The organism is Kribbella steppae, assembly GCF_004342025.1.
Lineage (GTDB): Bacteria > Actinomycetota > Actinomycetes > Propionibacteriales > Kribbellaceae > Kribbella > Kribbella steppae.
On the sequence record NZ_SLWN01000001.1, the window covers coordinates 521,962 to 635,611 of the forward strand.

Consider the following 113,650-nt stretch of genomic DNA (forward strand, 5'->3'; position numbering starts at 1 on the left):
CGTGCGCTTCGTCGATGGAACGAACCGAGACGGATCCCTGGTCGTGCGTCAGTTGGGCTGGGTGCCCGTCACCGTGACCTCGGCCAGGCTGATCACACCGGCGCTGGTGGCCGGCGACTGCACCTTGACGTAGCGGGCCACGGTGTTGGTCGGCAGACTGGTGACCGCCCCCGGCGTCGCCCCGAGGTTCAGCTTGGTCACCGTGGAGTCGGCCATCAGCTGGGCGTAGGTCCGGCCCGACATGCTGGCGGTGGAGAGGAACACCACCGCGTTGTTCAGCTTGTCGGCCGAGGCGTCGGTCCGGTTGTGCACCGTGACGTTGCCGACCCGGGAATTGGTCAGCAGGTCGACCTGCCACCACGGCAGCGAGCTGGACGCCGTCCGGCTCACCGACCCGGCGGCGAAGACGCCGTTGGTGTTCCCGTCCACGGCCCGGGCGGCGGTGCCGACGTCGGTCGACGACTGCGTGGCCGGCCGGTTGGTGGACAGGTTCACGGCGCCGGTGGTGCCGCCGACCTGCACCTCGGCCAGGTTCAGGGTGGTGAAGATGCTCGACAGCTGCACACGCACGTACCGGCCAGTGGCGTTGCCCGCGTTCAGGGTCAGGCTGTTGGTGGTGGACGAGAACGCCGAGAACGACATCTCCTTCACCGAGTCGTCGGCCTTTAGCGAGGACATCGACCGGCCGTTCATGTCGGTCGAGGAGATGAACACCGAGCCGCTGCCCATCCGGTTCGAGTCGGTCCGGCTCCACACCGTGACCGTGGAGACGGCCGCCGCGGAACCGAGGTCGACCTGCCACCACGGCTGGGTGGAGGTGTTGGTCTGGGTCACCGAGCCGCTCGCGAACACGCCGTTGGTGTTACCGTCCACCGCCCGGGCCGCCACCGCGGTACCGCTGGTGCTCGACTGGGTGGCGGTCTTGCCCCGGGCCAGGTTCGGACCGGTGACGGTCACCGTGGTGGTCGACACCGCGCTGTCCACCTTGCCGTCCCGCACGACCAGGCTGAAGGTCAGCGTGGCCGGTGTGGCCGGGGCGGTGAAGGTCGGCTTCTGCACCGTCCGGCTGGACAGCGTCACCGCCGGCCCACCGGTCTGGGTCCAGGTGTAGGTCAGCGGGTCGTTGTCGGCGTCGCGGCTGCCGGAGCCGTCCAGCGTCACCGTGGTACCCGTGTTGACCGTCTGCGCCGTACCGGCGTTCGCCACCGGCACCTGGTTGACCGGGGTGGTGGTCACCGTGGTGGTCGCCGCCACGCTGTTGGCCCGGCCGTCCCGCACCACCAGGCTGAAGGTCAGCGTGGACGCCGAGGACGGGGCGGTGAAGGTCGGCTTCGCCGCCGTCGTACTGGACAGCGTCACCGCCGGTCCACCGGTCTGGGTCCACGCGTAGGTGAGGTCGTCGCCGTCGGCGTCGGTGCCGGACCCGTTCAGGGTCACGGTCGTACCAGCCACGACCGACTGCGGCGCACCGGCGTTCGCCACCGGGAGGCGGTTGTTCGACTCCGAGAGCGGCCGCGGGGTGCAGTTGCTCACCGAGAGCGTGAAGGGCTCGACGTCGTTGTCCGTCTCGATCATGGCGCCGTCCTCGGAGCCGCTGAGCGAGATGGTGTACGCCTGGCCGGCGTTCACGCGGGTCTCCCGCCACTCGTCCGTACCGCGCTCCCACTCGACGATCAGGACCCGGCCGGTGACCACGCGGACGGTGCACCCGTCGGCCCAGGCACCCATGTACGGGTAAAGCGGAACGCCCGACTCCGAGTAGACGGTGCGCGCGTTGTCGCCGGAGCGGCCGTTGCCCTGGTAGGCCGTGCCGACCGGCCAGGTGATCACGCCGCCGTACCAGTCACCGGGGTTCTCGCCGGTGCCGGCGTAGCGCCAGCGGGCGTTGACCCAGGAGACCGGGTCGCAGGTGGTGGGGTCGGTACAGGCGGGCGACGGCGGCGGGACCGGCGGGCCGGGCACGAAGGCGTACTCGAACGGCGAACCGCTCTGCACGCTGACGATGCTGCTGCCGCTCAGAGTGGTCGGCACGGTGTAGCTGTGGCCGGCCGACAGGTTGGCCAGCGACGCGTGCGAGTCCCCGACCGGGCCGGAGAACACGGTGGCGCTGCCCGAGGTGACGGTGATCTTCCAGTTCGCCACCTGCGGGGCCGGCGCGTAGACGTCGTGCGAGGCGGTGTAGCCGTAGCGGGCCCGGCTGGGGTCGGTCTCGGCCGGCCAGACGGCGGCGTACCCGCTGTCCGACGGACCCCACGGGCACGGGCTGCTGGTGCAGGTCCAGGTCACCGGGGCCGACTCGCCGTCGCCGGCCGGCGGGGGCGTGACCGGCCCACCCGGGGTGAACGTGTACTCGAACGCGGAGCCGCCCTGCACGCTGACGATGCTGCTGCTGCTCAGGGTGCTCGACACGGTGTAGCTCTCGCCGGCCGACAGCGCGGCCAGCGACGAGTGCGAGTCCCCGACCGGGCCCGCGTACACGGCGGCGCTGCCGGAGGTGACGGTGATCTTCCAGCCGGCCACCTTCGCCGCCGGGGCGTACACGTCGTGGGAGACGGTGTAGCCATAGCGGGCCCGGCTGGGCTCGGCCGTCGCGGGCCAGACCGCCGCGTTGCTGGTGTAGCTCGCGCCCGACGGGCAGGGCGTGCCGGTGCAGTTCCAGGTGGCCAGCACCGAACCGTCGCCGGACGCCGGCGGCGGCGTGCTCGGCTCGCCCGGAGTGAAGGTGACCCGGAACGCGCCATCGTCCTGCACGCTCACGATGCTGCTGTTGCTGAGCGTGCTGGACACGGTGTAGCTCTCGCCGGCCGACAGCGTGGTCAGCGACGAGTGCGAGTCGTCGGCCGGGCCCGCGTAAACCGTGGCGCTGCCGGACGTGACGGTGATCTTCCAGCCGGCCACCTTGGACACCGGAGCGTAGACATCGGCGGAGACGGTATAGCCGTAGCGGGCCCGGACCGGCTGGGCCGCGGCCGGCCAGACGCCCGCGTTGCTGGTGTAGCTCTGGCCCGACGGGCAGGGGCTGCTGGTGCAGTTCCAGGTGGCCAGCACCGAACCGTCACCGGAGGCCGGCGGCGGCGTGTCGATCGGGGTGCCGGGGGTGATCGTGTACTCGAACGACCCACCGTCCTGCACGCTGACGAGGCTGCTGTTACTCAGCGTGCTGGACACGGTGTAGCTGTCGCCGGCCGACAGCGCAGCCAGCGACGAGTGCGAGTCGTCGGCCGGGCCCGCGTAAACCGTGGCGCTGCCGGACGTGACGGTGATCTTCCAGCCCGCCACCTTGGACACCGGAGCGTACACGTCGTGGGAGACGGTATAGCCGTAGCGGGCCCGGACCGGCTCGGCCGCGGCCGGCCAGACCGCCGTGTTGCTGGTGTCCGACGGGCCCCACGGGCACGGGCTGCTGGTGCAGGACCACGTCGCCACCACGGAGGACGCAGGATCACCCTCGGCTGCCCGCGCGGGCGAGGCGGTGAGGCCTAGCACCATCACGACCGCAGTAGTGAGAACGAGAAAAGCGGTCGCTAAACGTTTCGGCATGCCGGCCCCCCGGATTGTGACTCTCCCCTTGACGGCACACCGTAGCCCAAGTCGCTCTCTGTCAACCGAAAAAGAAGCGAAAAAATGCAACCACGAACTATTTGTTATGGACTTCATCACGCTACGGAAAAACCCCATTACTCATTGATGAGAAATGGGAAGATCGCGGGACTGAAGGGCTCGCGGCGGGTGCAGAGCGTAGTGGTCATCAGAGGGGGCGGCCGGCTCGCCAGGTTTGGGTGATGAGGGGTACGCCGGGGCGGTAGGCCAGGTGGAGATAGGAGGGGGCGTCGAGGACGGCCAGGTCGGCGCGAGCGCCTACGGTCACGCGGTCGATGTCGTCGCGGCGGAGCGGGGCGGCGCCGCCTGCGGTGGCTGACCAGAGGCTTCGGCCGGGCACATGTGCATTTCGCGGACGGCCAGGGCGATGCAGAGCGGCATCGACGAGGAGTAGCAGGAGCCCGGGTTGCAGTCGCTGGCCAGCGAGACGGTGGCGCCGGCGCCGAGCAGGCCGCGGGCGTCCGGGTAGGGCGCGCGGGTGGAGAACTCGACCGCGGGCAGCAGACCGGCCACGACCCCGGATGAGGCGAGGGCGTCGATGTCGGCGTCGGTGAGGTGGGTGCAGTGGTCGGCGGCCGCGGCACCGAGCTCGCAGGCCAACTGGACACCCGGGCCAGGGCCGAGCTGGTTGGCGTGGACGCGGAGGCCGAGGCCCTTGGCGGCGCGGGCGGTGAGGATCGCCCGGGCCTGGTCCGTGTCGAAGGCGCCGGTCTCGACGAAGACGAGACTCCCGAAGGGGCAGAGGAGCGCCCTAGTTGAACGACCTGGGCCCCTCTGGTTGCGCGTGAAAGGTCCTGTGACTGGGCTGAGCGACCGACACGAAGGCGATCCCCCGATCCGACTCCGACCAAGGCGCGCCCTTGGTATACACGGAGCAGGCACGGCCGTCATGCGATGCAAACTCGCTCGAGCGACACCGCTCGACGTTCGCGAGTTACTGCCACACATCCCGCGCGTGACATGACTCGTGACACGAAATCGTGTCAAACAGAGTGGAATCAGTCAGCTAGAGATGCCGGACTCCGAACGCTGGGAGCCTGAAGTTGGCGCGTGTGGCAGGTGGCGTGGCTCTCATAATCCCTGGGTCGCGGGTTCGAGTCCCGCCCGCCCTACAAGAGAACATACAGGTCAGAGCCTTGGTGGAGGCTATGGGTCGAAGGACGGGCGTGGAGCCACTCGTGGCGCCACGCCCGAAATCGCTACCGTGGGCCATGGGCAACAAGCAGCGCGGCGAGCTGGAGACGCTTCCATCCGGCTCGATCAGGTCGCCGTGACTATCTGCCCGTTGGGGACGCTCTGATTGCGTCACGACAGGGGCAAGTACGTCCGGCACGCCTCGATGTTGTGGAGATGGATGTCGTCTCTGCGTCGCTGTTCCCAGTTGTCTCTGGTCAGTCGCCACCGGTTCAGCAGGGCGGGTTCGCCTTGCCGTGTGGCCCAGTCTGAACCATTGGGCTCATAGCCGAGACGTCGCGAGATCGCGTTGGAGCCATGGTTGTCCACGAAGGCGTCGCTGCCTGCTTCCTTCGCCCCGAGCCCGTCGAACGCGAGGTGCAGGATCGCTGCTCGCATCTCGTGTCCGAGCCCGTGGCCGCGCTGATCGTTGGCGAGCCACGAGAAGCTCGTGACTGTGCCGAGGGTGGAGAAGTTGACCCCGATGAGGTCCTGCATCCCGACCGGGTGCCCATCGACGACGACCACGAAGTAGAGACGCCAGGCGTCGGGCTCGACCTTCCCTCTGCCGCGCCAGATCGCCCGTAGCCACTTGGCCACGCGCACGTCAGGATCTGGCTCGTAGAACGAGATCGGGTCGTCGTACGGCGCCGGGTCGGCGTGCGTCTTACCATTGCGCACCGCATCCGCGAGCTCGTCCAACAGGTTGTCGGTCGCGCCGCGCAACTCCAGAGTCGGCGTAGTGACGCGCACATCAAGAAGGGGATAGCTCGTCATGGTGCAGTGCTCCTACCTTGCGGGCTTGGTGGTGGCCGACGAGGTCAGCTCGTCCGGCGGAAGTCAGTGACATCCGGAAGCTTTCGGCACCCGGCCGAGGCATAGGCCGCTACGGCGCCGACGTTGCTGCTCGGTGTGCACACGGTCGCGCTGGACGCCCCCATCTCTCGCAGGGCGGCGACCGCCGCCAGCGCCGATCTAACTCCACACGCCCGCGACGGCGCACCTGGTTTTCACCGCCATGTTGCCCGACCCAGACGCGCACCCAACATCCGTCGGACACTCTCTCCAGATGCCGCGCGTCGTACCTATCACGGCGATGCCCGTATGCCGGGCTTCGCGTCGTTCGTCTTGTCAGCGCCGTAGGCAGGGAAGTCGGGCAAGGTGCGAATCGACGTGGCCAGTGGGAGCGTCCGGGTAAAGGCGAACAGGACAGCCAGCGCCCACATGGCGGTTCGGATTCCGAAGGCGGTCGCCAACGCTCCGCCGGTCACCGCGCCGAGCGCTCCTGTGCCGAAGACGAGGAACCGGGAGGACGCTGTGACCCGGCCGAGCAGATGAACGGGCACGTAGTTGCCCCGAAAGGTGGCGGTGATGATGTTCGAGACTGTGGATGCGGTCAGCACCACGAAGGATCCGGCCGCGAACAGAGACAGTCGCCAACCGGGACCGGCTGCCGGAAGTAGCAGGATGAACGGCGCGATCGCGATATTCGATACCAGGTAGGCGCGCGCGTTGCCGAAGCGCCGCACGATCCGGGAGGCGAGCACGGCGCCCAGGATGCCGCCGAGGCTGCTCGCACCGATCACCAGTCCCACGGTGCCCGGACTCGCGCCTTCTGTACGCACCAGGTAGACGATCCGCAGTGCGGTCAGGCCCAGCATCGCGAAGTTGCCTATCGCCGCCATCGCGGTCATGGCCACCAGGAAGCTCTCGCGCCGGATGAACCCGAAACCCTCTGCGATCTGACGGAACACGCCCAGATCACCGGCCCGGCTTCGCCGCGGCTCGGGTCCGGCCCGCAGTCCCGCCAAACAGGCCGCCGAGACCAGGAAGGTCAAGGCGTCGATGAGGATCCCGCAGACCGCGCCGACAGCCTGGGCCAACAGGCCCCCGAGGCCCGGACCGGCAAGCTCGGCCGCCGCCGCGCTGGTCTGCAGTTTGGAGTTGCCCTCGAGCAGGTCCTCTGGGGCCAGCAGATGGGGCAGAAAAGCGTTGTACGCCAGGTCGAAGATCACCCTGGCGATACCGGCGAGGAGGGCTGCCGCCAGCAGCATGCCCATGGTGAGGATCCAGCATGACCCGTCGACGCGGCCAACGGTCGACCCACGCCCCGGCCGGAAGCCCGATCACCAGAAAAGGCACCCAGTTCACCGCTGTCAGTAGCGCGACCATGCTGGCGCTGGCGTGAAGGGTGGACACTGCCACGAGGGGCAGGGCCACGGTCGTGACCGCCGAGCCGAATCCGCTGATCAGTCCGGTTCAGGCGGTGGGGCGGAACTTCGGCCAGTTCAGCCTGCCCGTCGCGCGGGTCACGGTACAAACCAGCGACAGTGCCGAGATCGACGCGGCGATGCGCAACGGGTTCTGGTTCGCGCCGATCAAAGGCGGTCCGAGGCCGTTCTTCGGCCCGCTCGACGCCGAGGACATCGCGCCCGCACACCGGATGGCTGTCTATCCCGGAGTCAGGCTCCGCGGCTACTCCGCGAACGGTCAACTGCTGTACGACTCGGACCGCGATGCCCACACGTACGCTGAGTGCTTCCCGACCGGAGGTGGGGAGTCGATCTGCGCAAGCACTCCCTGGCAGCGCCCCGACCCCAGCCGCTGAGGCCAGAGCGGAGACGGATCCGTCCCGCCCGTGGGAGAATTCGCCATGGTGGCCGACGGGTGGGTTACGGAGTACGTGCGCGTCGAGGGGAAGTCTGTCCACCTGAAGCGCAGTTTGGGTGGCAGCGGGGTGCCTCTCGTCCACATTCATGGCTTCGGCATCTCTGGCGCGTACCTGATGCCCACGGCACGAGTCCTTGCCGGCCGATGGCTCAACGTCGTCCCGGACCTGCCGGGCTACGGCCGCAGCGAGCGGCGCGACCACGTCCTGGACATTCGCGCTCTGGCCGGCGCCTTGCTGGCGATCCTGGACGCTCTGAACATCGACCAGGCCGTGTTGATCGGGAACTCGATGGGTTGTCCGATCGGGCTCGAGGTGGCGCACGAGGCACCCGAGCGGGTCCGCCGCCTTGTCCTGGTGTCTCCCGCCGGGGGCATCCAGAACCAGCCGCTGCCCCGCGGGCTCGGCCAGTTGGCGCTGGACGTGATGCGAGAAAGCCCGAGGATGGTCCCGGTCGCGCTGCCGGACTACCTGAGGTTCGGGCCGATCAACGGCCTGCGCCTGTTCCACCAGCTGACCCTGTTCCCGTCCCTGGAGCGATTGCTTCACAGCCCCGTCCCGACGTTGGCCGTCCTGGGCGGCCGTGACCCGCTGATGCCGTCTCCGTCCCGTGTCGACGAGGTGGTTCGGCTGGCTTCCGAGCATCTGGCGGTCGCGCTCGTAGAACGGGCGGCCCACGCCGTGAACTTCAGTCACCCGGAGGAGCTGGCGAAGGTGGTCGAGGCCTGGCTGGACGGCGCGCTGCTCGCTGGTGGCGCTCAACTCCCTGCCGGGGTTCGCGTGATCTACTCCTGAGACTGTTCCTGGCACGGGCCGGCGCGACGGCGTACTCCGGGGTTCAGCCCGACGTGGATGGCTGGCTTGTTCGAGGGGCTGCCTCGACTCGGCGCGTCGGTGACGTCGTCCATGCGCCGATGAGTCGTACGATCGATCGGTGGTGCGACCGGCCTATCCCCTGGTGACTGCGCGGCTGAAACTGCGGCCCTTTGCGGCCACCGACTTCGAGGACCTGTACGCGATCAACTCGCGACCGGACGTGAACCGCTATCTCTACTCGGAGCCGGGTGACGCTGCGCAGGTACGAGAAGTTCTCGATCAGAAGCTCGGCGAGTCGATGCTCGACGAGGTCGGGCAGCGCCTCTCGCTCGCCGTGGTCCGGCCGGAGCTCAACCGGGTGATCGGCGAGGTTCACCTGCAGTGGTTGAGCCGGGAGCATCGACAAGGCGAGATCGGGTTCGTGTTCCACCCCGACCATCACGGTCAGGGGTTCGCCACCGAAGCAGCTGCGGTGGTGCTCCGGCTCGGCTTCGCCGATCTCGGCCTGCACCGGATCATCGCCCGACTCGATGCCCGGAACCTCGGTTCGGCCCGCGTGCTGGAGAAGCTCGGAATGCGACGCGAGGCGCACTTCGTGCACGACGAGTTCTTCAAGGGCGAATGGGCGGATCAGCTCATCTACGCGATCCTCGACGAGGAGTGGACGGCGCGCCGCTGAAATCTTGCCGCCAGCGCGATAGGTGCTCTCGGGCACCTGGGCGACACGAATGCCGCCGCTACAGGCTGAAGGCGATCGAGCGCAGGATCAGTGCAGCGATGAACACCGCTGTGAACGCCAGGTCAATCGACAGCCCGCCGGCACGCACCGGCCGCAACACCCGCCGCACCGGCGTGATCACCGGCTCCGTCCAGGTATGAGTCAACTCGCGGGCCCGGCTCGCCCGCTGCGGTCCGTTTGCCATAACACCCGACCAGTCCAGCACCATCCGTACGATCAACAGCAAGATGAAGGCCGTCAGGGCATACCCGACCAGGGCTCCGATGAGGTTCATGATCGACTCCTCCGTCACGGCCACACTGGCCGTCTTACAAGTATCAACGTTGCCCGCCACCCAGGAATGTCCCCATCGCAGTCTTCTTAGCGGACTGTCAGGTCAGTCCAGCCCAAAGCCGGCACTCGAGCCATACGGCACCTGGACCCGCGAGCGCCACATGATCCAGGTGTACGCCGACGAGACGAGCGCCCGGCGTCGCTACCGCCGCAACGTCCGGACAGACACCTGCGGCGATGTTCGCCCGAACGGCGTACCGGCAAACCTGGAGGCGCGAACACCGCTTCTGTCGTGGTGATATTCGTGGCCTGACTTGGCTCCGGCTGGGAGCGGCCGTTACCCGACGAAGGCGGTCATCCGGATCGAGACGAGCAGTCCAGGCAGGTCGACACCGAGCTTGGCGACGTAGCGAGTCGGCGGCTCGGATCCGAACCACCGCGCGTATTCCTCGTTCAGGCCGGCGAAGTCGGCAGGGTCTGTGAGCAGTACGCCCACCTCGATGACGTCGTCCAGGCTGGCGCCGCCGGCCTGGAGGATCGCCTCGCAATTCGTCAGCGCCTGACGTGTCTGAGCTTGGATGGTGTTGTCGACGAGGCTGCCGGTGCTCGGGTCGATGCCGACGATGCCCGAGACGAGCACGTGAGGTCCGGCCTTGACTCCCTGGCTGTAGAGCGGCGAACTCGGCGCGTTCGCGGTCGTGATGATCTGCCGTGCCATGACGGTCCTCCCGGTTTCTCCCGCATTCCATCCGCCAGAGCAGCATCGCAGGTTCCGCGTCCCAGCACCCTCAGATGCCCGTGCGCGGTTAGTTGTGGTCAGGTTGCCGCGGGCTACGACCTGTCACAGTGCAACTACGACCGATCAGTAGGTGACGACCGAACGACGCCGTGGAGGGGCTTCGGCTCGGGGGCAGTGGCGATGCGGTACGAGCCCAGAAGGTAGCCATCGGCCTTGCCGCTTCGCGGTGTTATCGTTACTCAATTCGCCTATATATAATTGCGTCATCGCCACCGTCGTCCGGATAGTGCCAGGTGCCGACGTACTCAGAGTTGTCATCATTGAATCTAGCCTCAAAGTAAGTATCTGACTCTTTGTCGGCCAGGCCGACGCGCATCTTTTGGCCATCCAGCACCCACGTGTAGGTGGATTCATCGCCCATGGTGTCCATGTAGCGAGCCCGCAGTGTGTCGGTGTCTTGATCGTAGGCAACGTGCTGAATGACCTTCATCTTGGTGCCACTCACGACAAAATCTACATCCATGACCAGAAGAAGACCTCCCCGCATGGACTTATATTCAGCCTCGCCGTCGATTTCCGGTCCTTTGACTCGCCATTTCCCGCTCAAGCGCTCAGTTAGCTCGGCAAGCTTGGGGTTCGGCCCCATTGGCGTCTGTATGCGCGCATTGTCCTTGGCTGTCAAAGTGTGAATCCTTTCTTGTTGGCCTCAACACCGCAGCAACCCCTGGCGGTGCGGCACGCATGCGGATGGTGACCGATCAGAGCCTGCATCTGCGCGGCCAGCGCGAGCGTGCCGAGGCTAATATCTACAGCTCCAAGGGTCGCGCCACTCGAGACCACTCAGTCTGGCCATTCCGACTTTCAAGACACTTTCAAACGTCCTCAAGGACGGTCGGTACGGCCTGGCAGCTATGTGTGGTCGATCTGCCTCGGTTGTGACGACTACGGGGTGACGATGGCGAAGTCCTGGTCGCCAGGATCCAGTACTGCCGTGAGCCGGCCGAGGGTGGAGGCGTCACCTGTCAGCTTGATGCCTGCGGCCGCGAGGCTGTCTGCCGATAGGCCACCCTGGGCGAGCGTAGGCAGGGCGCGGCGGGTGGTGGTCAGAGCGGCGTCCGCGTCACCGGGCTGCGGCCGCGCGCTGTAGGTGAGCACACCGTTTGCGAGCCGGAGCCGGTAGCGCTCGTCGGTGTCGGTGAGGATGACGTCGATGCTGAGCTGTTCGTCCCAGGCGGCGGGACCGTTGACCTGGATTGCGATGGCGTCGAACAGCATGGCCGGGGTGAGTTGTCCGATGACGTCGGGGGCGGTGGTCTCGGTCGGGGTGCCGAACTGTCCGTCGCGCAGCTCGGTGGCACCGGAGAGATAGAAGTCGCGCCAGGTGCCGTTCTCGGAGCCATACCCGAGCTGCTCGTAGGTATCTGCCAGGACCTCCCGTGCGGGGGCGTGGTCGGGCTGGGCGAACACGGCGTGGTTGGCCAGCTCCGCGGCCCAGCGGTAGTCGCCGGCGTCGAACGCGTTGCGAGCTCCCTGAACGACGGCATCGATGCCGCCGGCGAGGTCGACGTACCGCCTGGCTCGCTCGACCGGGGTGTGCTCCCACAGGTGCGCCGGGTTGCCGTCGAACCAGCCGAGATAACGCTGATAGATCGCCTTCACGTTGTGGCTGATCGAACCGTAGTAGCCGCGCGTGTTCCAGGCATTCTCCAGCGCCGGCGGCAGAACCATCTCCTCGGCGATCTCTGGTCCGACCAGACCCTTGTTCAGCAGCCGCAGGGTCTGGTCGTGGAGGTAGGCGTACAGGTCGCGCTGAGTAGCGAGGAACTCGACGACGCGGTCGTTGCCCCAGGTCGGCCAGTGGTGAGAGGCGAAGACGACCTCGACCTCAGCGCCGAACAGGTCGATGGTCTCGGTGAGATACTTCGACCATCCGTTTGGGTCGCGGACGAGAGCGCCGCGCAGGGTGAGCAGGTTGTGCAGCGTGTGCGTGGCGTCCTCCGCAGCACACAGCGCCCTGAAGGCGGGCAGGTAGACCAGGAACTCCGACGGCGCCTCGGTGTCGGGCGCCATCTGGAACACCATGCGGACGCCGTCGACGGTCTCTTCGTGGCCGGTCGTGGTGACAATGTCGGTCGGTTCCATGAGGGAGATGGTGCCGATCGAGACAGTCTGGCCGAGCCCGGCACCCACTCCGCCCCGCGGGCCGCGGGCCAGTGCCGCGCCGTACATGTAACCGGCACGCCGGTTCATCGCCGTGCCCGCGTAGACATTCTCGGCGACGGCGTGCTCCAGGAACCCCTCCGGCGCGAAGATCCGCACCTGCCCGGACTCGACCTCCTCCTGGGAGACGAAGCCCCGGATACCGCCGAAGTGGTCGGCGTGGGAGTGCGTGATCACGACAGCCTTGATCGGCCGGTCGCCCCGGTGCTTGCGGTAGAGAGCGAGCGCAGCCGCGCCAGTCTCTACCGACAGCAGCGTGTCGATGACGATGATGCCCTCGTCGCCCTCAACGATCGAGGTGTTCGACAGGTCCATGCCGCGCACCTGGTAGATGCCCGGGACGACCTCGAACAGGCCGTCGACCGCGGCCAGCTGGGACTGCCGCCACAGGCTCGCGTGAACCGTGTCCGGGCAGTCGCCCGCCAAGAAGTCATAGGTGGAGTTGTCCCACAGCACCGTGCCGTCCCCGGCGACGACAGGCTCCTCGATCGGTGAGATCAGACCGCGATTCGCGTCCTCGAAGTCCCGAGTATCGGAGAACGGCAAGGACCCGACGGCATCCTTGTGCTGGGAACGGATGGCTGCACTGGCATCACGGGGAGTCGACGTCATGTCCTGAGCCTGAACGGAAAACCGAGCGCGTCGAATCATCCGAGGAGGATGATCCCCGGATCTCGTTGTCTGCCGGCCCGCCCGGGACGGATATCCACGTCTGAAGCCGATCCCCACAACACCCTGTGAGTGACGGCCAACGACCACCGCTTAGGGCACGTAAAGGGCACGCGGCTGGAGGCTCGAGAGAAGATGGTGCGATGCCGGAACGACACTCACGCAGCGTGCCAGGCGGCCGAGCTTTCTACCTGACCGAGCGCCTCTGGAAGTTGGCCGAAGATCTTCCGGTCGAAGCTGTACCGATCGACACCATCCAGGAGTTCGACGAGGATTGCTGGTTCGGAGGTACGCCGGTCACGTGCCGAATGGTCGCCCGCCATGCCGACCGCATCCAAAAGGCTGATCTCAGCTATCCAGTGATCTTGTCAGCGGACGGGCGCTTGATGGACGGTGGGCACAGGATCGCAAAGGCCTGGCTCAACGGGACGACGACTATCGATGCGGTTCGGTTCAACATCGACCCTGAGCCTGACTACATCGAATGGGACCCCACCACCTGAACCCGCGTCTCCAGCCGATACATGACTGGTGACATGAGCTGTGTGGCGGTCAGCGCTTCGCGGGTTGGTTCAGGGGGCGTCGGCTCTGAGGCAGGTGATGTTGCCTTTGAAGGGGCCTTGCTGGGAGACGACTTGGAAGCCGGCGTGGACGAGTTCGTCTCGTAGTGCCGTGGGTGGCAGGTGGCGTCGGTGAGGTCGGTACCACGTGCCGTCGATCTCGACCGCGTCTTGTCTCGATCCGGCGGGCGGTACCTCCTCGTAGCAGATCCCGGTGGTGGTGTCGTGTCGGAAGCCGGGTTCGTAGATGCGGTCAGGCTCATACGTGGCTGTGGAGATGAGGTAGTAGCCGTCGCGCTTGAGACGTGCGCGGACGGCGGCGAAGAGGGCAGCTCTGTCGGCGTCGGTAACGATCGATTGAAGGCAATAGCTGTCGACGATGAGGTCATATTGTTTGCGGACCGGCTCGTCTGCCAGCGCGCAGACGTCTTGTACGCCGAACGTGACTTCTATGCCACGTTGCTGCGCGAACCGTCGAGCGAGTGTGATCGCCTCGGGAATGAGGTCGAATGCGTCCACCTGGAACCCTTGCGCCGCTAGGAAGCACGCGGTTAGTCCAGTGCCGCAACCATATTCCAGTACGTCGACCTCAGACGGCGAGGGCAGGTTGAGGCGCGGAAGGATGTGTTCGAGGAAAGCCCGGTTCGAGAAGGCTTCGAAATCATCCGGCCGGCTCTCCTCGAAGAGGTCGTTCCACTGGGTCATCCCCTCCTGCTGGAGCCGCCGATATGCAGCTTCGTGCTCGGCGTAGTAGTACCTCACGAAGACCTCCATGGTCGCCTTGCTGGACACTACGTCGACCTGTCGTCCGCGCGCAGCCGGATTACGGGCCGGAGCGGATCGGGTCAAGGGTCGAAGGTCGCGGCGCTGTCCGGCTCGCGCCGTGCGAGCATTCGAGGGGACCGGCGGCGGCTGACCGGAGGCCGGGGGAAGTGACAGCAGATCAGGAGACAGCATGCCCGAGCCCATCACCCAGCACGGCATCAAGATCGCCGGCGAGAATCCGATGATCATTCTCTATCGGCCCGGCAGCGACGACATCGTCGTCCTGGTGAGCATGTGGACAGCGCGCTACTCGCCCGTCGGCTCGGGTCGGGCGCTGCTGATCTGGGCCGATCCTGACGAGTCAGGACTCGGCTCCGACGCGCCGATCGGGATGTACGCCGACAACCCGGAGCTGGCCGAGTACGTCTGGGAGCACTTCTATCGCGACTACGACAGGATCCGTGGACGCGGCATCGAGACCGGCCCGCCGGTTCCGGCCCGGTTCGTCGAGGTCTCCGGCGGCGACCGGTTTCACCGGATCTCGTGCGTCGCCGCCACCACCACGATCGAGCTCGAGTGGCGCGACGTACTCGACTACTTCCAGGTGACGACGCGCCTCACCGGGTTCGAGACCTCGGCCGTCGCCGGCCCGTGCGCCGCGGCCGAGGTGCGCGTGAACGGTGTTGCGGCGCGCGGCGAGATCCACCAGCCGGAGGGATGGTTCGGCAGCTCCGCGGCCCTGGCGTTCGCCGAGATCTGGCGCGAGATCTGACCCCGCGCCAGCCGACCGCACAACCCAGATCTGCACGACCTTCGAGACGCGCTGTTGCGTCAGCTGACCCATCGGTCGACCCGCCGTCCATCGACTCGTTGCCGCAAGCAACCTCGCGAGCATCAGACTCGCCGGCCGCCGGACGAGCCCCGGTCCTGAGCACGGGAGTTACTCAGGACCGAGAGTGACGGCTGTTCCCAACCGTGCGGAGTCTCTGCTCCCCCGCGCCGTTCGAGGGCCGGCGAGCAGCAGACGGTGAGCGGTCATCGGCAGGTGGCTCGGGGACTAGCTTTCCGAGCGGCAGACCTCGCCCTGGATCGTGGTGACGAACTGGTCGACCTCGAAGTGCTGATTGAGGTACGTAAAACCGGTCGCGCCCTCGTAACGGCCGGTGCCGCCGGTGAACTCCTGGGTACCGCCGGCGTGGCCGAGGCCGGTGGCGGTGTCGACGTTGCCGATGCTCGTCTCGAGCGCCGTGAGCGTCGATCCGTCCTTGAAAGTGACGGTGAACGTCCCGCTGACTGCGCGATAGCCGGGTGATGTCGCCGGCGCATCGGCACGAGAGCCGAGCACGAACACGGTAGTCCCGTTGAAGCCGTGCTTGCCGCGGACAGTGCCGACCACGCAGGCCTGGCTCGGGGGCGGGCAGCCCTCCGTGACGACCTTGTCGTAGATCGTCGCGTCGATCTGGTCGCAGCGGGGGGACGCGTTGGCCAGGGACGTGCCGGCGACGGCGCCGGCGGTGGCGATGGCGAACGCGGCGATGCGCAGGGATCTCATCGGGCCTCCAGTCGTGGGTGTCCGCAGCAGCGTAGGAACGGTGCCGACCCGGTGGAGGCGCCGATTCGCGGCGTACTGCGCCAGTCCAATCTCGATCAGATAACGCGACGCAGCGTGGCGAGTCCGTCCGGGATCTGGTCGGTCGAGATGGCGCCGTACCCGAAAACGAAACCGCTCGGACCGGGACCCTCGATCCCCCAGCGCGAGATCGTCCCGAGGTTCACCCCCTCCGCAAGAGCGCGCGCTGCGAGGATCGTGTCAGGCGGTTGTCCGGGCGTGAGCAACGCGGCCATGTGCGTCCCGCCGCTGGACTCGATCGGCTCGAGGACACCGGCGAAGTGCTCACGCAGAGTGCCGATCAGCAGGTGGTGCCGACGCTCGTACGAACGCCGCATCCGCCGGATGTGGCGAGCCAGGTCGCCGTCCTCGATGAAGGCTGCGAGCGCGGCCTGCAAGTGACCGCCTGTGCCGTAGTCGGCGACGAACTTCGCGCGGCGCGCGGCTTCACCCAGCGTCGCCGGTACGCCGAGGAACCCGACCCGCAGCGCCGGCAGCAGCGTCTTGGAGAAGGACCCGACGTACAGGACGCGCCCCTCCGTGTCGGTCGCCTGCAGCGGCGTGAGCGGACGTCCGGTGAAGCGGAACTCCGAGTCGTAGTCGTCCTCGACGATCGCCGCGTCGTTCCGGGCAGCCCACGCGAGCAGCGCGGTACGACGTGACTCGGACATCGGCATGCCGAGCGGGAACTGGTGCGACGGCGTGACGTACACCATCCGCGTCCCGGCCGGAATCCGGTCGGCAACCAGCCCTTCGCTGTCGACGGGCACCCCGACGACGCGGGCTCCGTGCGCGAGGAATCCACGGTAGGCCGGCAGGTAACCAGGGTCCTCGACTGCCACCGTGTCGCCCGGTTCGAGCAGAACGCGCGCGGCGATGTCGAACGCCTGCTGCGCACCCGTCGTGATCACCAGTTGCTCCGACGCGATTCGGACACCGCGACTCACCACTAGATGCCGCGCGAGCGCATCACGCAGCCGGGCCGAGCCCGCCGGGTCGGCGTAGTTGACGTCGGTGCGGGTGCGCAACTGATCGTTGAGCAGCGCTCGCCAGCGCGCGAACGGGAACCGGGTGCGCGCGGGGACCCCGACCGTGAAGTCGAACTCGGTCGCCGGCGCGGTGAGATCTGGAACGGCGAGATGCTCGGCGCTCCAGATCGCCCGCGGCCGCAGCGGGGATGCGGCTGGCGCGGCCGGAGCGGGAATTCGTTGCCCGGTGACGACCGTTCCGATCCCGGCGCGCGAGCGGATCAGCCCGTGCGCGGCGAGCCGCTCGTACGCCGCGACCACCGTCGCCCGCGACACCGACAGCCGCGCAGCGAGCTCACGGGAGGACGGCAGCACCGTTCCCGCGGGCAAGGCGTCGGTGCTGATGCGCTCATGCAATTGTGCATAGATCTGCTCCGCCAGCCCGCCCTCCTCACCCAGATGCAAATGCAGATCCATCCCGGCATTCTCGCCAACAGCCCAGCTCACGCTGAACCCGCCCTCCGGCGGGCAGGCGGGGGTCAGCTTGGGTTAGTTGTGGCGGTAGGTGGTGAGGGTGATGTTCAGGGCGTCGTCGATTGGGGTGGGGTGGACGCCGAGTTTGGTGGTGATTTTGCTGCTGTCGACGATGAATGGTTCCTCGAACTGGTACTGCATCTCGGCGAGTTCTCGCACGGTGGGGTTGAACAGGCCGAGTGCGCGGAGCATCAGCGGCGACACGGCGCGGAGCTTCGTCCTGGGTTGACCGGCGTGCCGATAGACGATGTCGACCAACTGTCGCGTCGTACGGGTATCCGGATCGTTCGGCACATGCCATACCTGCCCGGGAGCGTCCGGGTGTTCGCCTAGCACTGCGAGCGCTTCGCCGATGTCGGGGATGTAGGTGTAGGTGTGTGGCTGGTCCGGATCGCCGAGAACCGTGGCCGTTTTGCCGGCCAGGGCGGCAGCGAAGACGCGGTCACCGAGGTTCGACTGCGCGCCGCCGCGTGGTCCGAAGTAGTCGGACGCACGGCCGATCGCGACCTCGACCCGGCCGGCGATGTGGGATGCGAGGAGTTCGCGAGCCATCCGTCCCCGGAGTTGGCCCTTCTTGGTGTGGGCGTTGTAGGAGCGGTCCTCGGTGAGCGGGCGGCCGGCGGGACGCCCGTACATGTAGACGTTCTCCATGCTGACCAACCGCGCACCGTTGGCTTGAGCGGCGGCGAGCACTCCGGCCTGGAGGCCGGGGAACTGTGCTGTCCATTCGGGGTACGACGGATTGAGCGTCTGATAGACCACGCGGGCGCCCTTGGCCACGGCGGTGGTGAATTCGGGATCGCTGGCATCACCACCGACGACTTCGACCTCGGCGGGCACGCGGGCCTGACCGGACCGGTTGACGAGCCGGACGGTCTCGCCGCGGCTGCTGAGCGCTTCGAATGTCGCGAGACCGATCGCGCCGGTGCCGAAGATGACGTGCTGCGGAGCCGTCATGTCGCGGACCCGACCGGTTTCTGCATCGGTGCCGGACGTGAGGGGGCTTTGTAGGGCAGCAGGTAATGGAGCAGCAGGCCGGACAGCGCGGAGAAGGTCACCGCTCCGTAGGCGCCGTAGATCGTGAACTGGTTGTCGACGCTGATCCCCCCGAGAGTGGTGACGGTCCAGCCCAGCGCCCAGAGGACTGGCAGCGCGGCGGCCCAGACCCAGCGCAGCCGCGTCTCACGCGGCAAGGCGAGTGCCTGTGCCAGGCCGAGGACGATGCCGGTGAGGAAGCCCATCAGAGCGAGGTCGCCCAACGAGGTGCCGTAGTCGACGGCGACCGCGCCGACGAGAAGTCCGACACCCATGCCGACGCCGGTGGCCGGTATCCATCTGCGCGGGTCGAGCCGTTTGCGGCTCACCAGCGTCTGGCCGGCGCCGAGGACGATCCCGCAGACAAGGCCGCCGAGCAACGCGGCAAGCGGATCATTGACGCGGCCTGCCACCGCGGTACCAGCAATGCCGGCGATGGGAAAAGCGAGGAACCCGGCGGTCCAGATCAACCAGGTACGGAGGAAGGTCGATTGCGGTGTTGCGGTCATGGTGCTCAACTCCTGAGGTCGGCACAGGCCGACCGACTGGTACTGCAGGTACTCAGGACCAGTACGGCGAGCATCTGCCCGGTGTTCCTGGCTGAGTGGACCTCGGTGATTACGAGGTGGTCGCTGGTGCGGTGAGGCCGACCAGGTCGGTGCTCACCTGCCAGAGTCGTGCGGCGACGGACTCGTCGTAGCTGTGCTTGGAGGATCTCTTGGCTTCGCACTTGGCGAAGTAGCGACCCGTCACGCGTTGCAGATCGGGGTCGGACGCCAGATGGATCGAGGTGGCGGCGCCCTGCCGCGGGGACTTCATGAAAGGTCGTAGCAACGGAACCAGCACCCGCTGTGCGCGTCCGGGATCCTCACCACCGAAGGCGGTACTCACCAGGCCGGGGTGCAGGACATTTGCGGTGACCGTCGTGGCCCGCAGCCGCCTGGCCAACTCGTAGCTGAACAGGACGTTGGCGAACTTGGACTGGTCGTACGCCGCAGAGCCGGAATAGGGCCGCTCTTTCTGCAGATCGTCGAAGTCGATCCGGCCCCTGGCATGCGCGTTGGAAGACACCGTGACGACACGGCCCGTGGCACTCTGCTTCAACCGGTCGAGGAGCAGCGCGGTGAGCAGGAACGGCGCGAGGTGGTTCACGGCGAAGGTGCGCTCGAGCCCGTCGGCAGTCACGTGCCGGGTGCTCCAGTACCCCCCGACGTTGTTCACCAGCACGTCAAGCCGCGAAAGGGTCTGCAGTACCTCGTCGGCGACCCGCCGTACCTCGGTCTGTGCGGACAGATCCGCGACGAACGCATCTGCCTGCCCGCCGCCAGTTGCGCGGATTTCGCGTACGGCGTCCGCGGTCCGACCGGGATCCCGGCCGATGATCGCGACGCGTGCACCCATCGTTGCCAGGCCGAGCGCTGTGGCCTTGCCGATCCCTCCGGTACCACCGGTGATCAGCACGGTCCGCCCGGCCATCGACCCGCCCTGGCTCCGTTCCACGATGCTCCTTCGACTCACGTGGCCGTAGGCGTGGTAACGGGCCCCTGTCCCTCGACCTGGCCGGCCGGGACGACGAGGGCGGGATCGCTGCCTCCTTGGTCGAGGCGGAACGGCGGATAGACGTCGGTCATCAGGGCCACATAGCCCGCGACGCGTAGGGCCCACCGGTTCATCCCGAGGATGGCGTCGTACAGCGGTCGGGGGTAGGCACCGGTGAACGCGAGGATGACGGCGGCGATGATCACGAGGATGCCGACGAGACCGCCGCTGGCGAAGATGTTCCACTGCCAGCTGTCGGACCGGTTGACGGCCCACATGCCACCGCCGACGAAGATGCCGACAATGATGTAGTGCGGGATCGCCAGCAGCCACCACTTCACCAGGACAAGGCCGCGGGACAGCTGCGCCGGGTAGTCGACCGACAGATGTGCTGGATAGTCCGGGACGTCCTTCAAGGTGAACGGTGGGTACTGATCTGTGCCGAGCGCACCGTAGGCGTAGTAGGTCACTCGCCAGGACCACCGCATCACCCCGACGTTGAAGTCGAAGATGCGGCGTGGGTAGCGAGCGGTGAAGAGGATCGCGAAGAACGCGATGACAGAGCCGACCATGAAGCCGAGCCACAAGAACGCCAGTACGACGTAGTGCGGGATCACGAGGATCCACTTGACCAACCACAGCCATCTGGACGATTTCGGGTCCAGCGCGGCGTTCACATGCACCGGATAGAGCACAGATGTTGTCATGATTGGGCCCCCCTGCGGGTGCCTGGCTGACGCCGGCGCCCTGATCGCTGTCTCCGACGAACACGCCGAGACCAACGTCCGCATACGCCCTAGGATTCTCACCATCCTCGGGAGTACAGCCCCTGTCAATGGCCGCGTCCGGTGGCCAGAAGCCACCCGCCCACGCATTTGACTTCAAGTTCGCTTGAAGGACTTGACTGCGTTCATGACCACAGCAGATCTGGCACGTCAGACCGACCTCGAGGCGATCAATCAGGTGGTTGCCACCGTCGAGCACTCCACCCGCAACGAGCTGCCCGAGGAGTTCCTCGGCTTGTTCCGCGCCGATGCGATCTGGACGACCGGCGGTGGCAAGAAACTGCTCGGGCTGGAAGAGATCTCGGCATTCACCCATCAGGTGCTCCCCGGCGGCATGAAGGGGCAGGGTCTGTCGGTCGACATGACGGTGGTGCATGTGCTGTTCATCCGCCCCGATGTCGCCGCCGTCAAGGTGCGCCAGCAGTACAGCAAGCTCGACGGCCGGCCAGTGGACGACGAGAGCATCGTCTTCAACGAGGGCACCCCGCTGTTCGTCATGTCCAAGGAGGACGGGCAGTGGCGCTTGGTCGCCTGCCAGAACACCGAGGTAGTGCCTGGATAGGCCACGTTGGGCCGATCGATAACTTCTGGCCTCCTGGGGGCATCTAACAGGTGTCCTTAGGGGGCACCGTGAAATGTATTCCCACCATCCACATCCGCAGACCGATCCGCACCGCTCTCGCGGTGCTCGCAGTAGCCGCCGTACCGGTGGGAGCCGTCGCTGTACCGGCGCTCGCCGGCCCAGCCACGGCAGCATCCAGGACCGCCGCTGCCGCCACCTGCCCGACCGGCTGGGGTTCATTGCCTGAAGCAAGCACTTTCCAGGGCCTCGGTCACCTGACGAACGTTCGCACCGGCCGGCACGACTGTTTCGACCGGATCGTGTTCGACATCGACGGCAAGCCGTCCTGGTTCCGCGTGGCGTACGTGAACGACATCGGCACCGTCGGCGAGGGCAAGCCCATTCCGCTCCGCGGCGGCGCCAAGCTGGCGATCGTCCTGCTGGCAGCGTCGTACGACGACACGAACCACTACACCTACGACCCGGCGAACTACGACGAACTGACGAACGTGAGCGGCTACCGGACTTTCCGGCAGGTCGTCAGCGCCGGCAGCTTCGAAGGACAGACGACCATCGGACTCGGCGTCCGCGCCCGACTGCCGTTCCGCGTCTTCACTCTCACCGGCCCAGGCTCCACGAGCCGTGTCGTCGTCGACGTCGCCCACAGCTGGTGACGGCGACGCCATGAGGTCACTTCGCACGCAGGCAACCACGAGCAAGACCAACGAGAGGCTCGGCATGTCCAGTCGGCAGCGAAGTGTGGGAGTAGCGATGGCAGCTGCTCTGCTACTAGCGGGAGCGATCCCTGGAACCGCGAACGCGACGACCACCCAGGCAGGCGCCATCAGCGCGGCTTGCCGGATGTTGGTTGGTTCCGTGACGCCTGGCGGTGATCACACGTCGAACCTGCTCACGGCGACGTCACCCATCACGTCACAGCCGCGCCCTGTGCGCCAGAACATCTATCCGGACGGCAAGGTCCGCCTCAGTGGAGCCATGGCGACTGACCCGGACATCCCCGGCTACGACTCGTTGGTCAGCGGCTGGGTCGTGATGGGCTCGACGATGTACCAGAGCGGCTACCGCGTCGGGCTGGACGGTGCGGTCAAGCCAGAGGAAATCGGACTCGCACCCGTCGGTAGTGGCTGGGGTGACATGACCGCCTTCGAGACGGTCAGGTACTACCCGTTCACTCCCAACGGGATGCCCGGGGTGACGAATCAGTACGCACTCCGCGCGGACGGCGTACTCTTCCGCTGGACCATGGGCAGCGCCGCCGGCCGCCCGATCTGGAGCAACAAGCAGTCCGCGCCGGGGTTCGCGGCGGTGAAGACGATGGCCATGATCAGTCAGACGGCCACCTACGACACCTTCCTGGCGACCACCCGAGGTGGAGCGCTCTACACGATCCGGATCCCGCGGACGTCGCCGATGAAGCCGATCGTCAAGCAGGTGCGCAGTTCCACCTGGCAGGGATTCGAGTCGCTCATCATCGAGAAGTGCGGCGTTTACGGGACGTTGGTGCTCGGCATCGACAAGGACACCCGCTCCGGCTATCTGTACGCCGTTGGCCACGCCAACGGCACGTCCACGGTGATCAAGGGCCTCGGCAAGATGCCTGGAACCTTCAGCGACCCGGTCTACTTCAGGCACGTCCTGCGCCCGAACGACGCACCGATGTTGTTCGGCGAATAACGCAACTTCTGATCCTGCGGGCGCATCAAGTTCAGTAGGAACAAACCCCTTGTGCGCGCCGAGAGGCGCGCACAAGCCAACCGGGGGAAGCGATGGTCACCACGCGGAGTACACGCAGGCAGGGCGGTGCAGCCGTACTCGGGCTGGCTCTGCTGGCGGTAGGCTTGGCCCCGGGAACGGCGGGTGCGGCAAGGCAGGTCGCGGAGGGGTCGACGACAGCCACCGCCGCTTGCAAGATCAGCCTCGCGTCGGTCACAGCCGATGGTGATCACGGAGGCCAGGACGTCACGGCGACCTCGCCGCCGACGGCCACCAGCCGCCACACCGTCAGGGAAGGGGTGCTCCCGGCCGGACAGGCGAGGCTCAGCAGCACCTTCGTCGTCGAGCCCGACACTCAGGGGAACGACATCTCCGGCCGCACGATCCTGGGCGATTCGATGTACGACGTGGCCTACGAGACCCACTGGGGCGGCGAGACCGACCCCGTGGGGCCGCCTCGGCTCACCAAGGTCGGTGGTGGCTGGGGTGCTTTCACCGCCTTCGAAACCTCCAACTACGAGACATATGCCGCTGGGCGGAGCACGCAGTACGGCCTGCGCCGCGACGGCGTGCTGTTCCGGTGGACGGTCGACGGCAAGCGCATCTGGCACAGAGCCGGCTCGTACGCCGGATTTGCGTCGGTGAAGACGATGGCGCTGATCAGCAAGACGCGCACGTACGACACCTTCTTGATGAACACTCGCGGCGGGGCGCTCTACACCGTCCGCATCCCGATCAGTTCGCCGATGAAGCCGGTCGTCAAGCTCGTGCGCAGTACGACCTGGCAGGGCTTCGAGTCGTTCACTGCACAGAAGTGTGGCCAGTACGGCGTACTGCTCCTCGGCATCGACAAGGACACCGGCGCCGGCTACCTGTACGCCGTTGGCCACGCCAACGGCACCTCCACGGTGATCAAGGGCCTCGGCAAGGTCCCCGGCACTTTCAACGACCCGGTCTATTTCCGCTGGGGCGTCATACCGGTCCTGGACCCGATCTTCGGCGAGTAGCACCGACTTGGGGCGCTGCGGAGGCTCAGCCCTCCGTGGCGCTTTCTCTTCGGAGTAGAACCAGCCACCCGGTGTTGGCCGAGGCACCATCCTGCAGTCGCCGGGGTCTGCGCATTAGGGTTGCTGGTGTGGATGGAGCCGGCGCCGCGTTTTCGGCGGCTGACGTGAGTGAGGCGTTGGGCGTTCGGGTCGTTGGCGTGGATGTGGTTGAGAGGTTTGCGGCGTCAGCGGCTGAAGTTGCACGGCTGCGGGTTCGCTGTGCGGACCCAGACGAGCTCAGTGTGATTGGGAAGTGGGCAACGGGCGCGGGTGTTGTCGGGGCTCGGCGGGAGTTGCTGTTCTTCGAGCAGCTTGCGCCGCGGTGGGATCATCCGGCGCCGCAGTTGCTGGGTGTCTGTGATGCCGGCGAGGGTGTCCTGCTGTTGAGCGAGGACTTGGACGCGGCTGGCTACCGCTCCCCCGGCGGGAGCGTCTCAGAGGCACAGTTGCGCGGGACCATCGAGACACTTGTGGGTCTACATGCCTGCTTCTGGAACGACGTACCGCTCGACGCCAGGCAGTCTGAGTTGTCTGTGACCAGTACGGCGCAAGCCTGGCCGCCGGAGGTGATCGCACGGCACGCTACGGCGGTGCGGGACGAAGCGGAGAGGTTCTTTGCTACGGACACCGAACTCGACGCCGGCGAGCGTGCGGAGCTCGAGGACATCCTTGGGGCGTGGGAGCGGCAATTCCAGGTACGCGTCGCTGGTGGAGCCGCGATCACGTTGATCCATGGGGATTTCCACTTTCTCGGCAACGTGTTCTTCAGGCCGGACGACGTACGGCCGAAGGTCATTGATTGGTCGGAGGCGAAGCCTGGGCTCGGGCCGCACGACCTTGCGTATTGCCTGACTGTAGTGCCGACTGAAGACCGCCTCGCGCGGGATCGAGTGCTGCTGCGGCGTTATTGGGACGGGTTGCGAAGCGCCGGAGTCGGCGACTACAGCTGGGAACTCTGTGAGTGGGACTTCCGGTTCTCGGCGATCAGCAATCTGTTTCAGTCCGTCTTCCAGCGCAGCGCGAAGTGGTATCGCAAGTCGCTGGCCGAGATCGAGGCACTCGGCTCCCGCGAGGTGCTGGCCGCGCCACCTTCACTGCCGATCTGAGTAGTTCAGCGCATGTGGAGCACCCGGTGGCGAAACGACTATAAGCACATGACAAAGCCGATTCAGCCATCGACCACCGCCGCGTATTACGCCCAGGCCGTTCTGTCGTTCGCACTCTCGCTGACGGCGATGGGGCTCGCGCTGATCTATACCCCCGCACCGGGCTGGGTACGAGCGTTCCTGACCCTCGGTCTCCTGTACGTCGTCACGTCGACAATCACCCTCTCCAAGGTCATCCGCGACCGCCAGGAGATGTCAGAAGTCACCAACCGCGTCGACCAGGCCCGACTCGACAAACTCCTCGCCGAACACGACCCCTTCAAAGTCGACGCCTGAACCAGCACAACCGTCGAGCGATGCTCCAACCTGTGAGGTCAGGGGCAGGTCTTTTGGTAGGGGTGGTCGGGGAAGGCTTGTGTCCACTCGGTGGGGGTTAGGTTGCGGCCCGCCATTGCGCAGGCTTGGGTGAGGATGCGGGCAGTGCTGGTGTCCCAGTGGTAAACCTTGCCGTCGTACGCCGGGATCGCGATCACGTCACCGTCTTGGGTGAAGATCGGGCCGACCGGGATCGGGGCGGCTTCGCTGGCGGTGGCCCCTGTGAGCAGGTTGTCCAGGGTTTTGGCGTCCCAGACGGTGACGGTGCCGTCGGCGGCGCCGGAGACGAGGCGGGCGCCGTCCGGGGAGAATCGGATGCTGATGCCCTGCGCCCGGTGGCCGGTGGTTGGGGCGACGGTGACCGCACCGGAGCGGGTGTCGATGGTGAAGACGCCACTGGTCCCGGTACCTGCGATCAGTCGGCCATCAGATGAGTAAGCGGCTGCGTTGACCGACATCGCCAGGTCGCCTTCCACGACGACCTCGCCGGTGGCTGCCCGGACGATTCGCCACGACATCGTGGCGCCGCTCCTACCGTCCTGGAAGAGTACTGCGGTCTCACCGTCCGGGGATGCTGCCGTGCAGCAGTCTGCGATCCAGCCGTGCGTCACGTCTTCCACCGTCATGTCAGCGTCGAGATACGTGGTGCCTTCGTGTGTGCCGGCGACGATGCGGTTGCCGTGGTTGACGTAGCCGACGGAGCCCACGTCCCGAGTTTCCTTCTGCAGTACCTTGCCGGTCCGGGCGTCAAAGACCGCAACCAGGTGGAGGCCATGGACGACGAGGCGCTGGCCGTTCGGGTGCCACGACGCCGGCACCTGCGCTTCGCCTTGGAGTTCAAGGTCGAGACTGGTCGGTGGTGTCATCCGGCCGGTGGCTACGTCAGCGATGCTGACCCACGACGTGCCAGCCTCGTTCCACAGATAGGCGATCCGCTGCCCGTTGCCTGAAGCAAGTACGTGGAGGTATCGGCGCGACGGCGCACCCTGTGTCCAGCGAACATACCGCCGTTGGCCGCCAAGATCATAGGCGCGCAGGATGCCCTTGTCGCCGGCCGTGTACAGCGTCCGGCTGTCCGGGCTGAAGGCAACCGCCCATGACACCTCTGCGCTGCGAAGGCGTTGCACTACTTGGCCCGTGGCCAGGTTCCAGATGATGATCTCACCACCAGAATGAGCCGTAGCCAGCAGCTTGCCGTCAGCCGAAAAGGCGGCGTCGCGCGGTGGATCTGCAGTACTGCGCAACACTCTGACGGTCTCCCCGGTCTGCGCATTGACCACCGTTGTCGTGGTCCGGTCGTTCCGGATCGGGCCGGGATGCAGATAGGCCAGCAGGTCGCCGCCCTTGGAAACTTCGATGATCGGAAGACCGATAGTGGAGTCGACAATCGGACCGCCGAACAGATCCTGCCGCTGCCACTTCTGCCGTCCGGTAGCCACGTCGAACGCGGTGAGGAACCAGGGTTTGTAGACCGTCCGACCGTCGGGGCTGATCACCGCCCGCTGGGGCCCGATGCCCAAAGCGAGCCTGTGTGGCGGCCGATCGAGTGCAGCGAGGTCCCACACCAGAGCGAACGCCGGTATCACGTCCCAGTCATCTCCCGGTGCTTCCTGCAGACCGATGGCAAGGTAGCGGCCGTCCGCGCTGAAGGCCAGGTTCTTCAACCGCGGTACGGCGACCGTCGGGAAGATAGGCTGCGCTTTCACCGGCTCGAGATTGTCTGCAGTCAACAATCGGATCGGCGATCTAGGGTCGATCGCGGTGCCGTCGTGCTCTCCCGCGATCACAGCGATCAGGCGGCCATCAGGGCTGAACCGGGGTCGGGTGTAGATGTCCAGGTTCTCGGCGACTGGGGCAAAGGTGTACGACTTGAGCACCTTTCCCGACGGTGCGTCGTACAGGTTGAAGGTCGCCTTGTTGTCGCCGGAGACGATGCGGGTGCCGTCGGGTGAGACGTCGAGGTTCTCGGCCTCGGTGCGGCCGAGCGGGGCGCGGGTGGAGCGGAGGAGGAGTGGGTTCTTGTTGATTGCGGCAACCAGGTTGGCTCGGGTCTCGGGGGCGTCGTCGAGGCGGACGCCTTGAGCGGCGAGGAGGAGCGACTGGCTGATGTCGTCGGTCACCAACGCGCGGGCGCCGACTTGGCGAGCGAGTTCGCGGTTGGCCGCTAGTTCGGCTTTGTCTGCTTGGCGTACGGCGACCAGGCCGGCGATGAGGGCGCCGAGCAGAAGAACGGCCGCGGTGGCGAGGGCGGCGCGGAGGCGGCGGTTGACTCGCTGCTGCAAGCGGGCTCGGGTCTCGGCCGCGCGGAGCTCGGTCTCGGACAATCGCTTGCTTGCGGCAAGGAAGTCGTCCTCGGTCGCGGTCAGGGTTGGCGTCGTACGTTCTCGCCAGTCGAGGGCTTTGGCGAGGCGGACGCCGCGGTAGAGCTCACTCTCGGGCCGGTCGAGGTTGTTCCACGAGTCGGCGGCAACCGCGAGGTGGTGCAGGATGCGCTGGCCTTCGAGGTCGTCCTCGAGCCAGCCGCGGAGCCGGGGCCAGGCGCGCACCAACGACTCGTGCGCGATCTCGACGACGCCGGCGTCACTCGTGAGCAACCGCGACGACACGAGCAGGTCGATCATCTGATCGTCCGCGGGACGTGTCACGACGAGCCGGCGCGGCAGGCGGCTGCGGATCGGTTCACCTTCCGGGCCAGGGGCGACCAGGCGCAGCAACAGGTCGTGCAGGACTGCCCGCTGCTCCGGAGAGATCCGTTCGTGCACCTCTTCGGCGGACTGAGCGACGGCGCTGCGGATACCGCCGGAGTCGTTGTAGCCCCCGACGGTGAGCGTGCGACCTTCGCGACGTTGCCAGGTTTCGCGAAGGGCGTGCGACATCAACGGCAGTGCGCCCGGTTGGTCGGTGACCTCATTGACGAGCAGGTCGACCAGCCCCGGTTCGACGACCAGCGATGACAGCCGGGCGGGTTCCTCGATCGCTGCGCGCAGGTCGTCCTGTGTCATACCCGACAGGAGGTAGAGGCCGCGCTCGACGAGTCGCGCGAAGGCCGGATGAGCAGAGACGTCAGCGAGTCGGTCGGCCCGGATCGACATGATCAGAGGTGCCTGGTGGGCGCTCAGAGCGGCTAAGAAGGTCTCACGTTCGCGAGTGTCCTGGCAAAGCGAGAACACCTCCTCGAACTGGTCCACGAGAAGAGCCGCCGTACCAGGCATCGCAGCCGCCAGCGCGGCGACCGGATGCGGACCCGGCGACATCACCACGACCTGCTTGCCGTCCCGGCGCAACGCGGCCGCCACACCGGCCCGGACGAGCGAGGACTTGCCGCACCCCGACGGCCCAGCGACGGCCAGGACCGAGGTATCGGTCAGCTTGCGCAGGCACGCCGCGATGTCGGCGTCGCGGCCGAAGAAGGTGTCCGCGTCCTCGACGTCGTACGACTTCAACCCTGGGTACGGGCAGATCAGACTCGGTTCCGGCAGGGCGCTCTCCGCCACGAGGGACGGGTCTTGGCGCAGGATCGCCTGCTCCAGTGCGTCGACGTCCGCGTTGGGATCGAGGCCGAGGTCGCGGCTCAGTACGGTCCGCAGGCGGCGGATTGTCGACAATGCTTCGCCCTGACGGCCAGCCTGGTACTGCGCTGTCGCGAGTAGGACCCAGCGACGTTCGCGCAGCGGGGCCTCGGTCACGAGTGCTTGTGCCTTCGCGAGCACCTTTTCGTGCTGACCCGATCGCAGCGCCGACTCGACGTACAACTCGTCGGCGGTGTGCCGCAACTCGATCAGTCGCGAAGCCTCGATCCGGGCCGGGTCCCAGCCGTCCAACTCGGTCAGCGGCCGGCCACGCCACAGCGTCAGCGCGTCCGCGAGTACGACGGCCGATCGCTCCGGCTCGCCGGTCGCCAGCAACGCACGAGCTCGTACCACCGCGCGATCGAATCGCTGAGCGTCGATCTCGTCGAGCGGCACGACGAGCCGATACCCGAGCGGCAACGTCTCGATCGCGTGCGTGCCCAGGACCTTGCGGAGCCGAACCACGCAGCCCTGCACGACTTTGTGCCAGGACGGCGGCAGTCGCTCGCCGCCCCACAACACGTCGGCGAGCTGCTCTGCGCTGACGACCTCCCCAGGATGTACGGCCAGTGCAGCGACCACGACCCGGTCACGTCTCCCGAGAGTCTGATCCCCCTCGATCGTGAGCGGCCCCAATACATCGATGCCCACCTCTCGACTGTCGACCTCCGCCGACAAGCCGTCAACGGCCGCGTTACCGCCGTGATACCGCGGTCAGGCGCCGCGATACCGCCGTACGCGACAACTGGAGCACCGGACGTACGGCGTACCTGGACCGCAGCCAAGCGGCCCCGCCGGACGTGCGGCAAGGAGAAGGAATCATGAACCACCGCATCACGGCGATCGCAGTCATTCCCTTCGCGTTCGCATTCGCAACGGCCGCACCGGCGACGGCGAGCCCGTGGGATCCCACACCGACACCGCAGCAGGTGGAGCCGTGGCCGGACGAGGGGTCCGGTTATCCCGGGTACGCCGACCAGCAGGTACCAGCCGAGACGGTCAATCAAGTGACTGCACTCCACGCCACCTCGGTCGCCCTCGGCGCAATCGGCGGCATCACGCTCGCCGGAGCCGCGCTCGGCATCACCCTCGCCGTCCAGCGCCGCCGCGACCATCTGCCTTCCACCCAAGGCATCTAGCCCGTTCTGTTGGATCATCCGAATCACCGCGCAGTTCCTCGAAGAACTGCGCGGTGGCTACACGTCAGGTTCGGACGCGGAGGAAGGCGACGTAGTGGAGGGTGTCGTGATCGGTGATGTTCACGAGGTCCCAGCCGACGGGGTCGAGCATTTCGACGGCGCTGAGCACCAGGTCGATCGCGGCGGTGCTGACGTGTCCCCCACCGTGCACTGCGATGTGGCGGAACGGGTAGCCGTCGAGGCGGATCTCACCGCTCAGGATCTGGGCCGCGGGGAACAGACGCGGCGGGCGAGGCGGCACCCCTTGCAGCTGGGACATGCACCACACCCTAGAGGGCGCCGGAGATCGCCTTCTTGCGGAGCTCGGAGCGGTAGGCCTCGAGGGCGATGAGCTCGCCGAACATGCGGTTGTAGTCGTCCGCCCGGTCGATCGGGTTGGTGCGCTGCAGCTTCGACTTGAGGTCCTGGATCCGGCGCGCGCAGGTCAACTCCTGCAACCGGGCCAGCAGCGCCAGCGCATACGCCTCGTCCGGATCGCGGCCCAGCCGGAGCGGGTCGACGGCCAGCGCGCCGACCACCGCCGCGGCGGGATCGTTGCCGATGGCATCGCGTACGGCGACCACCCAGGCCTCACCGGGAGCCGCGGCCGCCGGACCACCCGCCTTCGCCATCGCGGACCGGATCGCGGCCAGCCACGGATGCGTGAAGTCGTGGTCGTCCAACTCGTCGAACGCGACACCCACCAGCGCCGGATGCTGCATCGCGATCTTCAGCACGTCCCACTCGATCACGAACCGCTGATCCCGCGGCGACGGCACATCCACCCGTGGCGGCGGCGGAGGAGCTTCCCCTTGTACGACGACCGGCTGCTGCGGCCGATCGTTCGACACAGCGGCAGCGGGACGCGACGCCGCGCGGTACACCTCGGTGCGAACCTGGTCGACCTCCAGCCCGAGGTGCCCGGCGAGCTCACGGGTGAACGCGTCCACCTTCGACCGGTCGCGGATGCTGACCACCAGGCGAGCGGCGTCGCGCAGCGCGTCGATCCGGGTGTCCGCGCGGTCCAGGTCGTACTTCGACAGCACGTTTGCGAGCACGAACCGGTACAGCGGCACCCGCCGGCCGATCAGCTCGCGGACCGCGGCGTCACCCTTCTGCAGCCGCAGGTCACACGGATCCAGCCCGTCCGGCTCCACCGCGACGTACGTCTGCGAGGCGAACGCCTGGTCCCCCGCGAACGCCTTCAGCGCCGCCCGCTGGCCGGCCTCGTCACCGTCGAAGGTGAAGATTACCTCGCCGCGGAACTGGTCGTGATCCAGCAGCAACTGCCGCAACACCCGCGCGTGGTCGTCGCCGAACGACGTACCGCAGGTGGCGACGGCCGTCTGGACACCGGACAGATGACACGCCATCACATCGGTGTAGCCCTCGACGACCACGGCCTGGCGGCCCTTCGCGATCTCGCGGCGGGCGAGGTCGACGCCGTACAGGACCTTGGACTTCTTGTAGATCGGGGTCTCGGGGGTGTTCAGGTACTTCGCTTCGATCCTGTCGTCGTCGAAGAGCCGCCGGGCGCCGAACCCGATCACATCGGACGACGCGTCCCGGATCGGCCACATCAGCCGACCGCGGAACCGGTCGTACAGCCCGCGCTGGCCGTCCGCCGACAGTCCGGACGCGACCAGCTCGGCGTTGGTGAAGCCGCGACCCCGCAGATGCGCGGTCAGCGCCTCACCGCCGCGCGGGGAGAACCCGACGCCGAAGTGCACGGCCGCGTCCTTGTCGAACCCGCGCTTGTCCAGGAACTGCCGCCCGAGCGTCGCGTCGGGCGCGCCGAACAGCTGCTCCACGAAGAACTCGGCGGCGACCTTGTGCGCCTCGACCAGCCGGGGCCGCTGGTTCGCCGGGCCGCGGTGGATCGGCGCGCCGGAGTCGTCGTACCGGAGCTGGATACCGACCTTCGAGGCCAGCGTCTCGACCGCCTCGTGGAAGCTGATCTGGTCGATCTTCTGGATGAAGTCGATGACGTCGCCGCCCTCTTGGCAGCCGAAGCAGTAGAAGAATCCGCGCGACGGGGTGACGTTGAACGACGGCGACTTCTCGTCGTGGAACGGGCACAGACCCTTCAGCGACCCACCGCCGGCGTTCTTCAAGGTCACGTACGAGCCGACGATGTCGTCGATCCGGGCTCGCTCGCGCACCAGCGCGACGTCCTCGTCCTTGATCCGGCCTGCCACGCCGTGAGTCTAGCCGGGCCGATCGCATAGGTTGGCGGGCATGCCACGAACTCTTCGCCCAGGTCAGCGCTCCGAGCTGTACGTCGTCGACGTGAGCACCGGCGACCGGCGGCTCGTCCACAGCTCGACCACCCTGCTCTTCGAGGCGCCGAACTGGACCGCGGACGGCCGGCTCGTCGTCAACGGCGACGGCCGCCTGTTCAGCGCCGCGTCGGACGGGCTGACCGAGATCGACCTCGGCGGGGTGCCGCCGATCAACAACGACCACGTCCTGAGCCCGGACGGTACGACGATCTACGTGTCGGCCGACGATGGGCATCTGTACGCCGTACCGCTCGAAGGCGGCGCTCCGCGGCGGGTGAGCAACGACCGCGGACCGGGTTTCCACCACTACCTGCACGGGGTCTCGCCGGATGGCCGGACGCTCGCCTACATCGGTCTGGAGCAGGTGGGCGACCGCCGGGTGACCAACGTGTGGACAATCCCGACGGCCGGCGGCGCCGACGTCCAGGTGACGAACGACGAGCATGCGGACGACGGCTCGGAGTACAGCCCGGACGGGAAGTGGATCTACTTCAACTCCGAGCGGGCGTCCACGACGCCGGGTCACGCCCAGCTGTTCCGGATCGCGGTCAGCACCGGCGAGGTCGAGCAACTGACCTTCGACGAGCGGGTCAACTGGTTCCCGCACCTCGCACCGGACGGCTCCGCGATCGCCTACGTCAGCTTCCCGCCCGGCATCCGGGGGCATCCCGCGGACGTGGACGACGTACGCCTGCGCCTCCTGAGCCCGGACGGTGAGATCCGCGAGATCGCGACGCTGTTCGGCGGCCAGGGCACGATGAACGTGCCGAGCTGGTCGCCGGACAGCAAGAGCTTCGCGTACGTCGCGTACCCGCTCTAAACGTCGGCCAGGTCGATCGACGCGTCGGCCAGCCGTGCGGGATCGAGCTGCTTACCTGACCGGATCAGATCCTGGATGGCGTCGGTCGCACCCCAGGTGTTGACGTGCATCCCGGCCAGCAGACGCCGGTCGTCGTCGAGCCAGAAGGCGAGATACGCACCCGAGGCCGGATCACCGCGCAGCACCACCTGGTACGACGCTCCGCGCGGAACGTCGCCGGCGTACTCCATGCCGAGGTCGTACTGGTCGGTGAAGAAGAACGGGAGCGCGTCGTGCGCGACGTCCTGACCGAGGATCGCCTTCGCCGCGGACTTCCCGGTGTCCTTCGCGCTCTGCCAGTGCTCGACCCGGACCGGCCGGCCGAACAGCGGGTGCTCCCACCGGACCACGTCGCCGGCCGCGTACACGTCCTCGGCCGAGGTGCGCAGGTCCGGACCGGTGACGATGCCGGACCCGTTGTCCGGCGTGGCGACCTCGATACCGGCGTCCGCAGCGAGCTCGGTGTTCGGCTGCACGCCCACGCCGACGATGACCAGATCCGCCGGGATCACCTCACCATCGGAGGTCCGCACCCCGGCCACCTTGTCGGTGCCTTCGAAGCCCTCGACCCCGGTGTCGAACCGGAGGTCCACACCGTGCTGCCGGTGCAGGTCAGCGAACAGCTCGCCGACCTGCTCACCGAGTACGGCGGCCAGCGCGGTGGACTGTGGCTCGACCACGGTCACCTCGCAGCCGCGTTCCCGCGCGGCCGATGCAGCCTCGAGGCCGATCCAGCCGGCGCCGACCACGACCACTCGCGGCTTCGCGGCGTACGCATCGGTCAGAGCCTGCGACTCGTCTGCCGTCCGCAGGTAGTGGATACCGGGCAGGTCGGCACCTGGCAAGTCGAGACGCCGTACGCGGCTGCCGGTGGCGATCAGCAGCTTGCTGTAGGACACCTGTGAGCCGTCGTCCAAGGTGACGGTGTGGGCCGCGGTGTCGATACCGGTGACGGTCGTGCCGAGTCGCAGGTTGACGTTGTTGTCGTCGTACCACTGCTGGTCGTGCAACTGCGCGACGTCGGTCTGGTCCTTGCCGAGCAGGACGCCCTTGGACAACGGTGGTCGCTCGTACGGCAGCTTGGTCTCGCTGCCGATCAGGACGATGCCGCCGGTCCAGCCGTCGTTCCGGAGCTCCTCGGCCGCGGTCGCCCCCGCGAGACTCGCGCCGACGATGACAATCTGCTCTGCATCAGTCATACGCACGACATTAGGCCCTCGCTCGGTGTGCGTCAGTCCCGGGCGCGCGCCTCGTGGACCGGGGCGCGGACGCCTCGTGGACCGGGGCGCGGGCGCCTCGTGGATCGGGGCGGCGCGCTGTCTCGTGGGCCGGGTCCCGGCGCGCCCGAGCCCTTGCCGCGTCCCGCTCGGATGACTACCTTGTCGCAGGACATCAGACGTCCTATGTCATGCCAGGAGAGCTATGCGCAAGACCACCTCAGGTCGCTTCGCGGCCGCCGCCCTGCTCGCCGCCGGCGCGCTGCTGGCATCCTTCGCCGCCCCGGCCGCGTCCGCCCGCACTGCCCCGGAGTCACCACCCACCGCACCCTCAACTCAGGCCCCGACCGCATCCGCATCCGCGTCCACGCCCGCGACCGCGCCAACGTCCGCGTCCGCCTCCAACGGTCCGCGAACCACCGCCGACGTACCAACCTCGCAGGCTGCCCCGTTCGTCGACGACAACGTGCTGTTCGAACAGAAGACGAACGGATACGCGTGCTTCCGCATCCCGGCGATCGTGCGGGCGGGCAACGGCATGGTGCTGGCGTTCGCCGAGGGCCGGGTCGCGGACTGTGGCGACGACGGCGACATCGACGTCGTCCTGCGGAGATCGACCGACGGCGTACTCGGATCTGGTCCGGCTCGACGGTGACCAGGCTGCCTTGCTCTACGAGGCCGGCGTCGCGACGCCGTACGAGACGATCCGGTACGCGCGGTTCAACGAGGCCTACCTGGCGACGCCGAACGGCACTCCCCCGGGCATCCCGGGACCACCGGCGCCAGGTCCACTGACGCCTGATGTCGGTCCGGCGCACAACCCGGCGTACGTACGCGGCGGGGGCGACAGTTGCCGAGGGCAAGTTCGGCACCGGGCTCGCGTTGGACGGTGTGGACGATCGGGTCGAGGTGCCGTTCGACCGTTCGATCGATGTTGGCGCGCAGGACTTCACCATGATGGCGTGGATCAAGTACGGCGCCGCCACCGGATCACACGCGATTCTGTGGGCCTACCGCACCGGATCGGGGACGACACCGCAGGTCTGGCTCCGCGCCGAACCGGAGGCGGCCGACAACCGAAATCCACGACTCGACGCCCGAGGGCGGAGCCGGATGAGGGGTGCGGTCAGTCGACCAACTGGATGTGCCAGGCCTGGGCTGAGGGGTCGGTGAGGGAGGAGACCTGGTCGACGATGACGCGGAGGCGGGCGTTGTCGTCGGGAGCGTCGGCGAAGTCGGCTTTGAAGGCGGTGTCGAGGTGTAGCGGCGCGGACTTCCAGAGTGCCTCGACGAGTTCGGTGAGGAGCTCACGTTGGGAGGCGCGGCGGGCTTGGCGTTCCGGCGAGTTGAGGACGTGGAACATACCGACACCCTTGAGCAGACCGATCTCCACGCGGATGCCGTCGGGGACGATCAGGTCCGCCTCGTAGCGGATCAGGCGTGAGCGGCCGAAGACGGCGTGGGTCGCCTGCTCGGCAGCGGTGCAGAAGCGCCCGATCAGCTGACTGGTCAGGTCCTTCAGCCCGCCGAGCGCCCGCCGGCTGTCGTCGAACGACGCCCCCGGCCAGTACGGCAAGCCGGTCAGCCGCCGCCACCCCTCGTCCAGCACCGCATCTGTTGCCTCCGGCAAATACAGCCGCCGGACGATCTCCCAGTACGGCGCCCGGTCCGCATCCACCGCGGCCAGGTCGATGTGGTGGGCAACGATCCCGTCCTCGACGTCGTGCACCGAGTAGGCGACGTCGTCGGCGAAATCCATCACCTGCGCCTCCAAGCACCGCCGTTCGCCGACGCCCTGACGCAACCACTCGAAGACCGCGAGATCATCGTCGTACACACCGAACTTCCGCTCGCCCGTCCTCCTGGGCCACGGGTACTTCGTCGCGGCGTCGAGCGTTGCCCGGCTGAGGTTGAGACCGACACTGCGACCGGCCGGGTCGAACGCCTTCGACTCCAGCCGGGTGAGTAGACGCAGCGTCTGCGCGTTTCCCTCGAAGCCGCCGATCTCCGCCGCGACCTGGTCGAGCGCCCGCTCACCGTTGTGCCCGAACGGCGGATGACCGAGGTCATGCGACAGACAGGCGGCGTCGACGATGTCCGGATCACAACCGAGCGTCAAGGCGAGTTCCCGGCCGATCTGCGCGACCTCGAGGCTGTGCGTCAGCCGATTGCGAACGAAGTCGTCACTACCGGCGGTGACGACCTGCGTCTTGGCCGCCAGTCGCCGCAGTGCGGCACTGTGCAGTACGCGCGCACGATCGCGAGCGAAGGCAGTCCGCCCGGGCCGCTTGACCGGCTCTGCCACCCATCGCTCGGCGTCATGCTCGTCGTACCACTCATGCTGCTTCCTCATCACAGCTCACAGTAGCCGCCACGACCGACACTTTTCGTGAACAGCGCATGACACCACGGCCAGCGGGAACCCGAAGAAAAGTAAGGGCCAGGTCGAGAACGCCGCGCGAGCTCCGACGTCCCGATCATGACCAAGAAGAGGCAACGACAGGACACAGTCATGAAGGACGCCAGCACGGCAACGACCCTTCCTCCGGTCGTCGACCGCGAGAGCTTCGAAGCAGAGATCGAAGAACTCCGAGTCCGGGAGAAGGCGCATACCCACGAAGGTGACGCGATCGCCGCGGCCCGGCGGCGCCTGCCGATGGTCGAGGTGGATGCCAAGACCGAGCTGATCGGGCCCAACGGACCGCTCACCCTGCTCGACGCGTTCGAAGGGCGCCGGCAACTCATCGCCTACTACTTCATGTGGCACCCCGGGCACCCCGCGGCCGAACAGTGTCAGGGCTGCACCTGGTGCAACACCCATGTCTCGGAGCTGTCCTACCTGCATTCGCGCGACATCACGTACGCCGTCTTCTGCCAGGGCCCGTACGACGAAAGCCGCCGGTACCACGACTTCATGGGCTGGACCATGCCGTGGTACTCGGCCGTGGCCTCCCTCGACACCCTCCTCGTCGGCCGCGCCATCGGCTCGATGCATCTCGTCTGCTACGTACGCGACGGCGACCGGGTGTTCGAGACCTGGTGGACGACCGTCCGTGGCGTCGAGGTGATGGACAACAGCTACTCGCTGATGGATCTCACGGTCTACGGGCGCCGAGAGACTCACGAGGACTCCCCCGAGGGCTGGCCGCAAGAGTGGGAGCCCGGCGGCCTGACCGCCGACGGACGCCCCATCTCCCAGTGGTCCCGCCTCGAAGCCGGCCGCCCCGACGATCTCGCTGCCGACCACTAAAACCGCCGACCACTTAAGGCGACAGGCAATACCGCAACCAGACGACACCGCCTTCGAAGACCTCGGTGCCGGCGGGCTGAAGGTCGAGGCGGTGGCCGTCGGACCAGCGTTGGCCGGTGCCGACGACGACCGGGTGGACCAGGAGCGCGAGCTCGTCGACAAGACCGAGATCGAGGAGGGCGCCCAGCAGTACGCCGCCCGAGTCGACGCGGACGACCCGAGCGCCACGTGAGCCGAGGACATCCAGGGTCTCGACGAGGTCCACCCGGTCGTAGCCGGTGACGAGCTCGCTGATGGTGCTGTCTGGCGGTCGCGCCGGCGTCTGGTCGGCGTACAGGGCAAGTACGTCGGACCAGTAACCGAGGTGTCGTAGGCCCTCCCACTCACGGACGCGCGCCCGGCTGTCCACCACGGCGAGCAACGGACCCTCCGGCCGCGGACCCGGATGCGGCGCCGAGCGTACGGCGGCCTCCTGCGCCAGGATCGTGTCGGCGCCGACCAGCGTCACGTCTTCCTGCCACAGCGTCGCCAGCGCATAGAAGCGCGCGACGTCGATGTCGAACCCCGACGTCCTCCCGTCGAGCGACACCGCTACCTGAGCCACCACATGAGGCCGCATGCCGGACAAGCTATGCGCCGCCACCGACAGTCCGCCTTGTTGCAGAGACTCATTTGCAGAGACTACTCTGCAATAATGCGACGGATCGATGCCCGCAGCCTGCGCGGACTCGCGCACCCCCTCCGGATGGACATCCTGGAGGCGCTCGAACTGGACGGCCCGGCCACCTCGACAACGCTGTCGGCACGCCTGGGCGAGAACACCGGCACGATCAGCTGGCACCTGCGGTTGCTCGCCGAGCACGGGTACATCGAGGAGGACGTCGAGCGCGGCACCAAGCGGGAGCGCTGGTGGCGGATCCCGGGCCGGACCGTCCTCGACCCGGCCGAGTTCCGCGACGACCCGGAGACGAGCGGCGCGCTGCACGTCTACCTGCGGCATCTGGTCGAGCGGTACTTCGACCGCGTCCGGACGTACGTCGACGAGAACTGGCCAGGCGAGTGGCAGTACGCGGCCGCCCTGTCCGACTGGCGCGATCTCCGCCTGAGTCCGGAGCAACTGCACGCACTCAACGAGGAGATCGCCGAGGTCATCGACCGCTACACGGCGACCGAACCGACCGGCGACAACGCCGAGCGCGTCATCGTCCAACTCCAGTCGTTCCCGCGGAGGTCCTCCGAGGACGAGTCGACATCCGGCCGCTCGTGAGCCGACCCGCGCAGAACATGAGTCTGCTCCGGCGACACCGGGACTTCAGGCTGCTCTGGATCGGTGAGACGGTCAGCCGGTTCGGCAGCGCGACCTCGACGGTGGCGCTCCCACTCATCGCCATCTCGATGCTCGAGGCAACCACCTTCCAGGTCGGCCTGCTCACCGCGGCCGCCTGCCCTGATCGCCGCGGCCACAAGCGGCGGCATCCTCGGAGCCTTCGCCGGCCGCCGCCTCGCCGCACGCTTCGGCACCGCCCGTGCGTTGCTCCTCTGCGAACTCGGTCTGCCGACTCTCGCGCTCCTGATCCCACTGAGCAGCCTGAGCCCGTGGCTCTACCTGATCGGCGGCTTCGGCGTCAGCCTCGGCGTGGTCGGCGGCAACGTCGTCAAGGCGACGTTCCATCAGTCCTACTGCCCACCCGAACTCCTTGGCCGGCTCGCGGCAACGACGTCGTTCGTGAACTACGGGACGATCCCACTCGGCGCCCTGCTGGGCGGAACGCTCGGCGAACTCCTAGGCCTCAGACCAGCCCTGTGGATCACCACAGCCGGCGTACCGCTGACCGGCCTGTTTCTGTTCTTCTCACCGATCCGTCGACAACGCGACCTGCCGACTCACCAGCGCAGCGTCGTACCGGTCGCCGACTCCAGTCGGGTCCGAATGGACTGACGCGCCAGGTCATAGCCGGCCTGGTTGTCGTGCAGGATCGACGCGAGGTTGGCTGCCTCGTAGTACGCATTCAGGTCGAAGGCCAGCTGCGCCGGATCCGCATCCAGCTCCCCGCGCTCGACTGCCTCGCGTACGACGTCCTCCATCAGATCCATCCACTCACGGTGCACACCGGCCAATGCCTCGTGGACGGCTCCCCCGCGAGCGGCGTACTCATGGGAGACCTTCTGGAAGAAGCAGCCGCCGGGAAACACCCGACGACGCGAGTAGTCGAGCCAGTACTCGCTCAGCTTCCACACTCGCTCGAGCCCCGGCTCCACTGCGAACGCCGGAACGACCACGGAGTCCGCGTAGATGCGTCGCGCAGCCCGGATGGTGGCGAGCTGCAGCTCCTCCTTCGAGCCGAAGTGCGCGAACAGCCCGCTCTTGCTGATCCCGAGCTCGGTGGCCAGTCGCCCGATCGACAGCCCTTCGAGCCCGTCGACCGACGCGATGTCGACCGCCCGGCGCAGCACCGCACGGCGGGTCTGATCCCCTCGCACCAACCGCCCGTCGACCTTCTCCACCACCCGATCCTATTCCGCTTGACCTTGTGCCCGTGCCGAACTAATAATACGACCGTTCGTATTGTTTGCCAGCCGAGGAGCGAGATGACACAGATGACAACGGCGGTCGGGGCGGGACTGCGGGCGATCGGCGCGGTCTCACCGCGGCTGGCCGGGCGGGTCGCGTTCGAGTTGTGGCGGCGGCCGATGGCCCGCGGTCAGGTCCGCTCGTCGGAGCGCGCAGTGTACGAGTCTGCCCGGATCGAGGTCGTCGACGGGATCGTCACGTACGCCTGGGGCGACGGCCAACGACCCGTCCTGCTCGTCCACGGGTGGCGCTCACGTGCGTCCCGGTACGCCGGTTTCATCACCCGCCTGCTCGAGCTTGGCTACAGCCCGATCTCGTACGACGGTCCCGGCCACGGCGACACGACCAGGCCGATGGGTACGATCCTCGACCACCAGCGCATCATCACCAGACTGGCCGCGCGGTACGGCGACTTCGAAGGGCTGATCGCACACTCGCTGGGCGTGCCGTTCGCCCTGTACGCCGTCCGCCAGGGAGTCGTGGCAGGAAAGATCGTCTCGATCAGCGGGTTCGCCGAGTTCGGCTACCTGGTCGACAAGTTCGGCGCCGAGCTGGGCCTGGGGACGAAGGTGAAGAACAGCCTGCGGCGCGAGATCGAACGACAGTTGTTCGGCAGCGATCCGGAGATCTGGACCAAGTACTCGGTCGGTGCTGGCGATGCCGATTTGCTGGTGATCCACAACGACGTGGACGACGTGGTGGACCCGTCGCAGGTCGCCGTACTGCTGGCGTCATACGGACCGCAGGCCCGGTTCTCGCCCAAGACCGGGCTCGGCCACGGCCGGATCCTGTCGGACCCGGCCGTGATCGAGGAAGCACTCGCCTTCCTGGCGATCCACAGTGGCTCAGATGTCGCGGAAGGTCTCGATCTGAGCGCCTAGCGAGTTCAGCCGGGTGGCCAGATCCTCGTAGCCGCGGTTGATCACGTAGACGCTGCGCAGGACCGACGTACCCTTCGCGGCCATCATCGCGATCAGCGTGACGACGGCAGGCCGCAGCGCCGGCGGGCACATGATCTCGGCGCCGGACCAGTGCGTCGGGCCTTCGACCATCACCCGGTGCGGGTCGAGCAGCTTGACCCTGCCGCCGAGCTTGTTCAGGTCGGTCAGGTAGATGGCGCGGTTCTCGTAGACCCAGTCGTGGATCAGCGTCTGCCCGGTCGCCGAGGCTGCGATCACCGCGAAGAACGGCAGGTTGTCGATGTTCAGGCCGGGGAACGGCATCGGGTGGATCTTGTCGATCGGCGCGTGCAGCCGGGACGGTCGGGTCACCAGGTCGACCAACCGGGTCCGGCCGTTCTCGGCCAGGTACTCCTCGGAGCGGCTGTAGTCCAGCCCCATCTCCTCCAGCAGCGCCAGCTCGATCTCGAGGAACTCCACCGGCGCGCGGCGGATGGTGATCTCCGAGCCGGTCACGATCGCGGCGGTGAGCAGGCTCATCGCCTCGATCGGGTCCTCCGACGGCGCGTAGTCGACGTCCACGTCGATCTCCGGCCGGCCGTGCACGGTCAGTGTGGTGCTGCCGATGCCGTCGATCTGCACGCCGAGCAGGTCGAGGTAGAAGCACAGGTCCTGGACCATGTAGTTCGAGCTGGCGTTGCGGATCACGGTGACCCCGTCGTGCCGGGCCGCGGCCATGATCGCGTTCTCGGTCACCGTGTCGCCGCGCTCGGTCAGCACGATCGGCTTCCCCGGCATCACCGCCCGGTTCACCATCGCGTGGTACTCACCGCCGGTCGCCTTCACGTCCAGGCCGAACGGCCGCAGCGCCGCCATGTGCGGCTCGACCGTCCGGGTGCCGAGGTCGCAGCCACCGGCGTACGGGAGTTGGAAGGTGTCCTCGCGGTGCAGCAGCGGGCCGAGGAACATGATGATCGAGCGGGTACGGCGGGCGGCCTCGGCATCCATCGCGCCCAGGTCGAGGTGGGCCGGCGGGACGATCTCCAGGTCCCCGGCGTCGTTCAGCCAGGTGGTCCGGACGCCGATCGAGTTGAGCACCTCGAGCAGCCGGTTGACCTCTTCGATCCGGGCGACCTTGCGCAGCGTGGTGCGGCCCTTGTTCAGCAGGCTGGCGCACAGCAACGCGACACCGGCGTTCTTGCTGGACTTGACGTCGATCGATCCGGACAACTGCCGACCGCCGACCACGCGGAGGTGGACCGGGCCGCCACCGAGAGAGACAATCTCAGAGTCGAGTGCTTCGCCGATCCGGGCGAGCATCTCGAGGGTGAGGTTCTGATGACCCTTCTCGATCCTGTTCACCGCACTCTGGCTGGTGTTCAGTACGTCGGCGAGTTGCGCCTGCGTCCACCCACGATGCTTGCGGGCGTCCCGGATGAGATTGCCGATCCGGCTCAGGTAGTCATCAGTCATGCGGCGGACCTTATCTCACATGTGAGATACCCCAGCACCGACCCGCCGTTGTCAGCGTAGCCAACGTCACCTCGCCCCGATCGACCACCCCCGACAGGCCCCCTACAGCGGGTGGCCGCGTCAGCCGCCTACAGTTGCCCCAACTCCCGCCGCCACCCGGAGAGGACCAGCAGATGCCCGACGACACCTCCGCCGCGGTGGTGAACGAGTTCGAGGCGGAGTCGTGGCCGCTCGAGGCGGCGGCGGACAGCCTGCACTCGGTGATCGACGGCTTCCAGGACGGCGACACCCGGCCGCTGGTCATCGGCGACGGCGACCAGCCGGTGCTGGTCGTGCTGGCGATCGCGGACCTGGCCGACTTCCGGGCCCGGATCGCGGAGTTGCTGGCCAACCCGGTCGACGCCGGCTGGCTGCGCTACTACCTGCGCTCCCACTTCGACATGAGCTCCGAGCGGCTGATCGAGCTGCTCGGCGTGGACACCGACCACGGCCTGTCCTCGCTGGCCAGCCAGGTGAACGTCGAGCAGGCCGCCGTACTGCTGCCTGATCATCTGCGCCGGACCGAGGCGGGCGGGAACCCGCTGATGCTGATCGGCGACGGAATGATGGCGACCGCGGCGCTGCTCGCCTTCCCCGCGTTCCAGGTGCTGCTGGCGATGGACAACGAGGGAAAGGTCGAGGACGACTCCTGCGCGCACGACGACGAGGAGAAGCCGACCACCCCGCTCGAGGTCCTGGCCGATCGGCTCGGTCCGGTGGCGACCCAACTGGTCGCCCAGATCAACGCCGGCCGCGAGCCCGGGCTGCCGCGGTACGAACTGCACTTCGAGGACGACCTGGTCGAGCACCTGCGCGACCTGGAGAACCGTGCGGAGAAGGCACCGGGCGGCGGTGCGTACGACGAGCTGAACGACCTGCTGCACCAGTTCGACCAGATGCGCAGCGGCCTGGTCGAGGTCGAGGACGACGACGATCCGGCCGAAGCGCCGTACCTGGAAGCGGCCGACCTGAAGGCCGCGTTCCCGGATCTGCGGGACAACTTCCGCCGCGGCTCCGACGACCCGTATCTGATCGGTCTCGACGGCCGCCCGCTCGCCGGGCTGATCACCTTCGACCTCTACGAGGAGCTGCAGAAGGTGTCGGTCGAGCTCGACGGCACCGACGAGGCACCGGTGCTCCCGCTCCCCCAGCCGCGCTGGGAGCACGGGCCGCGGTTGCTGCCGTTCGACGCCGCGGTCGAGGTGTGCGACGCGGTGATCGAGGACATCTCCAACGGCGAAGCGTCGATGGTGTTCGTCGCCGACGAGGACGGCGAGCCCGAACTGGTACTCGCCCCCCTCGTCTGGCTCTGGGCCTACGTCGACCACCTCGACCTCGAGGGCGCCGAAGCCTGACCCACCCCCGCGCCTCCCCTTCCCCGCCCCTGGCGCATTTGAGGGGATAACCGCTCAAATGCCCCTTCTCTGCTCTGAATACGAGCACAGAAGGGGCAAGGTGAGCCGGTTATCCCCTCAAATGCACGCGGGCCGGGAGAGGGTGCGGGAGGTCAGCTGAAGGGGAAGAGGGGTTGCCACTCGGCGAGGGTGGCGATCTCGTAGATGTTGGCTGGGGTGTACGGGTCCTTGGCCAGGATGTCGCGCAGCTCGGCCTCGTCGGCGACGTCGTACACCAGCAGCGCGCCGGTCTGGTCGGTGAACGGTCCGGCGGCGACGAGCTTGCCGGCCTCCTTGAGCGAGGTCAGGTAGTCGCGATGGGCCGGACGGACCTCCAGCCGGCGGTCGGTCTCGGCGAGGTCGAAGCGCAGTTGCACGACAAAAAGGGCCATGCCGAAAACCCTACACGGCCCGAATACAAGGGAATTTGGTGCGGGAAGGGAGTCACGAGCCGCCACAGCGGCTGGTTCAGGTCAGACCCGAAAGTCGACGAGTGATCGCCCTTCCCGCCCGGTTATTTTCACTGGTCGACAAGCCCGGATGCAAGGGGTTGGTTAAGGAAACTGCTGCGGACAGTTGAGTCAGGTAACGCTTGGTAATCGAACCCCCGCCGGCGTCGATGAGAGCGCTGATACAGCCGTACAGTCCGTCACGCCGCTCGGTTGTCAAGGCCCGATGTCCGGAGTACGACGACAGCAGATCGAGGTACTCCGAGGTCGTATAGGTGAGCTCCCACTCGTACCGCCGGAACTCGACCGGCTCGAATCGGCCGGTCGCGTCGACCTCGGACGAGTCCTGCGGAATGGCATCCGCCGGCTGCAGACCGGTCGTGTCGGCATCGTCCATGAACCGCTGGTAGCAATCCATCATGTCCGCGAAGAACTGCACGCTGCCGCCGAGGATGTGTTCGGTCGACACCACGGCGAGCAGCCCGCCCGGCCGCAGTACGTCGGCACACCGAGCGACCCGGGTCGCCGGGTCGAGCCAGTGGAACGCGGTGGCCGAGATGACGAGGTCGTACGTCGCGGCCGGCAACTCCCAGCTGTCGAAGTCCGCCACGATCACCTCGGCCTCGGGCAGCTTGGACTGCGCGACCCGGGCCAGGTCGGGACTCAACTCGATCGCGGTGACCGACCAGCCGCGCTCGACCATCGGTGCCGTCGCCTGACCGGTGCCGGGGCCGATCTCCAGCACTCGCAGCTGATCCGGATTCCCGAGAAGGTCCGCGATGTCGTCGTACAGGGCGGGTGGGTAGGCCGGTCTGACCCGGTCGTACAGCTCGGCGTCTTCCCCGAATGTCTGGCGCAGCTGCTCCCGACTCATGCTGGCAGGTTAGTGAGCATGAGCCGGGAGCGCTGCTCATTTTCAGTCCAGCGCGGAGCGGCCGGCCTCCAGCCGGGCGACCGGGATGCGGAACGGCGAGCAGGAGACGTAGTCCAGGCCGACCTCGTGGAAGAACTGGATGCTGTCCGGGTCGCCGCCGTGCTCACCGCAGATGCCGAGCTTGAGGTCGGGCTTGGTGGCCCGGCCGCGCTCGACTCCGGTGCGGACCAGCGCGCCGACGCCCTCGCGGTCGATCGACTCGAACGGCGACACAGCGAAGATGCCCTTCTCCAGGTAGCGGGAGAAGAACGCGCCCTCGACGTCGTCCCGGCTGAAGCCCCAGGTGGTCTGGGTCAGGTCGTTGGTGCCGAACGAGAAGAAGTCGGCCGCCTCGGCGATCTGGTCCGCGATCACCGCAGCGCGCGGCAACTCGATCATCGTGCCGATCGGGATCGACTCCACGCCCACCTCGGCGAGCACACCTTCGACCTCGTCGCGCGCCAGCATCAGCTCCTGGACCGCGCCGACCAGCGGGATCATGATCTCCGGCCGGGGATCCTTGCCCTGCTCGCGCAGCTCGGCGGCCGCGGATGCGATCGCCCGGACCTGCATGGCGAACAGGCCGGGGATGACCAGGCCGAGCCGGACCCCGCGCAGGCCGAGCATCGGGTTCTCCTCGTGCAGCCGCTCGACCGCGGTCAGCAGCGCCGCGTCGTGCCCCGGGTCCTGACCTCGTTCGCGCGCCAGTGCGACCTTGACCGCGAGCTCCTCCATCGACGGCAGGAACTCGTGCAGCGGCGGGTCGATCAGCCGGATCGTCACCGGCAGCCCGTCCATCGCGGCCAGCAACTCGAGGAAGTCACCGCGCTGCAGCGGCTCCAACTCGGCCAGCGCGGCCGCACAATCGGCGTCGTTGTCGGCCAGGATCAGCCGCTCGACCGACTCGCGCCGCTCCCCCAGGAACATGTGCTCGGTCCGGCACAGCCCGATTCCCTCGGCCCCGAACCGACGCGCCCGGGCCGCGTCGTCAGCCGTGTCCGCGTTCGTTCGGATGCCGAGGCGCCGTACCTCATCGGCATGGGTCATCAGCCGGTGGACGGCGGCCACCAGTTCGTCACCGTCGTCGGCGTGCAGCGATCCTTCGAAGTACTGGACGACCGGGGACGGGACGACCGGGACCTCACCGCGGAACACCTCGCCGGTGGTGCCGTCGATCGAGATCGTCTCGCCCTCCTCGATCACCGTGCCGTTCACCGTGATGGTGCCCTGGGCAACATTCACGTCGAGTTCCTCGGCACCGCAGACACAGGTCTTGCCCATGCCGCGGGCGACCACGGCCGCATGCGAGGTCTTGCCGCCGCGGCTGGTCAGGATGCCCTGTGCCGCGATCATGCCGTGCAGGTCGTCCGGGTTCGTCTCGCGCCGGACCAGGATCACCTTCTCGCCCTTGTCCGCGGCCTCCACCGCGGCGGCCGAGGTGAAGATGACGGTGCCCGAGGCCGCGCCCGGGGACGCACCGATCCCCTTGGCGATCTTCTCCTTCTCCGCGTCCGCATCGAACCGCGGGAACATCAGCTGCGCCAACTGGGCGCCCGTGACCCGGCGGAGCGCCTCGTCGGTGTCGATCACGCCCTCGTCGATCAGGCTGGTCGCGATCCGGAACGCGGCCGCCGCGGTGCGCTTGCCGACCCGGGTCTGCAGCATCCACAACTTGCCGCGTTCGACGGTGAACTCGATGTCGCACAGGTCGCGGTAGTGCCCCTCGAGCTTGGCCATGATCGCCATCAGCTCGTCGTACGACGTCTTGTCGAGCTGCTCCATGTCCGCCAGCGGAACGGTGTTGCGGATGCCGGCCACGACGTCCTCGCCCTGCGCGTTCTGCAGGTAGTCGCCGTACACACCGGGCTGACCGGTGGAGGGGTCGCGGGTGAACGCGACGCCGGTGCCGGAGTCCATGCCGAGGTTGCCGAACACCATCGAGCAGATGTTGACCGCCGTACCGAGGTCGGTGCCGATCCGCTCCTGGCGGCGGTAGAGGATCGCCCGCTCGGAGTTCCAGGAGCCGAAGACCGCCGCGATCGCGAGGTCCATCTGGGTGCGCGGGTCCTGCGGGAACTCCCGGCCGGTGTGCTCGTGCACGGCGTGCTTGAACGTCTCGACCAACGCCTTCAGGTCGTCGGCGTCCAGGTCGAGGTCGCTGCGCGCGCCCTTTGCGTCCTTGGCCGCATCCAGCGCCTGCTCGAAGACCTCACCGTCCATCGCGAGCACGGTCTTGCCGAACATCTGGATCAGCCGCCGGTACGCGTCCCAGGCGAACCGCGGGTTGCCGGACTGGTGGGCCAGACCGTTGACCGAATCGTCGTTCAGGCCGACGTTGAGGACCGTCTCCATCATGCCCGGCATCGACGCCGCCGCACCGGAGCGGACCGACACCAGCAGCGGGTCGTCGGCCTGGCCGAGCTTCTTGCCCATCTTCTGCTGCAGTACGTCGACATGGTGGTCGATCTCGTCGGCCAGCTCCGGCGGGACCGCTCCGGTCCGCAGGTAGACCTTGCAGGCTTCGGTGGTGATGGTGAAACCGGGCGGCACGGGAAGGCCGAGATTCGTCATCTCGGCCAGGTTCGCCCCCTTCCCGCCGAGCAGCTCCTTCATGTCCTTGTTGCCTTCGGCGAAGTCGTAGACGAGATTCGACACGATCACTCCCTGGGTTTCAGGCGGTGTTTGCGGCGCGGTGAGATGGCCCGCTCGGCCCATCGACTCCGGTGGCGGGGGCGTGTTTTCAGAGTAAGCCCAAAAACCAGTCCAGTTGAACACTGGTCTCACGATGTCGACGTGACCCTGCCCACAGGTCGAAGGCCGGAAAACCCTTCCCTGGTTGACAACGCGAGACAATCAGCACGTTTGACGTGGAATCGCAGAAGCAGCTGCTCACCCACCCTTCAGTTGGGTACTGGCGTGCTTCATGGCCGGCCGCGGTCTACAGTCGGCGGCCCTCGGCTCGTTGACGGCGTCGAGCTGCTCGCCACCCTTCTCACCACCGGCACACCGGACCCGGGCAAGGCCCGACGCGTCCGCTGAGTGGACTTTGTCTCGGACACCGGCGGCCGCGAGCGGAAGCGGATACGCTCGCAGTGCCGACGGTTCGCCTGGCACACGCAGTACGTGCCGGGCGAGGCAAGAGGGAACCCGGTGTGAATCCGGGACTGCCCCGCAGCGGTGAACGGGAACGACCGCCGTCAACAGCACTGGACACCTCGTCCGGGAAGCGACGGCCAGTAGGACACCGGCCAGTGGCCGGTCCGCCCGTGAGTCCGAAGACCTGCCGCCGGTCCGCGCCCCAGCCGGGTGCGCGGAGGATCGGTGGTCTCGTGGGAGGACCCGACCGGCGTCATCGCGACCCCGCCGATCCATCGGCACGCTCGCGAGGAGAGAGACGTGAACACAACAGTGCTGGGCTACCCGCGCATCGGGGCAGCCCGCGAACTCAAGCAAGCCGTCGAGAAGTACTGGTCCGGCAGCACCGACGCCGCCGACCTGGAGGCAACCGCCCGCCAACTCCGCGCCGACACCTGGCGCGATCTGGCCGGCCTCGACGTGATCCCCGGCAACACCTTCTCGTACTACGACCAGATGCTCGACCACGTCGAACTGTTCAGCGCCGTCCCGGAACGCTTCCGCGGACTGGGCCTGTCCGGCCTCGACACGTACTTCGCCATGGCCCGCGGCCGCGACGGCGTCGTACCGCTCGAACTGACCAAGTGGTTCGACACGAACTACCACTACCTGGTCCCGGAACTCGACAAGAGCACGGTCTTCCGGCTGAACCCGGCCAAGCTCGTCACCGAACTCGCCGAAGCACGCGACCTCGGTGTCGCACTGCGCCCGGTCCTCATCGGGCCGCTCACCTTCCTCTTGCTTTCCAAATCCCCAGACTGCGAGCCCTTGAGCCTGCTGGACCAACTCGTTGACGTGTATGCCGAGTTGCTCGGCCAACTGGACGTCGACTGGGTGCAGTTCGACGAACCGGCTCTGGTCCAGGACCGCACACCGGCCGAGCTCGACGCGCTCCGGCGTACCTACGACAAGCTCGCGGCCCTCACCGACCGCCCACGCCTCTTGGTGGCGACCTACTTCGGTGACCCGGGTCCAGCGTTGCCAGTGCTGGCGTCCACAGGCGTGGACGGTCTAGCCCTGGACCTGGTCTCCGCACCCGGCATGGTCCCGCGGATCGCCGCACTGCCGTCGCTGCAACGCAAGACCGTCGTCGCGGGCGTGGTGGACGGCCGCAACGTCTGGCGCACCCCACTGGGGGACGCACTCTCCACCTGCGCCACTCTGCTCGGCTCTGTCGGCCGACTCGAGGTCTCCACGTCCTGCTCGCTCCTGCACGTCCCGTACGACGTGGAGGTCGAGGACGAGCTGGATCCGCGCGTGCGGGAGCGCCTCGCGTTCGCTCGTCAGAAGGTCGACGAGGTCGTCCTGCTCGGCCGCGCGCTGAGCTCTGCCGAAGGTGTAGACGTCGACCTCACCACGCCGGCAGGTGGCCCGGTCAAGGAGTCCGACCTGGCCCGCGAGCAGGCCGTCCGCGAACGAGTCGCCGCGATCCACCCCGAGGACAGGCAACGAGCGTCGTACGACGAACGCCGCGAAGCGCAGCAATCACTCGGACTCCCGTTGCTCACCACCACGACCATCGGGTCGTTCCCGCAGACCGCCGACCTCCGCCGGACCCGGGCCGACCTACGAGCCGGCCGGATCGACGAGGCCACCTACGACGAGCGCATGCGGGCCGAGATCGCCGACGTGATCCGGCTGCAGGAGAACCTCGGTCTGGACGTCCTCGTCCACGGCGAGCCCGAGCGCAACGACATGGTCCAGTACTTCGCCGAGCGGCTCGACGGCTACGCCACCACCCGACTCGGCTGGGTCCAGTCGTACGGCAGCCGCTGTGTCCGGCCGCCCATCCTGTACGGCGAGGTGTCCCGACCGACCGCGATGACGGTGCCGTGGACGTCGTACGCCCAGTCGCTCACGATCCGGCCGGTCAAGGGCATGCTGACCGGGCCGGTGACGATGCTGGCGTGGTCGTTCGTCCGCGACGACCAGCCCTTGCAGGTGACCGCGGACCAGGTCGCGCTGGCGTTGCGCGACGAGGTCGCCGACCTGGCCGAGGCCGGGATCCGGATCATCCAGGTCGACGAACCGGCGCTGCGCGAACTGCTCCCGCTGCGCGAGGCCGATCGGAAGGCGTACCTCGACTGGTCGGTCGGTGCGTTCCGGCTGGCCACCGGTGGCGCACCTGCGTCGGTCCAGGTGCACACGCATCTGTGCTACTCGGAGTTCGGCGCGGTGATCACCGGGATCGACGGGCTGGACGCGGACGTCACCACGATCGAGGCAGCGCGGTCGCGGATGGAGGTGCTGGCGGACCTGGCCTCCGCCGGCTTCCGGCGCGGCGTCGGGCCCGGCGTCTACGACATCCACTCGCCGCGGGTTCCGAGCGCCGAGGAAATGACCGCGCTGATCCGGTCAGCCCTGGCTACGACGCCCGCCGAACAGCTGTGGATCAACCCGGACTGCGGCCTGAAGACCCGCAGCTATGCCGAGGTCGAGCCGGCCTTGCGCAACCTGGCCACCGCCACCCAGCAGGTCCGCGCAACGCTCTGAAACCAGCCGACCGGGGACAGAATGCTCTGTCCCCGGTCGTGCGGTCACAGCTTGCGGCGGGTCCTCAGGTAGTCGCCGACAACGGCTGCGCCGAGGCCATCGACGTCGGGCGCCAGCACGCGACCGCCGCTGCGCCGGGCGAGCAGATCGACGAAGGCGTTGAGCCGTGGATCGTCGCCGAGCCTGAACACAGTCAGCGAAGCGCCCAGCTTGGCCAGCCGATCCACCTCGAAGATCGTCTTCCGCAACGTCGCCGGCTCAGGTGGATAGGAGAACTCCGCCATACCGTCCGGCTCGAGGTGAGCGGTCGGCTCGCCGTCGGTCACCATCAGCACGACCGGCTGCGCGTCCGGATGACGACGCAGGTGACGGCCGGCCAGCAGCAGGGCGTGATGCGCGTTCGTCCCCTGCTCCCAGGTGCCCTCCATCCCGATCAACTGCGGGAGCTCGACGACTCCGGCGTACCGCCCGAAGGTGATCAACTGGAGTGCGTCGTTCCGGTACCGCGTCGAGATGAGTTGGTGCAGCGCGAGCGCCGTCCGCTTCATCGGCAGCCAACGGCCCTCCTGGACCATCGACCACGAGGTGTCCACGAGCAACGCGACCGCGGCCCGCGCCCGATGCTCGGTCTCCGCGATCTCCACATCGGCCACGTCGAGCTTGACCGAGCCACTGCGGGAAGCTGTCCGCAGTACGGCGTTCCGCACCGTCCGAGGCACGTCCCACGGCTGGGTGTCGCCGAACTGCCACTGCCGCGTGGAGCCACTCAACTCACCGGCCGCACCGGCATTGGCCGCGTCGCGTTCACCTGAGCCCCGAGCAGTCCGCAGTACGTCGGCCAACGCAGTCTGACCGAGTTGCCGCAGCGCCTTCGGCGACAACCGCAACGATCCATCGGGCGCACGTTCCAGCAACCCTTGGTCGCGAAGTTGTCGCTCGAGCTCGCTCAGCCGACGCGCATCGACCGTCGCCTCATCGCCGAGTTGCCGGGTGAGTGCCTCGAGATCGATGTCCTCCAGCCGCGCACCCGGATAGGACTGCGCGAGCTGCTCGGCCAGCGCATCCAGCTCGGCCAGATCCGACATCGCCCGCGCACCTTCGGCGAGACCAAGCGGATCGTCACCGCTCATCCGTTCCGAACCGCTCCAGTCCTCCCCGGGCCGGAGCCCCTGCAGTTGTGCATCCAACTGCGCCAACTGCTGGGCGAGCTGCGGACTGCCGAACGCCTGCTGCGACAGCTCCATCAACTCGGCCCGCTGTTCCGGGGTCATCGAGTTGAGCATCCGCTGCGCCGCGGCCGCCCGCTGCGCCAGCACGTCGATCAGTTCGTCGACGTTCTGTGGATTCTCCGGGAAGAACTCGCCGTGCTTGGCCATGAACTCGTCGAACAACTGCGGGACGTCCGGCCGGCCTTGTGCGTGTGCGGCGAGCAACGCGTTCAGGTCGGTCAGCATCTCGTTGATCCGGGCAACGTCCTCCGGCGTGGTCTGCTGCAGTGCCTCCTTCATACCCTCGAACCGCGACCCGAGCAGCTCCCGGCCGAGCAACTCCCGGATCTCCTCGTACTTCTCCCGTGCCTCCGACGACTCCCACTGGTAGTTGGCCAGCTCGCGGACCGCGGCCGCCGTACCAGCCGGAAGCGCGTCGAGCTCGGCCTCCTTGAACCGGGCGTCGTCGGACGGGTTCGGGAACAGCTCGCGGCGCTCAGCCTCCAACGCCTCGTCCAGCAACCGCTGCACATCGCGCAGGGTGCCGTCGAGGTTGTGCCGCCGCTGGATCTCGCGGCGGCGCTCCCACAACCTGCGGGTGAGATCGTCCAGGCCCTGCGTACTCCGGGTGCCGCGCCGGAGCATCTCCTCCAGCGCGGACCGCGGCGACGAACCATTCATCACGTCGCGGCCGATCTCGTCCAGCGCGTCGCGCAGATCCACCGGCGCGGCGAGCGGATCCGGCCCGTCATGCCACGGCCCGTAGGACCAGCCTTCCGGTATGGGCGCCGACATGTCAGACCCCGTAGATGGTCGTGTCGTTGTCGGCGTCCTTCGCTACGCGCTTGGACAGGTACAGCGCTTCCAAGGCGAGCTCGACCGCCGCCGCGATGCGTCCTGGCGACTCGTCCGGCTCGACGCCGGCCCGGGCAGCAACATCGTGCAGCACCGGCAGCTCGGGCAACGCCGCGAGCACGTCCCGGCCCGGCACCCGTTCACCCGTGGTCACAAGGTTGCCGTCGGCAATAGCGTGGGCGAGCGGGCTGAGGTCGAGACCGGCGAACCGTTCCCGCGCGGTGTCCGCCACCGACCGGCGCAGCAGGTACTCGAGCAGCTCGATCTCGCGTCCTTCTTCACCCGGCTCGAACTCGAGCTTGCCCCGCAGTACGGCAGGCACTGCCTCCAGGTCGACCGGACGCGCGACGGCCGGCTCCTCACCGGTGATCGCACTACGCCGCAACGCGGCCGCCGCGATCGTCTCGGCGGCGGCCACCGCGAACCGGGCCGACACACCCGACCGCTGGTCGATCGCGTTCGACTCCCGCAGGTGCCGGACGAACCGGGCCAGCACCTCCAGCAGCGGCTCGCCGACCTCGGCGGTGAACTCGGCCTCCTGGCGGATCACGTCCACCTCGGCGTCGATGTCGAGCGGGTAGTGGGTCCGGACCTCGGCGCCGAAGCGGTCCTTCAGCGGCGTGATGATGCGGCCGCGGTTGGTGTAGTCCTCCGGGTTGGCCGTTGCCACCAGCAACACGTCGAGCGGCAGCCGCAGCGTGTACCCGCGGACCTGGATGTCGCGCTCCTCCATCACGTTCAGCAGCGCGACCTGGATCCGCTCGGCCAGGTCCGGCAGCTCGTTGATCGCGACGATCCCGCGATGCGACCGCGGCACCAGACCGAAGTGGATGGTCTCCGGATCACCCAGGCTGCGACCCTCGGCCACCTTGACCGGGTCCACGTCACCGATCAGGTCACCGACGGACGTATCGGGTGTCGCGAGCTTCTCGGCGTACCGCAGGCTCCGGTGCAGCCAGGTCACCGGGAGGTCGTCACCGAGCTCGGCGGCCCGGCGACGCGACGCGGGCGTGATCGGCTCGAGCGGGTGCTCGGGCAGCTCGGCGCCCTCGATCACCGGGGTCCACTCGTCCAGCAGGCCCACCAGGGTGCGCAACAGCCGGGTCTTGCCCTGACCGCGCTCACCCAGCAGTACGACGTCATGCCCCGCGAGCAGGGCGCGTTCGAGTTGCGGAATCACCGTCCGGGTGAATCCGACGATCCCGGGCCACGGGTCACGCCCGGCCCGGAGTTCCTTCAGCAGATTGTCACGGATCTCGGCCTTGATCGACCGTGGAAGATGTCCGGCGGCCCGGAGGTCACCGGCCTTAGTGGGAAGTTCAGCAGGTGCACTAGTCACCCTGAAGACGTTAGCTCGCTCGCCCCAAACCGCACACGCTTTATCTCATCGCCTGGGGGTAACCCGGCCCGAGGTGAACACGTGCGTCGGCGTGAAGGTGACCGGGACCCACGGGTGCGTGGGCGACTCCCGGGTGACGAAGTGGTTGCCATCGGCAGGCAGGGTCGGCCGCAGCTCGTACTCGTGCACCGGCTCCTCGGCGAACGCCAGCCGCTCCCCCGTCGCCTGGTAGCGCATCACCAGCCCGTCCTCCCGCCGTACGACGTCCAGCCGCACGCTGGCCCGTTCGTAGCGGCCGACGTGACGATCGTCGATCGGTTCGTCGACGGGTTGCGGCGGCTCCGGATGCGCCACGCCGACGTAGTGCGTGAAGACCTCGGACGCGAGCGACTCGAACAGCGTGGAGCCGTTGCCGGAGTTGGTCAGCAGGCACATGACGAGGCGCGCCTCGGGGTCGATGCGCAAGAACGCCAACTGGGAGATCGTCGTACCGTCGTGGCCGACGAGTGTGCGGCCACTCCAGTCGTAGATGCGCCAGGCCAGACCGAGGTCGCTGAAGCCGCCGATGCCGCCGGCGTACGGAACCTGTGGCTCCTGCATGGCCGCGTATCGCTCGTCGGTCAGGTGCATCCGGGCGAACTCCAGCAGGTCGCCCGCACTCTGCGTAACCAGCCCGGCCGGGCCGATGCTGCGCGGGAGCTGCCAGGTCTTGACCGGCGAACCGTCGGCCAGCAGGTGCCCGAGTGCGGCCCGATGCAGGATCGCTTCCTCCGGCAGCGTGACCGTCTTGGTCAACCCGAGTGGCTCGACCAGTCTGGCCTTGAGCGACTCGTCCCAGGTCCGGCCGTCGAGGACTTCGATGATCCGCCCGAGCAGGACGAATCCGGCGTTGCAGTAGGAGTACGCCGTACCGGGCTCGAACAGACTGTCCACGTCGCCGAGCAGTCCGACGTACTTCTCGACGCAGTCGTCACCGCGGCCGGTGTCGGTGAACACGTCACCGTCGATCCCGCTGGTGTGAGTGAGCAGGTGACGGACCGTGACCCGCGAATCGATCGGTGCCTCGGGCAACAGTTTGACGACCGGGTCGTCAAGATTCAGCTTCTGCTCCGCCGCCAACTGGACGATCATGGTCGCGGTCCACGGCTTGCTGATCGACCCGATCTGGAAGAGCGAGTCGGCCGTCACCTCGACCCCGGTCGCCGCGTTCAGGACGCCGTACGGCGCGATCGTCGTCTCGCCGTCGTACCAGATCCCGAGCACCGCACCGGGAACCTTCGCCGCCACCGCCAACTCACTCAACCGCGCAGACCAGTCAGGCATGCGCACAACCTACTTCGACGCCTCCTCGAGCAGCGCCCGGAGGGCGGTCCAAGCCGCCGACTCGTCGAGGCCTTGGTCCTGGAGGATCTTCGTGGCGATGCCGGCCGAGTCGCGGTAGAAGGAGAGCAGGAGGTGCTCGGTCCCGACGTAGTTGTGGCCGAGGGTCAGCGCCTCTCCCACAGCACCTTGCAGGACGTGGGCCGCCCGGCGTGTGTACGGCGGGTTGCCGGCGTCCAACGACTTCGGCGCAGTCAGTCCGGCCGGGCTCAAGACGTCGACCGCCTCGTGGACGGACTGTTCGGTGATGCCCTTGTCGACGAGGACCTGGGTGGCCAGCGCCTGGGGCTGGGTGAAGAACGCGAGCAAGAGGTGCTCGGTGCCGATGAAGTCGTGGTTCCGTCCGCGGGCCACGTCGGCCGCGGCCTTGACCACGGCCTGGGTGCGCTTGGTGTAGCGATCGAAGGCCGGCTTGGCGGTCCAGGAGTCGGCGAACCGTTTGTGGGCGGCCTGCTTGCTGACACCGAGCACGGCGCTGATCTCGACCCACGACTTCCCCGCACCGCGGGCCCGGTCCACGAAGAACCCGAGCGCCGCGTCGCCGGTGCTGGTCAGTTCACTGATGGTGGTCGCCGCGGTCGCAAGCTGCTCGAGCTCGTCGTCACTGCCCGCGTCCGCCTTGATCGTCGTAATCAGTTGCTGCAAATCAGGTCCAGGAGTCATGCCGTCAACCCTAGGTTGACGAATGCCGCCCGTCAACCCTGGGTTGACGCGGTCGGCGAGAGACCTAAGGACAGGAGGTGTTGCCGCGTGGCTGGCTCGCGGGCGCGCACTCCAGGCGTGCGGCCGGTCGGTGGCGACCACTACCTCCTGTCGTTCGGTCCCGGTCTACCCTTCCACCGTGCTGGCAGACGTGATTGGCGACGAGTTGCGGGTGCTGTTCTGTGGGATCAACCCGGGGCTGATGTCCGCCGTGAGAGGCCAGCACTTCGCCCGGCCCGGGAACAGGTTCTGGCCGGCGCTGCATCTGAGTGGGTTCACGCCCCGGCAGTTGCGGCCGGACGAGCAGGCCGAGTTGCTGACCTACCGCCTCGGCATCACCAACGTCGTCGATCGTCCGTCCGCGCGGGCCGACGAACTGACCCGCGCGGAGTACGTCGCCGGTGGGCAGAACCTGGTCGAGAAGGTTCTCCACTACCGGCCGGAATGGCTTGCCGTCGTGGGCGTCACGGCGTACCGGGATGCTTTCGGTGAACGTACGGCGCGGATGGGCAAACAGGACCGGATGATCGGCGAGACCCGCGTCTGGATCCTGCCGAACCCGAGCGGACTGAATGCGCATTACACCCTGCCCAAACTCGCCGACGCCTTCGCCGAACTCGAGCGGGTCAGTTGAGCCTCGAGCGGGTCAGTTGAGCGCGGTGCGCAGGGTCGAGATCGCCAGGTTGATCGCGGCGTTGGCGGCGTGGGTGTCGCGCAGCGCGTCCAGCATGACGAAGTCGTGGATGATCGCGGCGAACCGTACGGCGGTCGTCGGCACGCCGGCCTCGAGGAGCTTGGCGGCGTACGCCTCACCCTCGTCGCGCAGGACGTCGGCCTGACCGGTGATCACCAGCGCCGGCGGCAGTCCGGCCAGCTGCTCGGTGGTGGCGCGCAGCGGGGACGCGGTGATCTGGTTCCGCTCCTGCTCGTCGGTCGTGTACTGATCCCAGAACCACTTCATCCCCTCGCGCATGAGGAAGTAGCCCTCGCCGAACTCCTTGTACGAGTCGGTGTCGAAGGACGCGTCGGTGACCGGGTAGAACAGCACCTGCTGGACGAACTTCACGTCGCCCCGCTCCTTGGCGAGCAGCGTCACCGCGGCGGTCATGTTGCCGCCGACCGAGTCGCCCGCGATCGCCAGCCGGGTCGGGTCCAGCCCGTGGTCCTTGCCTGAAGCAATGATCCACCGGGCGACCGCGTAGTTCTGCTCCAGCGCGTGCGGGTAGCGCACCTCCGGAGAGAGGTCGTACTCCGGGAACACCACAGCCGCACCGGCACCGACGGCCAGCTCACGGACCAGCCGGTCGTGGGTGTGCGCGTTGCCGAACACCCAGCCGGCGCCGTGGATGTAGAGGATGACGGGCAGCACGTCGGTCGCACCGGCCGGCTTGATGATGCGCGCCTTCGTACCGTCGGCCGCGGTCACCCACTCCTCGTCGATGTCGAGCTTCGGATAGTCGGTGGTCTGCACCTCGTCGACCAGCTTGCGGCCCTCGGTGGGCGGCACCTGGAACAGGTACGGCGGCTTGGCGGTCGCGTCGGCGAAGGCCTGGGCAGCGGGCTCGAGCACGGTCATCGGAATCTCCTCCTGGCTTGGGAGAACGGGCGTTCTCTCCGTCGTGTTGTACTCTAGGAGAACGATGGTTCTCCGCGCAACGTGGCGCGGATCACGACGGTTTGGGAAGGCCCATGACGATCGATACGGCGACGGCACAGCGGCAGGTGCTGGACGCGGCGGACGAGTTGTTCTACGAGCGCGGCGTACAGGCCGTCGGGATGGACGCGATCCGCACGGCGTCCGGGGTATCGCTCAAGCGGCTGTACCAGCTGTTCCCGTCCAAGGACACGCTGGTGGAGGCGTACTTGGACCGCCGCGATGCCCTGTGGAAGTCGATGCTCGCCGAGCACCTCGACGCGGCCACGGAGCCGCGTGACCGCCTGCTGGCGGTGTTCGACTTCCTGCACGACTGGTTCCTGCAGCGGGACTACCGCGGCTGCGCGTTCATCAACTCCTTCGGCGAGCTCGGCACCGTCTCACCCCGTGTCGCCGAGCTGGCCCTGCAGCACAAGGAAGGCTTCCGCCAAGCCCTGACCGAGCTGTCCAAGGACGCCGGCGCCCCCGACCCCGAGCGCCTCGCCGACCACCTCATCCTGCTCAGCGAAGGCGCGATCACCCGCTCCGCCATCTCCGGCTCCGCCGACCCCGCGCTCCGCGCCCGCGAGGCCGCCGTACTCCTCCTCGACGCCACCCTGCCGGTCCGCCAGCGCGCCCTGGACCAAACAACCGCCGACGAGCCGTAACCTCGCGAACCAGCCAGACCGCTCAGCCCAGCGCGTCCATCAGGGCGGTGACATAGGCATCCAGGCGCTCCTCCACGGCTCGCGTTGTCAGGTCTGTCCTCCCTGCCTCCCGCCATGGCTGCGACACCACCTGCACTTCTTCTGAGAACGCCAGCCCGTCCCGCACCAGCCAGTACAGCCGCTCGCTCGCGGCCGCGGCCAGCACTCCGCCTGCCTCCTCATACGCCTCAGCGAACCGCAGACCCCACGCCGGGCCGTGCAGCAGCGCGAGATTGGCGGAGCAGTGCGCCACATCGAGATCCGCTGGTCCCCAAGAGGTCCCTGCCCAGTCGACGACGCCGGTGATCCGGGCACCAGCCGGCCCTGAGGGCGGCACGTCGAACAGCACGTTGCCGGGCTGGAAGTCCCGGTGCAGGAACCGCCCTTCATAGGGCGGGGCGGGCTTGCGGATCACGTCGATCGCCGCGGCCCATGCCGCCGCGTCGGCGCCCTTCGGAGTCACGACGGTGTCGGCGGTCGTCAACGCCACATACTTCGGGGGCCGCTCGGCGGGTCGCAACGAGTGGATCGCCACGAGTTGACGGGCCAGCAGTGGGACGCGCGTCTCCAATCCCTCATCGTCGAGGACCGTCCGGCCCGCCAGATGTGTCATCAGGAGCGATGGATACTCGCAATGCGCGGCGGTCGGATCAACCGCGACCAGTCCAGGAGCCCCCACACCGGTCTCCGTGAGCATGGTCAGGGCGCCGGCCTCCCTGTTCAGCCAGTCCTCGGCGTGCCCCACGTTCACGACGGTCCGCAGCACCAGGTCACGGGTGCCCCCGTCCCGCGTGCCGATGGTCAGCCTCCGCATTTCGGCAGTGATGCCGCCGTGCAGCGCCTCGGTTCTGACGACCCGTTCGCCGACCTCCAGGTGCCGGTTCACCCAAGCCAGTGTCAACGGTCGGACGGCCGCCGCCTCGTCGTGGTTGGTCACCGTGCCACCTCATCATCCGGACGGCGGCACGCGCGACCGACTTATCGGAGCCGATGGCCATGCTGCTCAGTCAGAAACTCCACCGGCACCACGCCCCGCCACCACCCGCGGCACCACGCCCCGCCACCACCCGCGGCACCACGCCCCGCGGCACCACGCCCCGCGGCACCTTCCCCGCGGCACCAGGCCCCGCCGGCACCACGCCCCGCGGCACCTTCCCCGCGGCACCAGGCCCCGCCGGCACCACGACCCGACGGCACCACGTTCGGCGCCCCGCGACCACCTCCAGCCCCGGTCTCGGCCTGATACCGCGCCCAGCCCTAATCCTGCGGTCCCTCAGCCTTCCTCTCCGGCTGCTTCGCGGGCTCGCTTGCGGCGTTTGCCTTCGTGCATGGCTGCCACTCGGGCGACGGGAATGGCGCGACCCTCCTCGAGGAGGTCTTCCGGGAGTGCTTGTGGTTCGGGCAGTTGTTCGGCCCAGCGGTCTACGCCGCCCAGCAGGTCCGGCGCGGTGCGGACGGTGAAGTCGCGAGGGGTGACCCGGTCGAGGTCATCCCAGCCGACCGGGAACGACACCGGCGTACCGGGCCGAACGCGTGGACTGTAGGCCGCAACGACGGTCGCTCCACCGGAGCGCGTCGAGTCCACGAACACCTTCCCGTGCCGGTCCTCCTTGATGTACGCCGTCGTCGCGACCTCCGGATCGATCCGCTCGGCCCGCGCCGCGATCGCCCGGGTCGCGGCCGCCGCGTCCTCGATCGACACCGACTCGTCGATCGGCACGAAGACGTGCACGCCCTTCGCCCCACTCGTCTTCACCGCCCCGGCCAGCCCGGCGTCAGTCAGCGCCTGCCGCACCAGAAAGGCGGCCTGCACCGCCATCGCGAACGTCTCCCCCTCCGGCGGGTCGAGGTCGAGCACGAGATGGGTGACGCGATCCCAGCGATCCGCGCGCATCAGCGTCGGGTGGTACTCCACAGCCCGCTGATTCGCGAACCACAGCAGCGTCGGGCGATCGTCGCACAACGCATACGACACCTCACGCTTGGACGCCTCCGCCCACACCGACACCGTCTTCACCCACTCGGGCGTGTACTTGGGCACGTTCTTCTGCATGAACGCCGGCTGCCCCGGCCGGATCCGGATCACCGAGAGCGGCCGGTTCCGCAGTTCGGGCAGGATCCACTCGTGCACGGCGTCAAGATAGTCGACCAGATCCCGCTTGGTCGCGTCGGCATCGTCGAACAACGGCTGATCCAGATTGGTCAGCGCTACCCCATCACGCGTCTCGTCCGGCTTGCTCGCCATGCCCAGAGCTTAGAAGCCTCACCGGTGCATCGAGAACCACCACGTCCTCCCCAGCCTCCACCGTCTGCGGATTCAACGCGATCTCGTCGTCGCCCACCCCGACCGTTCCGACCGCGATCCGCGGGTCGCCTTCCCACAGCGCGACCAGCAACTCGTCCCTCGTCCACCCGGAGGTTGTCGACAATCGCACGACCGCGCGACTGTGCGGTTGCCCCGCCTCGCTCGGATACCCGCGCTCGACCACCCGGTGGGTCGAACGGGTCACGACCCCGATGACGATTGCCACGGCACCACCCTTTACGAACCAGGTTCGGAAGTGACTCGTAAATCCAATGCCGACAGAGGTGGCCCCGATCGCAGGGTCAGGTCAAGAGATCAGCCCAAACAAAATCTCCCGGAAACAAAGGCCGACACGCCTCGCTGCCGCAGCGCCCGCGCACCGGCGCGGCTTGCTCCGCCCGGGTTCTGGTCTGCAGAATCAGGGCCTAGGGCAACGAGTCGTCGGTCGCCGCGGTTGCGGTGTGGTGGGCGCGGATGAGCTCGATCACCGTGTCGGCGGTGCGGTCGAGGTGGCTGCGGCCGTCGGGCAGCATGGCCGTCGGGCTGATGTAGCTACGGGGCCCGACATGGGTGGCTGGGTCGAGCCGATGCACGGTGACCTTCCCGGCGCGGACGGCTCGGTTCCATCCGGTACGGCGGAACAGCCGCCAGCGCTCGGGGAAGATCCAGGTGCCGACCCGCTCGATCCGGTCGCTCGCACTGGTGAGTTGGTCCAAGTGCTGGGCGTACGTGAGGTCGTTGGCGCCGTTGTGGAATGCACCGAGCAAGATCAGCAGGAGCGGGGCGCGTAGCTGAGTGTGCAGTTCGTCCACCGCACCGGTCGCGACCTGGGCGCCGCCGCTGTAGCTGAGCAGCACCACGGGGATGCCGCTGTCGGGCTGGTAGCCGGCGAGCCGGAGCTGAGTCGCGATTTGGTTGCCCACAGCCCGGTTGTAGAAGGGCCGGTACCGACGGTCGGCGGCGACGAAGGTCTGCATGACGTTGTGCAGGAAGAGCAACAGCCCGGCGCGCCGACGCAGCCACGCCCACACGGGCCGATCAGCGAGCGGGTCGGCCAGTGGTGAGTAGGGCTGCACCTGACCAAGTACCCGCAGCTCCGGAGCCCCGGCGATCAGCGCCTTGACCAACTGGCCGCCGTCCCGGGTGTCGCTGGCGCGGCGCTTGCCGATGCCATCGAGGTAGACCAGGTACGCCGCCGGCGGCCCGTCAGCGGCCGCACCCCGCGCATAGGGCACGCCATCCGGGAGGTCGGTGATAGGGGTACGCCAACCGACGCTGTAGGCAAGCAACTCGTAGCGGGCCAGCAGACCTTCGATGATCAGAGCCAGCCCGAGTCCGCCGAACCAGAGCAGGAAGTTGTTCATGCGATCGCCTCCCGGACCCCTGCCCCGAGGAGCATCGAGACCACACGCCGTACGACGTCGACCGCGAGAGCAAGCCCGACTCCGGCGACGGCCACGCAACCGGCGGCGACTACCCAGGTCAGGCCGGTCTCTGTGGCGAGCGCTCCGGCCAGACCGGCTCCGACTCCGATCAGGAGCAGCAGGTGCAGGAGGGGCCCGAGCCACGGAAACGCAAGGATGGCGGCGAGCACCAGCGGCGCGATCAGGCCCGTCGTCCACACCAGCTCAGCGGTGTCCGGCGCCGCAGCGGGCATCACCAGTTCGGCAAGGGTCCACGCTGTGAGCGGCCACAACGCGATCACAGTGGCCTCTATGAGACCGCCCGCGATCAGCAATCCGGCCACCAGCGGCCGAGACATACCGGGCCGGCGAGCTACCAGGGGCAAGACGCGCCCCGCAGCCTCCGACAGCCCCGCGATCAGCAACAGCACGACGACGGGTGACATCGATCAGCCTCCCTGTGAGGGATCGACGCGAGCCGACTGATCGATCGAACCAGTCGTCTTCAGGTAGAGCTCGAGTTCGTCAGCGGCACGCAGGAAACCGCCCGCCTCGCGCTGGGCGGCCTGAAGCGTGGTCGCAGCCTCGAGGAACCGGGAGTCGTCCAGCAGTCTCCAGGCGAGGGTCCGCACGGACTCCTCCCCCACGTCCTCGGTGCGGATGGACAGGCCCGCTCCCAGTTCGACGACGCGACCGGCCACCAACGGCTGGTCCGCGCCCTGCGGAACCACCAGCATCGGCACCCCGGCGTACATCGCCTCGTTGACGCTGTTCATCCCGCCATGGGTGACGAACATGGCCGCCCGCGCCAACACGTCCGGTTGTGGCACAGAGCGTCGTACGAGCACGTTGGCCGGCAGCGGAGCCAGCGCGACGGGATCGGTCTGACCGGTCGCGACGACCACTGTGCCGCCCAGCGGTGCGAGCGCCTTGGCGATTGTGCGCAGCAGCTGCGGAGCGGCCTTGAACACGGTGCCCAGCGAGACGTACAGCACCGGGTCCCGCAACTGATCGGTAGGGAACGACGGGTCGGGCGGGCGGGCGCCGATGCTCGGGCCGATGAACCGATAGGACTGATCGAGTTCCTCGACACCCGGCTGGAACGTCCGCGAGGTGTAGACGAGATTGAGTGGCTGGCGGATGTTGCCCAGATCCACCACTGGCAACCGCCGTGCGTCGAAGCGGCGGTGCAACTCCCAGCGCGCCTGCAGATAGCCCTGGATGATGCCGGGTTGAGTCGCCGCCGCCAGCAGCAACTCCTTCGAAGCGCCGGTGGGACTGGGCACCTGCCGGTTGAACGCGAACGTGGTGAACGACGACGCCGCCGGCACTCCGAGTTCACGGGCAGCGACTGCTCCCCACAAACAGGCGGCGTCATGGACGACCAGGTCTGGCCGAACGCCGCGCAGATCGGTGAGCACAGCGGGCAGCACCTGTACGGCGGTACGCGCGAGTCCCGCCAGCAACGCGATCGGTGTCGGCGGATCGGGCAGCGGCTGCCCACCGCCGGAGTAGAGGTACACGGTCGCACCGGCGGCCTCGATCTCCGCACGGAAGGCGGGCGAGGTGTGGTAGGTGACCGAGTGGCCACGTCGAACAAGCTCGGCCACCACCGGCAGCGTCGGGTTGACCCGACCGTGCATGCCGATGTTGAGGAACGCGACGGTACTCACAATGCGACCCCCGATCGGGATAGGTCTGCCGACGTCGGAGCATGATCGTCGGCTCGATACAGTCCGGCCCCACTGATGTGCAGCCGGTCGAGAAAGTGCCCCGCCGTGACGGACGCGGTGCTGATCAGCCGCTGCGAGTGGCCGAAGTCCCAGGGCGCGGGCCATTCATCGACGCCGGTCGGCAGCACCACAGTCGGAATGCGCTGGGCCACGTCGTGCAGGTCGCCCTCGATCTGATGGTGCACCTGCAGTACGGCGGCCCTGGAGGCGATCGCACCTGGACGCCGGCGAGGGAGAGTCGGACGCACCGGCCAGCTCGACGGACCGGTCGACAGCACCACCACGCTGGCCGCACCGGCCCGCTCGGCCGCCCGGACCGGTACATAGGCGATCAGTCCACCGTCGACGAGCGTCCGACCGTCGCGAACCACCGGCGGCAAGGCGCCCGGAATGGCCGCGCTCGCCAGCAACGCGGACTCGAGGTCGCCGTGGTCGAGCCCTACCTCAGCGCCGGTGACCAGGTCCATGGCCACCGCGGTGAACGGGACCGGCAACTGCTCGATCCGCGACGGCAGCCCGGACCGAGCGATCAGCCGGCGCAGGCCGCGATCGGTGAAGACGCTGGCCCGTGAGGACAGGTAGCCGAGCGGGAACACGTCACGGCGACGCAAGTTGGTCCACACCTGGTCCAGCCACGGCGCGGCCCGGTCGGGATGGGCGGCCGCGATCGCCCCCGTGAGGGCGCCCACCGAGGTTCCGACGATCAGGTCCGGGACGAACTTCCGATGCTCCAGCGCGTACCCGACACCGACATGCGCCGCTCCGAGGACTCCCCCGCCGCCCACCGCCACGGCCACGGGACGGGGAAGGGCACCCAAGCCCTTTGTGGGCTGACTTGACGGCACCGGACGCGTCACGTTTTCGCCCGTCATGATTCACACCTTCCTGGCCGCCTCGGATCGGTCACTCACCAATGAGGACAGGCCAGCCACCTCGGCTGTGACAGCCAAGGCAGGTCACGAATCACTGAAGGGACGCCAAGCGTCTACCGCGGGTTCCTGACGAAGGCATTCCGCATCGGCGCCAGCGACGCCGATGCGGAGCCTCAGCCGCTGAGGCGGAGTCTCAGCCGATGAGCTGCGGTTTCGGGAGGTTGCCGCAGGAGCCGCTGCTGTGTTGCGGGGTGACCGTCAGAGTGTGGCCGAGATCGTTGTAGCCGGTCGCGGCCTGCCAGGTGCCCGCGTTGGCGAGCTGGATCGCGTACGCCGAGTTGTAGGTTTCGGTGGAACCCGGCAGCCGGTCCTGGGACTGCAAGCGGGGCGCCGGATCGGCGAGGTTGAGCAGCAGGCGATATTGGCCCGGCACGGCCGGTGCGCAGACCTGCCGGTCGAGTGTGGTGGTCGTGCCGGCGCCCCAGAACCGCGGGTCGGCCGGCAGATTCACCCGGTAGCTGCGCTTGTCACCTTGGAAGATCAACTGGACCTGACGCGGGTTGTAGGGCGCGGCCCAACCGTCGTTGCGGATCCTCAGGTCGACCTCGACGGTGCCGCTCGGCATGGTGGCGTTCGTCAACGTGCTCTGCTCCAGCGCGAACCGGTAGCCGAGCTTCTGCTTGGCGATGGTGATGTTGTCGCCCCAACTGTCCAGCACGTCCTGGTTGTAGTCGGTGTTCAGGTACGAGAAGTGCAGCCTCGCCATCTCCGCGGATGCCGAGTCCCATTCCGACCTCGGTGGGTTGACCGCGCAGGTCTCACCACCCTCGGGCACGTAGTTGGTGTCCTGGGCAACGAAATCCTTGTCGAGCTCGATCGGGTCGCTGAGGTAGGTCCCGAAGTCGTCCGGGCTGGCCAGGAAGCAGTCGTTGTGATGACCGACCCGCGCCACCGGCGTCCCGTTGTACGCCTGGTCCGCGGTGAGTCCGCCCTCCGCCCCGGTCGGTACGCCGAGCATGCGCTGCTTCATGTACGGCGTACGCACCTGGATCATCCGGTCCTTCGGGAGCGCCTTCAGCAAGCCCATGATCACCGCTCGGCGGTCCGCCCAGTTCTGATCCGTGACGATGCTCGGGTCCTGGGGGTCGGCGAAGTGGTCGGTGTAGTACCCCTCACCCCACAGGCCGACGAAGCCGGACTGCACTACCGCGATCACATCGGCGTTCTCCCGCAGGATCGGCGTCAGCTGGGCGATGTGCTTGAGGACGCGCGCGACCGGTGCGTCGCCGTACGGGATGGTGGGCGGCCAGCCGGGCGGCTGGGCGTAGGCGAACCGGACGATCGCCTTCACACCGGCGGCACGGATCGTCTGGAAGTCGGCCCGGACCAGATCGAGGTACGCCGGGTCGAGGCTGTCCTGGCCGGCGAACTTCTCCAGGTAGAACACGCGGAGGATCTGCGTGATGTTCTCCTGGGTCCGGAAGCCGCGCAGGGTCGCGACGTTGAGCGGCAAGTAGCCCGAGCCGTCCGCGCGGTAGTGCGTCTCGGTGTGGTGGTAGAAGCCACGCTCCTGGTTCGCGAGCACGGCATCGGTCGGCGGATAGCTGCGGGTCGTCTCCGACCCGTTCCCCTGGGCCGCCGCGGCCTGTGGCGCGAACAGCAGACTGACGAGAGCAACGAGCGTGACGAGCCGTCTCATGATCGGTCCTCCTGGGGCGTCCTGCGACCTGGGAATAATCATGGACTCCAGGGAAACTATGTCAAGAGCTCGGCCGCGTCCTGTCCACGAGCGACGGGCCGATCCCCGTCGTACACCGTGGCCTCGACCTCCTCGAGGGCGAGCCGGACGGCACCGAGCGTCACTCCCTCGTCACCGAATTCCGACACCCTGATCTCCGGAGTCCGCAGGCACCAGCGATCGAGCTCACGGCGCAGCGGCTCGACCAGCACGTCGGCGGAACGGGAGAAGCCGCCACCGATCACCACCAGCTCCGGATCGAGGGTGAGGACCAGCGCCGACGCCCCGACCGCGATGTCGCGAACGTACCCGCGGACCGCCCGGATCGCCGCCCGGTTCTCGTCCCGGGCGGCGAGGAAAACGCGTTCCACGTCGTCGCCGGCACCCAGCCAGTCGTGCAGGTGCTGCGGGGCCCGCAGCCATCCGGCCGCCGGCAACGCGCCGATCTCCCCGGCGGCGTTGGAGAAACCTCGGTGCAGCTTGCCGTCGATGATCAGACCGGCACCGGTCCGCAGGCCGGCCAGCAGGAACACCACGTTCCGGGCGTACCGCGCGACACCGCGCCAGGACTCCGCGAGCGCGGCCAGCTTGCAGTCGTTCTCCACCCGGACCGGCCCGGGCACCAGCCGGCGAAGATGCGCGGCCAGGTCGACACCGGTCCACTCCGGCAGTGAGTCGGACAGCATCACCTTGCCGGTGCCGTCGACGAGTCCGGTGGTGGCGACTCCCGTCGACCAGATCTGAGCGGGACTGACGCCGGCTGCGGCGAGCGTCGTGGTGACACAGTCGTCGAGTGTTGCGAGGCGTTCCCGGCGCCCGATCCGCGGGCTCACCGCGACGCGGGTCTGGTGCAGGACGACGCCCTCGAGATCGGTGACCATGGCAAGGATCTTGTGGCCGCCGACGTCGACCCCGAGGATCCGGCCGGCGTCGGCGCGAAAGCGGTAACGACGAGCCGGCCGCCCGACGGTGCCCGCCGCCGGGGCGAGCTCGGTCACCCAGCCACGCGCCAGCAGCTCGCGAGCGACATCCTCGGTCGAAGCCCTCGACAACCCGGTCCGCTTCGCCAGCTCCGTCAACGTCAGCGGCTTCTCGTCCCGCAGAACCCGCAACACCCCAAGGGCGTTGAGCTGCCGCAGCCGCGAGAGATCACCACCGCTCGGCGCATCAGTCATCGCGACCCCCGGAGTTCGCTGCAGTCGATCACATAATGAGGGACTCCTGAATAACTATCAACACACCACACCTTCTCGAGCGGCCATGGACTCTTCGACCGTGGTCGACATGCTTGACACGATTCCGCCGGAACGCTTCAGTGCGAGTGTGGTGGCCGTGGAGTCCTATCGCGAACGGCTGCCGGTCCCTGGACTGGCAGGAGTGGTCCGGACGGTGTGGATCCAGCGCACCGGACCGACCGATCACGTGCACCGGCATCTGCCCACCGGTGGAGTCGAGATCCACTTCCCGATCGGCGGCCGGCCGCAGTTGCTCGGCCCGCTGACCGGGCCGACGATCGAGATCATCCCGGCGAACACCACCCTCGTCGGCGTGCGCTTCCACCCCGGGACGGCGCCACCGCTGCCGGCCATGCTCGACGACCTCGTGGACCAGCAGGTGAGCCTGACCGACCTGTGGGGACACACGACAGACCGGCTCGTAGAAGCGATGGCTCAGGCGACGACGCCCGAACGGGCACTGACCTATCTGCAAGCCCATCTCCTGAACGAGTTCCGCACCACGGCTCGCCTGGATGCGCTGGTGAACGAGGCCGTCCGCGCCCTGATGCCCTGGCATCCGATCAACATCGACAACCTCGCCACGCACCTGGCCCTCTCCGGGAGCCAGCTCCGACGCCGCTGTCTGCACACGGTGGGCACGACTCCCAAGGTTCTCCAGCGGACGTTGCGCTTCCAGGGCTTTCTCGCCCTCGCCCAGGCGAGTGCGACGCCGTCCAGTGCGACGCCTTCCGACCGGCGGGGCACCGAGGGTGTCGCGGGCCTCGCGCTCGACGTCGGGTACGCCGACCAGGCGCACCTCAACCGCGAGTGCCTCCGCCTGAGCGGTCTCACCCCCGGTCAACTCCTCGAGGTCAACCTCGACCGCTGCGCGCGCGAGCACGACCACTCCGGGTCGTACCAGCCCTTCCTCGCCACCCGTGGCGGCCCGCCCGTGCGGGTCTGAGCGTGCACGTTTTGTTCAAGATCCGGGCGGTACGCCGCTAATAGTCTCGAACACATGCCGGACACGATCGAAACCCAACCCCGACTCGTGGTGCACTGCCGCTCGGTCACGGATGTCGTTGCCGTGATCAAGGATGCAGGCGCGACCGGCGAGCACCTGGTGGCGCGCGGCGGCGGGCACTGTTTCGCCCGCCGGTCCTCGACCGACGGCGTCGTACTCGACATGACCGGCCTCGACAGCATCTCGGTGGCTGCCGACGGGATCGCCACGATCGGCGCGGGCGCCCTGCTCGCCCAGGTGTACGCCGAGCTGCACGCGCACGGCCGTGGTCTGCCGGCCGGTTGCGGTCCCACGGTCGGCGTCGCCGGCCTGACCCTTGGTGGTGGGATCGGTCTGATCGGGCGCAAGTACGGGCTGACCTCCGATCGTCTAGTCGGAGCACAGGTCGTGCTCGCCGACGGCAGCGTCGTGGACTGCGACACCGATCACGAGCCCGACCTGTTCTGGGCCTTGCGTGGTGCGGGCGGCGGTCAGTTCGGGGTGGTGACGTCGTTGCGGTTCGACACCGTCCCGCAGCCAGTCACCACTCGGATCGAAGCGAACTGGGTTGCTCGCGATGTGGAAGAGCTGGTCGCGGCCTGGCAAGCCTGGGCACCCGATACACCCGACGAGCTCACGGTCAATCTCGCGATCGCATCCGAGCCCGGTGGACCCGTACAGGCGTCTGTGCTCGGTGCCTGTCTGCTCGAGGAAGGCCCGTCCCGCGATCTGCTGCAGGAGCTCAGCGATCTGATCGGGACGGCTGTTCCCTTCGAGCTGCGCGGTGGCCTGCCGCTGCGCGACCTGAAGAGCAGCGTCGCCGACCCGCGCGACGTGCCGGACCACCACGCCCTCCGGATCCGGTCGGAGTTCTTCGCGCACTCGATGTCCGACCTCGTCCTCGCCTCGCTGCTGGACCAGCTCCGCGCGGACCGGGCGGCGGGCCGGCGGCAGCTCTCCTTCACCGCGATGGGTGGCGCCTACAACCGGGTCCCCGCTGAGGCGACCGCGTTCGCCCACCGCAACGAACGCTTCCTGCTCGAGCACGTCGCCGCGGCGGGCGACCCCTGGGTCGACGCCTCCTGGGTGACCGCCCACGCCGACGCCAGCGGACACGTCTACCCGAACTTCCCCGACCCGGCGCTGGTCGACGGACCCGCGGCGTACCACGCAGGTAACGAACCCCGGTTGAGAGCCGTGAAGAACGCCTACGACCCAGGACGGTTCTTCGCCTTCCCTCAATCACTCTGACCCCAAGCACTCTGATCACAAAGCAAGGAGAGTCATGAGCGACGCCGTGTGTGTCCACTCCGTCTCGGTCGACTACGAGGTGGTCCGATGATTCTGGTCACCGGTGGGCTCGGCATGATCGGCGCCTACACCGCCCGCGCACTCGTCGATCTCGGCCACGAGGTCGTCGTCACCTCACACCGCAGCGGTGAGGTCCCGTCGTTCCTGGCCGGCAAGGTCACCGTGGAGTCCCTGGACGTCACCGACCGGGACGCGTTCCTTGCCCTGGGCAAACGTCATGAGATCAGCGACATCGTCCACCTGGCCGGCAGCATTCCCGGCGACGACCCGGTCGCGTTCTTCCGCACCGACCTGACCGGTCTGCTCAACGCCCTGGACGCCGCACGCACCTGGGGTGTCCGCCGGTTCGCCGTAGCCAGCAGCCTCGGCAACTACATCGGCCGGACCGAGATTCCTTGGCACGAAGGGCTCGCGCTGCCGACCGCGGACCTGCCGAACCCGATCGTCGCGCTCAAGAAGGCCGTGGAGCCGCTGACCACACACAGCCTGCAGGCCACCGATGTCCAGCCGGTCGTCCTTCGGATCGGGAGCACCTGGGGACCGCTGATGGACCCAGAATCGCCGTTCAACTCCACCCCGCCGTACATCAGTGCTGTACTCCGCGGTGACAAGCCACAGCCCCGGTACGCCGATGACGGCGGCGACTCCTGCTACGCACCGGACGCCGGACGCGCGATCGCGCTGCTGATGACCGCGGAAACCCTGCGGCACGACACGTACAACGTCTCCAGCGGCCGGCCGGCCACCAACCGCGAACTCGCGGAGGCGCTGCAGGCGATCACCCCGGGCCTTCAGCTCGACCTCCTGCCCGGACGCGCGGACGGTCCCGGCGACGACCCCTATCTCGACATCAGCCGGCTCATCGACGACACCGGCTTCACGCCGGAGTTCGACGTTGCCACGGCGGTCGCCGACTACGTCGCGTGGCGCGCCGACAATCCCCGCTGAAGGAGCAACCATGCTTGACCCCGTCGTTCGCGATGTCCTCGACACCCCCTCGTACGCGCACGTCGCCACCGTCCTCCCGGACGGCTCGCCCCACAGCACCCCGGTCTACGTGGGCGCCCGCGGCGACCAGATCGTCTTCTTCACCGGTCCGGGGACGCGCAAGGCGCGCAACCTGCGCCGCGACCCACGACTCATGCTGTCAATCGTGCCCGTCGACAACCCGTTCCAGCCCGTCGTCCGCGGGCGGGTGGTGGAATGGATCGAGGGCGACGAGGCGTGGGAGATCATCGACCGACTGGTCGCGAAGTACATCGATCTGCGCTATCCACGCGACCAGGAACGAATGGTGCTCGTCGTCGAGCCCGAGCACCAGAAGGTCGGCATGTGAGCCGCCGGCACTAGGCCGAGGTCGCCGCGCCCTGGGGCAGCATGCTGGGTATCTCTCTGCGGGAGGCGATGCCGAGCTTCGAGAACACCTTACGGAGGTGCCACTCGACCGTGTGGTGGCTGAGAAACAGCCTGGCGCCGATCTCGGTGTTGGTGAGCCCGTCGCCGGCGAGACGTGCGATCTGTGCCTCCTGAGCAGTGAGGGCGGTCGACGTCGTGACGGTCCGCTTTCCCACCTTCGCTCCCACGGCCTGCAACGCACGGCGCGCCCGTTCGGCGAACGCGTCGGCCCCGAACCGGCTCAGCATCTCGTGCGAGACGTCCAGCTGCGCACGAGCGTCGACGCGACGGTTCTCCTGGACCAGCCACTCGCCGTACAAGAGATGCGCGCGCGCCAGGTTGACGCGGACTCGAGTCCGGGACAGCCGTTCGATCGCCTCACGGTAGAGGCTCTCCGCGGCGTCGCCCTCGCTCAGCAGCGCACGCGAGTACGCCTCGACACCGAGCGCCCAGTCGGTGCCGCTGACCTGTGTCGTCTCCGAGAGCTGCTCGAGCGCGCCGAACGCCAGCTCCGAGGCACCGCTTCGTGCGGCTGCCTCGACCAGCTCGGCCAAGGCCCAGCGCGGCGCGCCGAACTCCTGCTGGTGTTCGGCTGCCGCTTGGGCCGCGGTCATTGCCTCCTCGTAGCGGGCGAGGCCGTTGCAGAGAACCGCATGGTGGCAGTGTGCGACGGTAACCCCGAGCCCCTGGCCGTACTGCGTGCCCTCGCTGACGGTGGCGTCGATCAGCATTCGTGCCTCGCGCTCGTGACCACGAACGGCAGCCAAGGCCAGCGCCCCGAAGGGCGGCTGATTGCTCCCGATGGCCGCACTCACCGTTCTCACCTCTTCGATCACGGACTCCGCCGCCGCAAGCTCCCCGGCGAAGACATGGACGACGGCGGACGAGTCGAGTGCAAGGGGAAGCTCGCTGAGCGCACCGGCCTCACGGATGATGGTCACGTGCCGGGCCGCGACCAGGTTCCAGCGCTCGAGGTCCCACAGATCCGCCGCGATGACCCCGGCAAGCAAGAGCCAGCGCAGCGACTCCTGGACAGGGACGTCCCCGTCACTGAACGCCCCGAGAACTCGCTCGATCATCGGCACCGACGGCCCGTAGCCGTCCATGAGACGCACAGCAAGGGCATCCAGCAGTTCGTCGGTCGCACGCGGCACCTGCGGCCGCGGCGCTCCGCGCGCTGCCTCGCCCACCTCCTGCCACCCTGGGCTGCGCGCCAGATGACCCGCGAAGATGACCGCCGCGACCGCTTCCAGGTAGGTCTCCCGAGCGGCCGCCACGTCGAGCTGCTCGAGTCGACGGGCGGCGGCGAGCAGCAGCGGCGGAGCCTCCGTTCCGCGGCCCTGCGTGAACGCGATCCCGGCATGCAGTACGTCGATGCGTGCACGGGTGAGCTCGTCGGGCGGTCCGGCCCTCGCCGTTGCGAGGAGAGCGGCCGCCGGCTCGAAAGCCCCGGCCTGGAACTTCGCTTGGGCAGCGTCCACTGCGCGCTGTGAGCGGCGGGCGGGATCATGCGTCAGCTCGGACGCGCGCTCGAGGAACGCGGCCACCGCCGCGATGCCGCCGCGAGCCCTGGCCCGCTCTGCCGAACGCTCGAGCTCCACGGCGACGTCCTCGTCGGGACCTGGTGCGGCCTGCGCCAGATGCCATGCGCGGCGATCGGGATCGAGGTCAGCGTCGATCGACGCCGCCAGCGCTCGATGTGCACTCTGGCGGTCCGTCAGGGATGCCACCCGATACACCGCCGAGCGCACCAGCGGATGCCGGAAGCGCACGTCAGTGTGCAGAGTCATCAGCTCAGAGGCCTCGGACGCGGCGGCGTCCACGTCGATACCCAACCGTTCGGCCGCCCGCTTCAGCAACCGCGCGTCGCCGACCGGATCGGCGGCTGCGGTGAACATCAGGCGTCGGGTTTCGGCCGGGAGCGACTCGACGCGGCGGAGGAATTCCCGCTCGATCTGGCTCGACAACGGCCGCGCCTCCGGATGCCCGAAGCCGCCGGCCAGCTCTGCTGCGATCCTCCCGCGGGGCAGCTCGAGCAGTGCCAGCGGGTTACCGCGCGACTCGGCGATGATGCGGTCGCGCACCCGCTGGTCGAGCGGACCGGTGACGACCGAGTCGAGGAGGGTTCGGGAGTCGCGCTCAGGCAGCCCCTCGACGGGCAACTCGGTGAGGCCGGCGAGAGTCTCGTCGGGTGGGGGTTCGCGGACGGCGAAGACAAGCACGACCGATTCCGCGTGCAGCCGGCGGGCGACGAACGCCAAGGTCAGTGCCGATGCTTGATCAAGCCACTGCGCGTCGTCGATGAGGCAGATCAGCGGCTGGTTCCCGCCGGCGTCCGCGAGGAGGCTCAGAACGGCCAGGCCGACGAGGAAGCGGTCAGGAGCAACCCCGGTGCGCAGACCGAACGCCGTGGCGAGCGCGTCTCGTTGCGGCCCGGGGAGGTGGTCCACTCCGGCGAGCAGTGGGGCACAGAGCTGATGCAGGCCGGCGTAGGACAGCTCCATCTCGGACTGGACGCCGGCAGCCCTCACGACGCGGCTGCCGCTTGATTGCTCGAGCAGATACTTCAGAAGCTCGGTCTTCCCGATCCCTGCCTCGCCACGCAGGACCAAGGCAGCGCTGCGGCCGGCCCTCGCGCCCTCCAAGAGGTCGTCAAGGGCCTGACACTCGTTTCGCCGCCCAATCAACCCGGCGCTTGAACGGCTGGGCGTCACCGATCGAGGGTAACTCCGACCGCGCCCCGGTCGATAGCCCGCCGATGCCGGATGTACCACCAGCCATGAGCACGGTGCTTCGAGTGACCTTCGTTGAGCAATGCGACCACCCAGAACCTGGGCCGGGTCTCCACCAGCGTGCCGGACAAGGGGAGGCAGACAATGAGCACAGACCCACCCACGCGGTACAGCGGCCCGGAGCAGCAGAGCGGGTGATCGCCTGCATGCTGGAGCCGCGTTTCAGCGAGCTGCGATGAGAGCCTGTGGGGCTGCCTGTTTGATGCGGGTCTGCAGCCAGGCGAGCTGGGTAGCCGTTTGCGACTGGCAGGCGGAGACCGTGTCCAGCAGGTCGCGATCGCGTAAGCCCTGCGCGGCCTGGCCGACCACGGTCCAGGTGATGTCCACGAACGACGCCAGGCTGTAGAGGTCCTGTAGGTCGCGCAGCAGCCCGACTCCGCCCGATCGGGCGCCGCTGAACTCGGCCGCCTTCAGCCGCTCCGGCTCCGTCTCACGCTGCTCGCCGTACCGCTCGACGAACGGCGTGAGCCGCTCCTCGTGACTGAAGGCCTGGCCGGACAATGCCTGGCAGGTGTGCTCGACATCGGGCTCGTCGCGATGCTTCGAACCGACCTCTTCGAAGGCGCTCCCGAGGGTGTGCTCGGCATGATGCAGAAGGCCGAGGTAGGTGGCCAGGTGCATGTCATTCACCTGTCTTCCGGACGCGCACTGCCGAAACCTTGAACATCGGCTGCTTGGAGACCGGGTCCCACTCGGTCACGGTCAGCTCGTTGGCGGCGCTGGGCGGTCCGCTCTCGTTGTCCCAGTAGCCGAAATGGAAGGGCAGGAATACGACTCCTTCGCGAGGCTCGCCGATCCTGACCTCGGCTTCCACCTGGCCCCGTCTGGACTCGACGACGGCTCGCTCGCCCTCGTGGAGGCCGAGACCTTCGGCATCCGGCTTCGACAGTTCCACCCAGACCTTCGGTTCGGCCGCGCGCAGGCGAGGCGCGCGTCCGGTCTTCGTTCTCGTGTGGAAGTGGTACGGCGAGCGCCCGGTCGTCGCGATCAGCGGGAACTCGTCCGTCGGGTGCTCCGGCGCTGCCGTGTACTCGGCCGCCTTGAGAAAGGCGCGTCCGCCCGGAGCAGTGGCCTTGTACTTGTCTGGCGTGGTCGATGCTCCGGTGAGCAGGTCGTGACCGTAGTCCTCGCAGACGTCCGGCTCGGTCGGGAAGACCCAGTCCGAGTAGAGCCGATCGGTGCCGTCCGGCGCGTCCGTCGTACAGGGCCAGGGAATGCCGCTGCCACCGCGCAGTACGTCGTACGTCAGTCCGGAATAGTCGCAGGGACGCCCGCGGCTGCACTCCTTCCACGCCTCGAATACCTCTTCGGGCGTCGACCACCGGATCAGCGGGCGATCGTCCTTGTCGCGGAACTCCATCCGGTGGGCGTAGTCGAGGAAGATGGCGAGGTCGCTGCGCGCCTGGCCCGGAGGGTCGACCGCCTGCTCGGACAGGTGGACCGTCCTGCTGGCGTTCGTGAAGGTGCCTTGTTTCTCGCCCCACAAGGCGGCCGGCAGCACCACATCGGCGTACTGCGCGGTCTCGGTCAGGAAGCCGTCCTGCACCACGAGGAACAGGTCGTCCTTGGCCAGGATGTCGCGGATCCTCGGTAGCTCCGGAAGGGAGACGGCCGGGTTCGTCGCCGAGATCCAGAGGAAATCGATCGACCCCTGTTCGACGTACCGCCACAGCTGCATCGCGTGCGTCGGCGGCGCCCAGTGCGGGATCACCAGCGGGTCGACGTTCCACAGTCGCGCGAGCTCGTCGATATGCGCGGGGTTCGCCCAGTTCCGGAAGCCGGGCAGGTCGCCGTCGGCGCCGCACTCGCGCGTGTTCTCCGCCGTGGGCTGGCCGTTCATCTGGAGCACACCACAGCCTGGGCGGCCGATCAGCCCACGCAGCAGGTGCAGATTGTTCACCTGGCACGACGCCGCGGTCGCCTGATGCGATTGGTAGAAGCCCTGGAGCACCGTGGACAGAACCCGGTCGGACGTGCCGAAGATCTCCGCCGTACGACGGATGGCGTCAGCGGGCACGCCACAGATCTCGGCAACCTTGTCCGGCGTGTACGGCGCGACGGTCGCCGCAAGGTCGTCGTACCCGATGGTGTGGCGTCCGATCCAGTCGTGGTCGACCCAGTCGTGCTCGATCAACTCTCGGAGCAGACCGTTCATCAGTGCTTGGTTCGTGCCGGGCAGTGGCGACAAGTGGACCCCGCCGGTCCGCCGCGCGATCTCGGCCACCGGAGTCGACCGTGGATCGACAGCTACGACCAAGGGTGTGTCGGGGCCTTGGACGCGATCCAGCACCCGCGACCACAGAACCGTTTGGGTCGCCGCCATGTTGTGCCCGAACAGGAACAGTGCATCGCAGGCTTCGATGTCGTTGTAGGTGCCGGGCTGGCCGTCCGAGCCGAAGGTCTCCTTCAGGGCGGCCGCAGCAGTCGCCGTGCAGAGTCTCGTGTTGCCGTCCATGTGCGGCGTACCGAGTCCAGCCTTCCCGATCACCGCGAGGGTGTAGTACTCCTCGAGGAACAGCTGACCACTGGTGTAGAAACCGTGGCGGAGCGGATGCCGCTTCTTCGACTCGGCGACGATCCGGTCCATGGCCTCGTCCCAACTCGTCTCGACGAGCTCGGAACCACGGCGAACCAATGGCTGCGTCAGACGGTCTTCATCACTCCACTGCCAGGAACCGTAGAGACCCTTGGGGCCGAGCCGGCCGTGGTTGATCCGATCGGTCGCCCGTCCGCGGACACCCACCATCCGACCGTCCTTGACGGCGATGTCGCACGCGCATCCGTTGCTGCACAGGACACAGGCCGACTGCACCCACCTCTCGACCTCTGCCTCGGCAACCGAAAGCTCCTGATCGACTCTGACCGGCCACGCGGTGTCCTTGGCGTGCGGAGTCCGGTCGCCCCAGACGTCCGCTACCCGATCTCGCACATCACCCATGAGCCCGCCGGTACCCGCCTGGGATGCCGATCATCCGATCCGTTTCCAGGCCTTCGACCGGGGTACTCGATGGTCCCCTAACAGGAGGAGTTGCCATGAGCACCACACCAGCGGTCCCCCCGTTGCCCGACCCGTTGGACCCCGACCGCCCGTTCCCCGGTCGTGGCCGACCAGAGGACGACCCGGACCTCACGCCGAACCCCGAACCCGAGATCGACCCGGACGAGAACCCCGACGAGCAACTCCCCCAGAACTGACCCCGACCTCAGAGACCTGATGCCGAGCACAACGGGCACGATGACACTTCGTGTGCTCATCGTTGGTGCTCTAGTTACGTGTGCCAGCCCATCCGGCAGACTTCGGTTGTGTTCATGAAGCCTGCCCCTGGTGAGCCGCTCGCGGAGCCCTGGGAGGCGGTGAGCTCGGCCGAGCTTGCGTCGAGAATTCTCGGCGGCCCGGCGGTGCCGACAGGGCGGCCGCTCATCGTGGCGATCGATGGTCGCAGCGGCTCAGGTAAATCGACCCTCGCGGATCGGCTGTCCACCGTCATCCCGCTGTCGACAGTTGTCCATGTCGATGACATTGCCTGGCACGCACCCCTGTTCGAGTGGACGGAGTTGCTGGCCACCGGCGTTCTCGAACCTCTCCATCGCGGCGAAGCTGTGTCGTACCGCCCACCGGCGTGGCAGATCCACGAGCGGCCCGGCGCTGTCGACGTACCGGCCGGACTCACAGCGGTGATCGTCGAGGGAGTAGGCGCCGGCCGACGCGAACTCACCGATCTCATTGATGTCCTGGTCTGGGTCCAATCCGACTACGCCGAAGCAGAGCGGCTCGGTATCGCCCGCGACATCGCTTCCGGCGTCAACGGCGATGCGGAGGCGGCGGTGGAGTTCTGGCACATGTGGATGGCAGCCGAGGTCCCCTTCCTCGAACGCGACCGCCCGTGGCAACGCGCAACCATCATCACCGCCGGCACCTCCCCGCACTCCCGGCCACACACCAACCTCATCGCTCCCCCGCTACCCACCTGAACGCCCCTGGGCACGGGGGCTTCACCCTTGCTCACGCAGAACGAACGGTCAGCAAACTGTGCCTTACGGTGGCCGGTTGGCGGGCACATGGATGCGGGTACAGGGGCCTCGACCGGCGAAAGGAGGCCCGTTATGTCGACGCCGTTCCCCCAGGATCCTGGCGATCCCACTGGGCCGTTCCCCGAGCCCGACGTCGATCCGGACAGCGCACCCGTCGATCCGGACGGCGTACCCGCGCCAGACCGAGAGCCGGACTTCGATCCCAACCCGGACTTGCCCGGCCGGCCAGACGCCGACCCACTCGGCTGAAGGGCAGACCTGACATTCCTCAGGTCGGCTCCCCCTGCACACCGCCCCACCCCTGCACGCAATGGAAGGCGGAATCAACAATGACCATGAGCGCGTTCGATCCGTGGAACTACCGGCACGACAGTGGCTACTCGTCCGGCGTGGATCTGGTCGGATTCAAGATCGCGGCCACCGACGGAGACATCGGCAAGGTCGACCAGGCCACCTACGAGTCCGGCACCTCAGGACTGGTCGTCGACACCGGCCCGTGGATCTTCGGTCGCAAGGTGCTGCTGCCGGCGGGCGTAGTAGACCGCGTCGACACTGATGAGGGCAAGGTCTACGTCGACCGCACCAAGGACCAGATCAAAGACGCACCCGAGTACGACGAGGACGCCGGCGTCGACGACGACTACCGGACTCGCCTCGGCGGCTACTACGGCGAGACCTACCGGTAGGTCGGTGAGACGTCGAACGCAGGCCAGGAGGTAGAGATGCCAGGGAAGTCGGCGAACGTCAAGAACGAGAAGCAGTACGAGGCTCTCAAGGACAAGGGGATGTCCAAGGAGCGCGCCGCCAAGATCGCCAACGCGCCGAAGTCGAGCGAACATGGCGGCAAACAGAGCGGCAAGGGCGGCAGCAGCAAGCAAGGCGGCACCACCGCCCAGAAGAAGGAAGCCGGCCGCAAGGGCGGCAAGGCAGCCGCGAAGAAGAACTGACACGACCCCGTGGGACCACCTGCCCGACGCACAGGCGATCCCACGGGGCATCAGTGAGAACCCTGCCCGGGCCGAGTCGATCACCCCGCCCGGTGCAGGAGATCCGGCCGACCTTCGTCGGAGTCCGGCGAGGGGATGACTTCGGCGCGGGCTTCGGTCAGCTGGTCGTCCACAATCGGGCCGGCCTGCTTGGGGCGAACGGGGCCGCCACCCAGCCGGCGATACTTCCACTGGCACTCGTCGTAGTCGTAGTACGTGTCCACTCCGCCAACGGTGATCACGATCGTCTCCGTCAGTGCGATCCATCAACCACCCGCCCGCTGCTGGACGGCGCGAGGCCGGTACCCGCAATTGCCTACGGCAATCGTCTGGATGTCCCAAGGCCGAGTGATCGAGAGCGTCCCGAAGCGGGCGGTGTTCTTTGGTCGGCCGTCGGCGGTGGGCGGTCAGCCGCCGGAGACGCCGAGCTCCGCGTCCGCGAGGTCGGCGGTCAACCCGTCGGTGTCGTCCAGCCAGCCCTGCGGCAGCACGATGTGGTCGCGCGGGCTGCCCTGACGGCCGCGGGGTGCACCGAGCTCTGCGACGGGGAACGGGACGGCCGGATCCAGTTGGGCAAGCAGTTCGTCCAGCTGGGTCAGGGATTCGACCATGCCGAGGGCCGCACGCAGTTCGCCGCCGGCCGGGAATCCCTTGAGGTACCACGGGACGTGCTTGCGGAAGTCACGGAGCCCACGCGGCTCCCCCATCAAGTCGGCCAGCAGTTCACCGTGACGCCGCATCACCGTGGCGACCTCGCCGAGCGTCGGCAGGTTCAGCGTCTCACCACCGGCGAACGCGACCGCGAGATCGCGGAACAACCACGGCCGGCCGAGACATCCACGACCGACGATCACCCCGGCGCAGCCGGTCTCCGCGACCATCCGCAGTGCATCACCGGCTTCCCAGATGTCGCCGTTGCCGAGCACCGGGATGTTCACCTGCCGCACCAGCTCGGCGATCGTGGACCAGTCCGCCTGACCCGAGTATGCCTGGGCCGCCGTACGTCCGTGCAAACCGATGGCCGCGGCGCCCGACTCCTCAGCGATCCGGCCGGCGTCGAGATAGGTCTGGTGCGCCTGGTCGATGCCGATACGTGTCTTCATCGTGACCGGTACGCCGTACGGCGTCGCAGCACGAACTGCCGAGTGCAGGATCGCGCCGAGCAGGTTGCGCTTCCACGGCAGTGCCGCACCGCCGCCCTTACGCGTCACCTTCGGGACCGGGCAGCCGAAGTTCAGGTCGATGTGGGCGACGCCGTACTGGTCGCACAGGATCTGGACCGCGCGGCCGACGTAGACCGGGTCGACGCCGTACAGCTGCACCGAGCGGACCGTCTCGCTCTCGTCGAACGTGAGCATGTCGAGCGATTTCTGGTCACCCTCGACGATCCCGCGCGAGGTGATCATCTCGCACACGTACAGCCCGGCGCCCTGCTCCGCACACAGCCGGCGGTACGCCGCATTCGTGATGCCGGCCATCGGCGCGAGCACCACGGGTGTGTCGATCGTCAGGTTGCCGAGCTTGAGCATTTGCTTAGGCCTTCGCCACCAGGACCTGGCCGTTGCCGGAGACCTGCGCCTTGTACGGCTGGACCGCGTTCGTCGTGCTGGTGACGTCGCACGCGATGCCGGCGCCGGAATGCTTGACCACGGCAACATCATCCATCGTGCAGGTCACCTTGGCCGCATCGGGCGCGGCCCGCAGGACGGCGTCGACCACCTTCGGCTTCACGATCGCGACCGACTCGGAGGTGAACTTGTACGACGCGGTGTACGTCTTCGCGTCGACCGTCAGGGTGCCCGTGTAGGCCTTCCCGCCGTACGTGACCGTGCAGGTCAGCTCGTGCTTGCCGGGCTTCTCGACGTCTGACATGCCCGGGCACTTCACCGTCGTGGCGGCGGTCTTGCCGGCCGCGATCTGCGCCTGCTTGGCGATCGCGAACTGGATCCGCTCGGCCAGTGGGGCGTCGTTCTCGGGCTCGCCGGTGACCTTCGGCGTCGGCCACGGCTTCGACGGTGTCGGCAGCGGGGTGAGCGACGGCGTGGACGCCGTCGGAATCGGCGCGCTGGACGGAGCCGAGGCGGACGGAGCCGGGGTGCTGGCCGCCTCCGGGTCGCTGTCCGAGCAGGCGGTCAGTACGAACACCGCGATCGCGGACAGGCTGAAGACGGTCAGTCCGAACCGGATTCCCTCCGGCGACAGCTTGCGCCGTACCCCCATCGTCAGCAACCGACCAGGTGCTGGGCGAGGTAGCCGGTGACCTCGGTGAGCGCGACCCGCTCCTGCTTCATCGAGTCGCGTTCGCGGATCGTCACCGCCTGGTCGTCGAGGGTGTCGAAGTCGACGGTGATGCAGTACGGCGTCCCGATCTCGTCCTGGCGGCGGTAGCGGCGGCCGATCGCACCGGCGTCGTCGAAGTCGACGTTCCAGTTCTTCCGCAGCTCGCCGGCCAGGTCCTTCGCCTTCGGGGACAGCTCGGCGTTCCGCGACAGCGGCAGCACGGCCGCCTTCACCGGGGCCAGCCGCGGGTCGAACCGCAGCACCGTCCGCTTGTCGACACCGCCCTTCGCGTTCGGCGCCTCGTCCTCGGTGTAGGCGTCGAGCAGGAACGCGAGCACGTTGCGGGTCAGGCCTGCCGCCGGCTCGATCACGTACGGCGTCCAGCGCTCACCCTTCTCCTGGTCGAAGTACGACAGATCGGCCCCGGAGTGCTTGGAGTGGGTGGACAGGTCGAAGTCGGTCCGGTTCGCGATGCCCTCGAGCTCGTCGAACTCCTTGCCGCCGAAGTTGAACCGGTACTCGATGTCGACGGTGCGCTTCGAGTAGTGGCTGAGCTTCTCCTGCGGGTGCTCGTAGTAGCGCATGTTCTCCGGGCTCAGGCCGAGGTCGAGGTACCAGTCCCAGCGGGTCTTCAGCCAGTACTCGTGCCACTCCTCGTCCGAGCCGGGCGCGACGAAGAACTCCATCTCCATCTGCTCGAACTCCCGGGTCCGGAAGATGAAGTTGCCCGGGGTGATCTCGTTGCGGAAGCTCTTGCCGACCTGGGCGATACCGAACGGCGGCTTCTTCCGCGCCGTGCCCATCACGTTGGCGAAGTTCACGAAGATGCCCTGTGCGGTCTCCGGGCGCAGGTAGTGCAGCCCTTCCTCGGACTCGACCGGGCCGAGGTAGGTCTTCAGCAGGCCGTTGAACATCCGCGGCTCGGTGAACGTGCCCTTGTTACCGCAGTTCGGGCAGGCGATCTCGGCCAGCTTGACCTCGTCGGCGTCCTTGTTCTTCCGCCGGGCGAAGTCCTCGCGCAGGTGGTCGTCGCGGAACCGCTTGTGGCAGGACTGGCACTCGGTCAGCGGGTCGACGAACTCCGACAGGTGACCGGAGGCCTCCCACACTTTGGTCGGCAGGATCACCGACGAGTCCAGCCCGACAATGTCGTCACGGCTGGTCACCATCGCCCGCCACCACTGGGTCCGGACGTTGTTCTTCAGCTCGACACCCAGCGGCCCGTAGTCCCAGGCCGACTTGGTTCCACCGTAGATCTCGCCGCACGGGTACACGAAGCCCCTCCGCTTGCTGAGGCTGACGACGGCATCGACGGTTTCCACGGGCACTTTTCGACTCCAGTAACGGCACTTTGCAACTCGGAAGGGTCCAGGCTATCGGTCCTACCGGCCCCTGGTGGAATCCACGCGGAGATCGGTGCTACGGCAGGAAGTCGGGCAGGTCGTCGTACGCGCTCGGCTCGTCGATCGCCAGCGAGAGGAGCGGCACCGCGGTGAGCTTCACCTCGTACGGCGACAACGCCCGCCGGTAACTGCCGATGTTCTCCCATTCCATGGTCAAAGCGATCAATTCAGGGTCGTCAACGTTCCACCCAGCCCGGGTCGCCACGAACCCCTTCTGCTTCCGCAGTACGTCGACCGCAGCCTGCAACCGTACTGCGAACTCCGCTTGCTCGGCCTCCGGAACCCGAAACCTGATCACCACGAACACGCACCCACCCTATGCACCCCCACCCACACCCAGCCCACCCGGTAGCCAGTGGGCTCGGACAGGAACCGGTGGGGCGAGACAGGAAATACCCTGTCCCAACCCACGAGTGGGTGTCTCAGCCCCGCGACTCCAAGCAAAGCGGCGGCGTCCCGGCAGCCAGCGCGTCAGGCACGGGACTGGGTGTGGCGGGTTGGCCAACCGGTGGGGCCTGGGCGGGCGTTGATCGGTCGTGGGGGTCCAGACGATGTGCGGGGGCCGGCGCGCGGCCTGCCCGATGCCTCGGCGTACGACCGGGGTCGTCCGGCGCTGAGGGTCAAGGGCCGAGAGGAGACGAGCGGTTGCTGGCCGGTCCAGGCGTGGGCGATCGCGCGTTTGGTGTCGAGCTCGGCCTGACGGCTCGCCTTGCTGCCACCGGAGTCCGCGGGGCGGTCGCCGAAGCGATCGAGACCGGGCTGGCGGTCGGCCGGGTGGCGGTTCAGGCGAGCGCAGACGTGGGCGTAGATGTTGTTCGAGCCGTGGCGCGGTTTGATCGCCAGGAGCTCTCGCCGTGGCAGCTCGCCCGGCGCACCGGGCCCGATCTCCCGGAACACCAGACGGTAATCAGCCTTCTGCTCCGGATCCGACTGCACATACCCGACGACACAGTCCCGCAGATCCCCCTTCCCGGCCTCATACCCCAACGCATGATGCCCGTCGGTGCTACCGGAGCTGAGCTGCTCGATCTGTCGCAGAACCTGCTGTCGCAGGAACACCTTGCCGGAATCACGCCGAGCGTCAGCCGCGAGCCGTTGTAGGTCGTCGACGAACTTGTCGGTGAGTAACAGCTCGTAGCCCGAACGACTGCTCACGGTTCGTTGCCTTCACGGCGAATCTCCTCCAGGTCTTGAACAGCCTCCGGCCCCATCAGCGCCGCGATCTCGTCCACGCTCACGGGGCGGCTGCCTGGCAGGGGTTCTGTGGCGTAGGTGCGGACGGTGGGGTCGTCGACCACGCCGGCTGGTGGTTCGTCGTCGCCGCGCAACTGCCGGTACTGCGCTGTCGACAGAACGACCGCCTCCGGTTCGCCCGCCTCGCCCCAGACGACCGGCTCGCCAGACCCGGCGCGCGCGGCCTCCAACACGGCGGCCAACCGCTCCGCCAGCTCGTCTGGCTCGAGCACGTCCGTGCCGACGGCGAACTTCGCCTCGCCGCCGAGGTCTTCGAACTCGTCGTACGTCAGCAGCACCGCTTCGGGCACGCCTGCGCCGAAGCTGAAGGCACGCGTGCGGCCCGCGCGGAACCGCGCCAGGACGGCGGGCAGGTCGGCGCGGATGTCGTCTACGGAAGGCAAACCGGTCATGCCCTGAATCTATTGGTTTCCGCGCCACCGGTCCGAAGTTATCCACAACTCCGCGCGCCTGGAACAATAGGAAGATGAGTTCCCCGAGCAGTCAGCCGGCGAGTCCGCTCCGGCAGCGGATCACCAAGTTCAGTTACCCGTACGTGGCGAAGCTGCACGGGATGCCCAAACTCACCCTGCCCGGCATCACCCTGGTCCTGGCCCTGGTCGGAGTCCTCGCTCCGGTCCCGTTCGCCGTACCCGCGCTGATCCTGCTGGCCCTGTTGCTGGCCTGGCTCGGCTTCCTGTCCTGGCCGGTCGTCGGCACCGGCGCCCGCTTCCTCCGGATCTTCTCGATCCTGATCATCCTGATGTTTGCGGTGTCGCGGATCGCCAACGGCTGAGCTCGTCGTCCGCGAGTCAGCCTGAGACGTGCTCGAGGCCCAGCGCGGTCAGGCGATCGCGCAGCCAGCCGAGTTCTTTGGCGATCTTCTTCGCCAGCGTCTCGGGTGTCTTGGGTTTCCGCGGCCACGCATACGGCTCGGACTCGAGGTGATGAGTGAGCGGCTGACCGCAGCCGACCAAGCGGGTCAGGCAGTCCTCCAGTACGGCGGTGGTGCCGCTGAGCGGATCCGGCAGCGAGCAATGCGCCGGGACGTGGGCGTGCATCCGCCACGCTGCGTGGCCGGACAGCTGGTACGCCAGCTCCACATCGTCGACCCCGGGCCCGCACCACTCCCGGACCTGGCGCAGGTACTTCGGGTCGCCGAGGTCCGCAAGCCGCCGCCGGGCACCGGTATCGGAGGGATCCACGAGCTGTGGAGCCGCCGACAGTTGCGCCTTCACCACATCCACGCCGGCTCGCCACAGTGTCTCGAACGCGTCGTCGGGCTCCTCGAACTGGACGGCGAGGTGACAGGTGTCGAACCCCAGTCCGATCCGCGACGCACCGCCGTACGGGCTCGCATAGCGGCTCAGCCATCCGGCGGCCTGCGGGATCATCTCCAACACGCAGCCCGGTTCGGGTTCGACCGCGACGCGGATCTTGCGACCGGTGCGCTGCTCGGTCCGCTCCAGGTGCCAGTCGAGCCGCTCGAACGCCTTCTGCGCGGCCGCATCACGCGCCTTCGACCAGGGCACCCGCCAGGCCAGCGGGATGGTCGAGATCGATCCGTACGGCGCATCGCGCGGAAGCAACGCGGCGAGTACGTCGACCAGGTCGAGGGTGTAGCGCAGTCGTTCGGGCTCGGTCCAGTCCGGGCAGTAGAGCTTGGTGCCGATGACCTGGTCCTTGAACGCCGAGTGCGGGATTCCGTTGAGTGTGACGACTTCCAGCTTGTTGCGAGTGAGCGCGCGGCGCAGCTTCGTGACCGCGGTCGGCGAGTTCGCCAGTCGGTCGGCCAGCGGGCTCGCGAACCACAGGCCGACGCCGAGGAGCGGTACGTCGAGCTCCTGGCGGACCAACGACGCGCAGCCGTCCAGCCCGGCGATCACTCCGTCGAGGTCCTCGGCCGGGTGCACGGTGGCGCTGTAGCCCAGATGGACGGTCGACCCGTCCCGATGCCGGAATCTCATCCGACCTCCTCACCCCGTCGGCCACGAAAAGTAGTGGGGGGCGAACTTTCCGTGACCTAATACGAACTGTAGAAGGTCAGACGACTCGCTGTGAAGGTCTGATTCCCTTTTGTAACAAGGGTTTTCAGGCAGGGTCAGCGCCGAGGTGCTCCGGCGCGGTGGTGATCAGGTCGCGGGAACGGTCGGCCACGGCCATCGCAGCGAGGGCGGTGGTCAGCGGTACGGCGGCAATGATCCCGAGGCTGCCGACCAGGCCGCGAACCACTTCCATGGCCACCAGTTCGGTGGAGAGGACGTACTGACCGGGCAGGCCCTGGATGGCGAAGGTGATCAGGATCGGCAGCGCAGCACCGGCGTACGCCAGGACCAGGGTGTTGACCACCGAGGCGACGTGCGTGCGGCCGATCCGCAGGCCGGCGCCGATCAGCTCGGTGCGGCTCGCCGACGGGTTCGCGGCGGACAGTTCCCAGACGGCGGCGGCTTGGGTGACCGTGACGTCGTCGAGTACGCCGAGGGCACCGATGACCATCCCGGCCACCAGCAACCCGGCGAGGTCGAGGTTCGGTGCGAACTGCTTGGCCGTCGACGCCCCCTCGGACGCGAGCCCGCTCAACTGGCAGAACTTGGTGAAGAACCAGCCCAGCCCCACCGTCAGCCCCAGCGCCGCGATCGTGCCGGACAGGGCGATCGAACTCTCGGCATTGATCCCATGCGTGAGGTACACCGCGACCGTCATGATCACGGCGCCACCGACGACCGCGACCAGCAACGGACTGGAGCCCTTGAGGATCGCCGGCAGGATGAACTGGGTCAGCATCACCGCCGTGACGCCCAGCGCGATCAGCGCCGCGAAACCTCGCCAGCGCGACAGCGCCACCACCGCGATCGCGAAGATCAACGCCAGCACGAGCAGCGGCTTGGTCCGGTCGTGGTCGACGTACTGGTACTTCTCGGCGATCGTCTGCGCATCGGTCTGGACGCCGAGCATGACGGACTGCCCCACCTTGACGGGGATCGCCACCTGACCCGTCTTCGGCACCTCGACCGGCACCAACTGCCCCTTGTCCGCGCCGGTGGTCAGCTTGACGGTCGCCTGGTCGCACTGGGCCTTCGCGTCGGTGCACGCCTTGATCGCCGCGACCTCGCCGCGGGCGGTTTCGGTCTGGTACGACGCGACCTTCAGGCCACCGCCGGGCCACATCACGATCATCGCGACCACGGCCGCCGCGATCAGCGGGATCAGGATCGCGGCGACCACTATCCGGACGCGGCGGGCGACGATCGCATCCGAATCCACCACCGAGGTGTCGACCACGTGCTCACCGTGCCCGTGGCCGTGACCATGCCCGTGACCTGCGGGAATGTCGAGACCCCGGCGTCGGTTGGCCCGGTGGTCGGCTCGTCTGCGTCCAGCGTTGCGGGTGGCCATCGGTCAACTCCCTGTTTTGACAACCAGTTCCAATTAAATGAAAATGATTGTCATGAGATCTAGTACTCGTGCTGTTGTCGCCGGCGCCACCGCCCTGGTCGCCGCCTTCACCCTGGCCGGATGCGGCGGCGACAACGCCGCCAGCGGCTCCGGTGGCGACAAGCTCGACGTCGTCGCATCGTTCTACCCGCTCGAGTTCATCGCCCGGACAGTGGGGGGTGACGCGGTGAACGTGACCACCCTGACCGCACCCGGTGTCGAGCCGCACGACCTCGAGCTCACCCCCAAGCAGGTCGGCGGGATCGCCGAAGCGAAGCTGGTCGTCTACGAGAAGGGCCTGCAGCCCGCGGTCGACGAGGCGATCGAGCAGAACGCCAAGGACGCCGGTTTCGACATCGCTCCGGCGGCCAAGCTGGAGGCGACCGGCGCCGACTTCGAGGAGCACGAGGAAGGCGAGGCCCACGCGGAGGAGGGCAGCACCACCGCCAAGCCCGCCGCGTTTACCGAGGCCGGCAACGAGGCTCTCGACCCCCACTTCTGGCTGGACCCGGTCCGGTACGCAGACGTGGTCCAGGCGGTGACCGACAAACTGGTCGAGACCGACAGCGCCAACGCCGACGGCTACAAGGCCCGGGCCAAGACCCTGCTCGCCGAGGTCGGCACGCTCGACTCCGAGTACAAGACCGGTCTGGCGACCTGCAAACTCAAGACGTTCGTGACGAGTCACCAGGCCTTCGCGTACCTCGCGAAGCGGTACGGTCTGACGATGGTCGGCATCGCCGGGTTCACCCCGGACGCCGAGCCGACCCCCGCCCGGATCAAGGAGGTCCAGGACATCGTCAAGAAGCAGGGAGTGACCACGATCTTCTACGAGGAGCTGGTCAGCCCGAAGGTGGCCGAGACGATCGCCCGGGACGTCGGCGTCAAGACCGCCGTACTGAGTCCGATCGAGGGCCTGTCGGACGCCAACTCCCAGGAGACCTACCTGACGCTGATGCGGGAGAATCTGCAGGAGCTCCGGAAGGCGAACAGCTGCGCGTGACACCACAAGACACTGGTGGAAAGGCCGTCCAGGTCGCCGATCTCTCGGTCGACCTGGGCGGTCGTCTCGTGCTGCGCGGCGTCGATCTCCAGATCCGCCAGGGCGAGGTGGTCGCCATCCTCGGCACCAACGGCTCCGGCAAATCCACGCTGATCCGGACGGTGGTCGGCCTGCTCCCCGCAGCTCGCGGCGAGGTCCGGCTTTTCGGTACGCCGGTGCCACGCTTTCGGCAGTGGCGACGCGTCGGGTACGTCCCGCAACGCATTACCGCGGCCGGCGGCGTACCGGCGACTGTGGCTGAAGTGGTGTCGTCCGGGCTGCTGTCCAGGCGGCGGATGTTCACCCCGCTGCGGGCCGCGCAGAAGCAGGCGATCGACGAGGCGCTGCAGGTCGTGGACATGGCCGACCGGCGCAAGGACGCGGTCGCCGAACTGTCCGGCGGGCAGCAGCAGCGGGTGCTGATCGCGCGGGCGCTGGTGTCCGATCCGGAGCTGCTGATCCTCGACGAGCCGACGGCCGGGGTCGACCTGGCCAGCCAGCAGATCTTCGCCGACGCGATCCGCGAGCGGGTCGCCCGCGGCACCACCGTGGTGATGGTCAGCCACGACCTCGGCCCGATGGACGCCCTCATCGACCGTTCCGTCGTACTGCGTCGCGGCCGGATCGTGTACGACGGCCCGCCGCACGCGTCCCAGACACACGCGCACGTCCACCACTCCCACGGTGGCGACGAACCTGGATGGCTGTCGTCATGAGCATGTTCGAACTCGAGTTCATGCAGCGGGCGCTGATCGCCGGTCTGCTCACCGGGCTCTCCGCACCCGCGATCGGGACCTACCTGGTCCAGCGCCGACTGTCCCTGATGGGCGACGGCATCGGCCACATCGCGATCACCGGTGTCGCACTGGGCCTGCTCACCGGGACTGCACCGGTTCTCACCGCCGTGATCGTCGCCATCGTCGGTGCCACCGCGATCGAGCTGGTGCGCGCCCGTGGGAAGGCCAGCGGCGACGTCGCCCTCGCACTGCTCTTCTACGGCGGAATCGCGGGCGGTGTACTGCTCATCGGCCTGGCCGGACAGGGCGCTGCCACGCTGAACACGTATCTGTTCGGCTCACTGACCACGGTGTCGCCGAGTGATCTGTACGTCGTCGTCGGGCTGGCTGTCGCCGTACTGGTGGTGGCGATCGGACTGGGACCGCAGCTGTTCGCGGTGTGCCAGGACGAGGAGTTCGCGCGAGTCACTGGCCTCAGAGTGCAGCTGCTGAACCTGATTATCGCTGTGATGGCTGCAGTCACTGTGACGGTGGCGATGCGGACAGTGGGATTGCTGCTGGTCAGTGCACTGATGGTCGTGCCGGTGGCGACGGCGCAGCAGATCACGCGTTCGTTCCGCAGTACGTTCGTCACGGCGTGTGCGATCGGCGTACTGGCGTGTCTGGCCGGCATCGTCACGTCGTACAACGCGAACGTGGCTCCGGGCGCGACCATCGTCGTACTGGCGCTGGCCGGGTTCGCGGTGGCGGCGACGGTCGGGACGCTGATCCGGCGGCGGCAAGGACGGGTCGCACCGCTCGCTGACGAGGAGCCCGAGGTCGGCGTACCCGCGCCCGAGCCCCACGTTGTGAGCGACGGGCACCCGCACGCGCACAACCCGCAGTGCGGGCACACCAAGGTCGAGCACGGCGACCACGTCGACTACGTGCACGACGGGCATCTGCACGCGGCGCACGGGGACCACTGGGATGAGCACTAGGTTGTTGACCTCTGAGAGAATTGGCGGGGTTACCGGGGAAATCACGGTGACGGAGTGACAGGAGGAACGGTGGCCATCGGAACACGCTCGACCCGTCAGCGCGCGGCGGTCGCGTCCGCGCTCGACAATCTCGACGACTTCCGGACCGCCCAGGAGATCCACCAGGAGCTCCGGGGCGCGGGCGAGGCCGTCGGCCTGACCACCGTCTACCGCACCCTGCAGGCGCTCGCCGACTCGCGCGAGGTCGACGTACTGCGCACCGCCGACGGCGAGACGGCGTACCGACGCTGCTCGAAGGGGCACCATCACCATCTGGTCTGCCGCAGCTGCGGCCGCACAGTCGAGGTCGAGGGACCGGCGGTGGAGCGCTGGGCGGACAAGGTCGCGGCCGAGCACGGGTACGCCGACATCAGCCACACGCTGGAGATCTTCGGCACCTGCGCGGAATGCCAGCAGACCTCCTGACCGGGGCGGTCAGGTTCCGCGGACCGAGGCCACGAAGCGCTGATACCGGCGGCGCCCGATCAGCCGCCAGACAACCCTGACCGGGGCCGGCAGGCCGGCCAGCATCCGGGCAGCCTCGTCGGGACGCGCGGTCTCGAGGAGCTCCCCCAGCGCGGTGAACCGCTGGTGCGGCTTGAACTTGCTGAACGCAACCTTCCCCAGGTGGTCCCACTCGGCCTGAGTGATGTGCACCGCGATCAGCGGCACCACGTCACGCTCCTCCTCCGCGAGATGCTCGGCGAGCCGAGTCGAGATGGTCTCGAGGGCCGCGGCGAGCGACTCCGCGGCGGCGACCGTGGGCGCAGCCTGCCAGGCCGCCATCTCTCCGCGAGCCGTCTCGACCGCCTCGTGTACGCCGACGTGCTGCTGCTCCATGCGGTGAATCACAGTGGCCGACAGATCGGCGCGATCGAGCAGCAAGGGCCAGAGCAACTCGTCCTCGCTCGAGTGATGAGCGTGCAACCCGTCGAGCTGAAAATCGATGTACTCGGCCACGGCAGCAGCCCGGGACTCCGCGCCCGCGGCCACCACGTGGTCTCTCGCCTGCTCGAACCCCCGCCGGATCACGCGGTGGATCAAGGCCATCTCCCAGGGATCCGATGCCGTCACGGCACTGCTCGGTGTAGCCATTTGTGCCCCCATGCGCTTGATCCGTTCACTAGTGATAGTCACTAGTGAACGACTACTGCTAGTTTGGGTCGGGTGGCGAAGGCTGTCAATACACCGAGGCGCACCCGGCGCGAGCAGGCGGCGGCGACCCGGGAACGGATGATCCGCGCGGCGATCGAGGTCTTCTCCGAGGCGGGTTACGTCGGTGCGCGGATGAGCGACATCGCCACCAGTGCAGGCGTTGCCGTGCAGACCGTGTACTTCACCTTTCACACCAAGGCCGAACTACTGCAGGCGTGCTTCGACCACGCCGTGCTCGGACCGGACCGGCTACTTCCGATGGAGCAGCCGTTCCTCACCGATCTCGCCACGGCGGAGTCCGGCCGGTCGGCGGTGACCGCCTTCGTCCGGGGCAACACCGCGATCCTGACGCGGGTCGCGGCCATCAAAGAGGTCGCCGAGTCGGCGCCACACGAACCTGACGCCGCCGCCGTGGTCGAGCGCACTGAAGGTTTGCGTCGTGAGGGCTTGGGCCAGATCGTCGAGCTGATCGCCGAGCGCTGGGGCCTGCGGTCCGGTCTGGACGCTGCCGAGGCCACCGACCTGCTGATGATGCTCTCCTCGTCCGGACCGTATCTCACGCTGCGGCGCTACGGCTGGAGCGAGGAGAAGTACGCCGCCTGGCTGACCGAAACGCTCGCCCGGGAGCTCCTCGCCTGAGTGCGCTCCAGGTCACCTTTGCCTTTGAGCGCACTCTAAGGCGTACGGTCGAAGACATGAACACGACCGGCATCCTCACCACTCCCGAACGGCGGCAGGCATTCGTCGACCGGTACGAGGTGCCGCCGCTGACGCCACTCGATCCCGAGCTGCTCCGACTGCTGGACCTCCCCGACGACCTGCCGGAGCACCTGAGCATCGCCGAGGCGGCCGAGGTCACCGGGCTCACCGCCCACACGCTGCGGTACTACGAGCGGATCGGGCTGGTCCACGTCGGTCGGGACAAGGCCGGCTACCGGTACTACGACCGGCAGGCGCTGGCCCGGATCGTGTTCATCACCAGGCTGCGGCTGTCGGACATGCCGATCAGCACGATCAGCCACTACCTGGAGCTGGTCGAGCAGGGCGAGGAGACCGCACCGCAGCGGCTCGCCCTGATGGAGGAGCACCGGGCGACGATCCAGCGGCGGCTGCGGGAACTGCAGGCGGCGCTGGCGGTGACCGACTACAAGATCACCACGTACGGCGGACACGCCACTCCGTAATTGTCTTCTGCCTGGCCGACCGTCGTCGTGACGTCCGTCGGCGGGCGGAGCCATGCCAAACGGCGGACACGATCCGGCGCGCGCACGCCATCCACCCGATCACGGCGGTGCAGAGCGAGTGGTCGCTGTTCAGCCGGGACATCGAGGAGTCGGTCCTGCCGACGTGCCGCGAGCTCGGGATCGGGATCGTGCCTTACTCACCGCTCGGGCGCGGGATGCTGACCGGCGCTGTGCCGCAAAACCTCGACGCCGACGACTACCGGCGGACATTGCCCCGCTTCACCGGCGAGAACCTCGACGCCAATCTGGCGCTGGTGGACGAGATTCGGACGGTTGCTGCCCGCTACGAGGCGACGCCCGGTCAGGTCGCGCTTGCGTGGGTGCTTGCTCAGGGCAATGATGTGGCGCCGATCCCGGGGACCAAGCGGCGGAAGTATCTGGAGGAGAACGTGGCGGCTCTCGAGGTGCTGCTCTCCGAGGATGATCTGGCCGCGCTGTCGAAGCTGACGCCGGTGGGTCCGCGGTACCCAGACATGACCTGGGTCGACCGGAGTACTGCACCACTGGGGTGATAAACTGCTCTGCAGTAAGCCTTCCGCTGCCCGCGGGAGGCTTTTCTGCGTTCTCATCCCCTTTCCTGTTGTGAGGAGACCCATGTCTGATCTCGTCGTACGCCGTGCCGGTGAGGCCGATCGGGTGGTGCTGGAGCGGTTGTGGCTGATGTTCCGGCACGACCTGTCGGAGTTCCAGGGGCAGTTGCCGCGGCCGGACGGGAGTTACCGGAGTGAGCGGCTCGAGTCGGTGCTGGCGGGTGACCCGGACTGGGCTGGATACCTGTTCTCCACCGGGGAGAATCCGGTCGGGATCTCCTTCGTCCGTGCGTTGACGCAGCCTGTGCGGGTGATGAATACGTTCTTCATCGTCCGTCCGGCGCGGCGGAACGGGTTCGGGCTGCGCGCCGTCCAGGAGGTCATCGCGCAGCATCCTGGGCGGTGGGAGGTGCCGTTCCAGGGGAACAACGCGACGGCGGTGCGGTTCTGGCGGCGGGTCGCGGCGTCGGTGGCCGGCGATGCGTGGACCGAGGAGACGCGGCCGATCCCGGGCGATCCCGACGCGACGCCGGATGTGTGGATCTCGTTCTCGGCCGTTTAGAAGAGCACGACCGAGCGGAGGACGTCGCCGTGGTGCATCTTGGTGAACGCGGCCTCGACCTCGTCCAGCGCGATCGTCTCGGAGACGAAGCGATCCAGCGGCAGCCGGCCCTGGAGGTGGAGATCGATCAGCAGCGGGAAGTCGCGGGTCGGCAGGCAGTCGCCGTACCAGCTGGACTTGAGTGAACCGCCGCGACCGAAGAAGTCCAGTAACGGCATCTCCAGCGTCATCTCCGGGGTCGGTACGCCGACCAGGACCACGGTGCCGGCCAGGTCGCGGGCGTAGAAGGCCTGCTTCCACGTCTCCGGCCGGCCGACCGCGTCGATCACCACATCCGCGCCGAACCCACCGGTCAACTCCTGCACGGCCTCGACCACACCGTCGTGGTCAAGGCCCTTGGAGTTGATCGTGTGGGTCGCGCCGAGCTCCTGGGCTGTTGCGAGCTTGCGCTCGTCGATGTCGAGGGCGATGACCTTCGCCGCGCCGGCGAGCCGGGCTCCGACGACGGCCGCCGTACCGACACCACCGCAGCCGATGACGGCGACCGAGTCACCGCGGCCGACGTTGCCGGTATTGATGGCGGCGCCGAGGCCGGCCATCACGCCGCAGCCGAGCAGTCCGGCGACCTCGGCCTTGGCGGCCGGGTCCACCTTGGTGCATTGACCGGCGGCGACCAGCGTCTTCTCGGCGAACGCGCCGATGCCGAGCGCCGGTGAGAGTTCGGTGCCGTCGGCAAGGGTCATCTTCTGCTCGGCGTTGTGCGTGTTGAAGCAGTACCACGGGCGACCGCGCAGACAGGCACGGCAGTTGCCACAGACAGCCCGCCAGTTCAGTACGACGAAGTCGCCGGGCTGGACGTCGGTGACACCGGCGCCGACCGACTCCACGATCCCGGCCGCCTCATGACCGAGGAGGAACGGGAAGTCGTCGTTGATGCCGCCCTCGCGGTAGTGCAGGTCGGTATGGCAGACGCCGCACGCCTGCACCTTCACCACCGCCTCCCCCGGTCCGGGATCCGGGATCGTGATCTCCTCGATCGAGACCGGCTGACCCTTACCCGCCGCCACCACACCACGCACCGTCTGAACCATGCCCCGACGCTAGCCGCATCCGCCGCCCCCCGTCAGCCCCTCCGGGCGTGGCGCCGGGACCGAAGGACAGGAGGTATCGGGCCTGACCGGCTATCGCAGGCGAGCGCCCCGCCTGCCGACGCGGGCCGAGTGGCACTACCTCCTGTCCTTCGGTCCCCCGTGTCCACCGGTTGGGGGACAGGGGGTCCGCCGAGCGGTGCTCCCGGGGAGCGGTGGGTGCGCGCGAGAGTTGAGGGCATGGAGACAGATGAGGCTGTGAGGGTGCGGGGGCTGGTGAAGCGGTACCCGGACAAGGTGGCGGTGGACGGGGTCGACCTGGACATCCACCGGGGTGAGGTGTTCGCGCTGCTCGGGCCGAACGGAGCCGGCAAGACGACGATCGTGGAGATTCTGGAGGGGTATCGCCGCGCCGACGAGGGTGAGGTCAGTGTGCTCGGCGTCGAGCCGGCACGCGGCGACCGGAACTGGCGGGCGCGACTGGGGATCGTCGCCCAGTCGTCCCGCGACGAGGCCGAGCTCTCCGTCGCCGAGATCGTGCACCACTTCGCCGGCTACTACCCGAATTCGCGCGACCCCGACGAGGTGATCGCCTCCGTCGGCCTGACCGAGAAGCGGAAGGCGCGGACCCGGAAGCTGTCCGGCGGCCAGCGTCGCCGCCTCGATGTCGCCCTCGGCGTGGTCGGCAATCCGGAACTGCTGTTCCTGGACGAGCCGACCACCGGTTTCGACCCCGAGGCGCGCCGGCAGTTCTGGACCCTGATCGAGGACCTGCGGACCGCCGGCACCACGATCCTGCTCACCACCCACTACCTGGACGAGGCCGAGCACCTGGCCGACCGGGTGGGCGTGATCGCCGACGGCCGCATGGTCGAGATCGCGACCCCCGAGACGCTCGGCGGGCGTGGCGCCCGGACCGCGCGAGTCTCCTGGCTGTCCGACGACGGGATGCGCGAGATCCGCACCGACGAGCCGACCGCGGAGGTCGCCCGGCTGATGGCGCAGTACGGCGGTGAGGTCCCGGAGCTGGAGGTACGGCGGCCGAGCCTGGAAGACATCTACCTGGAACTGATCGGATCGGTCGCGGCCGCTCCGGCACTGGAAGGAGCTGTGCAGTGAGCGTCGTACTCCCGTCGCCGGTGAAGGTCGGACTGTCGCGGACCGGGCTGGAAGTGAAGCAGTTCTTCCGGGAACGCGACCAGCTGATCTTCACCTTCTTCTTCCCGATCATCTTCCTGGCCATCTTCTCCGCCGTGTTCAGCGGGACCGACTTCTCCGACGGGGTCGACGCCGCCACCTACTTCACCCCTGGAATGATTGCCTCCGGCATCTTCCTGACCAGCTTCCAGTCGCTGTCCGTCACGATCGCGATGGAACGGGACGAGGACCTGCTGAAGCGGTTGCGCGGTACGCCGATGTCGCCGCACTCGTACTTCATCGGCAAGATCGGGCTGGTCCTGGTCACCTCGGTCCTGCAGTTCGGGCTGCTGCTCGCGATCGCCGGTCTGTTGCTGGGTGTGGACATTCCTACCGAGCCGACGAAGTGGCTGAACTTCCTCTGGATCTTCGTGCTGGGTACGGCGTCCGGGTCGGTGCTCGGGATCGCGTTCTCCGTCGTACCGAGGTCGGGTAAGGCCGCTTCCGCAGTGGTGACTCCGGTCGTCCTGCTGCTGCAGTTCATCTCCGGGGTGTACTTCGTCTACAGCAGCCTTCCGGCCTGGATGCAGACGCTCGCGGAGTTCTTCCCACTGAAGTGGCTCGCGCAGGGCATGCGGTCGGTGTTCCTGCCGGACGGGTTCGAGGTGAACGAGCCGGGTGGGTCGTGGCAGCTCGGCCTCGGCGCCTTGGTCCTGTCGGCGTGGCTGGTGGTCGGGCTGCTCGTCGCGCAGCGCGTCTTCCGGTGGACCCGCCGCGACGCCGGTTGATTGTCGACAATCTGCTGTAGAGGAAGATGGTGGCCGTGGAACAGACCCGGGTGGACGAGCCGATCTGGATGCGAACGCTGATCGGGTGGCACGTCGTGTTCTGGGTATTGCTCGCGATGACGCTGGTCGTCTCGTTCTCGGCCGACCTCAGCACAGGTCGCCGGATTGTCTACACGAGTGCGATCGTGCTGCTCGGGGCGGCGTACCAGTTCGTCGGGTTGCCCGCGATCACCTCGCGCCGGTCGCTTCCGTCGTACGCCTATCGGATCGTCATGATCGGGTGCCTGATGGTGCTGGTCGCGCTGTATCCGCCGGCGGTGTTCGTGATGTTCATCGCGTCGGCGCAGATGTGGCTGCTGTGCGAGCGGATCCGCGAGGGCGCCGCGTTCGCCGTACTGCTGGTGGTCGGCGTCGGCTCCGCGCAACTGTGGAGCGCCGGATGGGGCTGGAACGAGTTCTGGGAGATCCTGCCGTGGATGGCGGTCAGCCTGGTCGTGAGCCTGCTGTTCGGGATCTGGATCGCGCGCATCATCACGCAGAGCGAGCAGCGGGCCGAACTGATCTCGCAGCTGGAGTCGGCCCGGGACGAGCTCGCCGAGGCGCACCACAGCGCAGGCGTGATGGCCGAGCGCGAGCGGATGGCGCGGGAGATCCACGACACGCTCGCGCAAGGTATGACCAGCATCGTCATGCTCGCGCAGGCGGCCGCGGTCGAGCTGCAGCGCGGCGGTACCGATGGAGCGGCGGCACGATTGGCGGCGATCGAGGATACGGCGCGGGAGAACCTGGCCGAAGCGCGGGCGTTGGTTGCCGCGTTCACCCCAGTTGCGTTGTCCGAGGCAACGTTGGCCGAGGTGTTGCGCCGACAGGGCGAACGTTTCGCGGCGGAGACAGGGATCGACGTACAGGTGTCGCTCGACCTGCCGGACGAGGAGGTCGCCGCGCTGCCGCAGGGTCAGCAGGTGGTGCTGTTGCGGTCCGCCCAGGAGGCGTTGGCGAACGTTCGGAAGCACGCTGGGGCGACGCAGGTCCAGATCACGTTGGGGATCTCGGACGGCGGGGTGTGGATCGAGATCCGGGACGACGGTTCCGGGTTCACGCCTGGTGCATCGGAGGCCGGCTTCGGGCTGGCGGCGATGCGGGGGCGGGTCGAGGAATCGGGTGGTTCGGTGCAGGTGGAGAGCTCGCCGGGTCGGGGTACCCGGGTGCAGGTGCTCGTCCCTGCTGTCGCTGAGGAGGATGTGTGATTCGGGTTCTGGTGGTCGACGACCATCCCGTGGTGCGGTCGGGTCTGATCGGGATGCTCGCGGTGACCGAGGACATCTCGGTCGTCGGTGAAGCGGGCGACGGCGCGGAGGCCCTCGCGCTGGTGGAGTCGACCAAGCCGGACGTCGTACTGATGGATCTGCGGATGCCGCGCATGGACGGGGTGTCGGCGACGGGTGCGATCGTGTCCGGGTACCCGTCGACGCGGGTGCTGGTGCTGACGACGTACGACACGGATACCGACATCCTGCACGCGGTCGAGGCCGGTGCCGCCGGCTACCTGTTGAAGGACACGCCACATGCCGAGCTGCTGGATGGGATCCGCTCTGCGGCTCGGGGTGAGACCGTCCTCGCGCCGCCGGTCGCTGCCCGGCTGATGTCTCGCTTGCGTACGCCGTCCGCGCCGCCGGCCGCTCAGCCGTCGCCTCGCGAACTGGAGGTGCTGGCCGCGGTCGCTCGCGGCCTGAGCAATGCGGAGATCGGCCGGGAACTCTTCATCGGCGAGGCGACCGTGAAGACGCACCTACAGCGCCTGTTCACCAAGCTGGACGTCGACGACCGTACTCGCGCAGTGACGGTCGCCATGGAACGCGGGCTACTCCCCACCCCTCGCACCCGCTGACCGGCTGCCGGGCGACTACTGCGCCGACTACTTGGCCGACTGCTTGGCCGATTACTTGGCGACCTCGTTGGGGATCGCGCCGCCGTACCGCCGGTCGCGCTGGGCGTAGATCTCGATCGCGCGCCACAGGTCGCGGCGGTCGAAGTCGGGCCAGAGGGTGTCGAGGAAGACCATCTCGGCGTACGCGAGCTGCCAGACCAGGAAGTTCGACGTCCGCTGCTCACCCGATGAGCGGACGAACAGGTCCACCTCGGGGATGTCCGGCGCGTACAGGTGCCGGGCGATCGTCTGCTCGGTGATCCGGTCCGGCTTGAGCTTGCCGGCGGCAACATCGCGCGCGATCGACCGCATCGCGTCCGCGATCTCCGCGCGACCGCCGTAGTTCACACAGAACTGCAGCGTGATCGTGTCGTTGTGCTTGGTCCGCTCCTGCGCGTACTCCAGCTCGTCGATCACGCTCTTCCACAACCGCGGCCGGCGCCCGGACCACACCACCCGCACCCCCATCGCGTCCAGCTCGTCGCGGCGCCGGTGGATCACCTCCCGGTTGAACCCCATCAGAAACCGCACCTCGTCAGGCGACCGGGCCCAGTTCTCGGTCGAGAACGCGTACGCCGAGATGTACTTCACCCCGATCTCGATGCCGCCCTTGATCACATCCAGCAGCGACGCCTCGCCCGCCTTGTGTCCCTCGGTCCGCGGCAGCCCGCGCTGCTTCGCCCACCGCCCGTTCCCGTCCATCACGATCGCCACATGCCGAGGCACCAACTCCCCCGGAATCACCGGCGGCCGAGCGCCCGACGGATGCGCATCCGGCGGCACGACCACCTTCTCCCCACCCCGCGGCCCCTCAACCAATCCCCGACGACGACGACCAATAGGCGACATACCGAGCAGTCTCCCGCACCCCCAAAACCTGTGGATAACCCACCCCGCCGAACACCCTCCGTATGACACCCTTACACCAACCGCACTCAGATCGGAGCCTGAATGACCCGCCGCCCGGCCCTCGGACTCGCCACCGCAGCCCTCTGCGCCCTCCTAGCGCTAACCGCCTGCCAAGGCTCCCCAGAAGCCGGCCGCCCCAACACCACCCCCACCTCCCCCACCACAACCCCCACACCAACACCCACCGCCCCCTCCACCCCCACCTGGACCCCAGAACAAGAAGCGGCCATCACCGCCGCCAAAGCCCGCTACACCGCGGCCCGCGCGGCGACTGATGCGGCGCTGCACAGTCCGTCGACCGCTACCCGCGCCAAGCTCGAGCAGGCCGGGAACGGCGGCGAATGGATCATCCAGGTTCTGGGCGATGTGAAGTTCAACCAGGATCACGGTTGGTACCAGGAGGGCAAGGTCGTCATCGAGTCGATGTCCGCAGCATCGGTCACCATGAACGGGCCGCAACCCGAGGTTCGTCTCACCGTCTGCCTCGACACTTCCAAGACCTCCATCCGATACCAGGAGACTCGCAAGCCCGTGCCTGTCGGCCCGGGCAACGGGGACCGGCACAAGGCCCAGGCCGTGCTGGTTTACGCGGCGCCGGTCGGCCAGACCAAAAAGATGTGGTTCTTCACCCAGGAGAAAGAAGCAGGGGCATGCTGACGGCTACCCTCCGTCCGCTTGCAATCGCTCTTGCCCTGCTGGCCTCTACGTTGGTACAGGGCGGCTCGGCGACAGCCAACAACACCCTGCCACCGAAGCCCGCGGGCGACTACGTGCCCGTGTGCTACTCCAACCACAAGTGCTATTGGATTCTCCGCTCCGTCGCCGAGAGTGGCCCTCCGACCAAGACGACCCCCGGGAAGAAGCCAGCCAAGACGGTAAAGCCGGTATGCCATTACGGCGGCGCTCTGCAGGCCTGCACTTCCGCACTCGGCAACTGGTCGAACAGCCACCAGTGCTATCTGCAGCGCCTCAGCCCTCAACCTCCATACAGCGATCCGAGGTGGCAGGGGCACACCGACGGCAGCATTTGGGCCTGTGTGCGGGAATTGGGTTACGACGAGGGTGAACACCTGACGACGCGGTGGGTTTGGTTGCCTGGGGAGCCTGACACTGTGGTGATCGATCCGGTGACGTTGGCTTATCGGGCGGTGGCGATGATGGAGTTGGCGCCGCCGCTTGTCAAGACTGCGCCTGGGGTGGGGCAGGTTGGGTTGGTGAATATGCCGGTGTGGTTGTGGGTGGAGAAGACTGAGAACACTTGGGGGCCGATCACCAGAAGTGCGAGCGTGCCGGGGTTGTCGGTGACGGCTACTGCGCGGGTGACGGCAGTCAATTGGGCTATGGGTGATGGGAGCACCGTTCGGTGTGAGGGGGGTGGGACGGAGTACGACAAGTCCATGGGGATCAAGGACTCGCCGGATTGTGGGCATCGGTATAAGAAGACCTCTCGGGAGTTGCCGAAGTGCAACTACCCCGTGGCGGCGACGGCTCAGTGGGACATCACCTGGCAGAGCACGCTGGGTGATACCGGGCAGATCTCGATGACGCAGGAGGCTGGGACCCAGCTTCGTATTGGGGAGGCGGTTCCGGTGCTGGTTGATCCCAACGACGACTCTCAACCCGCTGCCCCGGCAAAATCCACCTGCTGAGCGGTCGGCTGGGCGGCGCACCGGTTGGGCGGGGGTGACCGGAGGGTTGATTAGACTCGGGGCATGCCAGGGCCTAGTACTGACTCGCGGATCTATCTGCTGGATGCGGATGAGCGTCAGGTCGTGCCGGGTGGTCCGGCTGTGATTGGGTCGGACGCGGTGCGCGAGGAGCTTCCGCCGCAGGTGTTCCGGGCGGTTCAGCATGTGATCGAGGCGATGCGGGCGGGGCAGGCGGTGAAGATCACGCCGTTGCGGCCCGAGCTGCCGATCGACGAGGCCGCCGACGCGATCGGGATCGGCCGGGACGATCTTCGCGGGTACGTTGCCGAGGGCGCCATTCCCTTCCGGTCGTCGGAGTACGTCGACTGGGTGCGGCTGGCCGACGTGATTGCGTGGGACAACAAGCGTCGGCAGGAGCGGAGCGCGGCGCTCCAGGAGTTGCTGGACGAGGAGCCGTGGGACGAGGGCGACGATGAGGGGCGCCAGTCGTGACTGAGTCGGCCCCGACCGCCTCGTCGCGACCGGAGCGAGCGTTCCTCGACGCGAACGTGATTCGCGGTCAACTGACCAACGACATCCTGATGTCGATGGCGCACCGGGACGTCTTCGAGCCGCGCTGGTCGCAGCACGTCATCGACGAGATGCGCCGCAACCGGCCCGAAGGGGTCTCCGAGGAGAAGGTCGACAAGCGCATCGGCGCGATGAACAAGGTCTTTCCCCGGGCGATGACCAGCGGCCATGAAGGCCTGGAACCACAGATGCAGGCCGACCCGAAGGACAAGCACGTGCTCGCGGCCGCCGTGCACAGCGAATCGGCCGTCCTGGTCACCGACAACGTCAAGGACTTCAACCCGCCGTCCTCCGGCCCGAACGCGATGCGCGTCGAGAAGCTGTCCCAGTTCCTCAACCGCAAGCTCGAGGAGGACCCGGAACGCGTCCAGTCGGCCCTGCAGGACATGGTCAACCGCAACAAGCGCGACCCACGAACCATGTCCCAGCTCATCGACAAGATGGCCACCCAGCCGGAGCTCCGCTCCTTCGCCCAGAACCTGAACACCGTCGTCCCGCCCGACCAGCGGGGCACTGCCGAGGTCCTCACCGCCAACCAACGAGGCTCCGCCAGATCAAGCGCCCTCGACGGTATGGCGCCGCCAACCGGCGCGGCACGCGTCCCGGCCACTACCCCCCAAGCCCGCAAGGGCACTCAGCAATCCCAGGACCGGTCGAAGAACCACGAACAGGATGTCTGAAACCACTCCGCGTTCAGCGTCCGCCTGCTCCTAAGGCCCCACTGTCCGAGCTCAGGTCCAGGTGGGGCAGGGAGCGGAGTTGGTGGTCTTGGTGGTAGGTGAAGAACGCGGCGATCAGGCCGGTGGCTTCGCGGCGGGTTCGGGGGTCGGCTTGGAGAGCGGTGGCCCAGTCGCCGGTGAGGAGGGCGGCCAGGTGGGTGACGGTCGCTGGGGCGGGCATAGCTGAGGCTGGCGGGCGGCAGGAGGAGCAGACCATGCCGCCGCCGGCGGGATTGAAGGCTCGGTGGGGGCCGGGTTCGCCGCAGCGGGCGCAGTCGCCGAAGGAGGGCGCGTAGCCGGAGATGGCGAGCGAGCGGAGCAGGAAGGAGTCGAGGACGAGGGCGGGTTCGCGTTCGCCGGTGGACAGGACGCGGAGGGCGCCGGCCAGCAGGAGGTGCTGCTGGGTGGCGGGCTCCTTCTCCTCGACGACGAGGCGGTCGGCGGTCTCGAGCAGGACGGTGCCGGTGGTGTACCGGGCGTAGTCGCCGACGATTCCCTCGCCGTACGCCGCGATCGAGACGGCCTGGGTGACGACGTCGAGGGTGCGGCCGGTGGCGAGTTGCAGGTCGACGTGGCTGAACGGCTCCAGCCGCGCGCCGAAGCGGGACGACGTACGGCGGACGCCCTTCGCGACGGCGCGGATCTTGCCGCGGCCGCGGGTCAGCAGCGTGGCGATCCGGTCCGCTTCACCCAGTTTCTGGGTGCGCAGCACGATCGCCTCATCCCGGTAGAGCGGCACCCCATCAGTCTCTCACCCGCGGGCGACATACTCCTCGAGGCTGGTCGGCGGGCGGCCGGTGATGTCCTCGACGGCTGAGGAGAGCGCACTCAGCTCACCACTGGCGATCGCCGCGTACGACGTGACCCATCCGGCGACCTCCCAGGCGGGAGCGCCGTACACCTCGCGGGACCGGTAGGCCTCGTCCAGCGTCTCCGCCTCGTACCGCACCCGACGGTCCCAGGCGGAGGACAGTACGGCGGCCGCCTCGGCCAATGTGAAGGCGGCAGGCCCGGTCAGGTCGTAGGAAGCGCCGGAGTGGCCCGGGTCCACCAGGACCCGGGCCGCTACCGCCGCCACGTCGTCGCGGGCGACCGCAGCCACCCGCCCGTCACCGGCCGGTCCGCGGATCACGCCGTCCTGGCCGACGTACCCGGTCACGAAGTCGAGGTACAGGTTGTCTCGCAGGAAGGTGAAGTCGACGCCGACAGACCGGATGTGTTCCTCGGTGTGCCAGTGGTCGCGTGCGAAGGTGAACGTCGCTCCCGGCGACGCGCCGATGAACGACGTGTAGACGATCCGCTGCACACCAGCCGCCACCGCGGCATCGACCGTCGCCTTGTGCAAGGCGATGCGATCGGCCGACTCCGTTGCACTGAGCAACATCAGGGTCTCGACCCCGTCCAGCGCGTCGACGAAAGCCTGCTCGCCGTACCCGGCCTGCACGACCTCCGCGGCCGGCAGGTCCAACGCCCGCGCGGGATCACGGACGATCAGCCGCTGCGGTACGCCGGCATCCACCAGCAGACGCGCGATCCGGGAACCGAGCTGACCGGTGGAGCCGGTGACACCGATCACTTGCCCACCAGGTCCATCCCACCCTGGGTGTACCGCTGTCCGGACACCGCCTCCGGCGGGAACGCCTCGTCCAGCGCGGCCAGTTCCTCCGCGGTCAGCTCGACGTCCACCGCACCGAGGTTCTCGGCCAGGTACTTCCGCCGCTTCGTCCCCGGGATCGGTGCCACGTCGTTGCCCTGAGCAAGCAGCCAGGCGAGCGCCAGCTGACCGGCCGTGACACCCTTCGACGCGGCCAGCTCCCGCACCTTCTCGACCAGGTCGAGATTGCGCTGGAAGTTCTCCCCGCTGAACCGCGGCAGCCCGCGCCGCATGTCGTCCGGCTCGAAGTCGTCCGGCGATTTGAGCTGCCCGGTCAGGAAGCCGCGACCGAGCGGGCTGAACGGGACGAACCCGACCCCGAGCTCACGCAGCGCCGGCAGTACGACGGTCTCCGGGTCACGCGTCCACAGCGACCACTCGCTCTGGACGGCGCTGATCGGGTGTACGGCGTGCGCGGCCCGAACCGTGTCGCCGTTCACCTCCGACAGGCCGAGGTACCGCACCTTGCCGGCGGCGACGAGTTCGCCCATCGCGCCGACGGTCTCCTCGATCGGAACCTGCGGGTCGCGCCGGTGCAGGTACCACAGGTCGACGTGGTCGACGCCGAGCCGCCGCAGCGAGGCGTCGAGCGCCTGCCGCGCGTACTCCGGGCTGCCGTCGACCACGTTCGGCAGGGCGTTACCGACCGGCTTCTTGAAGCCGAACTTGGTCGCCAGGACCACCTGGTCGCGGCGGCCGGCCAGCGCGCGGCCGACCAGTTCTTCGTTGGCGCCGTCGCCGTAGACGTCGGCGGTGTCGATGAAGGTGCAGCCGGCGTCGATGGCGGCGTGCAGGGTGGCGATGGACTCGGCCTCGTCCGTCGTCACACCGTAGGACTGGGACATCCCCATGCAACCGAGGCCGAGGCAGGAGACGTGCAGGTCACCGAGCTTCGATTCACGCATACCCCGAACCTACCGTCGTCACCCGTTGCTGTGAGCAAGACCCCCTCCTGCGATCACGGTCAGTGACCTCGATCGCTGATCAGACAACAAGTCCGCATCGAGTCATCGGTGCAGACCACAATGGCCCGTCCGGTTCCGTATGTTCGAGCGGGCGAAAAGGGGGATCGATGTTCTTACGACGGGCGCTGCGGTACCGGTGGTCCCAGTCGCTGGTGCTGGCCGGGGTCAGCCTGCTGATCGGGACCTGCGCGGTGTTCGCGCCGTGGTTCGCCCGCGCCGTCGAGCAGACCGTGATGACCGAGGCGCTGTCCGGCCAGAAGCTGACGGCCGCCTGGCAACTCGAGTCCCGCGCCCCGGTCCGGAGCCGCGGCCCCGGTCGGGCCGAGACCCCGGAGGCGCTCGACCAACTCGTACCGGCCGGCCTCAAGCCGTTGTTCACCCCACCGGTGCACGGTATCTACTCGACCGTCGGCTGGCGCCTGCCGAGCAACATCGACGACCCCGCACCGAGCGGCCGACTGACCTGGCGGGACGGCTACTGCGCTCAACTCGTCCTGGTCGAGGGCCGCTGCCCGCAGCGCCCGAACGAGGTGGCCGCGTCGGCAGCGGACGTCGGCACCTGGCAGTTCAAGCTCGGCACCACCTTGACGGCACTGCCGTCGGACAATCTCGCCGACGGCGGCGGCAAACTCACCGTGGTCGGCTTGTACCGGCCGAAGGAGGCCCGCGCGGACTACTGGTTCGGCCAGTACCCGACCGGCCACTCGCGCATCCCGGGCGACAAGGACCCAGGCTCGTCGGACTATCTCTTCACCGAACGTACGACGTTCGCCCAGACCGACTGGGCTCCGCGGATGACCTCCGACACCCGGCCGATTCCCGGTGTGGCACGGATCAACGACCTGGAACGCCTGCAGGAGGAGTCGACCAGGGTCAACGGCAATGCCGTGGAGCTCGGACTGTTCGCCGAGAACACTTCCGGCCTGGCCTCGATGATCGACCGCATCCAGCGTGAGCGCGAGCAAGCGACCACGATCATCCCGCTGGTGATGGTGCAGGTCGCCCTGTTCGGTGTGGTCGTCCTGGCGCTGGCACTGGCGGCTGTGGTCGACCAGAGGCGGCCGGAGATCGCTCTCGCCCGGCTGCGTGGCTCAAGTGCACGTCGTACCGCGAGATCGTTGTCGCTCGAGCTGGGCCTACCTGTGCTGATCGGCACGCTCGCAGGGGCTCTCGCCGGCTTTGGACTGCTGATGATCGTCCGAGCGACCTGGCTCCGCAACGGCTCGCCGATCGAACTACCGTGGACAGTTCCGGCCGCACTGGTCGTCGCAGTGACGCTTGCGCTGATCGTCGTACGCCTGCAGATCCGCGGCGTCGTACGACAGCCGATCGCCAGTCTGCTGCGTCGGGTCGTACCGCGACGGCGCCGGGCTCTCGGCGTGGTGGACCTGTGCATCATCGTGTTGGCAGTGGCCGGGCTCATCGCTGGGCTGACGGGCGACGGCCGTGGTCCCCTGCCAGTCCTCACACCCGCTCTGCTGGCCCTGGCAGTCGGACTGGCCTTTGCACATCTGCTGCTGCCAACAGCAGGCGCGATCAGCCGGCAGGCTGCCCGACGCGGACAGCTCGGCCTCGCACTCGGGGCACTGCAGATCTCGCGCCGGCCGGCTGTGACTCGCATCGTCGCGGCAGTTGCAGTAGCAGCCGCGCTGGTGATGTTCGCGGGGCAGGCGTCCTCGGTGGGCGAGCACAACCGGGAAACCCGGGCCGGCTACGAGACGGGCGCCGAGGCCGTGCTGCGGATGAACGCCTTGTACCTCAGCGAGTTCACCCAGGCGGTCGACCAGATCGACCCCGACCGGCGCTGGCTAACCCCGGTGGTGATCGCGAGCCCGCCGTCGCCGGACGCGCTGAGGTCGATGATGATCGAGCCGGACAGCTTCCGCCGGATCGCGTACCGCGGCGACCTGCTGACCAACACCGACGGCTGGCAGACGCTGAAGGCACCGGCCGGCCCGCAGCCGATCGAGTTCCGCAGTTCGCAGCTCACCGTGACGGCCTCGACCGGCCCGATGAAGCAGGTGTCCGCGGAGACCACCAACGGTGAGCAGCCGGCGGCAGCGCCACCGAAGTCGGTCATCCTGCGGGCGAGTGTCGTCAGCCTGCGCAACGGCAGCCGGTACCTGGTCAGCTTCCCGCCGATGCCGCTCTCCCCCGGCAAGCCGTTCGAGCTGACGGCCGCGGTGGACTGCCTCGGCGGCTGCCAGTTGCTACAGCTCGGCATCGGCCGCGAGACGCTCGATCAGGCGGGCGTCGAAGGCGACGTGGTGATCAGCAAACTCTCCAGTGCGGACCGGCCGTCCATCCCGCTCGGATCGCCGACCGACTGGAGTCCGGTCCGGCAGGCCGGCTCTGACCAAGGCTCGATCACGGCCAAGGCGGGCGGAGCGCTGACCGTCGCGGTGAGGAGCCTCGGCAACGACCAGATCCTGCAGTACGCGACCGTGCCCACGGTCGTTCCGGCCCTGGTCACTCCGGAGTACCCGTACGACGACGGCGCGACGACCAGCCCCGCGATCGACGGCTCACCGATGACGCTGACCAAGCTCAACCAGCTGCTCGGCCCGGTGAACCGCTACCCGGACCGCACTGCCGTGGTCGATCTCGAGACGGTACGACGCTTGGCCGGCAGCGTGGACGAGTCAGCGACGGACTACGAGGTATGGCTGAACGCGGACGGTCTGGCGAATGTCGACACGATCATGGCCCAGCTGAACAAGGCCGGGTTCGCGGCAGAGCTCGTCGACCGCAGGGACGACCGCATCGCGTCGTACGGGCGGTCCGCTAGCGCACTGGCGTTGCAGCTGACGCCGGTCGTCGGTATCGCGGGCTGGGCGCTGGCAATCGTCGTACTCCTGCTCACTGTGGTGACGTCGTGGCGGTCGCGGGCGCAGGACTACGCGAGTCTGCGGATCACCGGCGTACCTGCGAACACCACTGGTCGTGCTGCGCGGTGGGAGCAGACCGGTCCGGTGGCACTGGCCGTGCTGCTCGGGACTGTGTGTGGAGTGGTCGGCGCGCAGGTGGCGTTGCCGTTGATCCCACTGTTTGCCGACCCGGGTGGGCCGATCCCGTTGGAGCTGGACACCAACTGGACGGTCGTACTGATGCTCTGGCTGGTTGGAACGGCTGTGCTCGCCGCTGCGACGTTGCTACTCGGCACTGGGGTCAACAGACGCGCTGGCTACAACCGCATCCGGGAGGAGCTGACGTGACGGGATTGGCGATCAGTACGACGGGACTGGTGCACATCTACCGTGCACACGGGCATGACGTCGCCGCACTGTCTGGCATCGGCATCACTGTGCGACCAGGCGAGCTGGTCGGACTGCTAGGCCCGTCCGGTGCTGGCAAGTCGACACTGCTGCAGCTGTGTGGCGGACTGCTGACGCCAAGCGCCGGCCGACTGCAGATCGGTGAGCACAACATCGCGACGATGACCGAGGCCGAACTGGACCGGATGCGCTCGGGCGACGTGGGCATCGTGCTGCAGGGCGCTGGGCGGAACCTCATCCCCTACCTGACGCCGGTGGACAACATCCGGTACGCACAAGGCGCTGCAAGCCGCGACCGCGAGCTGCCGAGTCCTGACGACGTACTCGAGCTGGTTGGACTCCAAGAGCACCGCACTACGCCATTGACGTCGCTGACACCAGGGCAGATCCAGCTGTGTGCCGTAGCGGTGGGGATCGCCACGTATCCGGGGCTGCTGCTGGCGGATGAGCCGACCAGTCAGCTGGACCATCAGGCGCGGGACGAGGTACTCGCAGCGATCCGGACGATCAACGCGGAGACCGGGATGACCGTGCTGCTGATCACCCACGACCCGGAGGTCGCGGCGACACTCCCCCGGACCATCACGATCCGGGACGGGCGGATCGCGTCGGAGGGACGGTCCGGTGAGGAGTACGCCGTGGTGGCGACCGACGGATCGTTGCCGTTGCCACCGCACGTGGCCGAACTCCTGCCGGCCGGAACGCTGGTCCAGGTGACGACGGAGGACGGCGAGATCCGCCTGACGCCGGTGGAACAGGAGGGCACGCGGTGATCAGCGTCAGCGAGGTGACAGTCGCGTACGGCGACCTGGTCGCGGTGGCGGACGTGTCGTTCGAGGTGCCGCCCGGCTTCGTGCTCGCGGTCAGCGGACCGTCCGGCGCCGGGAAGAGCTCGTTGCTGTGGGCAATCGCCGGCGCGGTGCCGGTGAAGTCGGGGCAGGTCGAGGTGGACGGTCGGGTGATCACGGACCGCCCGCGTGCGGCGGCGCACGGCGTCGTACTGATCCCACAGGGGAACGGGCTGGCGCGGGTGCTGACCGCGCGGGAGAACCTGTCGATGCCGTTGCTGGCGGATCGCAAGCCCACCGAGGAGGTCGACCGGGTGATCGAGGAGGCGCTGACCTCGGTCGGCCTCCTGGACAGCGGCGACCATCTCGTCGAGGAGCTGTCCGGAGGTGAACAGCAGCGAGTCGCGGTCGCCCGCGGGATCGCCCAGCAGGGCCGGGTGATCTTGGCCGACGAGTCGACCAGCGAGCTCGACAGCAGCAATCGCGAGCGGGTGCTCGATCTCCTGCGGACACAGGCCGATCGCGGTGCCGCTGTCGTCATCGCCACCCACGACCCGACCGTCGCCGAGGCCGCCGACGGCCACGCGCTGATGGACGAAGGCCGGCTGACGTGGGTACGGCGTCTGTGACCGGACAGACATCGAACGCGTTTCTCACACGCCCATCAGGAGCGGCCGCGCGGGCACACCTTCGGTCAGCAACGCGTGAACCAAGCTGGGCAACGCACGAGGTGAGAACTCGGCCTCAGCCGCCAGCAACTCGTCGACGGTCCACCAACGGCAGTCGCTGACGCCCTCCAGTTCCCAGTCAGACGTGGGCTCAGGCGTGAAGTGCGCGGTGCGGACGACGTAGTAGTCATTGCGCACGCCGTCGTGGCCGGCGGCGTACGGTCCGACTGCCTCCTGGCGCCAGACGTGCTGCTGGATGTCGGCGGACAGCAGACCGACCTCCTCCCGCAGCTCGCGCGTGAGAGCTTCGTGAGCAGATTCGCCCGGCTCAAGGCCTCCTCCGGGGGCAACCCAGAAGGAGAGGTTCGGGAGCTCGCAGCGCAGGAGGAGGAGTCTGTCTGAAGGGTCCAGGATGAGGCCTCGGGTGGAGTGACGGAGGTTCACAGGCTCACCTGGGTCGGAGTGGTGGGTGGGCCGCTCTCGAGGAGATCCTGCACCAACTGGGGAAGGGCTCGGGGCGCGAAGCGGGCCTCGGAGGTGAGGAGTTCCTCCAGGGTCCACCAGCGGTGGCCGTGGACGTTCTCGGCCTGGAGCTCGGTCTCGGTGAGGGTGCCGCCGACGGTGAAGGGCTCGGTGCGGACGAGGAAGTAGTCGTTGATGACGCCGTCGTACCCGGTGGCGTGGCCCTCGGCAACTACTTCCTGGTGCCAGAGGTGCTGCAGTTCGTCAGGAGCGTCGAGGCCGATCTCCTCCTGCAGCTCACGATGCAGGCCGTCCCGCAACGACTCGTCTGCCTCGAGCCCTCCGCCCGGCGTCGCCCAGAGCGGACCGCTGGGGAACTCGAAGCGGACCAGCAGGATCCGGTCGGCAGGGTCCAGTACGACGGCGCGAGCGGCGGGACGCAGCCGGGGGTAGGTCAGCTCGAGCTCGCGATGCTCCTCGATCGAGCGGAAACCGAAGCGGGCGTTGACCTTCTGCATCGGACCGTTCGACAGCGCCGTCCAGGTGTGCAGGTAGCGCTGGGTCTTCCGGTGCTTCGCCAGCTGATCGAGATTGGCCAGCTTCAGGTGAGTGCCCAGGTTGTGCCCGCGGTGCTCCCGCAGTACCAAGGTGTCGTCCTGCTGGGCGTGCGAGTCGTCACCCCGTGGCAGGTACATCAACGTGTACCCGGCCGGCTCCCCCGACAGCGTGTGCGCCATCGTGACGAGCGCGAGGTAGCTCCGGTCGATCCGCTGCTCACTCGCCTGCAGCTTCTCCACCGTCCACGGCACCACTTCGCGCGTCATCCCGCCCGTCGGTACGTCGTGATCCATCGCGGTGTGCAGATCGGCGTACGCCTGCTGGTGTTCCGGCGGGCACACACCCGCCCACGACGTCAGCCGATACCCGTCCAGCACTCCGGCGGTACGACGCAAGTCGTCCAGCAGCACCTCGTCGTACGGCAGTGGTACGACGAGGTGGTCCTCGACATGCTCGACGGAGAAACCAAGGTGGCCGGCGAACTCAGCGCCGGGCCACGGCTCGGATGGCACTCCGACCTCGGTCTGGAAAATGGTCCGCCCGAGCTGCGCCGCCCGCCTCACGGCCCACTGCCACAGCGCCGTACCGATACCACGCCGCCGATGCTGCGGCGGTACGTCGATCTCGACCTCGACCGTGTCGAGATTGTCGGTCAGCCGGTACTCGAACAGCATCGCACCGAGCACCCGGTCGTCCTCGAACGCGCCGACCGCGAGCCGCCGCTTGAGCGGGCCGGGGTTGCGCAGCGAGAAGCCGAGCGCCTCCCGCCCGACCACGAGCGCGGCCTCGCGCCCCGCGACCACACCGGCCCGCAGGGCGTCGTACCACTCGTCGAAGAGGGCCAGGTCGGCCGGGTCGATCTCGCGAACGCTGATCACCCGGCCGACCCAACCAAACGAACGGGTCAGCTGGCCACCGAATTACTCAGGCCGGGGCAACCTTGCCCGAGTACATGCCCATGATCACGAAGTTGTCGGCGTACGGCGCGTTCTTCAGGATCGGGTCGTCGTCCGCCGGGAACTTGGCAACTCGGGTACCTTCCAGAGCCGGGTTGTTACCGTAGCGCTCCCACAGCGGGATGATCGGCAGCAACTCGTTGAACGCCATCGCCGCGGCGGTGATGTTCTTCTTCTGCTCGTCGACATTCAGGCCCTGGGCCGACTTGTCGACCACGGCCTTCAGGTCGATCGGACCGGCCGAGGTGGTTTGCTTGAGCGGGAAGTTCATCCCCTTACCGCCCGAGTTCGCCGCGATCACGTAGTTGAACGTGTACAGGTCCTGGACGAACGCGAAGTACGGGTGCGGGTGGTTCGAGGCGCCCCAACCCTGGATCGCGATGTCGAACTTCCCGGCCAGGACGTCGGGGTTCAGCTGGGTGAAGGTGATGCCCCGCTTGGTGATGTTGAACCCGAACTTGTTCAGCTGGTCGGCCGCGTTGGTGGCGGCCGGGTTCCAGTCGGCGAACTCGGTCGGGAACTTGATGTCGTACGCCGCGGGCTTGCCGGCCGACGTCGTCCACTTGTCGCCGGACTTCTTCCAGCCGGCCGCCTGCAGCAGCTGGGTGGCCTTGTCGAGGTCCTTCTCGTAGGCCTGCAGCTTCTTCTGGTCGGCGTCGGTGATCCAGTCGGGGACGAGGATGTCGGAGAACCCGGCCATGAACTTGCAGGGCTTGCCCGACTCGCCGAGCGCGACGGTGCCGTTCTCGTTGCGGTCGAGGACGTAGGCGATCGCCTGCCGCACCCGGGCGTCGGCGAGCTCCGGGTGGGTGGTGTAGTTGAACACGAGCGAGGGGCCCGAATACACCGGCGGCCGGAGGATCCGGAACCCGTTCTGCTGGAAGGTCTTCTCGCTGGCCACCGCGAAGCCGTGGGTCGCGTAGTCGACGTCCTTGTTCATCACGACCGGGGTGATGTCGGAGGTCTCACCGTTGTACAGAACGACCTTGCTGAACGCGATCTTGTCGGCGAACAGGCCCTTGTCGTTCTTCACCAGCGTCATCTGGGCA

Annotated in this window: 112 protein-coding genes, 2 pseudogenes and 1 riboswitch (2 of these 115 running past the window's edge); of the genes and pseudogenes, 53 read left to right on the plus strand and 61 right to left on the minus strand. The window is 67.9% G+C overall.

The window, feature by feature from the left end:
• Positions 1-133: the final stretch of a hypothetical protein gene (locus tag EV652_RS02325; RefSeq protein ID WP_132207254.1), read on the plus strand. Its footprint begins 230 nt before the window's first position; 133 of the gene's 363 nt are visible here — the last part of the coding sequence; its start codon lies off the left edge, out of view; it ends in the stop codon at positions 131-133.
• Here the strand turns inward: EV652_RS02325 and EV652_RS02330 are convergent.
• The 4 genes and pseudogenes from EV652_RS02330 to EV652_RS02350 all read right to left on the minus strand — a co-directional run.
• Positions 49-3,540, minus strand: coding sequence for a PKD domain-containing protein (locus EV652_RS02330; RefSeq protein ID WP_132207255.1), 3,492 nt, complete (start codon positions 3,538-3,540; stop codon positions 49-51). The genes EV652_RS02325 and EV652_RS02330 overlap by 85 nt on opposite strands.
• Before the next feature lie 208 nt (positions 3,541-3,748).
• Positions 3,749-4,323 (minus strand): annotated as a pseudogene (locus EV652_RS02335) (amidohydrolase family protein); the annotation flags it as partial.
• 582 nt (positions 4,324-4,905) lie between these two features.
• Entirely contained in the window at positions 4,906-5,550 is a 645-nt protein-coding gene (locus EV652_RS02340; RefSeq protein ID WP_132207256.1) for a GNAT family N-acetyltransferase, read from the minus strand.
• 311 nt (positions 5,551-5,861) lie between these two features.
• Positions 5,862-6,969 (minus strand): annotated as a pseudogene (locus tag EV652_RS02350) (MFS transporter); the annotation flags it as partial.
• Between the two features lie 28 nt (positions 6,970-6,997).
• Between EV652_RS02350 and EV652_RS02360 the strand changes: the two are divergent.
• From EV652_RS02360 to EV652_RS02370, 3 genes are all read left to right on the plus strand, one after another.
• Complete coding sequence (locus EV652_RS02360; protein WP_132207258.1) at positions 6,998-7,381, plus strand: hypothetical protein; 384 nt, start codon at positions 6,998-7,000, stop codon at positions 7,379-7,381.
• A 45-nt stretch (positions 7,382-7,426) separates the two neighbouring features.
• Complete coding sequence (locus EV652_RS02365) at positions 7,427-8,236, plus strand: alpha/beta fold hydrolase (RefSeq protein ID WP_132207259.1); 810 nt, start codon at positions 7,427-7,429, stop codon at positions 8,234-8,236.
• A gap of 139 nt (positions 8,237-8,375) precedes the next feature.
• A complete protein-coding gene (locus EV652_RS02370; protein ID WP_132207260.1) occupies positions 8,376-8,936 on the plus strand; it encodes a GNAT family N-acetyltransferase in 561 nt (186 codons plus the stop codon).
• A gap of 58 nt (positions 8,937-8,994) precedes the next feature.
• On the opposite strand, the gene EV652_RS02375 is transcribed toward EV652_RS02370, so the two are convergent.
• The 4 genes from EV652_RS02375 to EV652_RS02390 all read right to left on the minus strand — a co-directional run bounded on the left by EV652_RS02375 (position 8,995) and on the right by EV652_RS02390 (position 12,840).
• Positions 8,995-9,294 carry a YggT family protein gene (locus tag EV652_RS02375; RefSeq protein ID WP_242001505.1) on the minus strand — a complete coding sequence of 100 codons (300 nt, stop codon included), beginning with the start codon at positions 9,292-9,294 and terminating at the stop codon, positions 8,995-8,997.
• Positions 9,295-9,606: 312 nt separating this feature from the next.
• A complete protein-coding gene (locus EV652_RS02380; protein ID WP_132207261.1) occupies positions 9,607-9,987 on the minus strand; it encodes a RidA family protein in 381 nt (126 codons plus the stop codon).
• 256 nt (positions 9,988-10,243) lie between these two features.
• Positions 10,244-10,690: a hypothetical protein gene (locus tag EV652_RS02385; protein WP_132207262.1), complete on the minus strand. Its 447-nt coding sequence runs from the start codon at positions 10,688-10,690 to the stop codon at positions 10,244-10,246.
• Positions 10,691-10,950: 260 nt separating this feature from the next.
• Positions 10,951-12,840, minus strand: coding sequence for an alkyl/aryl-sulfatase (locus EV652_RS02390; RefSeq protein WP_132207263.1), 1,890 nt, complete (start codon positions 12,838-12,840; stop codon positions 10,951-10,953).
• Positions 12,841-13,040: 200 nt separating this feature from the next.
• On the opposite strand from EV652_RS02390, the gene EV652_RS02395 reads away from it, so the two are divergent.
• The gene (locus EV652_RS02395) at positions 13,041-13,400 is read left to right on the plus strand and encodes a hypothetical protein (protein ID WP_132207264.1); all 360 of its coding nucleotides are present in this window, start codon (positions 13,041-13,043) and stop codon (positions 13,398-13,400) included.
• A gap of 69 nt (positions 13,401-13,469) precedes the next feature.
• On the opposite strand, the gene EV652_RS02400 is transcribed toward EV652_RS02395, so the two are convergent.
• Positions 13,470-14,231 carry a class I SAM-dependent methyltransferase gene (locus EV652_RS02400; protein WP_158441072.1) on the minus strand — a complete coding sequence of 254 codons (762 nt, stop codon included), beginning with the start codon at positions 14,229-14,231 and terminating at the stop codon, positions 13,470-13,472.
• A 181-nt stretch (positions 14,232-14,412) separates the two neighbouring features.
• Here EV652_RS02400 and EV652_RS02405 point away from each other — a divergent pair, with 181 nt between their 5' ends.
• Positions 14,413-14,994 carry a hypothetical protein gene (locus EV652_RS02405; RefSeq protein ID WP_132207266.1) on the plus strand — a complete coding sequence of 194 codons (582 nt, stop codon included), beginning with the start codon at positions 14,413-14,415 and terminating at the stop codon, positions 14,992-14,994.
• A gap of 285 nt (positions 14,995-15,279) precedes the next feature.
• Here the strand turns inward: EV652_RS02405 and EV652_RS02410 are convergent, their stop codons facing one another.
• The 6 genes from EV652_RS02410 to EV652_RS02435 all read right to left on the minus strand — a co-directional run bounded on the left by EV652_RS02410 (position 15,280) and on the right by EV652_RS02435 (position 20,614).
• Positions 15,280-15,774: a hypothetical protein gene (locus tag EV652_RS02410; RefSeq protein WP_132207267.1), complete on the minus strand. Its 495-nt coding sequence runs from the start codon at positions 15,772-15,774 to the stop codon at positions 15,280-15,282.
• 95 nt (positions 15,775-15,869) lie between these two features.
• Entirely contained in the window at positions 15,870-17,276 is a 1,407-nt protein-coding gene (pdxR, locus tag EV652_RS02415; RefSeq protein WP_132207268.1) for a MocR-like pyridoxine biosynthesis transcription factor PdxR, read from the minus strand.
• A 72-nt stretch (positions 17,277-17,348) separates the two neighbouring features.
• Entirely contained in the window at positions 17,349-18,290 is a 942-nt protein-coding gene (locus tag EV652_RS02420) for an NAD-dependent epimerase/dehydratase family protein (RefSeq protein ID WP_132207269.1), read from the minus strand.
• On the minus strand, positions 18,287-18,877 hold the full coding sequence (locus EV652_RS02425; RefSeq protein ID WP_132207270.1) for a hypothetical protein: 591 nt from the start codon (positions 18,875-18,877) through the stop codon (positions 18,287-18,289). The genes EV652_RS02420 and EV652_RS02425 overlap by 4 nt, the downstream gene beginning before the upstream one ends.
• 109 nt (positions 18,878-18,986) lie before the next feature.
• Positions 18,987-19,868 carry an SDR family NAD(P)-dependent oxidoreductase gene (locus EV652_RS02430; RefSeq protein ID WP_199237961.1) on the minus strand — a complete coding sequence of 294 codons (882 nt, stop codon included), beginning with the start codon at positions 19,866-19,868 and terminating at the stop codon, positions 18,987-18,989.
• Between the two features lie 14 nt (positions 19,869-19,882).
• Positions 19,883-20,614, minus strand: a complete 732-nt coding sequence (locus EV652_RS02435; RefSeq protein WP_132207271.1) for a DUF4389 domain-containing protein — start codon at positions 20,612-20,614, stop codon at positions 19,883-19,885.
• Positions 20,615-20,819: 205 nt separating this feature from the next.
• Here EV652_RS02435 and EV652_RS02440 point away from each other — a divergent pair, with 205 nt between their 5' ends.
• The 6 genes from EV652_RS02440 (at position 20,820) to EV652_RS02465 (ending at position 25,476) form a co-directional block, all read left to right on the plus strand.
• A complete protein-coding gene (locus EV652_RS02440) occupies positions 20,820-21,254 on the plus strand; it encodes an SgcJ/EcaC family oxidoreductase (RefSeq protein ID WP_132207272.1) in 435 nt (144 codons plus the stop codon).
• Positions 21,255-21,322: 68 nt separating this feature from the next.
• Complete coding sequence (locus EV652_RS02445) at positions 21,323-21,928, plus strand: AMIN-like domain-containing (lipo)protein (RefSeq protein ID WP_242001506.1); 606 nt, start codon at positions 21,323-21,325, stop codon at positions 21,926-21,928.
• Positions 21,929-22,025: 97 nt separating this feature from the next.
• On the plus strand, positions 22,026-22,949 hold the full coding sequence (locus tag EV652_RS02450) for a hypothetical protein (protein WP_242001507.1): 924 nt from the start codon (positions 22,026-22,028) through the stop codon (positions 22,947-22,949).
• Between the two features lie 92 nt (positions 22,950-23,041).
• Complete coding sequence (locus EV652_RS02455) at positions 23,042-23,995, plus strand: hypothetical protein (protein WP_242001508.1); 954 nt, start codon at positions 23,042-23,044, stop codon at positions 23,993-23,995.
• Between the two features lie 281 nt (positions 23,996-24,276).
• The gene (locus EV652_RS43885) at positions 24,277-25,140 is read left to right on the plus strand and encodes a phosphotransferase family protein (RefSeq protein WP_158441073.1); all 864 of its coding nucleotides are present in this window, start codon (positions 24,277-24,279) and stop codon (positions 25,138-25,140) included.
• Positions 25,141-25,188: 48 nt separating this feature from the next.
• On the plus strand, positions 25,189-25,476 hold the full coding sequence (locus EV652_RS02465; RefSeq protein ID WP_132207274.1) for a YiaA/YiaB family inner membrane protein: 288 nt from the start codon (positions 25,189-25,191) through the stop codon (positions 25,474-25,476).
• 38 nt (positions 25,477-25,514) lie between these two features.
• On the opposite strand, the gene EV652_RS02470 is transcribed toward EV652_RS02465, so the two are convergent.
• On the minus strand, positions 25,515-29,735 hold the full coding sequence (locus EV652_RS02470) for an nSTAND1 domain-containing NTPase (protein WP_158441074.1): 4,221 nt from the start codon (positions 29,733-29,735) through the stop codon (positions 25,515-25,517).
• 170 nt (positions 29,736-29,905) lie between these two features.
• Between EV652_RS02470 and EV652_RS02475 the strand changes: the two genes are divergently transcribed.
• Positions 29,906-30,223, plus strand: coding sequence for a hypothetical protein (locus EV652_RS02475; protein ID WP_132207276.1), 318 nt, complete (start codon positions 29,906-29,908; stop codon positions 30,221-30,223).
• A gap of 64 nt (positions 30,224-30,287) precedes the next feature.
• Here the strand turns inward: EV652_RS02475 and EV652_RS02480 are convergent, their stop codons facing one another.
• Together EV652_RS02480 and dnaG are read right to left on the minus strand one after the other, a co-directional pair.
• On the minus strand, positions 30,288-30,542 hold the full coding sequence (locus EV652_RS02480; protein WP_132207277.1) for a hypothetical protein: 255 nt from the start codon (positions 30,540-30,542) through the stop codon (positions 30,288-30,290).
• Between the two features lie 10 nt (positions 30,543-30,552).
• The gene (gene dnaG, locus EV652_RS02485; protein WP_132207278.1) at positions 30,553-32,460 is read right to left on the minus strand and encodes a DNA primase; all 1,908 of its coding nucleotides are present in this window, start codon (positions 32,458-32,460) and stop codon (positions 30,553-30,555) included.
• 40 nt (positions 32,461-32,500) lie between these two features.
• Here dnaG and EV652_RS02490 point away from each other — a divergent pair, with 40 nt between their 5' ends.
• Positions 32,501-33,364, plus strand: coding sequence for a TolB family protein (locus EV652_RS02490; protein WP_132207279.1), 864 nt, complete (start codon positions 32,501-32,503; stop codon positions 33,362-33,364).
• Here the strand turns inward: EV652_RS02490 and EV652_RS02495 are convergent.
• Positions 33,361-34,602: an NAD(P)/FAD-dependent oxidoreductase gene (locus tag EV652_RS02495; RefSeq protein ID WP_132207280.1), complete on the minus strand. Its 1,242-nt coding sequence runs from the start codon at positions 34,600-34,602 to the stop codon at positions 33,361-33,363. The two genes, EV652_RS02490 and EV652_RS02495, sit on opposite strands and share 4 nt — an antisense overlap.
• A 223-nt stretch (positions 34,603-34,825) precedes the next feature.
• Between EV652_RS02495 and EV652_RS43890 the strand changes: the two genes are divergently transcribed.
• A complete protein-coding gene (locus tag EV652_RS43890; RefSeq protein ID WP_158441075.1) occupies positions 34,826-35,275 on the plus strand; it encodes a sialidase family protein in 450 nt (149 codons plus the stop codon).
• Positions 35,276-35,421: 146 nt separating this feature from the next.
• Positions 35,422-35,793: a hypothetical protein gene (locus EV652_RS02500; RefSeq protein ID WP_132207281.1), complete on the plus strand. Its 372-nt coding sequence runs from the start codon at positions 35,422-35,424 to the stop codon at positions 35,791-35,793.
• Here the strand turns inward: EV652_RS02500 and EV652_RS02505 are convergent.
• Positions 35,747-36,973, minus strand: coding sequence for a deoxyguanosinetriphosphate triphosphohydrolase (locus EV652_RS02505; protein WP_132207282.1), 1,227 nt, complete (start codon positions 36,971-36,973; stop codon positions 35,747-35,749). The genes EV652_RS02500 and EV652_RS02505 overlap by 47 nt on opposite strands.
• Before the next feature lie 159 nt (positions 36,974-37,132).
• On the opposite strand from EV652_RS02505, the gene EV652_RS02510 reads away from it, so the two are divergent.
• Positions 37,133-37,870 (plus strand): DUF899 family protein, encoded by a 738-nt coding sequence (locus EV652_RS02510; protein WP_132207283.1) that lies wholly within the window; start codon positions 37,133-37,135, stop codon positions 37,868-37,870.
• A 13-nt stretch (positions 37,871-37,883) separates the two neighbouring features.
• Here EV652_RS02510 and EV652_RS02515 read toward each other — a convergent pair whose 3' ends face one another.
• Complete coding sequence (locus EV652_RS02515; protein ID WP_132207284.1) at positions 37,884-38,489, minus strand: dihydrofolate reductase family protein; 606 nt, start codon at positions 38,487-38,489, stop codon at positions 37,884-37,886.
• Positions 38,490-38,564: 75 nt separating this feature from the next.
• Here EV652_RS02515 and EV652_RS02520 point away from each other — a divergent pair, with 75 nt between their 5' ends.
• Together EV652_RS02520 and EV652_RS44460 are read left to right on the plus strand one after the other, a co-directional pair.
• Complete coding sequence (locus tag EV652_RS02520; RefSeq protein WP_132207285.1) at positions 38,565-39,137, plus strand: winged helix-turn-helix domain-containing protein; 573 nt, start codon at positions 38,565-38,567, stop codon at positions 39,135-39,137.
• A gap of 264 nt (positions 39,138-39,401) precedes the next feature.
• The gene (locus EV652_RS44460; protein WP_199237962.1) at positions 39,402-39,809 is read left to right on the plus strand and encodes a hypothetical protein; all 408 of its coding nucleotides are present in this window, start codon (positions 39,402-39,404) and stop codon (positions 39,807-39,809) included.
• Here the strand turns inward: EV652_RS44460 and EV652_RS02530 are convergent.
• Positions 39,755-40,375, minus strand: coding sequence for a TetR/AcrR family transcriptional regulator (locus EV652_RS02530; RefSeq protein WP_242001509.1), 621 nt, complete (start codon positions 40,373-40,375; stop codon positions 39,755-39,757). The two genes, EV652_RS44460 and EV652_RS02530, sit on opposite strands and share 55 nt — an antisense overlap.
• Before the next feature lie 84 nt (positions 40,376-40,459).
• Between EV652_RS02530 and EV652_RS02535 the strand changes: the two genes are divergently transcribed.
• On the plus strand, positions 40,460-41,323 hold the full coding sequence (locus tag EV652_RS02535; RefSeq protein ID WP_242001510.1) for an alpha/beta hydrolase family protein: 864 nt from the start codon (positions 40,460-40,462) through the stop codon (positions 41,321-41,323).
• Here EV652_RS02535 and EV652_RS02540 read toward each other — a convergent pair.
• On the minus strand, positions 41,288-42,814 hold the full coding sequence (locus EV652_RS02540; protein ID WP_132207287.1) for a UDP-N-acetylglucosamine 1-carboxyvinyltransferase: 1,527 nt from the start codon (positions 42,812-42,814) through the stop codon (positions 41,288-41,290). The two genes, EV652_RS02535 and EV652_RS02540, sit on opposite strands and share 36 nt — an antisense overlap.
• A 173-nt stretch (positions 42,815-42,987) precedes the next feature.
• Here EV652_RS02540 and EV652_RS02545 point away from each other — a divergent pair, with 173 nt between their 5' ends.
• Positions 42,988-44,208: a hypothetical protein gene (locus EV652_RS02545; RefSeq protein WP_132207288.1), complete on the plus strand. Its 1,221-nt coding sequence runs from the start codon at positions 42,988-42,990 to the stop codon at positions 44,206-44,208.
• A gap of 152 nt (positions 44,209-44,360) precedes the next feature.
• On the opposite strand, the gene EV652_RS02550 is transcribed toward EV652_RS02545, so the two are convergent.
• The 3 genes from EV652_RS02550 to ppdK form a co-directional block, all read right to left on the minus strand.
• A complete protein-coding gene (locus EV652_RS02550; protein WP_132207289.1) occupies positions 44,361-44,639 on the minus strand; it encodes a YciI family protein in 279 nt (92 codons plus the stop codon).
• A 76-nt stretch (positions 44,640-44,715) separates the two neighbouring features.
• Positions 44,716-45,570 (minus strand): class I SAM-dependent methyltransferase, encoded by an 855-nt coding sequence (locus EV652_RS02555; RefSeq protein ID WP_132207290.1) that lies wholly within the window; start codon positions 45,568-45,570, stop codon positions 44,716-44,718.
• A 42-nt stretch (positions 45,571-45,612) separates the two neighbouring features.
• Positions 45,613-48,264, minus strand: coding sequence for a pyruvate, phosphate dikinase (ppdK, locus tag EV652_RS02560; protein ID WP_255512560.1), 2,652 nt, complete (start codon positions 48,262-48,264; stop codon positions 45,613-45,615).
• 427 nt (positions 48,265-48,691) lie between these two features.
• A riboswitch (cobalamin riboswitch) is annotated at positions 48,692-48,911 on the plus strand.
• A gap of 94 nt (positions 48,912-49,005) precedes the next feature.
• On the opposite strand from ppdK, the gene metE reads away from it, so the two are divergent.
• Positions 49,006-51,237, plus strand: coding sequence for a 5-methyltetrahydropteroyltriglutamate--homocysteine S-methyltransferase (metE, locus tag EV652_RS02565; protein WP_132207292.1), 2,232 nt, complete (start codon positions 49,006-49,008; stop codon positions 51,235-51,237).
• Positions 51,238-51,281: 44 nt separating this feature from the next.
• On the opposite strand, the gene EV652_RS02570 is transcribed toward metE, so the two are convergent.
• Genes EV652_RS02570 through EV652_RS02585 form a run of 4 tightly spaced genes read right to left on the minus strand, consistent with a single transcriptional unit; the run spans position 51,282 to position 56,682 of the window.
• On the minus strand, positions 51,282-53,240 hold the full coding sequence (locus EV652_RS02570; RefSeq protein ID WP_132207293.1) for a vWA domain-containing protein: 1,959 nt from the start codon (positions 53,238-53,240) through the stop codon (positions 51,282-51,284).
• A 1-nt stretch (position 53,241) separates the two neighbouring features.
• Positions 53,242-54,639, minus strand: a complete 1,398-nt coding sequence (locus tag EV652_RS02575; RefSeq protein WP_132207294.1) for a sigma 54-interacting transcriptional regulator — start codon at positions 54,637-54,639, stop codon at positions 53,242-53,244.
• A gap of 45 nt (positions 54,640-54,684) precedes the next feature.
• Complete coding sequence (locus EV652_RS02580) at positions 54,685-55,962, minus strand: serine hydrolase domain-containing protein (protein WP_132207295.1); 1,278 nt, start codon at positions 55,960-55,962, stop codon at positions 54,685-54,687.
• Positions 55,963-55,971: 9 nt separating this feature from the next.
• Positions 55,972-56,682: a Clp protease N-terminal domain-containing protein gene (locus EV652_RS02585; RefSeq protein ID WP_132207296.1), complete on the minus strand. Its 711-nt coding sequence runs from the start codon at positions 56,680-56,682 to the stop codon at positions 55,972-55,974.
• Positions 56,683-56,860: 178 nt separating this feature from the next.
• Here EV652_RS02585 and mug point away from each other — a divergent pair, with 178 nt between their 5' ends.
• The gene (gene mug / locus EV652_RS02590; RefSeq protein WP_242001511.1) at positions 56,861-57,355 is read left to right on the plus strand and encodes a G/U mismatch-specific DNA glycosylase; all 495 of its coding nucleotides are present in this window, start codon (positions 56,861-56,863) and stop codon (positions 57,353-57,355) included.
• A 12-nt stretch (positions 57,356-57,367) separates the two neighbouring features.
• Here the strand turns inward: mug and EV652_RS02595 are convergent, their stop codons facing one another.
• Positions 57,368-58,297, minus strand: a complete 930-nt coding sequence (locus tag EV652_RS02595) for an alpha/beta hydrolase (protein ID WP_132207297.1) — start codon at positions 58,295-58,297, stop codon at positions 57,368-57,370.
• 113 nt (positions 58,298-58,410) lie between these two features.
• Here EV652_RS02595 and EV652_RS02600 point away from each other — a divergent pair, with 113 nt between their 5' ends.
• Entirely contained in the window at positions 58,411-59,022 is a 612-nt protein-coding gene (locus EV652_RS02600) for a TetR/AcrR family transcriptional regulator (RefSeq protein WP_132207298.1), read from the plus strand.
• A gap of 22 nt (positions 59,023-59,044) precedes the next feature.
• On the opposite strand, the gene EV652_RS02605 is transcribed toward EV652_RS02600, so the two are convergent.
• The 9 genes from EV652_RS02605 to EV652_RS02650 all read right to left on the minus strand — a co-directional run bounded on the left by EV652_RS02605 (position 59,045) and on the right by EV652_RS02650 (position 68,287).
• Complete coding sequence (locus tag EV652_RS02605; protein WP_132207299.1) at positions 59,045-59,998, minus strand: phosphotransferase family protein; 954 nt, start codon at positions 59,996-59,998, stop codon at positions 59,045-59,047.
• A gap of 336 nt (positions 59,999-60,334) precedes the next feature.
• Positions 60,335-61,306 (minus strand): non-homologous end-joining DNA ligase, encoded by a 972-nt coding sequence (gene ligD, locus EV652_RS02615; protein ID WP_132207300.1) that lies wholly within the window; start codon positions 61,304-61,306, stop codon positions 60,335-60,337.
• Positions 61,278-61,592, minus strand: coding sequence for a hypothetical protein (locus EV652_RS02620; protein WP_132207301.1), 315 nt, complete (start codon positions 61,590-61,592; stop codon positions 61,278-61,280). Before EV652_RS02620 ends, ligD begins: the two co-directional genes overlap by 29 nt.
• 199 nt (positions 61,593-61,791) lie before the next feature.
• A complete protein-coding gene (locus tag EV652_RS02625) occupies positions 61,792-62,730 on the minus strand; it encodes a hypothetical protein (protein WP_132207302.1) in 939 nt (312 codons plus the stop codon).
• Complete coding sequence (locus EV652_RS02630) at positions 62,727-63,215, minus strand: hypothetical protein (RefSeq protein ID WP_132207303.1); 489 nt, start codon at positions 63,213-63,215, stop codon at positions 62,727-62,729. The genes EV652_RS02625 and EV652_RS02630 overlap by 4 nt, the downstream gene beginning before the upstream one ends.
• Before the next feature lie 3 nt (positions 63,216-63,218).
• On the minus strand, positions 63,219-64,442 hold the full coding sequence (locus tag EV652_RS02635; protein WP_132207304.1) for a macrolide family glycosyltransferase: 1,224 nt from the start codon (positions 64,440-64,442) through the stop codon (positions 63,219-63,221).
• Positions 64,439-65,374, minus strand: a complete 936-nt coding sequence (locus EV652_RS02640) for a patatin-like phospholipase family protein (RefSeq protein ID WP_132207305.1) — start codon at positions 65,372-65,374, stop codon at positions 64,439-64,441. Before EV652_RS02640 ends, EV652_RS02635 begins: the two co-directional genes overlap by 4 nt.
• Before the next feature lie 193 nt (positions 65,375-65,567).
• Complete coding sequence (locus EV652_RS02645) at positions 65,568-67,073, minus strand: DUF4832 domain-containing protein (RefSeq protein ID WP_132207306.1); 1,506 nt, start codon at positions 67,071-67,073, stop codon at positions 65,568-65,570.
• A gap of 56 nt (positions 67,074-67,129) precedes the next feature.
• Positions 67,130-68,287 carry an ROK family transcriptional regulator gene (locus EV652_RS02650; protein ID WP_132207307.1) on the minus strand — a complete coding sequence of 386 codons (1,158 nt, stop codon included), beginning with the start codon at positions 68,285-68,287 and terminating at the stop codon, positions 67,130-67,132.
• A 109-nt stretch (positions 68,288-68,396) separates the two neighbouring features.
• Between EV652_RS02650 and EV652_RS02655 the strand changes: the two genes are divergently transcribed.
• The 4 genes from EV652_RS02655 (at position 68,397) to EV652_RS02670 (ending at position 71,979) form a co-directional block, all read left to right on the plus strand.
• A complete protein-coding gene (locus EV652_RS02655) occupies positions 68,397-69,293 on the plus strand; it encodes a helix-turn-helix domain-containing protein (protein ID WP_132207308.1) in 897 nt (298 codons plus the stop codon).
• A 54-nt stretch (positions 69,294-69,347) separates the two neighbouring features.
• Positions 69,348-70,583 (plus strand): FAD-binding oxidoreductase, encoded by a 1,236-nt coding sequence (locus EV652_RS02660; protein WP_132207309.1) that lies wholly within the window; start codon positions 69,348-69,350, stop codon positions 70,581-70,583.
• Positions 70,584-70,670: 87 nt separating this feature from the next.
• Positions 70,671-71,591, plus strand: coding sequence for an NAD-dependent epimerase/dehydratase family protein (locus EV652_RS02665; protein ID WP_132207310.1), 921 nt, complete (start codon positions 70,671-70,673; stop codon positions 71,589-71,591).
• Between the two features lie 10 nt (positions 71,592-71,601).
• Positions 71,602-71,979, plus strand: coding sequence for a PPOX class F420-dependent oxidoreductase (locus tag EV652_RS02670; RefSeq protein WP_132207311.1), 378 nt, complete (start codon positions 71,602-71,604; stop codon positions 71,977-71,979).
• 10 nt (positions 71,980-71,989) lie between these two features.
• On the opposite strand, the gene EV652_RS02675 is transcribed toward EV652_RS02670, so the two are convergent.
• From EV652_RS02675 to EV652_RS02685, 3 genes are all read right to left on the minus strand, one after another.
• Positions 71,990-74,812 (minus strand): helix-turn-helix transcriptional regulator, encoded by a 2,823-nt coding sequence (locus tag EV652_RS02675; protein WP_369409990.1) that lies wholly within the window; start codon positions 74,810-74,812, stop codon positions 71,990-71,992.
• A gap of 180 nt (positions 74,813-74,992) precedes the next feature.
• A complete protein-coding gene (locus EV652_RS02680) occupies positions 74,993-75,451 on the minus strand; it encodes a hypothetical protein (protein WP_132207312.1) in 459 nt (152 codons plus the stop codon).
• A gap of 1 nt (position 75,452) precedes the next feature.
• Positions 75,453-77,768, minus strand: coding sequence for a molybdopterin oxidoreductase family protein (locus tag EV652_RS02685; RefSeq protein ID WP_199237965.1), 2,316 nt, complete (start codon positions 77,766-77,768; stop codon positions 75,453-75,455).
• A 95-nt stretch (positions 77,769-77,863) separates the two neighbouring features.
• Between EV652_RS02685 and EV652_RS43895 the strand changes: the two genes are divergently transcribed.
• From EV652_RS43895 to EV652_RS02700, 5 genes are all read left to right on the plus strand, one after another.
• Positions 77,864-78,025, plus strand: a complete 162-nt coding sequence (locus EV652_RS43895; protein ID WP_158441076.1) for a hypothetical protein — start codon at positions 77,864-77,866, stop codon at positions 78,023-78,025.
• 114 nt (positions 78,026-78,139) lie between these two features.
• Positions 78,140-78,802, plus strand: a complete 663-nt coding sequence (locus EV652_RS02690) for a uridine kinase family protein (RefSeq protein ID WP_199237966.1) — start codon at positions 78,140-78,142, stop codon at positions 78,800-78,802.
• Between the two features lie 132 nt (positions 78,803-78,934).
• Positions 78,935-79,111 carry a hypothetical protein gene (locus EV652_RS43900; RefSeq protein ID WP_158441077.1) on the plus strand — a complete coding sequence of 59 codons (177 nt, stop codon included), beginning with the start codon at positions 78,935-78,937 and terminating at the stop codon, positions 79,109-79,111.
• A gap of 86 nt (positions 79,112-79,197) precedes the next feature.
• The gene (locus tag EV652_RS02695) at positions 79,198-79,548 is read left to right on the plus strand and encodes a PRC-barrel domain-containing protein (RefSeq protein ID WP_199238014.1); all 351 of its coding nucleotides are present in this window, start codon (positions 79,198-79,200) and stop codon (positions 79,546-79,548) included.
• 36 nt (positions 79,549-79,584) lie between these two features.
• Positions 79,585-79,809, plus strand: coding sequence for a DUF7218 family protein (locus EV652_RS02700; protein WP_132207314.1), 225 nt, complete (start codon positions 79,585-79,587; stop codon positions 79,807-79,809).
• Between the two features lie 80 nt (positions 79,810-79,889).
• Here the strand turns inward: EV652_RS02700 and EV652_RS02705 are convergent, their stop codons facing one another.
• The 7 genes from EV652_RS02705 to EV652_RS02735 all read right to left on the minus strand — a co-directional run bounded on the left by EV652_RS02705 (position 79,890) and on the right by EV652_RS02735 (position 85,177).
• Positions 79,890-80,090, minus strand: a complete 201-nt coding sequence (locus EV652_RS02705; RefSeq protein ID WP_132207315.1) for a hypothetical protein — start codon at positions 80,088-80,090, stop codon at positions 79,890-79,892.
• A 165-nt stretch (positions 80,091-80,255) separates the two neighbouring features.
• Complete coding sequence (dusB, locus tag EV652_RS02710; RefSeq protein ID WP_132207316.1) at positions 80,256-81,377, minus strand: tRNA dihydrouridine synthase DusB; 1,122 nt, start codon at positions 81,375-81,377, stop codon at positions 80,256-80,258.
• A gap of 4 nt (positions 81,378-81,381) precedes the next feature.
• Positions 81,382-82,068 (minus strand): hypothetical protein, encoded by a 687-nt coding sequence (locus tag EV652_RS43905; protein ID WP_158441078.1) that lies wholly within the window; start codon positions 82,066-82,068, stop codon positions 81,382-81,384.
• Between the two features lie 2 nt (positions 82,069-82,070).
• On the minus strand, positions 82,071-83,456 hold the full coding sequence (locus tag EV652_RS02720) for a glycine--tRNA ligase (protein WP_132207317.1): 1,386 nt from the start codon (positions 83,454-83,456) through the stop codon (positions 82,071-82,073).
• 91 nt (positions 83,457-83,547) lie between these two features.
• Complete coding sequence (locus tag EV652_RS02725) at positions 83,548-83,838, minus strand: antibiotic biosynthesis monooxygenase family protein (RefSeq protein ID WP_132207318.1); 291 nt, start codon at positions 83,836-83,838, stop codon at positions 83,548-83,550.
• Between the two features lie 164 nt (positions 83,839-84,002).
• Complete coding sequence (locus EV652_RS02730) at positions 84,003-84,686, minus strand: hypothetical protein (protein ID WP_132207319.1); 684 nt, start codon at positions 84,684-84,686, stop codon at positions 84,003-84,005.
• The gene (locus EV652_RS02735; RefSeq protein ID WP_132207320.1) at positions 84,683-85,177 is read right to left on the minus strand and encodes a hypothetical protein; all 495 of its coding nucleotides are present in this window, start codon (positions 85,175-85,177) and stop codon (positions 84,683-84,685) included. Before EV652_RS02735 ends, EV652_RS02730 begins: the two co-directional genes overlap by 4 nt.
• Positions 85,178-85,251: 74 nt before the next feature.
• Here EV652_RS02735 and EV652_RS02740 point away from each other — a divergent pair, with 74 nt between their 5' ends.
• Positions 85,252-85,560 carry a DUF6703 family protein gene (locus tag EV652_RS02740; protein WP_132207321.1) on the plus strand — a complete coding sequence of 103 codons (309 nt, stop codon included), beginning with the start codon at positions 85,252-85,254 and terminating at the stop codon, positions 85,558-85,560.
• A gap of 16 nt (positions 85,561-85,576) precedes the next feature.
• Here the strand turns inward: EV652_RS02740 and eboE are convergent, their stop codons facing one another.
• Both eboE and EV652_RS02750 read right to left on the minus strand, forming a co-directional pair.
• A complete protein-coding gene (eboE, locus tag EV652_RS02745; protein ID WP_132207322.1) occupies positions 85,577-86,731 on the minus strand; it encodes a metabolite traffic protein EboE in 1,155 nt (384 codons plus the stop codon).
• 124 nt (positions 86,732-86,855) lie between these two features.
• On the minus strand, positions 86,856-88,160 hold the full coding sequence (locus EV652_RS02750) for a YibE/F family protein (protein WP_132207323.1): 1,305 nt from the start codon (positions 88,158-88,160) through the stop codon (positions 86,856-86,858).
• Between the two features lie 52 nt (positions 88,161-88,212).
• Between EV652_RS02750 and EV652_RS02755 the strand changes: the two genes are divergently transcribed.
• The 4 genes from EV652_RS02755 (at position 88,213) to EV652_RS02770 (ending at position 91,423) form a co-directional block, all read left to right on the plus strand.
• A complete protein-coding gene (locus EV652_RS02755) occupies positions 88,213-89,202 on the plus strand; it encodes a metal ABC transporter substrate-binding protein (protein WP_132207324.1) in 990 nt (329 codons plus the stop codon).
• On the plus strand, positions 89,199-89,957 hold the full coding sequence (locus tag EV652_RS02760) for a metal ABC transporter ATP-binding protein (protein WP_132207325.1): 759 nt from the start codon (positions 89,199-89,201) through the stop codon (positions 89,955-89,957). Before EV652_RS02755 ends, EV652_RS02760 begins: the two co-directional genes overlap by 4 nt.
• Entirely contained in the window at positions 89,954-90,958 is a 1,005-nt protein-coding gene (locus EV652_RS02765) for a metal ABC transporter permease (protein ID WP_132207326.1), read from the plus strand. Before EV652_RS02760 ends, EV652_RS02765 begins: the two co-directional genes overlap by 4 nt.
• A gap of 69 nt (positions 90,959-91,027) precedes the next feature.
• On the plus strand, positions 91,028-91,423 hold the full coding sequence (locus EV652_RS02770) for a Fur family transcriptional regulator (RefSeq protein WP_132207327.1): 396 nt from the start codon (positions 91,028-91,030) through the stop codon (positions 91,421-91,423).
• Positions 91,424-91,432: 9 nt separating this feature from the next.
• On the opposite strand, the gene EV652_RS02775 is transcribed toward EV652_RS02770, so the two are convergent.
• Positions 91,433-92,092, minus strand: coding sequence for a hemerythrin domain-containing protein (locus tag EV652_RS02775; protein WP_206752081.1), 660 nt, complete (start codon positions 92,090-92,092; stop codon positions 91,433-91,435).
• Between the two features lie 72 nt (positions 92,093-92,164).
• On the opposite strand from EV652_RS02775, the gene EV652_RS02780 reads away from it, so the two are divergent.
• From EV652_RS02780 to EV652_RS02795, 4 genes are all read left to right on the plus strand, one after another.
• Complete coding sequence (locus EV652_RS02780) at positions 92,165-92,791, plus strand: TetR/AcrR family transcriptional regulator (RefSeq protein ID WP_132207329.1); 627 nt, start codon at positions 92,165-92,167, stop codon at positions 92,789-92,791.
• A gap of 56 nt (positions 92,792-92,847) precedes the next feature.
• Positions 92,848-93,336 (plus strand): MerR family transcriptional regulator, encoded by a 489-nt coding sequence (locus EV652_RS02785; protein WP_132207330.1) that lies wholly within the window; start codon positions 92,848-92,850, stop codon positions 93,334-93,336.
• A gap of 71 nt (positions 93,337-93,407) precedes the next feature.
• Positions 93,408-93,908: an aldo/keto reductase gene (locus EV652_RS02790; RefSeq protein ID WP_255512567.1), complete on the plus strand. Its 501-nt coding sequence runs from the start codon at positions 93,408-93,410 to the stop codon at positions 93,906-93,908.
• An 82-nt stretch (positions 93,909-93,990) separates the two neighbouring features.
• Entirely contained in the window at positions 93,991-94,488 is a 498-nt protein-coding gene (locus EV652_RS02795; protein ID WP_132207332.1) for a GNAT family N-acetyltransferase, read from the plus strand.
• On the opposite strand, the gene EV652_RS02800 is transcribed toward EV652_RS02795, so the two are convergent.
• The gene (locus EV652_RS02800) at positions 94,485-95,579 is read right to left on the minus strand and encodes an S-(hydroxymethyl)mycothiol dehydrogenase (protein WP_132207333.1); all 1,095 of its coding nucleotides are present in this window, start codon (positions 95,577-95,579) and stop codon (positions 94,485-94,487) included. The genes EV652_RS02795 and EV652_RS02800 overlap by 4 nt on opposite strands.
• Positions 95,580-95,816: 237 nt before the next feature.
• On the opposite strand from EV652_RS02800, the gene EV652_RS02805 reads away from it, so the two are divergent.
• The 4 genes from EV652_RS02805 to EV652_RS02820 are packed head-to-tail and all read left to right on the plus strand — an operon-like array spanning position 95,817 to position 99,389.
• On the plus strand, positions 95,817-96,695 hold the full coding sequence (locus tag EV652_RS02805) for an ABC transporter ATP-binding protein (RefSeq protein WP_132207334.1): 879 nt from the start codon (positions 95,817-95,819) through the stop codon (positions 96,693-96,695).
• A complete protein-coding gene (locus EV652_RS02810) occupies positions 96,692-97,501 on the plus strand; it encodes an ABC transporter permease (protein ID WP_132207335.1) in 810 nt (269 codons plus the stop codon). Before EV652_RS02805 ends, EV652_RS02810 begins: the two co-directional genes overlap by 4 nt.
• A gap of 26 nt (positions 97,502-97,527) precedes the next feature.
• Positions 97,528-98,748: a sensor histidine kinase gene (locus EV652_RS02815; protein WP_132207336.1), complete on the plus strand. Its 1,221-nt coding sequence runs from the start codon at positions 97,528-97,530 to the stop codon at positions 98,746-98,748.
• Complete coding sequence (locus EV652_RS02820) at positions 98,745-99,389, plus strand: response regulator (protein ID WP_132207337.1); 645 nt, start codon at positions 98,745-98,747, stop codon at positions 99,387-99,389. Before EV652_RS02815 ends, EV652_RS02820 begins: the two co-directional genes overlap by 4 nt.
• A 51-nt stretch (positions 99,390-99,440) precedes the next feature.
• On the opposite strand, the gene EV652_RS02825 is transcribed toward EV652_RS02820, so the two are convergent.
• Positions 99,441-100,277, minus strand: coding sequence for an isoprenyl transferase (locus EV652_RS02825; protein WP_199237967.1), 837 nt, complete (start codon positions 100,275-100,277; stop codon positions 99,441-99,443).
• A 102-nt stretch (positions 100,278-100,379) separates the two neighbouring features.
• Here EV652_RS02825 and EV652_RS43910 point away from each other — a divergent pair, with 102 nt between their 5' ends.
• The 4 genes from EV652_RS43910 (at position 100,380) to EV652_RS02850 (ending at position 103,236) form a co-directional block, all read left to right on the plus strand.
• Complete coding sequence (locus tag EV652_RS43910) at positions 100,380-100,994, plus strand: hypothetical protein (RefSeq protein ID WP_158441080.1); 615 nt, start codon at positions 100,380-100,382, stop codon at positions 100,992-100,994.
• Entirely contained in the window at positions 100,988-101,986 is a 999-nt protein-coding gene (locus EV652_RS02840) for a hypothetical protein (RefSeq protein WP_132207339.1), read from the plus strand. The genes EV652_RS43910 and EV652_RS02840 overlap by 7 nt, the downstream gene beginning before the upstream one ends.
• Before the next feature lie 63 nt (positions 101,987-102,049).
• Positions 102,050-102,478 (plus strand): hypothetical protein, encoded by a 429-nt coding sequence (locus EV652_RS02845; RefSeq protein ID WP_132207340.1) that lies wholly within the window; start codon positions 102,050-102,052, stop codon positions 102,476-102,478.
• Positions 102,475-103,236: a PIN domain-containing protein gene (locus EV652_RS02850; protein WP_132207341.1), complete on the plus strand. Its 762-nt coding sequence runs from the start codon at positions 102,475-102,477 to the stop codon at positions 103,234-103,236. The genes EV652_RS02845 and EV652_RS02850 overlap by 4 nt, the downstream gene beginning before the upstream one ends.
• Positions 103,237-103,249: 13 nt before the next feature.
• On the opposite strand, the gene recO is transcribed toward EV652_RS02850, so the two are convergent.
• Genes recO through EV652_RS02865 form a run of 3 tightly spaced genes read right to left on the minus strand, consistent with a single transcriptional unit; the run spans position 103,250 to position 105,834 of the window.
• Entirely contained in the window at positions 103,250-104,014 is a 765-nt protein-coding gene (gene recO, locus EV652_RS02855) for a DNA repair protein RecO (RefSeq protein WP_132207342.1), read from the minus strand.
• 12 nt (positions 104,015-104,026) lie between these two features.
• Positions 104,027-104,851, minus strand: a complete 825-nt coding sequence (locus EV652_RS02860) for an NmrA family NAD(P)-binding protein (protein WP_132207343.1) — start codon at positions 104,849-104,851, stop codon at positions 104,027-104,029.
• Entirely contained in the window at positions 104,848-105,834 is a 987-nt protein-coding gene (locus EV652_RS02865) for an aldo/keto reductase (protein ID WP_132207344.1), read from the minus strand. Before EV652_RS02865 ends, EV652_RS02860 begins: the two co-directional genes overlap by 4 nt.
• A 167-nt stretch (positions 105,835-106,001) precedes the next feature.
• Here EV652_RS02865 and EV652_RS02870 point away from each other — a divergent pair, with 167 nt between their 5' ends.
• The 3 genes from EV652_RS02870 to EV652_RS02880 are packed head-to-tail and all read left to right on the plus strand — an operon-like array spanning position 106,002 to position 110,586.
• Entirely contained in the window at positions 106,002-109,109 is a 3,108-nt protein-coding gene (locus tag EV652_RS02870) for an FtsX-like permease family protein (RefSeq protein ID WP_132207345.1), read from the plus strand.
• On the plus strand, positions 109,106-109,942 hold the full coding sequence (locus EV652_RS02875; protein WP_132207346.1) for an ABC transporter ATP-binding protein: 837 nt from the start codon (positions 109,106-109,108) through the stop codon (positions 109,940-109,942). Before EV652_RS02870 ends, EV652_RS02875 begins: the two co-directional genes overlap by 4 nt.
• On the plus strand, positions 109,939-110,586 hold the full coding sequence (locus EV652_RS02880; protein WP_132207347.1) for an ABC transporter ATP-binding protein: 648 nt from the start codon (positions 109,939-109,941) through the stop codon (positions 110,584-110,586). Before EV652_RS02875 ends, EV652_RS02880 begins: the two co-directional genes overlap by 4 nt.
• Positions 110,587-110,610: 24 nt before the next feature.
• On the opposite strand, the gene EV652_RS02885 is transcribed toward EV652_RS02880, so the two are convergent.
• The 3 genes in view from EV652_RS02885 to EV652_RS02895 are tightly spaced (at most 46 nt apart) and all read right to left on the minus strand, a layout consistent with a single transcriptional unit that may run on beyond the window.
• Positions 110,611-111,069 (minus strand): NUDIX hydrolase, encoded by a 459-nt coding sequence (locus EV652_RS02885; RefSeq protein WP_132207348.1) that lies wholly within the window; start codon positions 111,067-111,069, stop codon positions 110,611-110,613.
• Positions 111,066-112,523, minus strand: a complete 1,458-nt coding sequence (locus EV652_RS02890; RefSeq protein WP_132207349.1) for a GNAT family N-acetyltransferase — start codon at positions 112,521-112,523, stop codon at positions 111,066-111,068. Before EV652_RS02890 ends, EV652_RS02885 begins: the two co-directional genes overlap by 4 nt.
• 46 nt (positions 112,524-112,569) lie before the next feature.
• A protein-coding gene (locus EV652_RS02895; protein ID WP_132207350.1) for an ABC transporter substrate-binding protein crosses the window boundary here: on the minus strand, positions 112,570-113,650 show its 3' portion. The gene runs 779 nt beyond the window's last position; the window shows 1,081 of its 1,860 coding nt (coding positions 780-1,860); its start codon lies off the right edge, out of view; the stop codon is at positions 112,570-112,572.

Bases quoted from the DNA above. Each gene is read 5' to 3' on its own strand.
- EV652_RS02665 (WP_132207310.1), top strand. From the start codon at position 70,671: ATGATTCTGGTCACCGGTGGGCTCGGCATGATCGGCGCCTACACCGCC.
- EV652_RS02755 (WP_132207324.1), top strand. From the start codon at position 88,213: ATGAGATCTAGTACTCGTGCTGTTGTCGCCGGCGCCACCGCCCTGGTC.
- EV652_RS02365 (WP_132207259.1), top strand. From the start codon at position 7,427: ATGGTGGCCGACGGGTGGGTTACGGAGTACGTGCGCGTCGAGGGGAAG.
- EV652_RS43905 (WP_158441078.1), bottom strand. From the start codon at position 82,068: ATGGGGGTACGGCGCAAGCTGTCGCCGGAGGGAATCCGGTTCGGACTG.
- EV652_RS02465 (WP_132207274.1), top strand. From the start codon at position 25,189: ATGACAAAGCCGATTCAGCCATCGACCACCGCCGCGTATTACGCCCAG.
- EV652_RS02505 (WP_132207282.1), bottom strand. From the start codon at position 36,973: ATGAGGAAGCAGCATGAGTGGTACGACGAGCATGACGCCGAGCGATGG.
- EV652_RS02390 (WP_132207263.1), bottom strand. From the start codon at position 12,840: ATGACGTCGACTCCCCGTGATGCCAGTGCAGCCATCCGTTCCCAGCAC.
- EV652_RS02540 (WP_132207287.1), bottom strand. From the start codon at position 42,814: ATGACTGATGACTACCTGAGCCGGATCGGCAATCTCATCCGGGACGCC.
- EV652_RS02435 (WP_132207271.1), bottom strand. From the start codon at position 20,614: ATGACAACATCTGTGCTCTATCCGGTGCATGTGAACGCCGCGCTGGAC.
- EV652_RS02570 (WP_132207293.1), bottom strand. From the start codon at position 53,240: ATGTCGGCGCCCATACCGGAAGGCTGGTCCTACGGGCCGTGGCATGAC.
- EV652_RS02655 (WP_132207308.1), top strand. From the start codon at position 68,397: ATGCTTGACACGATTCCGCCGGAACGCTTCAGTGCGAGTGTGGTGGCC.
- EV652_RS02775 (WP_206752081.1), bottom strand. From the start codon at position 92,092: ATGGCTACACCGAGCAGTGCCGTGACGGCATCGGATCCCTGGGAGATG.
- EV652_RS02405 (WP_132207266.1), top strand. From the start codon at position 14,413: ATGCCCGAGCCCATCACCCAGCACGGCATCAAGATCGCCGGCGAGAAT.
- EV652_RS02410 (WP_132207267.1), bottom strand. From the start codon at position 15,774: ATGAGATCCCTGCGCATCGCCGCGTTCGCCATCGCCACCGCCGGCGCC.
- EV652_RS02645 (WP_132207306.1), bottom strand. From the start codon at position 67,073: ATGAGACGGCTCGTCACGCTCGTTGCTCTCGTCAGTCTGCTGTTCGCG.
- EV652_RS02740 (WP_132207321.1), top strand. From the start codon at position 85,252: ATGAGTTCCCCGAGCAGTCAGCCGGCGAGTCCGCTCCGGCAGCGGATC.
- EV652_RS02690 (WP_199237966.1), top strand. From the start codon at position 78,140: ATGAAGCCTGCCCCTGGTGAGCCGCTCGCGGAGCCCTGGGAGGCGGTG.
- EV652_RS02825 (WP_199237967.1), bottom strand. From the start codon at position 100,277: ATGTCGCCTATTGGTCGTCGTCGTCGGGGATTGGTTGAGGGGCCGCGG.
- EV652_RS02660 (WP_132207309.1), top strand. From the start codon at position 69,348: ATGCCGGACACGATCGAAACCCAACCCCGACTCGTGGTGCACTGCCGC.
- EV652_RS02555 (WP_132207290.1), bottom strand. From the start codon at position 45,570: ATGAGTCGGGAGCAGCTGCGCCAGACATTCGGGGAAGACGCCGAGCTG.
- EV652_RS02640 (WP_132207305.1), bottom strand. From the start codon at position 65,374: ATGACGGGCGAAAACGTGACGCGTCCGGTGCCGTCAAGTCAGCCCACA.
- EV652_RS02475 (WP_132207276.1), top strand. From the start codon at position 29,906: ATGAACCACCGCATCACGGCGATCGCAGTCATTCCCTTCGCGTTCGCA.
- EV652_RS02580 (WP_132207295.1), bottom strand. From the start codon at position 55,962: ATGCCTGACTGGTCTGCGCGGTTGAGTGAGTTGGCGGTGGCGGCGAAG.
- EV652_RS02490 (WP_132207279.1), top strand. From the start codon at position 32,501: ATGCCACGAACTCTTCGCCCAGGTCAGCGCTCCGAGCTGTACGTCGTC.
- EV652_RS43895 (WP_158441076.1), top strand. From the start codon at position 77,864: ATGAGCACCACACCAGCGGTCCCCCCGTTGCCCGACCCGTTGGACCCC.
- EV652_RS02700 (WP_132207314.1), top strand. From the start codon at position 79,585: ATGCCAGGGAAGTCGGCGAACGTCAAGAACGAGAAGCAGTACGAGGCT.
- EV652_RS02500 (WP_132207281.1), top strand. From the start codon at position 35,422: ATGTCGGTCCGGCGCACAACCCGGCGTACGTACGCGGCGGGGGCGACA.
- EV652_RS02395 (WP_132207264.1), top strand. From the start codon at position 13,041: ATGCCGGAACGACACTCACGCAGCGTGCCAGGCGGCCGAGCTTTCTAC.
- EV652_RS43900 (WP_158441077.1), top strand. From the start codon at position 78,935: ATGTCGACGCCGTTCCCCCAGGATCCTGGCGATCCCACTGGGCCGTTC.
- EV652_RS02495 (WP_132207280.1), bottom strand. From the start codon at position 34,602: ATGACTGATGCAGAGCAGATTGTCATCGTCGGCGCGAGTCTCGCGGGG.
- EV652_RS02510 (WP_132207283.1), top strand. From the start codon at position 37,133: ATGAAGGACGCCAGCACGGCAACGACCCTTCCTCCGGTCGTCGACCGC.
- EV652_RS02535 (WP_242001510.1), top strand. From the start codon at position 40,460: ATGACACAGATGACAACGGCGGTCGGGGCGGGACTGCGGGCGATCGGC.
- EV652_RS43890 (WP_158441075.1), top strand. From the start codon at position 34,826: ATGCGCAAGACCACCTCAGGTCGCTTCGCGGCCGCCGCCCTGCTCGCC.
- EV652_RS02765 (WP_132207326.1), top strand. From the start codon at position 89,954: ATGAGCATGTTCGAACTCGAGTTCATGCAGCGGGCGCTGATCGCCGGT.
- ligD (WP_132207300.1), bottom strand. From the start codon at position 61,306: ATGGCGAGCAAGCCGGACGAGACGCGTGATGGGGTAGCGCTGACCAAT.
- EV652_RS43910 (WP_158441080.1), top strand. From the start codon at position 100,380: ATGACCCGCCGCCCGGCCCTCGGACTCGCCACCGCAGCCCTCTGCGCC.
- dusB (WP_132207316.1), bottom strand. From the start codon at position 81,377: ATGCTCAAGCTCGGCAACCTGACGATCGACACACCCGTGGTGCTCGCG.
- EV652_RS02450 (WP_242001507.1), top strand. From the start codon at position 22,026: ATGGCAGCTGCTCTGCTACTAGCGGGAGCGATCCCTGGAACCGCGAAC.
- EV652_RS02595 (WP_132207297.1), bottom strand. From the start codon at position 58,297: ATGACCGTGCTCGAGCCCGCTGCCCAGGCCTTCGCCGACGCGACCGCC.
- EV652_RS02480 (WP_132207277.1), bottom strand. From the start codon at position 30,542: ATGTCCCAGCTGCAAGGGGTGCCGCCTCGCCCGCCGCGTCTGTTCCCC.
- EV652_RS02650 (WP_132207307.1), bottom strand. From the start codon at position 68,287: ATGACTGATGCGCCGAGCGGTGGTGATCTCTCGCGGCTGCGGCAGCTC.
- EV652_RS02425 (WP_132207270.1), bottom strand. From the start codon at position 18,877: ATGACCGCAACACCGCAATCGACCTTCCTCCGTACCTGGTTGATCTGG.
- EV652_RS02520 (WP_132207285.1), top strand. From the start codon at position 38,565: ATGCGACGGATCGATGCCCGCAGCCTGCGCGGACTCGCGCACCCCCTC.
- EV652_RS02840 (WP_132207339.1), top strand. From the start codon at position 100,988: ATGCTGACGGCTACCCTCCGTCCGCTTGCAATCGCTCTTGCCCTGCTG.
- EV652_RS02455 (WP_242001508.1), top strand. From the start codon at position 23,042: ATGGTCACCACGCGGAGTACACGCAGGCAGGGCGGTGCAGCCGTACTC.
- EV652_RS02735 (WP_132207320.1), bottom strand. From the start codon at position 85,177: ATGACCGGTTTGCCTTCCGTAGACGACATCCGCGCCGACCTGCCCGCC.
- EV652_RS02785 (WP_132207330.1), top strand. From the start codon at position 92,848: ATGAACACGACCGGCATCCTCACCACTCCCGAACGGCGGCAGGCATTC.
- EV652_RS02815 (WP_132207336.1), top strand. From the start codon at position 97,528: ATGGTGGCCGTGGAACAGACCCGGGTGGACGAGCCGATCTGGATGCGA.
- EV652_RS02845 (WP_132207340.1), top strand. From the start codon at position 102,050: ATGCCAGGGCCTAGTACTGACTCGCGGATCTATCTGCTGGATGCGGAT.
- EV652_RS02865 (WP_132207344.1), bottom strand. From the start codon at position 105,834: ATGCGTGAATCGAAGCTCGGTGACCTGCACGTCTCCTGCCTCGGCCTC.
- EV652_RS02670 (WP_132207311.1), top strand. From the start codon at position 71,602: ATGCTTGACCCCGTCGTTCGCGATGTCCTCGACACCCCCTCGTACGCG.
- EV652_RS02340 (WP_132207256.1), bottom strand. From the start codon at position 5,550: ATGACGAGCTATCCCCTTCTTGATGTGCGCGTCACTACGCCGACTCTG.
- EV652_RS02805 (WP_132207334.1), top strand. From the start codon at position 95,817: ATGGAGACAGATGAGGCTGTGAGGGTGCGGGGGCTGGTGAAGCGGTAC.
- EV652_RS02800 (WP_132207333.1), bottom strand. From the start codon at position 95,579: ATGGTTCAGACGGTGCGTGGTGTGGTGGCGGCGGGTAAGGGTCAGCCG.
- EV652_RS02695 (WP_199238014.1), top strand. From the start codon at position 79,198: ATGAGCGCGTTCGATCCGTGGAACTACCGGCACGACAGTGGCTACTCG.
- EV652_RS02680 (WP_132207312.1), bottom strand. From the start codon at position 75,451: ATGCACCTGGCCACCTACCTCGGCCTTCTGCATCATGCCGAGCACACC.
- EV652_RS02585 (WP_132207296.1), bottom strand. From the start codon at position 56,682: ATGACTCCTGGACCTGATTTGCAGCAACTGATTACGACGATCAAGGCG.
- EV652_RS02795 (WP_132207332.1), top strand. From the start codon at position 93,991: ATGTCTGATCTCGTCGTACGCCGTGCCGGTGAGGCCGATCGGGTGGTG.
- EV652_RS02515 (WP_132207284.1), bottom strand. From the start codon at position 38,489: ATGCGGCCTCATGTGGTGGCTCAGGTAGCGGTGTCGCTCGACGGGAGG.
- EV652_RS02750 (WP_132207323.1), bottom strand. From the start codon at position 88,160: ATGGCCACCCGCAACGCTGGACGCAGACGAGCCGACCACCGGGCCAAC.
- EV652_RS02625 (WP_132207302.1), bottom strand. From the start codon at position 62,730: ATGAACAACTTCCTGCTCTGGTTCGGCGGACTCGGGCTGGCTCTGATC.
- EV652_RS02600 (WP_132207298.1), top strand. From the start codon at position 58,411: ATGACGATCGATACGGCGACGGCACAGCGGCAGGTGCTGGACGCGGCG.
- EV652_RS02400 (WP_158441072.1), bottom strand. From the start codon at position 14,231: ATGGAGGTCTTCGTGAGGTACTACTACGCCGAGCACGAAGCTGCATAT.
- EV652_RS02420 (WP_132207269.1), bottom strand. From the start codon at position 18,290: ATGACGGCTCCGCAGCACGTCATCTTCGGCACCGGCGCGATCGGTCTC.
- pdxR (WP_132207268.1), bottom strand. From the start codon at position 17,276: ATGGATCTGCATTTGCATCTGGGTGAGGAGGGCGGGCTGGCGGAGCAG.
- eboE (WP_132207322.1), bottom strand. From the start codon at position 86,731: ATGAGATTCCGGCATCGGGACGGGTCGACCGTCCATCTGGGCTACAGC.
- EV652_RS02685 (WP_199237965.1), bottom strand. From the start codon at position 77,768: ATGGGTGATGTGCGAGATCGGGTAGCGGACGTCTGGGGCGACCGGACT.
- EV652_RS02630 (WP_132207303.1), bottom strand. From the start codon at position 63,215: ATGTCACCCGTCGTCGTGCTGTTGCTGATCGCGGGGCTGTCGGAGGCT.
- EV652_RS02330 (WP_132207255.1), bottom strand. From the start codon at position 3,540: ATGCCGAAACGTTTAGCGACCGCTTTTCTCGTTCTCACTACTGCGGTC.
- EV652_RS02380 (WP_132207261.1), bottom strand. From the start codon at position 9,987: ATGGCACGGCAGATCATCACGACCGCGAACGCGCCGAGTTCGCCGCTC.
- EV652_RS02550 (WP_132207289.1), bottom strand. From the start codon at position 44,639: ATGGCCCTTTTTGTCGTGCAACTGCGCTTCGACCTCGCCGAGACCGAC.
- EV652_RS02545 (WP_132207288.1), top strand. From the start codon at position 42,988: ATGCCCGACGACACCTCCGCCGCGGTGGTGAACGAGTTCGAGGCGGAG.
- EV652_RS02870 (WP_132207345.1), top strand. From the start codon at position 106,002: ATGTTCTTACGACGGGCGCTGCGGTACCGGTGGTCCCAGTCGCTGGTG.
- EV652_RS02440 (WP_132207272.1), top strand. From the start codon at position 20,820: ATGACCACAGCAGATCTGGCACGTCAGACCGACCTCGAGGCGATCAAT.